Raw genomic sequence first — 115,343 nt, forward strand, 5'->3', positions numbered from 1 at the left:
TGCATCATTGTCTGTTTGATCTAATGTGATACCATATTTAATGGCTAAATAAGATTGTATCTTTTGTTGTTCTGCACTGGTAGGAACAGTGTTGAAGACCATAATCTCAGCAATCTGACCGTCAAAGAAGTTCGCCCCGTTGTTATCAGAACCGATAAAGAAGCTAGATCCGTTGGATGTAAATTGTACTCCGTTACCTGTGTTATTGGTTGCCAATTGCAATCCGTCTCTGTAAATTGCTTTGTTGGTTCCTGATGGGGTAGAAGTTCCTGAACTGGAACCACCATTCCATATATTAAATACATTGGCAGTACCTCCCCAAGCGGTAGTAAGTGTTGTTCCTGTTGATGATTGGTAAGACAATTGACTACCTGTGGTAGGTGCTTGTAAATGGATACTTCCTCCGGTAACATTGTTTCCTACTGCATAAGAAGCGTTTGTTGCTGAGTTGGATTCTGTTACAGCATACACCCATAAATGATCATAAGTAACTGAAGATCCTAGGATTCCTCCTGAACCAATTTCTAGATCATGACCTGAAGCTTCTGTAAATTGTAGTGTAGGGTTAAAGTTTAAACCATCTGTGGCTGTACCGTCACCTAGTTTAGCAGGACCTGTTCCTGTATTGGTTGCATTGAAAGAACTGCCTGACTGATCTGCCCAATTGGTTACTTCTCCAACGCCTGTAACACCAATATCTGCACGTAGCCAAAGGATGTTTCCTGCTACTGAAGGCGGAGCTCTGTCATCATCAATATCACGGTAATCTACATCGTTGTATTCAGGTGCATCCGGTTGTGCGCCATCAGCAGTATTTACATCAGAATCAATATCCGGAAGATCTGTTGCCGGATCATCAATATCGTCATTTACATCATTGTCACTCAACACTCCTTCAAAGGCATCGTCCAATCCATCTCCATCTGTGTCTGTTCCGGTTGTAGCATTGGCATTTCCGTTTTCTAGGATATCATTGATTCCGTCTCCATCAGAATCTGCATCTAAGTAATCCGGGGTTGCATCTGAATTGTTTCCTGTAATGTTGTCTGTGTTTACAGGAGTAAGACCTCCAGCATAGTTATCATCTACACCATCCATATTGGCATCTGTAATACCACTTCCTGAACCGGAAGGAGCAATGTAGCCCAATGTAGATTGTGCTTCGATGTTATCTGGAATACCGTCGTTATCTGAATCGATATCCAAACGGTTTGGAATTCCATCACCGTCACCATCAGGAGCAGCATCTTCTACTGTATCTAAGATTCCATCGTTGTCATCATCAAGATCTACAGAGTCTTCAATACCATCGCCATCTGTATCAATAAAGATAGTATCGTCTCTATAGTCTACATCTCCGGTGGTAGCACCATCGCCATCTGCATCTAATAAGTTATTTACCGGATCGTTTATCTCGTCATTCACATCAAAGGCTTCTCCGGCTGTTGCATCGGAACCTTCATAGATATCATCCAATCCATCACCATCTGAGTCTGTTCCTAATGAACCCGGGTTTAGCGTGATTCCGCTTTCATCAGCATCAGAGGTGCCATCGTTATCGGAATCTGTATCTCTAAAATCAAGCTCGTCAGTTCCGTCTGTATTTACTGCTGATAAACCTGTAGCTGTAAATGTATCGTTGTTTTCGTAATTGCTATCGACACCATTTAAACCTACTGTTCCAGAAGGGGCAGTATATCCTGTGGTTGTTTGTGCTTCTACGTTATCCGGAATACCGTCATCATCAGTATCAATGTCTAAATAATCAGGATTTCCATCGTTTACCGTTGTAACAGGTGTTAATCCTGTTGCAGAAGGTGTGTCGTTGTTCTCATAAATATCGTACAATCCGTTGGCACCTACAGAACCTGTTGGTGCTACATATCCCGCTGTAGTTTGTGCTTCTACTACGTCTAGAATACCATCACCGTCTGAATCTTGATCTAAGGAGTTGATAATTCCGTCTCCATCAAAATCACATCCTCTAAGAAGAGAAACTTGTGCAGGAGTTAAAGCAAAAGGGAAGTGAATAATATCATCCATTAAACCTGAGAAATCACCAGATCCATTATATACATCACCACCATTATCACCACCAAATCCAGAATCTCCGGAGTGAGCGGCAAGTTCACCAATTCCTGTTGCTACCGGAGCGGTTGCTTCAGAGTCTAAATACAAGATTAGTTCACCATTGGCATAAGTTGCAACAACATGATACCAAGTATTGGCTGAAGGAATTGTAAATGAAGAAGTATCTCCAATAACAGCACTTTCTTTTACTCTACATTCTAATTGATCTCCGTTCAAACGAATGGCAAAACCATTGGTTCCTCCACCTTCTTCAATTAAGAATTGCTCTCCTGTTAATGTGGTTGGGTAGAACCAAAATGAGTATGAGAAATTGGTAATAGCTTGTTCTAAAAATGTTCCATCTATACTATATCGTAAGAAAGTTCCCGTACTAAAGTCAAAAGAGTGTGTTCCTTTGACTGAATTTGTAGAGTAAGCAATAGTAGGACTATTTGTTAGGTTATGTCCATTTCCTGAAGAGTCATTGGTGGTATTGTCAAATGTCCAATAACCGTCATAGCCTGCTACTGAAGGAGCACAGTTTCTGTTTTCTTCTACGTCTGTAATCCCATCATTATCGTCATCAATATCTACAGAGTCTACAATACCATCTCCATCTGTATCGATTCCGTTTAGGGTATCTCTGTAGTCTACATCTCCTCCTGCATTTACATCTGAATCGGCATCGGGAAGATCGGTAGAAGGTGTGTTAATTTCATCATTAGGGTCTACATCATTGTTACTGCTTCCTTCAAAATTATCGTCCAATCCATCTCCATCTGTATCAGTTCCGCTTACTGTATTGTCTGCATCTCCGTTTTCTTGAATATCAGGAGTACCGTCACCGTCAGAATCTGTATCTCTAAAGTCTGGCTCTCCGGTACCGTCTGTATTTACTAAAGAAGAGTTTAATCCGGTAGAGGAGAAGGAGTCTGTAAAGTCATAGGCACTATCTAAACCATTTTCTCCCGGAACTCCGTTTGGAGCATTGTATCCATTGGTAGTTTGTGCTTCTACGTTATCTGGAATTCCATCATCATCTGCATCGATATCTTTATAATCCGGACTTGAGTCTGAATCTGTATTGGTAGGAATGATCTCAATACCTGTTACAGCTCCACAAGGACTACAATCCGGGTCGTATGCATCGTCTAATCCATCGTTATCTGTATCTACACCTGCTAAAGCTACATATCCTGCTGTAGTTTGCGCTTCTAAGTTGTCTGTAATACCATCGTTGTCTGAATCTAGATCTAAGTGATCCGGTACTCCATCTCCATCGTGATCTAAACTAGACCATGTTCCGTTAGCATTGATGGTATCTCCACCTACACCTGTTGAATAGTCTGCGTCTCTATAGTTTGGTGTTCCATCATCATCGTCATCTGCTGATGGGTCTCCGTTGATACATGAAAATAAATTTGCAGAAATGGTGAATGCTGGTGTGGTAAACCCGGAACCAAAGGCTCCATAGTTACCATAAGCACTAGTCGTATCATAAACGGTAACGCCGTCTACTTGTACTCTAATGAAAGCTAAAGCATCTGAATCTCCTCCTGATTCTGTAAATCCGTCTCCGAAAGAGTCGATGACTTCTAAAGTGTAGTCTCCGGCTACTGTTGCGTTGTATGTATTTCCAAGGTCTGTATCTTGATTTGCAGCATATGGACCTTCGGTTAAAACAATTGCGTTACTTGGGTCTCTTAAATTCCAGGTAATATCTTCTGAATAGTTATCAAAATTGATATCAATAGTAATGGTAGAGTTTACGGTTGTTCCCGGAGCTGTATTACACAACTCACGTGTATCCATAATACCATCGTTGTCATCATCAAGGTCTACGATGTCTGGAATTTTATCACCGTCAGTATCGGTTCCTGTTACATCGTCTCTATAATCTACATCTCCTCCTGTATTTACATCTCCGTCTTCATCAGGAAGAACAGAGGAAGGTGTGTTTATATTATCGTTTACATCGTAGTTTGAATTGTCTGCGTCAAAGTTGTTGTCTAAACCATCTCCATCGGTATCGGATCCGCTTAAGACATTTCCTTCACCATTTTCATTGATATCGGTTGTACCGTCGTTATCAGAATCACCATCTCTATAATCCGGTAAGTCGGTTAGATCTGTATTTACAATGGTAATTCCGGTAGGAGAGTAGGTATCTACGTTTTCATAAGCAGAATCTACTCCGTTTTCTCCAACATTTCCTGTAGGTGCTGTATATCCTGTAGTTGTTTGTGCTTCTACGTTATCTGGAATACCGTCATCATCAGTATCAATATCTAAGTAGTCTGGAGTTGTATCGTCATTAGCTAGCCCTGGATCAAAAACATTTGGTGTGATTCCGTTTGATCCTGAAGCTCCTCCACTTGGAGTTGCATCGTATACATCTACCAACCCATCATTATCTGTGTCTGTAGAAGAAAAAGCAATAAACCCGGCATCTGTTTGAGCTTCTATGTTATCTAAAATACCGTCGTTGTCAGAATCTAAATCTAAATGGTTAGGAACACCATCACCGTCAAAGTCAAAAGCATCGGGTAAACCATCTGCATTGGCATCTGTATAATTGGTTGACGATCCGTCTCCTGTTCCATCGTCATTTACATCTTGGTAGTTGGCAATACCATCTCCATCTTCATCTCCATTAGGGTCTAAACCGCCACTTTCTACAGTATCTAATATACCATCATTATCATCGTCAATATCAACTGTATCTCCAATACCGTCACCATCTGTATCTAGTACTTGTAAGGCAGATACACCGTCTACAGAAATATGAATCATTTCTACATCATTGATGTTGTTTCCTGCATTGGAGTCTGCTCCAGGGAAAATAGTAAAGGTTTCACTGGCAGATTCGGCCAAAAATATAATTGTATTTGTTCCCCAAACATTTCGACTAGAGGCAGGGACTACAAAAGTCCTTCTAGGATTAGAACCAACCTGAATATCGAAATCTTCAATAAACTGACCTGCATAGGGTTCATTACTACCAGTACCTCCATCAGAATTTGTTGTAGAGGTCATGGTATTTATGGTTAGCTTGTATATTGTACCAGGAACTAAACCTGTCATTGTAGTTGTTACATTTTCTTCAATACTACCTGATGTACCTACATCACGAAGCGTAATCCAACGTACATCACCTGTTGGTGGTAGTGGAAGAGGAGCTGCCGTCCAAGTTGCTCCCGCACCATAAGTCCCTTCACCACCTGCTTGGTTTCTGTTAGAAATATCTGGAGTACCATCTAACGCAGGATCTGCATCTGACCATCCTGTGGGATTACAGTTACCACAGATACCCGCAGATGTACCAGTTCCGGGAATACTTTGTGCTGTTATCTCCTGATTTAGAAAAATAGCTGCAAAAAAGAAAAAAAGACATAAGATTCTTAGGTTCTTTTGATGCATAGACATAGGTTTTCCCGAAAATAAATTAAGAGTAATTCTTTTCATAGTTAGTTGAATTAAAAGCGTAAAAAACTAAGTCGCCACGGTTGGGCAACAGTGAGATAAGGCCTTTAAAGGCACTGCTGTAAGTGTAATCTACTCTATTACAGGTAAGTGATACAGAGTAGATGAGGGGTGTTATTGTCTTCATTTATACATGAAGGGGGACCTGTAAACTTGGGCACAAATATAATTTTTTTTACAAAATATCCATTAACATAGTTTAATGATTTTTCAGCAGAAGGTTTTTTTTCATAAAAAAAGCGCCTAATGTTTCATTAGGCGCTTTCGAAAAAACAGATTTGAATTTTATTCTTTCACGATCTTTTTGGTCACTTTTCCTTTATCGGAAGTGATACTTACGATGTAAATATTTGAAGAAAGGTGTTGCAGTGAGAATCGAGATTCGTTTGTGCTATCTTCAATATTCCATTGATTTATCTTTTGACCCAAAACATTAAAAATAGCTACTTTGTTTAGGTTCAAGCTTGCATTTTTGTTTTGGATAACCAATTCTTTTGATTGTTGATCTATAAAGATATTTACGTCTTGAGCTATTGGATCATCGGTTCCTAAAGAACTTTCTCCAAATTTGATATAGAATCGATCTTTGTATACTCCAACCGGTATTGATAATGTAACAGGGTCTTCTAAGTTATATATCTGATCTGTTACCTTGTCTTCTAAGAATACGTCTCTATCAATATTGTAAATCTCATCGATTCGGATGGTGATATCGTTTCCGTTTCCTATTTGAATAGCTACAGGGAATTCTAGATCGTCTGTTATTTCTTGAATTCCAGCAATCACATAATCTTGTCTAGAATCTTCAAAACTGAAAAAAGCGTCTGTAGAATTCAGGTCAAAAATAGGGCTATCATAGCCAGGGTCTTTTGAGTATCTATTTCCTTCTTTAAAAGAAACTCCAATTTGACGGTGCAATTCATCTCCTTCATCGTTAACAAAATCAAATCCTAGTTTTAAAATAGGAAGGCTTTCTTGATTGGTATTTGGAGTAGAAGTTCCATCTCTGAAGAATACAGAGTCTGAACCACCATCTTCAGTTTCTAATTGGAAAACACGTTGACTGTTGTTAAAAGTGATTGTACCTGCTCCGTCTGCAGAAACAAAGAATCCTTGACCAATAGGAATGTATCTTCCCGGTGCAGTATAGGTAAGACCTCCTTGACCTCCTGTATCATCGTTAAAAGGTGCTACTCCGGCAACACTCATAGATGCATTTAACAATCCGTAACCTCCAATATATCCGGCTGTGTTATGAGAACCGGAATCACCTAAGTGTTCCCAGAAATATAATGTTTCTGCTACACCGGCATTGTCTGTAAAGAATTGTTGTGAATCTATAGCCGAAGGGTATGGATTTCCTAATAGGCTTAAGAAACCTGCACTAATGGTTGAGGTGTATGTTCCGTCATTTGGCTTTCCTACAAAGGTGTAGTTTTGAACAGCTCCGGGACCTTTTAGAATATATCCTTCTCCAATTTCAAATGTACCTGTTTGTAGCTGTTGAATCCAGCTAACATCTGTTAATCCATTTAGGAACCCAAATATCCAATATGCAGAAATGGTAATAGGAGTAGTTAAAGCTCCGTCTAATCCTGAAACAAAATTGATGTCTGGTGGAGTAGAAGTTTCAGAGGTAGGAGTTGTACCATCTTTCATTACATTTCCTACTGTAAAGTTACTAGCTCCTACAGTGCTTACTGGAGATGTCCAGAAATTGTATCTGTAAATAGTTTCTACAGTACCTTGCTGATCTACATACATGCTACCGTTACCGGTTACTTGACTAGCTCCTGAATGTGTTTGTAGCAATTGTGCAGAGCCTATTAATCGTATTTCTCCTTCTAAGAACAATTGATCTGCTATTTGAAGAAATTGTCCGGTTGGAACCATCAATTTAGATCCTGAAGTTACCCATACACAACCTACTTGGGCATTTTCTGGTAAAGTAGCGTGATTGGCAGTTCCTTCAGAGTCGATGGTTAAAAGCTCATCGTTGTCTAAAGCATTTGTACTCGGAGCTCCTCCGGCACCTTGTCCTCCTGCCCATGAACTTGTTGATCCGCTCCATGTAATTCCACCTACTTCAACGAAAGTAAAGAACTTTGTTCCATCAAAATCAAAGGTTCCTGCATATTGTACTACTCCATCGATGGTTTGTTCTGTAAGTGCTACAAATTCAACATTGGTTGTATATCCTGCGTCATCTGCAACGATCAAAGCTTTTGATTTGTCGGAATTTGTTAAGTGAGTGTCTATGATTGCTTTGGTAGCTGCAATTTGTACAGTTCCTACAGAGCCTGTTTCTACAATTTTCCAGTTTCTGTCTAATCTCAAATCTGTAGCACACAGAATACCTGAAGTACTTGTGGCACCAAAAGCGGTATTATCGTTACCCCAAGTCAAGAAAGCTTTGTCTGCTGCAAAGTTATTGGCGTTGGAGGCATTGTTGGTAGCAATAGTTCCTAATCCAATAGTAATCAATGCATCTGAGTTTACAGACTTAGATTGTTTTTGGGTTAAAACTTGTGTATCGTCTCTCCCAATTCCGGCTACATCATTGTGAAAGACTGAATTGGCTGTAAAGTCCCAGTATTTTGTTGAACCATCGGAAGCAATATAATCTCCTTCGATGATGGTTCCTGAGTTATCAGTATTGTCTAAGGTAAAGCCATATTTGATGGCTAAATAACTTTCTAAACGTTGACGTGTAGCATCATCATGAGCTTCAGTAAATGTTATGATCTCTGCAATACTACCATTGATAACACGTGCTGTATTGGTTCTATCTCTTCCAACATAATAAGTATGACTGGCATTTGATAGGTTACTGGTAAAAATTCTTGATTGTAGTTGGAAAGCATCGGGCCTGGCTTGACTTAAGAAGTCTACAGATAAACCACTAATGTACTCACTACCATTTCTTACATCTGCAGGGGTAAAGGTAGCATTGTAGAGTTGTGTGTCGTCCGAATGTCCATGTCCAATTCCATCTCCATCATTGTTGGTGAATGCTGATGTCCAGCTTGCTGTTGATGTATCATTGTAAACTATGTATACAGTTCTTGGATTGATATTTCCTGTGAATGTAAGTACATCTCCGTTTGCCGGAGTAAATGTTACTGTAGGGTTATAGTTTAATAGATTTGCTGTTGCATCTGGTTCTGTTCCTCCTGATCCTAAGAAGTTTGAATCGTTTGAAAAATCATCATCGTCATTAAAATCACTTTGATCTGTCCATTGGGTTACGGTAGCTCCACCGATCACACCAATGTCTGCTCGCAACCATAGTGAGTTTCCTGTACCAACAGATACATTTATAGTATCGTCTCTAAAATCTACATCTCCTCCGGTTCCTAAATCTGTATCTGAATCAGGTAATGTGGTAGGGTCATTGATAGTTCCATTTACATCAGAATAATTAGAAGTGGTTGCAATGGCTGTGTCTAAACCATTGGCTCCAACACTACCGGCTAAAGTTAACCCGGCTTCTGTTGTATCATTAGCTCCTTCATTATCGGAATCTAAATCTCGATAATCTTCATTGTCGGTTCCATCAGTATTTACAGGTGTTAACCCACCTCCGTATGCAGTATCTACACCGGAAGCATCATAGGCTCCGTTGGGTGTAATATAACTGTTGGTTGCTTGTGCTTCTATGTTGTCTGGAATTCCATCTCCATCAGAATCTAAATCGAGATAATTTGGGATTCCATCTGAGTCTAAATCTTCAGAAACACAGGTTGGATTGTTCATGATTTGTGTAATCTGAGAAGCGTTTAATGTAGTAGGGTAGTGAAGAATTTCATCCATCAAACCGTTAAAATCTCCTGAACCGTTATATACATCTCCTCCATTATCTCCTCCAAAACCATGAGCTCCTGTATGGGTGGCTAAATCTCCAAAACCTGTGGCTGTAGGAGTGGTAGCTGTACCATCTAAATAAAGAATTACATTGGTGCCATCGTAAGTAGCCGCAACATGATACCAGGTTCCGGTAGTTAACCCGGTAAATGTAGGTGTGTCTATAGTAGTAGCTCCTTCTTTGATTCTACATTCTAAAGTGTTTCCATTTAGTCTAATGGCAAAACCATTGGTTCCTCCTCCTTCTTCTACTAGAAATTGCTCTCCTGTTAAAGAACTGGCATTAAACCAGAAGGAATAGGTGAAATTTGTAATGGCTTGATTTAAAAAAGTACCATCACTGTATTGTAAGAAATAAGTACCGTCAAAAGAAACTGAGTGAGTTCCTTTTCTACTTGTTGTAGAAAATACAGCAGGGCCTCCTGCTTGTAAATTATTTCCCGAGCCTGAAAGATCATCAGTAGAATTATTCATAGGCCAATATCCATCAGCTCCGGTAGGAAAGGCACAATTGTCTTCAACAGAGTCTAGGATACCATCATTATCATCATCTAAATCTACATCGTCATTAACACCATCTCCATCATTGTCTCCTAAAACAACTGTATCTCTATAATCTACATCACCACCCGAGCCTACATCTCCATCGGAGTCAGGTAGGGTAGTAGGGTCATTTAGATTTCCATTGACATCGGAATAGTCATCAATAGTTTCAAGACCATTGTCTAAACCATTGGTACCCACACTTCCTGTTAAGGTAATTCCGGCTTCGGTTTGATCTATGGTACCATCATTGTCAGAATCTGTATCTAAATAATCATCATTATCTGTTCCATCGGTATTTACAGGGGTTAAACCTCCAGCGTATACATCATTTACTCCATCTAAATTGGTATCGGTAAATGTACCGGGAGCAATATAACCATTGGTAGTTTGTGCTTCTATGTTATCTGGGATTCCATCACCATCAGAATCTAGATCTAAGTAGTTTGGAACTCCATCTCCATCAGTGTCTGTAGGGTTTGATAAAGGGTTGTTATCATTATCTGTATTTGCATCTTCTACAGTATCTAAGATACCATCATTGTCATCATCTAAATCTGCATCGTTAGCAACTCCATCATCGTCATCATCAGGGAAACCACTAATTACATCAATTAAGATAGCTGAATCAAAACCACCATCAGATACATCTGCAATAGCAAATTTTACGGTGTATGTTGCTCCGGGGGTTAATCCTGTAGCTGAAGCACGTAATTTATTGGTAACACCATCGTATTCTACTGTAATTGCACCTGCTGTGTTATCTGTAAATAAAGCAGATTGAGTTAAATCTATACAGTTAGCAGCATTACCATTGATTCCTACTGTTCCATTATTAATAGAGGCAACTGTTACGGGGTTTGTTGTACCCGGTACCAAAGCAATATTTTGAGTTCCTGTGATTCCTGGGCCTGAAACAAAATAACCAAAGATGTCATTAAAAGCAGAACAAACATATTCATTGTATTCATCAGACATGAACTGATAATCAATGGTTAATACAGTTGCTAGAGGGTCTAAAACAGCTTCGAATTGAAAGATAACTACATCGCGAGTGGCAGCAGCATCAATAGCCGTTAGGTCTGCATCACTAAATGTTGTTCCAGGGCCTAAAGATATGCCTGTAGCACTGTTGGTAGAAAAAGATTCTGCAACTGTACCGGTTGTTAAAATAATTCCGCTATCTAATTGCAAATTAGCTCCAGCTACTCCAGAAGAATAAATACCTACTTGGGTGCCTGTTCCATTAATAATTTGGGGATTATTAATGGTAATACCAGGACCGGTAATCTGAGTAGCTAGCTCAGTAGCAGTATTTCCGGAGGTAAATGTAGCTTGACCATAAGTAAAAGAAATCGTTAACAATAAAAAAAGGAAGGGTAGCCTTTTTATTGACATAGTGAGGGGTTTTTAAGTTTCTACAAATTTAAAATAAAATACTTAACTACTGGACAATAAAAAAACGTCCAATACTACTATCAGACGTTTTTTATTTGTATGCTTACAAAGAAAGTTTACTTATTCTACGATAAGCTTTTTTATAGAACTTCCTTGTTCACTTTTTATTCGTACAATATATACTCCTTTTTCCATACGATTTGTAGGGAACACATGACCTTTTGGAAAATCTCCTTTATGTTCAGCAATCATTTTTCCAAGCAAATTGTAGATTACAATATGATCTGTATTTGTATTGATCTGGAATCCGTTACGAGTTGGATTAGGATACATAGAAATAAGATCATTTCCTGTAGGATTTTCTGTGTTGGATAATGTTGTTTGTTGATTTCCGTAGATAATGAACTCTCCCGCAGGAACCAATATTGGATCTGTAGTGCCGGTAATAGTTACCGGAGTATTATCCATTAAGTTATACCAAGTTCCTGTAGAAGGGAAGTTTGGATTTATAGATTGATCGATTACATTGAAATTTGCCAAGATCACAACATTGTTTAATTGCCCGGCTGGTAAACTGGTGTCAAACAGGTGCAATCTTACATTTTGAGAAGTTCCGTCAAAAGAGAAATCTCCTTCAAAAACAGGTTCGTGTATCTTAAGATCTATCAATCTAGCCCATGTATCATATACAAGGCTTCTATCTGCATCTCCCAACCAGTTTTCTGACCATTGAGGTTGAGGTTTGGTGTCTAACCTACAGTTACTGTTTACAGATCCGTTTGAGCATGTGAAAATAGAATTGTCCATTCCTAAGGCTCCAAAATGCCATATCATTTTTGGTCCGGGTAATGTTAAACTAATGGCTCCCATAGATGCCATTCTTTTTAGCGCGATGTCTAAGTTCTGAGGATTGTGAGAAGAGTTACTACTATTTCCGGTAGTTACAGTTTCATACATAACTCTTTCTTCATCATGACTTTCAGGGTACATCATTAATCTAGGAGCTGTAAACCCTCTACTGGTATGAGTTGCTCTGGAAATGTTGTTTGAATATCCTTGAACAAAATCGGTGTATTCGTTGGTCATTTTACCCCACATCATAATTCCTTTAGGAATAGCATCTCCCAGTCTATAGTTTGCCCACTGTTGTTCTTCGTTATCTTGACCTAAGTGTTCAAAGATCACATAATGTGTTGGATCTACATTCCAAGAATGATCTGCATAAGATTTTAGCACATCTACACGATCTTGCTGATAGTTATTAGTACAGTTAAAATCACCATCAAAAGTTCCATTTCCACAATTTTGTGTGAACCCTTTTGTAAGATCCCATCTAAATCCATCTATTTTGTATTCTTGAATCCAGAAGCTTACCACTTTCTTTACATAGTTTTGAGTAAGTGTGCTTTGGTGATTAAAATCGCTTCCTACATTAAAGGAATGCATTGGCAATTGATTGAAATATGGATTTTCTGAAGAAGGGTTTCCCCAACCATCATTATCAGGATCGTCCATCCACATTCTTACCAAAGGATTTCTTCCGAAAGCATGATTTAAAGCGATGTCTAAGATAACTGCAATTCCATTTTGATGACATAGATCAACAAATTCTTTAAATTTTTCAGGCGTTCCGTAGTACTTATCTAAAGCTGTATGGAAAGAAGTGTTATATCCCCAACTTTCGTTTCCTTCATATTCCATGATAGGCATCAACTCAATGGCATTGATCTTTAAATTTTTAAAGTAATCGATTCTGTCTATCAGATCTTGAAAAGTTCTGTTTGCATCAAAATCACGAATCAATACTTCGTAAACAACTAAGTCTTCCTTTTTTGGTTTGTCGAAGTTGGTTACAACCCAGTTATAAGGAGTTTGCCCGGTTTGAATTAATGTTACCTCACGTTCTTGCCCTGCAGGATATGTAGGGATATTCGGAAAGGATGCGCTTGGAATTCCCGGATCATCAAATGGCGATAAAACCAATGTAGAGTAGGGGTCTGCAACTTTTACCAATTGAGGTGAATTGGCAATCGGACTTTCGTCAATTACCCAATATTGATATGTGTACGGTTGACCTGAAGTTAACCCTGTGATCTCTAACCAGTATAGTTCAGGATCATCAGTATCTTGCTTCATTACATAGTTATTGTCAAACTCGTAATTGTTAAAGCTTCCTGCAACATAAATGTAGTCTTTATTAGGCGCTTTTAAAGCTAAAGTAACTTTTGTTGGATCGTGAGCATCATAATTGATTCCTTCTTCAATTCCGGAAGGAATAGCTTCTTGAACCACTGTTGGGTTTACGATCACTTGAAATGATCTTGATAGTGTTTCAGTTCCATTATTGGCTTCTAAAACATAAGATGTTGTGGTGTTTACTGTAGGAGAAAGGCTATAAGAAGTAATTCCGTTTTGTGTGTCTACAGTTGAACCGTTTGCTTTTAGCGTAAAATCTGCTGTTTGAGTAGATGTGGCTTGAATGTTAATGGTAGCTCCGGAAGTGGTGATAGTTATATCATCTGATGGAGAAGTTAAGCTCAATTGAAAAGCTCCAACATCAAAAAAGAAATCTGAACACCCGTTGTCTTTAAATTCCTGACTTCCATTTTCATTTCTAAAAACCATACCCATTCTGGTCACAGCAGCAGCTTCTGAAGCAGACAAACCGTAGTAGGTTTCCGGTACAAATGTGATACTCCACGTACCATTTCCGTTTGAGGTCATTTCTCCAACTCCATCATCTTGTCCCCAATTACCAATCACATGAGTCCATGGATTCGCATCAGGACCAACACCGGAATGTAAGTACACTTTGTTAGGACTGCTAAAACCATTACAATCTGTAGCATTACTATTGGTGTCTACCGTAATTGTTATGGATTGGTTTACTTCAAAAGGGAAGGGACTAATGGTAACTTGCCCATAAGAGTAAACAAATGATAAGAAGAGTACTGTTAGGAGTAGTTTGTTCTTCATGTTTGAATTTATTATGAAAAAAGGCTGATGTTTAGTCAGCCTTTTTTCTTTGATATGATTTAATTAATCTACTGTAATTGTTGGAACACTTGGATTAGAAAAATCTAAGGTAATTGTGTATGTACCTGCCATAGACACAATATTATTTCCATTTAATTCTAATGTACCATCGGCACCGGTATCTCCGTAGTTCACAGCCCAATCATTGTTGGCTCTGATCTTATATTCTCCATCTAATAGAGTTACATCTCTTAGAATCCAGATATCATCAAATGGTCTTGACCAATCTCTGGTGAAAGAGGCATCTGGAGTTGCACCCCAGTTGTTAAATGCACTTCCAACAAGACCCCAAACATAGTCAATTGGTTGAAGAGTATACTCGTTATCGTTTAGGTCAACAGTAACAATATAAATTCCTGCTGTAACATTGATATTGTCACCATTTTGCTCAATTGTTCCATCAGCTCCAGTATCACCGTAGTTTACAGCCCAATCGTTATTCATTCTAAACTTCATTTCACCATCTAACAATGTTACAATTCCTCTGAATACATCAGAATATTGATCGTATTCTAGCATAAAGTCAGGAGTAGCTCCCCAGTTATTATATGCGCTCCCTACAATTCCTAGAGAGAAAGGCTCGATAGTATATGTATTGTCATTAAAGTTTAATGTAACCTTATAAGACCCGGCAGTTACAGCGATGTTATCACCGTTTTGCTCAATCGTTCCATCAGCTCCGGTATCACCGTAGTTTACAGCCCAATTGTTGTTCTCTCTAAACTTAATCTCACCATCTGTAAGTGTAACATAGGCAGCTAATACACCATTCGTATCTGTTTGCCAGAAAGGTAGATCCGGAGTAGCTCCCCAGTTGTTAGCTGCAGAACCTACAATTCCCCAAGTAGTAGAAAGGTCTAATACTGTTAAATAAGTTGTAACATTGATTGTTAATGTAGCTGAAGTTCTTTCTAAAACTGCTCCAGTGTTTGAATCTGTGATCACAGATCTTACGCGCAAGTCTAAATCTCCTGCTGTATCCGGTGCAATACCACTAGAAAGTGCAGCTGCATTTAATTGTGCATTGGTTAATGCAATAGAGTTTTGATTTACAACATTTGCTACATCTATAACAGTAGCAAAGTCTGATCCTGTAGTTCCGGCTTCTAAGTAATAAGTAACATCAACACCTAGAGAAGATTGTAAGATTGCATCTTCCCATTGGATTGTTACAGCAACTTGATCGTTGTTTGCTAATGATAATACAAAAGCGTCTCCATTTGAAATTCCATCAAAACTTGGTGCATCAACAGGGTATGTAGTAACCAAGTATAACACAGAGTTTGATGTTGTGCTTCCTGCATTTACTCTTACGTAAATTGCTACATCTTGAAAGTTATCACTAACTACACTTGTAATAGCGTCATTCAAATCCTGAACACTAATAGAGAAAGAATTTGTAGTAGACGTTCCTAAATTAACAACAGAAGAGAAGGAGTCATCTGTAGACATTTCGATGTCGTAAGAAGAACTACCAGTTACTTCATCAACCCAAGTTAATGTAAAAGCTGGGTTGTTAGGAAGGCTAAAATTCAAAAAGATACTGCTGATCCCAGGCTCTTGCAATACAAAAGCAGGATCTGGTGATGTGATCTCAATACTTTCTTCAGTTTCACAGGCTCCTAAAAGGAGGGCGAAAGAAAGAAAAAGTAATAAGATTCTATTGGTATATAATTTCATTTTTTCTTGTGTTAAGGTTTATAAATTCAATGGAATTAAGATGTAATGTCCTGTTAAGTCATTGTACCAAACATCATAATCATCTTCTACTACAACAGGAACATTTCCACCATTTTCGGTAGCTAATCCTGAAAACTCTGTAGTACCTCCCCATACAGAACTTGTATTGGTCATAAACTGAACATTACCTTGTGTTAAGTGTACACTGTTTAGGTACCACAAGTGACTATCAAATGTAGATTGCGTCATTGCAGTTGCAGAACCGGTAGCAGAACCTTGAAGTGTCATGCTTGTATAGTTTGCAGCTCCGGAAGCATTGTAAGGTCCGAATGTATAAGTATTCGTAGAAAAATCTATCGTAAATGTGTAAAATCCTGGAGTTGTAATTCCTGCGCCTCCGGCTGTAGGGAATCTTTCAGGATCAGATCCTGTCCCATCATTTACTTCAATAGTAGAACCATCGTTTGTTCCCCATTGTGGTTGCCATAAACCTTTTACTTCTAATAATTTGAAGTGTCCGGCTGTAAAGAAACCTGTATAGTAGTACACGTTAGAGTTTGAACCATCTCTAAAGATAGGAGGGTTGTTACTATTGTTGTTCCATCCAGGAGCCGTACCATCACCAACTAAGTAATAGTCTGTGAAAGGGTAGTTGAAGAACGGAAGTACGTCAAAACTAATTGTATTTGAGTATCCCGGTAATCCGTTTTGAGTTCCTAGTGTAGATTTTACTCTTACATACATTGTTCCCCATTGAAAAGGAGCCAATCCAATACTACCTGCAGCAGAGTTCATTTCATTAATAGATACTGTTACAGATGTATTTCCTGTTACTGTTGTAATTACGTGTGGTGCTGCAAACGTATCTTCTACAGATACTTCTATAGAATAGTTTACAGAAGCTTGTTGACCGTAATCAGCTTCAGTCCAGTTAAATGTAGCTGCCGGGTTGGATGTGTTTATAGGATCCAACTCGATAGCATTGATAGATAAGTCTGACAACGAGAATGCTGCTGTAGGTGTTACAGTGAATTGTTCGCTATCATCATCACATGAGCTAAACAGCACAATAAAGAGAGCTGCAAAAGCATATATAGATAATTGTTTTAAATTCTTCATTAGTAAATCTGTTTAGTTTAGTATCCTGGATTTTGCGTCAAATTTGGATTTGAAGCCAAAGAATTTGTTGGCATTGGATATACGTTAAAGTGTGCTGGAATAGCAATACCATTGGTACCGTTTCCTTTCCATGCCCAGTTGTAATTTCCTCCAGTAAATCTGTTATATCTGATCAAATCTTGTCTTCTGTGAGCTTCCCAGTGTAACTCTCTTGATCTTTCGTCAAGAATAAAGTCTAAAGTGATATCTCCAACACTTACCATGTTTGGATTTCCGGCTCTAGTTCTTAAAGAATTGATGTAACCTTGAGCTGTACTCATACTACCACCTGTACCACCTCTTAATACAGCTTCTGCATACATTAAGTATACATCTGCCAATCTGAATAATGGGAAATCAGTATCAACAAAAGTTTGGTCTGATCCAAAACCTCCTGTAGAGGTTGCATTTGAATATTTTTGGATGATGTATCCAGTGTCTCTGTCTGAGATGTCAACAATATCAATAGGTCTGTTTGCAGAAATGATGCTGTTTCTATCATCATTGTCAAACAATCCTCCTTGCCAAAGCTCAGCAAATTGTCTTCTTACACGAAGAGCACCACCCCATCCGCCGGCACCAACACCAACTTCAGCTCCATTTACTTCTAAACTTCCTACAGATCCATTAATAATAACTGTTGTAGGACCGAAGTTTTGAGTTCTTAAACCATCAGAAATGATTGGAAAAATGATCTCATTCACCGCAGAGTTTACATCGTTATCAGCCATGAAAACGTGATCGTAATTTGTAGCTAATTGATATCCTGCACCAATAATGTTACTACACATTGAAATAGCGTCTGTGTATCTGTCTTGCCCAATATATACTTCTGCATTCAAATACATCTTTGCTAAAATCATCCAAGCTACAGCTTTGTCTGCTCTTGCATGCTCGTTCATTCTTGCATCAACTAAATCAGACATGATAGCGTTTAATTCAGTTTCGATGAACGTAAATAATTCAGCTCTTTCAATTTGAGGAGGAAAGAAGTTAGCAACAGGATCGTTCTCTGTTACGAAACTAGCTTTTCCAAACAAATCCATCATATGGTAGTAAGCTAAGGCTCTTAATAAACGTGCTTCAGCTCTATAGGTAACAATTTCAGCTCTGGTAGCAGCAGACACATTTCTTGCGTCTAATTTTTCTTGTGTAGTTTCACGTAAGAAGTTATTAGCGAAAGCAATAGAAACATGGGCTCTACCGTACATTCCTAAGATCAAAGGATTTTGAGCAGTCCATAAGTTTCTTTGGATCTCTCTTGTTCCAGGATCATTCTCGTACGACCAGATCATTTGATCTGCCGCCAAGGTTTGTAAGTATAAAAGCACCCTTCCGTACTGGCTAGTACCTGCATCAAGTCCGGAGATGTTTGAACTTCCGGCTCCATCAACTCCTGTTAAAGATAGGTTAGCGTAAATTCCGGCCAACACTTCTTTATAGGCACTTTCATTTGCAAACAATTCTTCACTAAGAACTGTTTGATCATCTTCTGGTGTAATGTTTAGATCGTCTTCACAAGACATCATAAAGCTTGTGGCGATCATTAACATTAATAAATATTTTATAGATTTCATAAGTACTTTTATTGAATTAGAATTTGATGTTAGCTCCAAACAGAATGTTTCTTGCTCTTGGATAGATCGTGTTGTCGATTCCTCCAAAAACTTCAGGATCAAGACCAGAATAGTTAGTTATGATAAATACATTTTGTACACCCATCCATACTCTAATGCTATTTCTAGCTCCTAACTTTTTGATAGGCTGATCGAAAGTATATCCTAATGTTATATTGTCCATTCTCAAGAATGAAGCATTCTCAATGTAAATATCTGAGTTAAGAACATCAGATGTGTTTACAAAGTTAGTGTTTACAACTGAGCTAGGAATGTTTCCTAAAACAGCATTGTCTTGTAAGAATGCGTATTGAGCTCTTGATGAATTTACGTTGTTGTATACATAATTTCCTATGCTTGCTCTTAAGTTAAAGGCAAGATCAAAGTTCTTATAGTTGAAATTCGATTGAAATCCTAATGTTACGTCTGCTTGAGGGTTTTCTTTTAAGTAACGATCATCATCGTTAATGATTCCGTCACCATTCAAATCAGCATAAGCTCCTTCAATTGGGTTTCCGCTAGTATCGTATAATTGTTTGAAAACATGGAAAGCAAAAGGAGATTCTCCTTCTCTTAGTAATTGAATAGTATTTCCTGTTCCTCCTGCAGTTCCTCCTGTACGAACATCTTCTCCGTTTGCTAATTCAGTAATTTCTCTGTCTAAATATGTAGCATTGAACGTAAAGTTCCAGTTAAAATCTTCTGTGTCAAATACAGTAGCGTTCAAGTTTAATTCAACTCCATCTACTTGTAATTCTCCAATGTTCTGAATTACTGCGTTTCCAAAGTTTACACCGTCAGGTAAAGCAGCGTTGAATAATAGATCATCTGAAGTTTTTTGGAAGTAGTTAACAGAACCTGTAATTCTGTTATCAAATAAACCATAGTCAATACCAAATTCAATAGTAGTAGTTTCTTCCCATTTTAAATCTGGGTTTACTACTGATGGAATTGTAGATTGAATAGCATTTCCTCCAAATAAGAATTGTGAGTTTTGGTTACCAAAACGATATCTGTTTAAGTAAATATCATTTACTCCAGGAAGATTTTGTTGTCCTGTTTCACCATAACTAGCTCTTAATTTCAATTCTGAGATTACTTCAGAATCTTTTAAGAAATCTTCATCACTTAATCTCCAAGCCAAAGCAGCTCCGGCAAAGTTACCCCATCTGTTTTCTGAGCTAAAACGAGAAGTTCCGTCTCTTCTGTAGTTTAATGTCAATAAATACTTACTGTCATAACTAAAATTAGCTCTAGCAAAATATCCGATGTTTACTACATCCGGATTTGCAAATGTTGTAGAGAAAGAATCTGGGTCTCTTAAGTTTCCAGAGTTTCCTCCGTTATTGGTGAATTTTTGATAAGAATAACCAGCTGTAAGATCTACTCCAAATTTGTCGAAGTCATTTTTATAGTTCAAATAACCATCGATCAATTCATTGGTTACTTTAGAAAAACCAGTTGCTCTGGTACCGGCAAATTGTAATGTCTGATCGGGATTTCCAATTTGGAAATCACTTAAGAAAAGTGTTGATCCTTCAGATTCATCATATCCTAAGTTCAATACAGCTTTTAATTCTGGTAAGAAGTGAAACTTGTAATCGAATTGTAAGTTTCCGTATTGTCTTGCGTTTCTACCTGTACTGTTAGCCAATAGGATAGAGGCAACAGGGTTTTGAGTTCCGTTTGCAACAACTACATCTCCACCAGGTTGTACTGTATAGTACTGGAAGAATCCATCGAAAGGAGAGTTTGCATCGTATATAGGTTGTGTTGGATCGTAACGTAAAGCAGCTCCAATTCCACCGTTAGCAAATCTACTATCTTCAAATGCTCTGTTGTAGTTTAAGTTGATCTTTAAATGATTGTCAAAGAAAGAAGGATTCATCGAAAGAGATACAGAAGATCTGTCGAAACGAGAAGTTAAGATTGCTCCTTCTTGTCTTGTGAATCCTACAGAAAGCCTTGTTGGAATTCTATTAAAAATAGTTCCTCTGGCTGTAAAGTTATGATTAGAAGATAATGTGTTTCTTAAAATGGCATCTTGCCAATCTGTATTTGCAGTTCCTAAAAGACCAACATCATCAGGTCTTTGTTGTGCGATAATAGCTCTAAACTCATCAGCAGAGAAAACATCTATTCTGTCTTGTACCTCACCAACATTGTATTGTACATCATAGTCAAAGGTATATTCCTTTTTTCCTTTTTTAGTTGTAATAATAATTACACCATTTGCAGCTCTAGATCCGTAAATAGCAGTTGCAGAAGCATCTTTTAAGACAGAGAACGATTCAATGTCATTAGGATTGATACTTGCAAGCACACCTCTAGAACCAGCTACTCCATTTTGATCTAATGGAAGTCCGTCAACAACGATCAACGGATTATTAGATGCAGAAATAGAAGATCCACCACGAATGGTGATCTGTGAACCTGCTCCTGGCGCACCACTACTTACAACATTTACTCCGGAAACACGACCTGCCAATAAATTCTCAGGTGTAACAATGTTTCCTTTTGTAAAATCTTTGGCTGTAATGGCTTCTACAGAACCTGTGGCATCCTTTACGGTAGTAGAACCGTAACCTACAACCACAATTTCATCTAGTCTTTCTGAGCTTTCTTCAAGCTCAACGGTAATGTTAAAATTGGTACCTACTGTTACTTCTTTATCAGCAAACCCCAAATAAGTAAAAACCAGAACATCTCCTGTCTTTACCCTGTTTAGTTGAAAGTTTCCGTCAAAATCAGTAGAAGTACCATTGGTAGTACCTTTTACCACTACACTAACTCCGGGCAATCCTTCACCCGTGGCTTTTTCTTTTACAACCCCCTTGAGTGTCTGCTGAGCAAACATGGCTAACGAGGAAAATAAAAGAATACCAGTTAACAAAAGTTTAAAATTTCTCATGTATTTTATGTTAAATAATAACCGTAAATTTGATTTGTGATTAACAATAAATTTACATTCCACATTCCGAATATAGGGAGATATATAGTTAAATCCTTTAGTCTATAGCGCCCGAAATCGATTTCGTGTTGAAAACTTATTTGATTATTTTTTACGAAATCGTGTTCGCTAGAAATCACAACGTAAATTTTTGCAGTCATAAGTTTTTTGTAAACTTGCTTTGAAGGAAAAAAACCATCGATTTTTCAAAAATGAAATGCTGAAATTGAGTATAATTTAAAAGATGAAGCAAAAAATTACCATAAAGACAATTGCTAAAGAATTAGGAGTTTCTACATCAACTGTCTCAAAAGCCTTAAGAGATAGTCACGAAATAAGTATAGAGACCAAAGAAAAGATCAAAGCATACGCAGATTTTTACAATTACAAGCCTAACAGCTTAGCATTGCAACTGAGAAATCAAAAAACAAAGGTAATTGGTGTTATTCTTCCCAAAATTGTACATCATTTCTTTTCAACGGTAATCAAAGGTGTAGAAAGAGGTGCCAGTGAAAAAGGCTATCATGTAATGGCTTGTTTTTCTAACGAATCGTATGAGAGTGAGGTAAATAACTTAAACGTTTTATCTAACGGAAGTGTAGATGGTCTGTTGATCTCTGTAGCAAAAGAAACATTGGAGAATCAAAAATTCGGTCACTTTCAGGATTTGATAAATGAAGAAATTCCTTTGGTGATGTTTGATCGAGTACTGGATTCTATTTATTGTGATAAGGTGATTGTAGATGATATAGGAGCAGGATATAAGGCCACAAAACACCTGATTGAAAACGGAAGAAAGAGAATTGCTATGCTGTCTACTCCAGAGCATATGAATATTGGAGCCCTTAGAAAACAAGGATATGTGAAGGCTTTAAAAGAGTTTGAATTAAATTTTAATCCCGATTTGGTATTAGAGGTAGATGACAACGCAGATCTGAGAGAACAGATCTCATTTTTACTAAGTAAAGACATTGATGCTATTTTTGCTGTGAATGAAATTTATGCAGCTATGGCTATTAGAGTTGCTAAAGAAGAAGGAAAGAAAGTTCCTGAAGATATTTCTGTTGTTGGTTTTACTGATGGGTTGATCTCAGAGTTTTCCTCTCCTTCAATTACAGCAATCGTTCAGCACGGATTTACCATGGGAAAACAGGCGGTTGAACTACTGATAGACCGTATAGAAAATGATGGAGATATATTGCCTCCAAGAACCAAAGTAATCTCTAGTGATTTGAATATTAGAGAGTCTAGCTAAGGTTAAATTTTTCACTTTTTTGTAAACCTTAAACAAAAAAGTATATCTTTACCCCACATAAAATGATTTATCAATAAATTTCATTCCACACTTTTAAATTGATAAGTCATAGCGCTTATCGTAGTATTAATTAACAATATACGATAATGAAAAAGCGTATTTTAGGTTTCTGGGAAATCTGGAACATGAGTTTTGGATTCTTGGGAATTCAATTCGGTTTTGCTCTCCAAGGAGGTTTTATGTCAAGAATTTTTCAAAGCATGGGTGCCCATGAAGAGGATATCCCTATACTTTGGATTGCTGCTCCAATGACAGGTTTAATTGTACAACCTATCATAGGATATTTAAGTGACAAAACTTGGCATCCTAGATGGGGAAGACGTAGACCTTACTTTCTAATAGGAGCTATTTTAAGCTCACTTGCCTTATTCTTTGTACCTCATTCTTCTGCTTTATGGATGGCTGCAGGATTCTTATGGATCTTGGATGCTTCCATTAATATATCAATGGAACCCTTTAGGGCATTGGTTGCAGATAAATTGGATGAATCTCAGAGATCCTACGGTTTTGTAGTTCAAACACTGGTCATTGGTATTGGTACTTGGGTAGCAAGTAATCTGCCGTGGGCTATATCGCAACTAGGGGTAAGTGATTCTGCTCCCTTAGGAGAAGTTCCTATGTCTGTAAAAGTAGCCTTTGCTATCGGAGCCTTTGTGTTCTTACTGAGTATACTTTATACCGTTTTTACAACAGATGAGTACCCTCCTGAAGATATGGAAGCATTTCTGAAAGAGAAAGCCGAAAAGAAAAATACGTTTATAAAAGATATAGTAGAAAACATAGGAAAGATGCCTACTACAATGAAGAAACTGGGATTGATCCAGTTCTTTAGTTGGTTTGCTTTCTTTACTATGTGGAGTTTAGCCAACCCTGCATTAACAGAGCATGTGTTTGAAGCACCTGCGCCAGTTGAGTCAGAATACAACATGAGCTTAGAAGCAGATAAAGCTGCTTATAATGTTAAGAATACTGCATTTCAAAAAGCTTCCAACAGAGTAGGTTCCTACATGGGAGTATATGGATTGTCTAGTATGGCTTTCGCTCTTCTACTTACTGTATATACTTCTCGAAGAAGGATCAATAGAAAATACACCCATATGGTTTCTCTTATTTTAGGAGGGATAGGTTTTCTGAGTATGTACTATGTGCCATCACCAGAATGGCTTATCGTATCGTTTTCTCTGATAGGCTTATCCTGGGGTAGTATCTTATCGATGCCTTATGCAATGTTGAGTAGTTCTGTAGATCCTAACAAGATGGGAGTAATTATGGGGCTTTTCAATATGTTCATTGTAATCCCTCAGATCATTGCTGCCATAGGAGGGGTAAATATCACATACAAACTTATCGGAGAAAGTTCAATTAATGCGATGACAGTAGCAGGAATCAGTCTGGTTTTAGCCGGATTGTTGAATTTTTTAATTACAGAGAAGAAAGCAATTTATTAATGAATAAAAAAGCATTCATATTTGATCTAGACGGTGTTATTGTAGATACCGCTAAGTATCACTTTTTGGCTTGGAAAAAATTGGCCAACAGTATTGGAGTCGATTTTACTGAAGAGCAAAATGAACAGTTAAAAGGAGTGAGTAGAGTTCGATCTTTAGAAAAGATCTTGGCATGGGGGAACATAGAACTGTCAGAAGAAAAGTTTATGGAGCTCATGGCAAAAAAGAACAATGATTATCTGACCTATGTAAACCAAATGGATGAGTCAGAGATCTTACCGGGAGTTACTAGAATACTAGCGTATTTGGCAGAAAATGAGCAGGGAATTGCTTTAGGTTCTGCCAGTAAAAATGCACGTACTATCCTACAAAAGGTAAACCTATATGATGCCTTTGAAGTGATTGTAGACGGGACGAATGTAACCAAAGCAAAACCCGACCCTGAAGTATTTGTTAATGCCGCAAAACAATTAAGTATTGAGAATGAAAACTGTGTAGTTTTTGAAGATTCTGTAGCTGGAATTCAAGCTGCTAATACTGCCAAGATGATCTCTATTGGAATTGGAGATAAGGAGGTGCTGAAAGAGGCAGATTATGTTTTTAATGATTTTACAGAGATCTCTGTTGATTTCATTAAAGAATTAACTATGAAAAAGTTGAAAGAGAACAACTTAAATTAAGTAAAAGAAAGAAGAAATGAATTTAGACTATATTATTCACGACGAATGGTCTATCATAGAAGAAGGATTTAATCCTGATACTGTAAAAGCTTCTGAAAGTCTTTTCAGTATAGGTAATGGTGCGATGGGGCAAAGAGCCAATTTTGAGGAATCTTATTCAGGACCTACTTTTCAAGGAAGCTATATTGCTGGAGTTTATTACCCTGATAAAACAAGAGTAGGGTGGTGGAAAAACGGATATCCGGAATACTTTGCCAAAGTATTAAATGCACCCAATTGGATTGGAATAAATGTACTAGTTAATAACGAAAAACTAGATCTATATACCTGTAAAGAAGTTGCAAACTTTAGAAGGGAACTTAACATGAAAGAAGGATGGCTTTCCAGAAGTTTTGAAGCCACTCTTCAAAACGATGTAAAAGTAAAGGTAGAAAGCACTCGTTTTTTAAGTCTTAGTCATGACGAATTAGGAGCGATCAATTATTCTGTAACTCCTGTAAATTCTGATGCTGAGATCGTTTTTACTCCTTATATTGATGGAGGAATTACAAACGAAGACACCAACTGGGATGATCAATTTTGGGACATCTTAAGCGTAGATCAAAAGAGTCATCAATCGTTCTTACAAGCCAAAACAATGAAAACAAACTTCCATACATGTACATTTATGGAAAGCAAGATTTTTGTTGACGGAAAGCAAACAGATCTATCTTACGAAAGTGAAAAATCATCTACTTATGCATCATGTTCATATGCTCATCAAACTTTAAAAGGACAAACCTATACAATCCAAAAGTTTGGAGGCTATGTAGTTGATAGAAATCATGATGAATCAGAATTGGTAGCAGCCGCTAAAAAAGTACTAAAAGAAGCTAATGACCTTGGTTTTGATCAGCTTTTAGAGAGACAAAAGCAATCGTGGAAACAAATCTGGGATATGGCAGATATTACCATTTCCGGAGATGTAAAAGCACAACAAGGAATACGATTTAATATTTTTCATTTAAACCAAACCTATTTAGGAACCGATGCTCGTTTGAATATTGGACCAAAAGGGTTTACTGGAGAGAAATATGGTGGAAGTACTTATTGGGATACTGAAGCGTACTGTATTCCGTTCTACATGGCTACAAAAGATCAGAAAGTAGCTCGAAAATTGTTAGAATACAGATACAATCACTTAGACAGAGCTATTGAAAATGCAGAGAAACTAGGCTTTAAAAACGGAGCGGCTCTCTATCCAATGGTAACGATGAATGGTGAAGAGTGTCATAACGAGTGGGAAATTACTTTTGAAGAGATCCATAGAAATGGAGCCATAGCTTTCGCTATTTATAACTACCATAGATACACTAACGATTACAGCTATATTCCGGAAAAAGGATTGGAAGTGCTAATTGGAATTGCACGTTTCTGGCATCAAAGAGCATCATATTCTACTTACAAGAATAAGTATGTGATCTTAGGAGTAACCGGTCCGAATGAATATGAAAACAATGTCAATAACAATTGGTACACAAACTATATTGCCAAATGGTGTATTGATTATGCAATAGAGAATATCAACAAAATTAAATCTGAGTACAACGAAGACTACACTAGAATTATGTCTAAAGTTGAGTTACTAGACTCAGAAATAGAGAAGTGGAAAGAAGTTGCAGACAATATGTATTTCCCGTTTTCGGAAGAGCATAAAGTATACTTGCAGCAAGACGGTTTCTTAGACAAAGACTTGGTAACTGTAGCAGATCTTGATATAGCACAAAGACCGATCAATCAACATTGGTCATGGGATCGTATCTTACGTTCTCCTTATATCAAACAAGCAGATGTATTACAAGGATTCTATTTCTTTGAAGATCATTTCCCTGATGAAGAATTAGAACGTCACTTTGATTTTTACGAACCATTTACAGTTCATGAATCATCGTTATCGCCATGTGTACATAGCGTACAAGCAGCCAAACTAGGAAGAATGGATCAAGCATATACGTTCTATCTAAGAACTTCTCGTTTGGATCTAGACGATTACAATCACGAAGTACATGAAGGATTGCATATCACGTCTATGGCAGGAACTTGGATGAGTATTGTAGAAGGTTTCGGAGGAATGAGAGTAAAAGAAGGAAAACTGTCATTTACTCCAAGAATTCCGAAGCAATGGGAAGCGTATTCTTTCAAGATCAACTTCAGAAATCAAATATTGAAGGTCAATGTATGTCAAAACGAAACAACTTTCGAATTAGACAATGGAGATGAACTAGCAATTCTTGTAAATGGAGAGCTAGTAGTGGTTACCCCGAATAATTTAGTAACGGTATAAAGAAAATCTCAATAGAGATGAAAAAGCTCGTCCATCTTTTAAGTATCATCTTGTTACTGGCTTCTTGTCAGCCTCAAGATCAAAAAAATGTTGAAGCTCCAAAGATCGATTCTGTATCTAACGATATCAATCGAGTAGAACCACCAAATTGGTGGGTTGGATTTAAAAATGACCAGTTACAATTGTTGGTACATCATCCGAATATAGGAAGTGCAAACGCTTCCATATCCTATCCGGGTGTACGTTTGCAAAAGCAACATACAGCCAAAAGTCCGAATTATCTTTTTTTAGACTTGGAGATTGCTGATACGGCTCCGGCTGGTCAATTCAATATTGTATTCAAATTAGAAGATGGCAGCGAGTTAAAACAAACATACGAGCTTAAGTCGAGGGAGAAACCAGCAGAAGACTATGTAGGATTCAACAGCTCTGATGTAGTGTATTTAATCACTCCTGATCGTTATGTAAATGGAAATCCCAACAACGATATCTTTGAGAATCTCAATGAGAATAAGATAGATAGAAAAGACGATTACGCAAGGCACGGAGGAGATATTACAGGAATTACCAATCACCTGGATTACATCGCAGATATGGGCTTCACCGCAGTGTGGTCTTCGCCTTTGTTGACCAATGACATGAAAAGAGGCTCTTATCATGGATATGCTGTTACCGATTTGTACGAAGTAGATCCTAGATTCGGAACTTTAGAAGAGTATAGAAAACTTGCTGACGAAGGAAGAAAAAGAGGAATTAAACTCATTATGGATCAAATTGCCAATCACTGTGGTTTAGAACACTGGTGGATGAAAGACCTTCCTTTTTCAGATTGGGTAAACTATCAAAAGAACTACGAAGAGAACATAAACGATTGGAATTGGAAAACAACAAAATTTTCCAATCACAGAAGAACCTCCAATCAAGATATGTATGCTTCTGAGTATGATAAGAAAGGTATGACAGATGGTTGGTTTGTAGATGCAATGCCTGATTTAAATCAACGTAATCCTTTTATGGCCAAATACATCATACAAAATAGTATTTGGTGGATAGAAACTCTAGGTTTGGGAGGAATCCGACAAGATACCTATCCATATCCCGATAAAGACTTCATGTCAGATTGGGCAGGAGCCATCATGAAGGAATATCCCAACTTTAACATCGTAGGAGAAGAGTGGAGTTACAATCCATTATTGATTGCTTACTGGCAAGATGGCAAAAAGAATAAAGATGGTTACAATTCTAACCTACGTTCTACTATGGATTTTGCTATGCAAGCCAAAGTGGTAGAAGCCTTAAACGAAGAAGAAAGTTGGGATAAAGGATTGGTAAAGATCTACGAAGGATTGGCCAATGATTTTGCTTATGCAAACCCTATGGATATCATGGTATTTCCAGATAACCACGATATGAGCAGAATCTACACCCAGTTAAAAGGAGACGTAGAAAAAACCAAAATGGCTTTAGCTTATTATTTGATGATGCCTAGAATTCCTCAGATCTACTATGGAACAGAAATCTTGATGGACGATTTTAAAAAACCGGGAGATCACGGTCTAATTCGTACAGACTTTCCGGGAGGATGGCAAGGAGATGCTGTAAATGCATTTACCGGAAAAGGATTGACTGCAAAACAAAAAGATATGCAAGGCTTTTTAAAGAAAGTATTGAATTATCGAAAGTCTAGCAATGCTATGCAAAAAGGAAAGACCGTACACTTTGCTCCAAGAGGTGGAGTTTATGTACTCTTTAGAATACATGAAGATGAAATTGTAACGATCATACTTAATAAATCAGATAGTACTTCTATAGAAACAGAGATTGTTAAAGAAGTAGGATTGGATGGGAAAAAAGTAAAAGACATAATTACAGGAAAAGAAATGCAATGGGGAGAGAAGATCAACATCAACCCAAAAGGATTAACCCTGTTAACAACCAAGTTAAACTAGAATGAAAAAAATTGTTTGCTTATTACTAATATTCTTAAGCTTTAGCCTTTCTGCTCAAGTTACTATCATAATAGATGAGTTACCGGAAGCTACAGCAAAAGATGCTTCTATCTTTATCTCCGGAAACTTTGAAGGTTGGTCAGGAGGTAATAAAGAATATCAATTAAAGAAACTCAATGGAAAGCATACAATAACACTACCTAAAAAACTAAAACGTATACTTTTCAAGTTTACACAAGGAACTTGGGAATCTGTAGAATGTAGTACAGAAGGAACAAGTATAGACAACCGTTCCTATGTATTTGAAAAACCTAACGATACACTTAGAGTTAAGATTCAAGGTTGGGATCATTTAGCAGATAAAACAAAACGAAGCACACTTGCAAAAAATGTATCTGTTCTAGCTAAAGACTTCGAAATACCTGAGCTTAATAGGAAAAGACGTGTATGGATTTACTTACCACCCGGATACCAAAAGTCCAAAGAATCTTACCCGGTTCTTTACATGCACGATGGTCAAAATGTTTTTGATGTAGAAACTTCTTATTCCGGAGAATGGGCTGTAGATGAAACACTAAACAAACTCTATAACGAGAAGAACTTACGATTGATTGTTGTTGCTGTAGACAATGGAGGAGCCAAACGATTAGATGAATACTCACCTTGGAAACATAGTAAATATGGAGGAGGAGAAGGAAGTGCTTATGTAGACTTTATTGCAAACACATTAAAACCTCATATAGATAATAACTACAGAACACTAAAAGATAAAGAGAACACCGGAATTATGGGAAGTTCTATGGGAGGGCTCATCTCTCATTATGCAGGATTGCAGTACCCAAAAGTTTTCGGGAAAGTAGGAGTATACTCACCGGCATTTTGGTTTGCGCCTCAAGTAAATGAGTTTACCAAAGAAAAAGGAATTATTAAAGACTCTCAGTTTTACTTTTTGGCAGGAGGAAAAGAAGGAGAAAATGCGGGTTATAAAGAAATAAATGAAACTGTAAGGGGCATGAATAAGATCATCGCCACTTTAAAAGATCAAGGATTTCCTTCGAAAAACATACAATCGAAAGTAGTCCCGGAAGGAAAGCACAACGAAGAATTGTGGAGAACAAACTTCGAAGAAACTATTCTTTGGTTGTTTCCCAAAGCCATTAAGAAAAGAACCTTTTTAGGAGCGAAATTTTCAAACGATCAACTAAGAATCAACGTTTCAGACGGAACGTACCAAATGAAATTCTACGGATCAAAAACCATTGAAACCACTTTCCTCCCGAAAGGAGAAAAAACATCAGATAAAAAATCACATGCAGTTGTTTTAAAATCTACATATTCCAATGTGCAATTCAATGAGAATGATTCCCTACTGATTTTTAAAACAGATGATTTTTCAGCAACCATTAAAAAGCAACCTTTTAATATTTCTTACTCCTACAAAGGAGAAGAATTACTCTCGGAAAAAAATGGATATCGAAAATCAGATGATTTTGAAACGATACAGTTTAGTATTAGCCCGGACGAAACCTTGTATGGAGGAGGAGCACGTGCTTTAGGAATGAACAGAAGAGGAAACAGATTACAACTGTACAACAAAGCAGATTATGGGTATAAGAGCACATCTAAATTGATGAACTACACAATGCCTATTGTTGCTTCTTCCAAAAAATATATGGTTCATTTCGACAATGCACCTATAGGATATTTAGACCTAGACAGTCAGGCTAACAACACACTTACCTATGAGACCATTTCTGGCCGTATGACTTACCAAGTTGTTGCCGGAGAATCTTGGTTAGACTTACTAGCTAACTATACAACCCTAACAGGAAAACAGCCTTTACCACCAAGATGGGCGCTAGGAAATTTTTCAAGTCGATTTGGATATCACTCGCAAAAAGAGACAGAAACAACAATTCAAAAGTTCAGAGACGAAAAAATTCCTGTAGATGCAATTATTTTAGACCTGTACTGGTTTGGAAAAGAAGTGCAAGGAACCATGGGGAATTTGGCAGTTTATAAAGATTCTTTTCCTGATATGAAGGGAATGATCTCACGCTTAAACAATCAAAAAGTAAAAACAGTACTGATCACTGAACCTTTTATTTTAACCACTTCAAATAGATGGAAGGAAGCAGTAAAAGAAGATATTTTAGCAAAAGATTCAGAAGGTAAACCCTACACATACGATTTCTACTTTGGGAATACAGGTTTGATTGATATATATAACCCGAAAGGAGAAAATTGGTTTTGGAACATTTATAAAGAGATCATTAACATGGGGGTAAAAGGACTTTGGGGAGACTTAGGTGAACCCGAGGTTCATCCTTCTGAATTAATTCATGCAACAGGAACAGCCAATGAAGTACACAATACTTACGGGCACGACTGGGCGCGATTGGTATATGAAGGCTACCAACGAGATTTTCCAAATGAGCGTCCGTTTATTTTAATGAGAGCAGGATATTCAGGATCTCAACGCTATGGACTGATTCCTTGGTCGGGAGATGTTAGCAGAAGCTGGGGAGGATTGCAATCTCAACCGGAAATCTCTCTTCAAATGGGAATGCAAGGAATTGCATACATGCACTCAGATTTAGGAGGATTTGCCGGAGCAAACCTTGATGATGAACTTTACAGCCGTTGGTTACAATACGGAGTGTTCCAACCCATATACAGACCGCATGCGCAAGAAGACGTTGCCAGCGAACCTGTTTTTAGATCACCCAAAGCCAAAGCTTTAGCAAAAGAATCTATTGAATTACGTTACAAATTTCTCCCATATAATTACCATTTAGCTTATCAAAATAGTCATACTGGGGCTCCATTAATGCGCCCACTTTTGTTTGAAGAACCATCCAAAAGTCAGCTGAGAACTTTGTCTTCTACGTATTTATGGGGCCATGACTTTTTGATTACGCCTATTCTAAAATCGGGTGTAGAACAAAAAGAAGTGTATTTCCCGACTACTAGCAATTGGTACGATTTCTATACAGGTGAAAAAGTTATCGGAGGACAAACAAAATCAGTAAAAACAAAAGAAAACAGCATTCCAACCTATGTAAGAGCCGGAGCCTTTATTTTAATGGCAAAACCAATACAGTCTACAGAAGAATATGTAGGAAAAGACTTAACTCTGCATTACTATAATGATGATAAAGTTGAAAAAAGTGAACGCAAGTTTTATAATGACGATGGAAAAACATCCAACTCTTTTCAAAAAGGGAAATATGAAATGTTGGAGTTTACATCTCAGCGTTCAAAGAATGAAATAGATATCACTTTTGAAAATGAAATAGGAGAGAAATGGACTCCCTCTAAGAAAAATATAGACCTAGTCATTCATAACCTTTCAAAGAAGGTACGTTGGGTAAAAGTAGGGAGAAAGAAAGTTTCATTTACAAACGAAAAGAATACAGTAAGAATTCCAATTCTATGGAATGCCAAAAAGAAAATAAATATTAAAATCAGATTAGATCAATGAAGAGATTAGGAATCATAGCCATGCTTTTACTTAGCATGTTATCTTGTCAGAAAGAAGTAGCAGACAATAAAGACAAAAAACAGATCGCTCCTTTTGCTTCTGAAATGATGGAAAACGCTATCATTTACGAGGCAAACATCAGACAATATTCTAAAGAAGGTAGTTTTGATGCATTTACCAAAGATATTCCTGAATTAAAAAAATTAGGAGTAAAGATCATTTGGTTAATGCCTGTATTTCCAATCTCTGAAACAAAAAGAAAAGCAACCGGAGGTCAGTTTGCCAGCTTAATTGAAGATGAAGAAGAACGTAAGAAAATGTTGGGAAGTTATTATGCTGTAACAGACTTTACCAAGATCAATCCTGAGTTTGGAACCATTGAAGACTTCAGAGAATTGGTAAAAAAAGCACACGAGAATGATATGTATGTAATCTTAGACTGGGTTCCTAATCATACAGGATGGGATCATACTTGGTTAAAAGAACATCCTGAATACTATACACAGAATGAGAAAGGTGAAGTAATTCATCCGGAAGGAACCGATTGGACAGATGTTGCTGATCTGAATTACGACAATACCGATATGCGCAAAGAAATGATAGAAGACATGAAGTATTGGATCACAAAAGAAGGAGTTGATGGATTCCGTTGTGATGTAGCAGGCTCTGTTCCTACAAATTTTTGGGAACAAGCAATTCCGCAGTTAAGAGCTGAAAAAAGTATCTTCATGTTGGCAGAAGCTTGGGAACCTGAATTATTAAAAGAAGGTTTGTTTGATATGGCTTACGGATGGGACAGACACCATACACTAAATCACATGGCAAAAGGAGAAGAAGCTGTTAAGAAGTGGAATGAAACCATGAAAAAAGATACAGAGCGTTATGAAGCAGATGATATTTTAATGACTTTTGTAACCAATCATGATGAAAACTCCTGGAACGGAACGATTACAGAACGAATGGGGAATGCAGGAGAAGCATTAACTGTGTTAAGTTATGTAGCTCCCGGAATGCCGTTGATCTATTCAGGACAAGAATACAACTTGAATCACCGATTGAAGTTTTTCGAAAAAGATTCTATTCCAAAACAGAAAGGAAGCATGTGGAGTCTGTTAGAGAAACTAGGGAAGTTAAAAACAACACATCCGGCATTGCACGGAGGAAGAAATGGTGCCGCTTACACTTCCATTAAAGAAGAAGGGAATATTTTAGCTATTGAAAGAGATAACAATGGAAAAAAACTGATCTATGTAGCTAATTTATCAGACAAGCCAGCACAGATCACACTTTCTCAAAAAGGAAGTTTTTCTGATGGATTGAACGGAGGAAAAGTGAACCTAGACGGAACGGCCTTAGAATTAGCAGGATGGGAATACATGGTTTTAATCAACTAAGAATGAAAAGAATATACATATTGGCTTGCTGCCTTTTAACTTTGGTAAGTTGTGAAAAGACAGAGAAAGAACCCATTCCTTTTGTATGGGAAAATGCCAACCTTTATTTTTTACTCACCGATCGTTTTCACAATGGAGACACCTCAAATGATGTAAATTTCGATCGTACCAAAGAAACCGGAAAACTCAGAGGTTTTGAAGGTGGAGATATAAAAGGAATTACTCAAAAGATTGAAGAAGGATATTTTACAGACTTAGGAATCAATGCCATTTGGATGACTCCGATTGTTGAGCAAATTCACGGAGGAACAGATGAAGGAACCGGAGTAACCTATGGTTTTCACGGATATTGGACCAAAGATTGGACTGCGATCGATCCTAACTACGGTACAAAAGAAGATTTGAAAAAACTGGTTGATGCAGCACATAGCAAAGGAATTAGAATCTTATTAGATGCTGTGATCAATCATACAGGACCGGTTACCGAAAAAGACCCGGTTTGGCCTTCAGAATGGGTGCGCACAGAACCACAATGTAAATACGATAATTATCAAAATACAATTACCTGTACGTTGGTAAAGAACTTACCGGATATAAAAACAGAAAATAACGAAGAAGTTGCATTACCACCGCAATTGGTTGCAAAATGGAAACAAGAAGGACGTTACGAAGAAGAGGTAAAAGAGTTAGACGAATTCTTTAAAAGAACCGGTTACCCAAGAGCTCCACGTTTTTATATCATCAAATGGCTAACAGATTACATCACTGAATTTGGAATCGATGGATATCGTGTAGATACAGTAAAACATACAGAAGAAAATGTATGGCAAGAATTCAAAAAAGAATGCGATTATGCATTTAACAAATACAAAAAAAGCCATCCTGAAGATGTATTAGATGACAACAATTTCTACTTAGTAGGAGAGGTGTATGGTTACGGAATATGGGGAGGTCAGCACTATGACTTTGGAGATAAAAAAGTGAACTATTTCGACAAAGCCTTTCAAAGTTTGATCAATTTTGAATTTAAGTGGAATGCGAAACAGAAAACATTCTCAGAAAATTTCAATAGATACGATTCTATTTTGCATACAGAATTGAAAGATTATGGAGTTTTAAACTATCTAAGCTCTCACGATGATGGACAACCTTTTGATCCGGAAAGAACAAATACAATAAAAGCAGGAACCTTACTATTACTATCTCCGGGAGCAGCTCAAACCTACTACGGTGACGAGTCAGCTCGTTCTTTAGTGATAGATGGAACTGTAGGAGATGCCACTTTACGTTCATTCATGAACTGGGAAGAGCTGAAAACGAGTGAAATAGCTCAAAAAACATTAGCACATTATCAAAAACTAGGAAAATTTAGAGCAAACCATCCATCGGTTGGAGCCGGGAGACATGCAGATATTTCTAAGTTACCGTATTTGTTTTCAAGGACTTATGAGTCTAATGGTTATTCTGATAGAATAATTATTGGGTTAGATTTACCAAAAGGAGAGAAAATCATCGATGTAAGTACTATATTTGGCAACGGAGAAAAGCTGAGAGATGCCTATTCCGGGCAAATAATGAAGGTAAAAAACGGTACGGTTACGGTACAATCTGATGATACCATCGTACTTCTAGAGAAAGAATCATAATTTAATGTCCCCTGGTGCAGTTGAGCGTACTGATCTAAGTCCTCAATTGCACCTCTTTTTTTTAAATCAATTTCAATGAAAATAAGATTATTAATTCTGTGTTTTGCAATTGCATTTGTCTCTTGTCAAAAACAAACAACAAAGATTTCATCACCGGATAAGAACGTACAAGTTCAAATCGGGTTAAAAGAAGGCAAGGCTTTCTATCAAGTATTTTTTAAAAATTCAACGATCATCGATAGTTCGTTTGTTGGTTTCGATCTAAAAGACACCCCTTCTTTATCTAATGATTTGAAGATTGTAAATGTCTCTACAAGTGAGTTTAATGAAACTTGGCAAATGCCTTGGGGAGAGCAGTTAGATGTTGTAAATCATTATAATGAGATGAAGGTTGAACTGCAAGAAACCACAGCCTTAAAAAGACATTTTGCTCTTATCTTTAGAGTATACAATGATGGAATTGGGTTTCGATATGATTTTCCAAAACAAGAGAATTTAAACGAAGTATTGATCTCAGAAGAGAATACAGAATTTAATCTAACAGAAGATTACAAAACGTTTTGGATCCCTGGCGACTGGGATATTTACGAGCATTTGTACAGTACTACAAAAGTGTCAGAAATCGATGCAAAATCCTACATCCCAAAAACAAACTTGGCACAAACATATATTCCGGAAAATGCTGTAAGTACACCAGTTACCATGGTTGGCAAAGACGGAACTCATTTGAGCTTTCACGAAGCAGCTTTGGTTGATTATTCTGGAATGACCTTAAAAGTTGATACAGACAATCTAAACTTAAAAAGTCATCTAGTAGGCTCAAAGAATCACGACTATAAAGTAAAAAGAACCACACCTTTTCATACTCCGTGGCGTACCATTCAGATCACTGACAATGCACCGGATCTTATAGAATCTAATTTGATTGTTAACCTGAATGAGCCTAACAAACTTGGAGATGTTTCTTGGTTTACACCAATGAAATACACCGGAGTTTGGTGGGAAATGCATTTGGGAAAATCTTCTTGGGATTACGGAATGGAAATGATAAATGGGAAATGGACAGATACAGGAAAAGCTCACGGACGCCATGGAGCTACAACAGAAAATGTAAAACGTTTCATAGACTTTTCAGCTAAGAACAACATCAAAGGAGTGTTGGTAGAAGGTTGGAACACCGGATGGGAACGTTGGATTGGTTTTGAAGACAGAGAAGGAGTTTTTGATTTCGTTACAACCTACCCTGATTATAATCTAGATGAAGTAGTACGTTATGGAAGAGAAAAAGGAGTAGAGATCATCATGCATCATGAAACATCATCTGCTACAGATACGTACACAAAACAACAAGACACAGCCTTTGCATTGATGAAGAAATACGGAATTCATTCTGTAAAGACAGGTTATGTAGGTAAGATCTTACCAAAAGGAGAATACCATCATGGACAACATATGGTAAACCACTATAACAAAACAGTAGAAAAAGCTGCAAAATATGAAGTTGCTATCAATGCGCATGAACCTATCAAAGCAACAGGATTGAGAAGAACTTATCCGAATACAATTTCCAGAGAAGGTTTAAGAGGACAAGAGTTCAACGCATGGGCTGGAGACGGAGGAAATCCACCGGAACATTTACCTATTGTAGCTTTTGCCAGAATGTTGGCAGGACCTATAGACTTTACACCGGGAATCTTTAATATCAAGTTTGATGAGTATAGAAAAAACAATCAGGTAAATACAACATTAGCACAACAGTTGGCCTTGTATGTTGTGATCTATTCACCTATTCAGATGGCAGCAGACTTGGTTGAGCATTATGAAGCCAACCCGAAACCACTTCAATTCATTAAAGATGTAGGAGTAAACTGGTCTCAAACCAAAGTATTGAATGGTGAAGTGGGAGATTATGTAACTATTGCCAGAAAGGAGAGAAAAACAGGCAATTGGTTTGTAGGTAGCATCACAGATGAAAATGCACGATCTTATGATATTGACCTTGATTTTCTTGATGAAGGAATAACATATACTGCAACTATATATAAAGACGGAAAAGGCGCACATTGGGATAAGAACCCATTAGCACTAGAGGTAGAAAAAAGAGACATTAAAAAAGGCGATAAACTTACTTTACAGTTAGCCGAAGGCGGAGGAGTAGCCATCAGTTTTATAAAAGAAAATGAATAATAGTATAAAACTATACTAGTTAAATAGAAAAAGGCACCTAATTAATAGGTGCCATCTCTCGATAGAAGCGGAAGGGAAAAACAATGAGTAAAAGTATTTGTGCGAGGACCTTCCCTTCCAAAAAATGAAACAATCTAGTTAGTTAATCTTTTTTTACAACAACTTAATTGCTTCAAGAAAAGAGTCATGATAAAATTATGAAAATCAGCCCCTCTTCAGTATGAAAAACTTATTGTAAAAGTAAGATTGAAAAGACTCTTTAAGAAAGGAATGCTAAAGAATGTAATAAACAGGGGTTATTCTGAAATAAAAGACAATTTTTATTAATGCAAATAAAAATGGAAAAGGGTTTTTTAATAGCTTTTTAAGCCTCTTAATTACATAAAGTATATCATCTATTACATAGATAATTATTTTGTCTTTGTTTTTTAAGAAATGCTTTCCTTTGCGCTTATGGAACAACTATATTCAGATTGATAACCCGGTAAATAATCTTATTTGTCATAAAATACAACCCCTTTTCTCAAGGAATAATCATGTTAAATTTCTATCTGTTTATAATAATAGATTGTAAGAAAATAAAATTAAATCTTGTAAAAGGAGCCCTTTGTAATACAATACACAAAAGATTAATTTATCTGATTAGAGTTTTTATGTAGTTTAGCTCCATATTAAAGCCTATCCAATTTTTTTTGAATACAAAGCTTCCCTCTCTCTATGCTTGTGAAAAATGAGGGTGGGGTTGTAAATGATTAATCTTTGATTAATAAATCATCATTAACAATAACGAAATGATAGTTTAATTCAAAAAAATAAAAAAGGATAGTATGATTAAGATAATTGTAATCGACGATCAGTTGCAATCAAGAAAGTTTTTGCTAAGACAACTAGCAACAATTAAAGAAGTAGAAGTTATTGCAGAGGCCGGCTCTGCAGAACAAGGAGAAGAACTTATAAAAAAGTTAAGACCGGACTTAGTTTTTTTAGATGTTGAAATGCCTTCAACTACGGGTTTTGAAATGTTGAGGCATTTTACAGTCATTGATTTTCAGGTAATCTTCATTTCCAGTTACTCCAAGTATGCAATAGAGGCAATAAAAGAAGGTGCTCTAGATTATTTGTTAAAGCCCATCAAATATGAAGAGTTGAATGCGGCAATTATTCGTTGTAAAAAAAAAATAGATGTTAGAAAGAGAGACACCAATGATATAAAGGCTAGAGATTCTAACTCTTCTAAAAAATTACTACTGCCTCTGCCTAAAGGATATAAACTAATTAGTGTTTTCGATATTGTATACTGTGAGTCTTCAGGAAGGTATACAACTTTTTACCCCCATAATGATAACTTTATTGTTGTGGCTAAAAACTTAGGAAGTTTTCATGAAAGTTTGGTAGAACAAGGTTTTGTTAGAATTCATGATTCCTACATGATCAATATGCGCTATTTTGATTCGTATAGTAGAGAGCATGAAAAGCACGGAGAAGTAGTTTTAATTACTGGAGTAAAGCTAAAAGTATCTAGAACACGAAAAACTACTCTACTAAAAGAGTTAAAACAGTACAAGATTAAAGGTTAGTGTTTATCAAAGAATACTAGTTGTTTGCAAAAAGGATGCTTCTGTTACGTTTGGTCGTTTTTTACGTTTTTCTCTTTGCAACTACTATAAATTTGTGGTGGTCATATTTGTATGATTAAGTTAGTTAAATTTTTCTTATTGAGGGATAGGAATGATTTTTTTCCGGAAGAGGAGACAACCAAATTGCGCACTGTCGAGGGGACATAAGCTAACACAGTCTCCTCTTCTTTTTTATAACACAGTCTCCTCTTCTTTCTTCTTAACAAGCAAAAAAGTAGTATGACTTATATGAGTTTATTATTTTTTTGCATATTTGCATTGCAAAACGAAAAGACAAAATACTACATGAAATTAATTATTCAACATAAAGCGGACGTTAGAAATGTCAATTTTAGAGTATGATCCATGTGGTAAATAAAGAATAAAAGCATTTTAAAAACGTCCAAATGAAAATTTGGACGTTTTTTTTATTAATTTTTTGCCTTTTGCGAAAAATGTGCCGGAAATAGAAACATACCTGACAATCAAACAATTACTTAATTGTATGTAGCCTGTAAAAATACGGGAAGGGAATCTATTGCTTAAAATTAACATAATTTATTGATAATCAGTTAGTTATATTGATTTTTTATTTGTGTAATTCAAAAAAACATTTCATATTTGCAACCGCAATAATGCAACAAAAACAATTTAAAACTCGAAGTATAATGACTAGGGTCAATCAGATTAGGATCACCAAACAACAAGATAGTTTTTGGTATCGCCTTCGAGACTTTTTTACTTCTTAGATCATTTTCTATTACAGTGATAAAGTCCGAAGCCAGTATTCGGATTTTTTTATGCGCTGTTTTCAGAGAATAAAAATTTCCACAGAATAGAATAAATATAACCGGCAATTTCTAATTGCGGCAGGATGTGTAGTTGCTCTTCAGAAGCAATATATAGATCATATTTCGTGGATTTTAAATAACAAAAATGAGACCGCCTCATATTAAGGCACAAAGAGAAAAAGAGATTCTTCGTATCGAAAAGAGACAACGAGAATTATATAAGCAATTATTTGAATTAGGCTATGAAAAATTAGAGAATCCCATAAGACATGGTTGGTACAGAGAATTGATCATTACCAAAGATGTTTGGACGTACAAAAATGCAGAAGAAATCTTAGAAGTTTATCAGAAAATAGTACCCATGTATTGGGGGGCAACAAAAGAAAAAGCAAGAAGGGTTTGGGACAAGAAATGTTCACTTTTCATGATCAGTAGAGATAAACCTACGATCAGTAAAAAACAATACAATAAACTGAGCGATAAAGCAAAAAAGTATTGTGTGGTTTTTAAGTATAAAACTCTTCATGGAAATTCTAAGACAAGGTTTTATGTAAATTTTCCAAAAGCATGTAGCCGCTTTCAATTTAAGAGAGCCTACATAACTCATAGAAAGCGTATTGATCCTGAAATGATTAGTGAACTAACTCTTTTAGATCAAAAGCTTTTAAGAGATGGGTATTACAAACTCAATATGGGAGGTTATTGGAATCGTTGGAATAGAATTGACAAAGCTATAGAGATTAAAAAAGAAACTCGAAAAGTAAAACAAAAGCTAAAAAGCTTTAAGGGAAAAATAAGTAATAAAGAAAAAGAAAAATTATGGGAAGTAAATTAAAAGGAAAAGACTTAATCAAATTAGGCTTTCCAAAGAATAACAGTATCAACATTGCTTTGGGCTTGTTAAACAGATATCGAAAAAAAGAAAAGAAAGAACGAATCTTAAACGAAGCCAAAGAAGTGTTGAAAAACCCGGAGGATTTTAAAAACGATCCTATTTGGGCAAAAGTAGTAGAAGGTTTGATTCAGCCTGTAGAAGTAAAATTTCATCAATTGAAAAATACAAGAGCACCTTTCTCGATCTATGGTGAAAACGAGATCGATGAAAAAGCCAAGTTTCAATTATATGACGCTTTAAAATTGCCAATTGCAGTAGCCGGAGCTTTAATGCCCGATGCCCATGCAGGTTATGGTTTGCCAATTGGAGGAGTTTTAGCTACAGATAATGCTGTGATTCCTTATGGAGTAGGTGTAGACATTGGTTGTAGAATGTGTTTAACAATACATCCGATGAAAGCAAACTATATAAAAGGAAATCAGTACAAGCTGGAAAAGATCTTAGCAAATCATACCAAATTTGGAATGAGAGAAACACATGATGTAAAACATGATCACGAGATCTTTAGCAGACCTGAGTTTGACGATATCCCTATGGTCAAAGGCTTAAAAAGTAAAGCATACAGACAATTGGGAACCTCAGGAGGAGGAAATCATTTTGTAGAATTTGGAGTGGTAAACATTACAGATGAAAACAATGAATTTGGAGTTAAACCGGGCGAGTATGTGGGAGTGTTATCTCACAGCGGATCAAGAGGGTTGGGCGCAAATATTGCGAGACACTATACAGATATGGCAAAGAGACAATGCCCATTACCTAAAAATGTTCAGCATTTAGCTTGGTTAGATTTGAATACGCATGATGGTCAGGAGTACTGGTTGGCAATGAATTTAGCAGGAGATTATGCAAAAGCATGTCACGATAACATTCATCACAGAATTGCAAAACTCCTAGGATCTCAGCCCATAGCAAAGATTGAAAATCATCACAACTTTGCTTGGAAAGAAATGGTTGACGGAGTAGAGAGAATTGTACATAGAAAAGGAGCCACTCCTGCATCATATGGTGAATTAGGAATTATTCCGGGATCTATGACAGCACCAGGATTTATCGTGCGTGGCTTAGGAAATGAAGAAAGTTTGCAATCTGCGTCGCATGGTGCAGGAAGAAAGCATTCACGAAGAGCAAGCAAAGATAAATTCACCCGAAGCGATATGAATCACATGCTAAATATGAATGAGGTAACGCTAATTGGAGGCGGAATTGATGAAGCGCCGATGGCTTACAAAGACATTAGAAAAGTAATGAAAAATCAGCAAGAGTTGGTGGAGGTTGTAGGAACATTTCAGCCAAAAATTGTAAGAATGGACAGGTAATATGAAAACGAAATCTATACAAATAACAGCCGGGAACGGACCTGCAGAATGTACTTGGGTTGTAGCTAAAGTGCTGAAAGCAATTTTAAAAGAATTGCAATCATGTCAATTAAAATATACCATTTTACATCAAGAAAAAGGTGTAGAGAACGGTACAGTACAATCGGCTACAATCCAACTTTCTGGAGACGATAAGTTGGTCGATAACTTTCTAAATGAATGGAAAGGAACAATTCAATGGATTGGACAATCTACATACAGAAAGTACCATAAACGAAAAAACTGGTTTGTGGGTGTTTTTGAAATAGAGCAACAAGAAAACCTTGAATTAAAAACACATGAGATCAAATATCAAGCAATTCGAAGCTCTGGTCCGGGCGGACAACATGTAAACAAAGTAAGTTCTGCTATCAGGGCTATTCACGAACCTACAGGAATTCAAGTGGTTGTGATGGACACGAGGTCGCAGCATCAGAATAAAAAACTGGCAAAACTTCGTTTACAAAAGAAGGTAGCAGAAAGAAATTTAGAAGGATTCAAAGCAACGATCAAAGATCATTGGGAGAATCATCAGGAATTAGAGAGAGGAAACCCTGTTAAGGTATTTACAGGCCTCGATTTTAAACAAAAAAAAGAAAAGAAGAACTATAAAAAGCAGCGTCAACAATTAAAAAATGACCTGAGAAAGAATCTATAACTGTCATTCCGATTGAAGCGAAGGAATCTTATCTAAAAGATTACTTCCTTTCTTGTGATGACAAAGAAAAAGAAAACAAAAATGACAAAGAATATCAATCAATATGTATTCAAAGCAATGGAAGACTTTGACTACAACATCGAATATGCAGCAGAAGCTTTGGGTTATGCCTTAGCTTATGACGAAAATAACACTATGGCTTTAACCTTAATGGGGCGTTTGTATGCAGAAAAATTATACGATTATGAAGCGGCTATCGATTATTTCAAGCAAGCTTTGGCTGAGAGAGTCAATGCTTTTGAAGTATATCAACCTTATTTAGACACATTGTTTATCAATGAAGATTTTAAGGAAGCTTCAGATTTTATAGACTTTGCTTTTTCCGTTAAAGGAGTCAACAAATCCATGTTGTATATGAACAAAGCAGTTTTAAAAGAACGCTTGTTTCAATACGAAGATGCGATGCTCATGATCAAAGAAGCAGAGAAGCATAATTACGATGTTGACTATGGCTACCGTATTGGAGAAGTAAAAAGCCGTATTGAGGGAAAAATGCCGAAGAAAAAGGAAAAGAAATCTAAAAAGAAAGATGAAAAAGAAGATAAGAAAGGCGCCAAGTAGGGCGCCTTTCTTTGTTGACTTGATACACTGTTTTAACGAATTCTTAAAAAAAAGCTACGAATTCTAAATCGATTTATTTTCAGGGAGATAAAGTGTTAACTTTGAGTGGATCACAAAATTTTAACGCTATGTCCTTACCAAAAACCACCGTTCTAGCTGTATGCATGTTATTGTTGTTTTCCTGTAAAGGGAAGAAAATAGAACCAGACAATATTTACAAATACAAGAACTATATAAGCTATACCACTTCAGGAATTGTTTCATCCACAGAGCATATCAAAATCAATCTTACAAGGAGTATTGATCAATGGGAGACAGGAGAAGAACTACCAAAAGAAGTGATTAAAGTCTATCCCAAGACAAAAGGTAAGACTGTCTTAAAAAACAGCACTACATTGGTATTTACACCAGATCAATCTCTTAAATCAGATACAGAATATAGTGTAACAGTACAATTAGATCAATTGTTTAAAGACGTAGCAGAAGATCAAAAGAAATACACTTTTCAATTCAAAACGATCAAACCAAGCTTTACAGCCTCTACCAACAATCTACAATCATACGATAAAGATTGGCAGTATGTAGAAGGAGTCATCAAATCTGCAGATGTGATCGGTTTAGAAGAAGCAAAGAAGCTTCTAACAGTTAAGCAAGGAAAAAAAGACATCAAGATCAAATGGAATGAATCTTTTAAAAATAGTAGATACTTTGATTTTAGATTAGACAGCATTCAACGTTTTCTACAAGACTCAGAAATAGAAGTTCGTTGGAATGGTAAAGCCATTGGCTCAGACATAAAAGGAAAGGAAACGATTACAATTCCGGGCAAGAACAATTTTAAAGTAACCGATGTAGAAATTGTAAACGGTAAGCAGCAATACATAGCCATTAACTTTTCCGATCCGTTACAGAAGAACCAAAACTTCAGGGGATTAATTTCTATTCAGAATGTGCAAACCCCTAAATTTATAGTAGATGGAAATGTTTTAAAAGTATACTACAGTGGTCAAATTCCGGGAACGTCAGATGTACAAGTTTTTGAAGGAGTAAAGAATACCGATGGCTATAAACTTAAGAACGCTTTTCAAAGAGTTCTTCTTTTTGAAGAGTTAAAGCCGGAAGTTCGTTTGCTAAGTTCAGGAACTATTTTACCCAATTCACAAAATCTGAAGTTCAACTTTGAAGCAGTAAATTTAAGCGCTGTTGATATAAGAGTTATCAAGGTTTTCCAAAACAATGTGTTACAATTTTTACAGTACAATAACTTAAACAGCAGCTCAGATATCAAAAGAGTTGGTAGAAGAGTTTTAAAAAAGACAATAAGATTAATTGAAGACCCTTCACAAAACACCAAGAACTGGAAAGCCTATAGTGTAGACCTATCCAGATTATTAAAAGCCGATCCCGGAGCGATTTATAGAATTGAATTGAGTTTTGAAAAGAGCTATTCGTTATACGACTGTGATGAGAATACAACAGTTGCCAACATAGAAGAAGTAGAAGAACAATATGAAAATGATGAAGAAAAAGAAGAACTGTATTGGGATAACAAACTGTACAGCTACCGAGATTATTCATACAACTGGAGACAAAGAGACAACCCTTGTTATGACGCTTATTACAATTACACTCGCACAGTATCTCAAAACCTTTTAGCCTCCAATTTGGGAGTGATTGCAAAAAAAGGGAATCAAAAGAATTACTTTTTCGCTATTACCGATATTTTAACGGCGCAACCTATTCAAGGCGCTAAAGTTGAATTGTACAACTTTCAGCAACAGAGATTTCATCAAATGACTACAAACTCTGAAGGTGTAGCAACATACGATGCAGATAAAGAAGCCTATTTTGCCATCATCAGCAAAGCTGGAAATACAACCTACGTAAAGCTTACAGACGGAAACTCGTTATCGCTAAGTAAGTTTGATGTTTCAGGAGTAAAAACACAAAAAGGAATCAAAGGTTTCATTTACGGAGAACGAGGCGTTTGGAGACCCGGAGATTCTATTCATTTGAATTTTGTATTGAATGATAACGATAACAAACTTCCCAAAAAACATCCGGTTAAACTAGAAGTAAGAGACCCTAATGGAAAGATGATCTACAAGAAAGTTACAGTAGATAACGTTCAGCAATTCTATTCTTTCCCGTTTGCTACAACTACAGAAAATATAACTGGAGTTTATCAAGCTACTGTTTCTGTAGGAGGAGCTAAATTCAGAAAAGGTTTGAAGGTAGAAACTGTAAAACCAAACCGATTAAAGATAGATCTGGATTTTGAAAAAGAAGTCTTTTCTTCTTCCTCTCCTTTAAAAGGAAAACTTCAGGTCAACTGGTTGCATGGGGCTCCTGCAAGGAATATCAAAGCAGAGATAGATGCCAAACTGGTAAATGTAACAACCACCTTCAAAGGATATAAAAACTATGTTTTTAATGACCCAACACGAAACTATTATACCGAAGAAGTAAAGCTATTTGAAGGAAGAGTTAATGAAAACGGATCAGCCAATATCAATAAGAATATAAATGTAGGAAAGAATGCTCCGGGAATGCTTCGTATTAACTTCTTGGTAAAAGCATATGAAAATGGAGGAGATTTCTCTATTGATGCGTTCTCTAAGAAATATGCTCCGTATCCATCTTTTGTGGGATTAAGTTCACCTAAAGCAGATGACTATGGTTCTTATCAAACAGGAACAAAACATCGTTTTCAGATTGCTTCAGTAACAGACCAAGGAAAACCGATTAAAAAGAGAGAAATAGAAGTAAAGATCTATAAGATCGAATGGCGCTGGTGGTGGAATTCAGGACGAGACAATCTATCCAGCTACAATTCAGATAGATATCACAGACCCTATAAAACAATCAAGGTAACTACCGGAGAAAAAGGAATAGGAACCTTTGATGTAAACATTCCCAAAGAAGAAAGAGGAAGATACTTGATTAGAGTAATCGATCCTGCAAGCGGTCATGCCACAGGAAGAACCCTTTATTTCTATGACAACTGGTGGGAAAATTCGCCAACAGACGATAAAGAAGCTGCAAAAATGCTAATCTTCAACACCGATAAAGAAACTTATCAAGTGGGAGAAACAGCCAAAGTTACTTTTCCGTCAGCACACGTAGCCAAAGCTTTGATCAGTTTAGAAAATGGAACAGAAGTATTGCAACATCAATGGGTAAATACCAAAAAGGGAAGAACCGTAGTTGAGATTCCTATCACAAAAAAGATGATGCCCAATTTCTTTGTGAACATCTCATTACTACAACCACATGCGAAGGTTGAAAATGATTTACCTATCAGATTGTACGGAACCATTCCTGTAAAGGTAGAAGACCCTAGTACTCGATTGCAGCCTATCATAACTATGCCGGATACAGTAGAACCGGAGAAAGAATTTAAAGTAACCGTTTCTGAAAAGAACAACAAACCGATGACTTACACATTGGCAATTGTAGAAGAAGGATTATTAGACCTAACAAGATTTAAAACTCCAAACCCTTACGGAACTTTCTATGCAAGAGAAGCCTTAGGAGTGAGAACTTGGGATATTTATGATGATGTAATAGGAGCGTATACCGGAAGTATAGATCAAGTATTTGCCATAGGTGGAGATGGAACTTCATCAGCAGCTAAGAACAGAAAAGCAAATCGCTTTAAACCGGTTGTAAAATATTTAGGACCTTTTACATTGAGAGCAGGTCAAAAAACACACAACGTAAAACTTCCAAACTATATTGGAGCCGTAAGAACTATGGTTGTTGCCGGAAATATTAGCAATGAAGCTTATGGAAACGCAGAGAAATCAGTTACCGTAAAGAAGCCTCTAATGGTATTGGCATCTCTTCCCAGAAAGCTAAGCCCCGGAGAACAAGTAACCTTACCTGTTACTGTTTTTGCAACAGAAAAAAACATCAAAGAAGTATCAGTTCAATTGCAATTAGGAAACGGAATTGAAGTAGTAGGAAAAAATGAAGCCTTGCTAAAGTTCTCAAAAACCGGAGAGCAAATAACAGAATTCAAGCTAGATGTAAGCAAAGCAAACGGAATCAAAACCATAGGAGTGATTGCAAAGTCAGGATTGAAAACAGCAAAGTTTGCCGTAGAGATTGATGTTGAGAACCCAAACCCGATCACTTCTAAAGTAACCAACAAAATTTTGCAAGCCAATGAAAATGCAACAATAGACTTTGAAACATTTGGAGTTACAGGAACCAACAGTGCAGTTGTTCAAGTCTCATCAGTACCACCAATAGATTTTGACGGAAGATTAGCCTATTTAATTCAATATCCACACGGATGTGTAGAGCAAACCACATCCAGTGTTTTCCCTCAGCTGTTTATGACTGATTTGTTTGATTTATCTAGCAATAAAAAAGCAAAAATAGAATTCAATATCAAGAAAGGAATAGAACGATTAGGGCATTTTCAAAGACCTAACGGAGGAATGAGTTATTGGATAGGAGAAAACTCAGCCAATGACTGGGGATCTAGTTATGCCGGGCACTTTATGTTAGAAGCAGAGAAAAAAGGATATGTATTGCCATTTGCTTTCAAGAGCAATTGGGTACGCTACCAAAAAGAAGCAGCACGAAACTGGAAACCTAGTTATGATGATTATAGCGACTTAAACCAAGCCTATCGTTTGTATACACTTGCCTTATCAGGAAATCCGGATTTAGGAGCGATGAATCGATTACGAGAGTACGATCGAATTTCTAACGATGCAAAATGGAGATTAGCTGCCGCTTATGCTTTGGTAGGACAAAAGCAAGCCAGTAAAGCGCTGGCAAATACAGCCTCTATAGAGTTTAGCAACGGAAGCTATTCATACAGTTACGGATCTGTAACTAGAAATAAAGCGATGGCTTTAGAAACTATGGTGCTGTTAAAAGACGATAGAAGGTTTGATTTTGCCAAATCTATAGCCAAAGACCTTTCTAGCAATGATTGGATGAGTACACAAACTACCGCCTATAGTTTATTAGCCATGGGTAAAATGCTTGCAGATAATGGAGGAAAATCTATCAAGGTTGAGTACAAGATCAAAGACACAGAAAAGACCTTAAGCACACAAAGATCAATGGTAGAAAGAGAATTGAAAATTTCAGAAGGAAAGAATCAAATTCAATTGAAAAACGTAGCAGGAAATACACTGTATGTTAGTGTTATTGCCAAAGGAAAACTACCATTAGGAAATGAGATCAATGTAAAAAGAGGATTTGCTGCTGAAATCAAATACACATTGCCCAATGGTACACCTGTAAATGTAGCACAGTTAAAGCAAGGTCAAGATTTTGTAGCAACTGTTACAGTAAAGAACTTAAAGAGCGAATGGGTAAAAGACATTGCCCTTACACAACTGTTCCCCTCAGGATGGGAGATTGTAAACACACGATTTACAGACTATGGAAGTTCTGTTAACAGCAAAGCAAGATATACAGACATTAGAGACGACCGTGTAAACTTTTACTTCGATTTGGGAAGAAAAGGAACCGGAAGTGCAGAAAAGACTTTCTCAGTATTGTTAAATGCTTCTTACTTAGGAAAGTATTATTTACCGGGCATACAAGTTGAAGCCATGTACGACAATGACTATTTAGTGAGAAGCAAAGGACAATGGATAGAAGTTGTAAAATAAGAAGATGAAGATCAGCAAAACATATCTTAGAAAGCACCGTATCAAATTAACACTACTAAGCATAGGGTTAATTTGGTACGCTTTCTGTTTGCCGGGTCAACTATTTCAAGAACCTACATCTACAGTAGTTGTGAGTGTAGAAGACAAATTGCTGGGAGCTAAAATTGCGAAAGACGGACAATGGAGATTCCCTGAGAATAAAGAAGTGCCGGAGAAATTCAAGACATGCCTGGTCTTATTTGAAGACGAACATTTTTATAAGCATCCCGGATTCAACCCTGTATCTATTGTAAAAGCAATTCAACAAAATAGAGAAGCAGGAAAAATAGTAAGAGGAGGGAGTACCTTGACACAGCAAGTAATTCGCTTGTCTAGAAAGAACCCTAAACGAACCTATTTTGAAAAATTTAAAGAGATCATTTTAGCCACTCGCTTAGAAGTTAGAGCAAGCAAAGAAGAAATTCTATCGCTTTGGGCAAACAATGCACCTTTTGGAGGAAATGTAGTAGGCTTAGAAGCCGCTTCATGGCGTTATTTCAATAGAAGTCCAGAAAACCTTTCTTGGGCAGAGTCTGCAACTTTGGCTATTTTGCCAAACGCTCCTACATTGATCTATCCTGGAAAAAACCAAGAGAAATTACGTCAAAAGAGAGATAGACTTCTAAAGAAATTATTAGAGAACTCAATCATTGACTCATTAACATATCAATTATCAATTCAAGAAGAGATTCCGCCAAAACCCTATGCAATTCCACAAATAACTCCGCACTTACTGCAAAAGATCAGTAAGAAACATGAAGGGCAACTTGTTAAAAGTACTGTTGAATATCACCTGCAAAATCAAGTCAATCAAATTATAAAGCAGCACTATCAGCAACTTTCACAAAACGAGATCTATAATGCTGCTGTTTTGGTAATGGATGTAAAGACACGTAGAATATTGGCCTATGTAGGAAACACGCCAACAACCGTAGCTCATCAAAAAGATGTAGATATTATAGACAAACCTAGAAGTACCGGTAGTATTTTAAAACCTTTCTTATATGGAGCCATGCTGGACAATGGTGATATTCTACAAGAAACCTTAATTCCGGATATTCCTACTCAGATAGGAACCTATAAACCGGAAAACTTCGATCAAGAATTTGCAGGAGCCATTCCGGCAAAGAAAGCATTGGCTCGTTCATTGAATATTCCTGCGGTAAAAATGCTGCAAACCTTTGGAGTAGATAAGCTACATGATTACTTACAGCAGATGAGGTTTACAACCATTCAACAACCCGCAGACTATTACGGTTTGTCATTGATCTTGGGAGGAGCAGAAAGCAATTTATGGGATCTGTGTAAAAACTATGCGTCATTTGCCTCTACAATCAATCATTACGATGAAACCTTAGGCTATTATTCCAATGAGTTTTGCGAGCCTACGTATATAGATAACAAAGCTGTTGATTTTGGTAAGAAACAAAGAGAAAAAAATGTGATGAATGCAGCCTCTATGTATCTTACTTTTGAAAGTTTGAAAGAAGTATACAGACCCGGAGCAGGGCAAAACTGGCAGTATTTTGATTCTTCCAAAGAAGTTGCATGGAAAACAGGAACCAGTTTTGGTTTTCGTGATGCCTGGGCTATAGGAACCACAAAAGACTATGTAGTAGGTGTTTGGGTTGGAAATGCAGATGGCGAAGGCAGACCCGGATTGGTAGGAGTTCACACAGCAGCACCTATTTTGTTTGATGTATTTGATAAGCTACCCAAAAGCGAATGGTTTACCGCCCCTTTTAATGAAATGGTTGATGTAGAAGTATGTGCAAAGAGCGGATACAGAGCTACAGATATTTGTGAAGAAAAAACAAGCATGAGCATTTCGGTAACAGGATTAAGATCAGAACCATGCCCATATCATAAGATTGTACATTTAGATCAAAACGAACAATTCTTGGTAAACACCTCTTGTGAATCTCCTGATGATATAGTACAACGATCGTGGTTTGTTTTACCACCCGTTATAGAACATTATTACCAAGAGAAGCATCCGTTTTATAAAAAACTACCAGAATTTAAATCAACTTGTGTAAACACTCGTGAAGAATCCATCGCCTTTATTTATCCCAAAGAGCAAACAAAAATCTATTTACCCAAAGGCTTGAATGGAGAAAAGAATGATGTTATCTTAAAAGTAGCACATTCCGATGGCGAAGCAACTCTTTTTTGGTATTTGAATGATACATACCTTGGAAAAACCCAAAAATTCCACGAGTTATCCATACAGCCCAAAGCCGGAAAATACACACTTACCGTTATTGATGAATCCGGTAGAGAATTGAGCAAGCGCATAGAGATAAAAGCATAAGAATGTAACAGTTTTTTGGTATAGTCCTATTTGAAATATCTATAACTATAACCGATTAATTAGCACTTTTGGCATCAATATTTACTAACTTTACATCTTCAATTTATTGTACATGTCAAGAACAAAAACAACAGTAATGATTCCGGAAATCTATCGAATTGATAGTCAGATCAAACAAGATACGTATTTGATCGACGGTCAGCTAAAAAGATGGAATGGAGATACTGCCAATATATTTTCTACCATATCCAGCACAGAGTCTTATGAACAAACTTTGTTAGGAACCATTCCGCAATTAGGAGAAAAAGAAGCTATGGAAGCCTTAGATGCTGCCAGTAGAGCTTATGACAGAGGAAAAGGTGAATGGCCTACGATGAAAGTAGCTGATCGTATAGCTTGCTTGGAGAAGTTTACAGAACAAATGAAAACCAAGCGTGCAGAAGTCGTAAAACTATTGATGTGGGAGATTGGTAAATCATTGGCAGACTCAGAAAAAGAATTTGACAGAACCATTGATTATATCTACGATACGATTGAAGATTATAAGAAAATGGATCGCGATAGTGCCAAATTTCATAAAGAAGGAGGAATTCATGCACACATAAGAAGAGGTCCTTTGGGAGTTGTTCTGTGTCTTGGACCTTATAATTACCCGTTAAATGAAGCCTTTTGTTTGTTGATTCCTGCAATGATCATGGGGAATACAACCATCTTTAAACCGGCAAAATTTGGAGTTTTATTGATGTCGCCAATACTGGAAGCATTTCAAAACAGTTTCCCAAAAGGAGTAATCAATATTATTTACGGAAGAGGTCGAGTATTAGCAACACCTATTTTAAAATCAGGAAGAGTTGATGTGTTGGCATTGATTGGAAACAGTTCTACAGCCAAGGTATTACAGATTTTACACCCAAAGAGCAACAGACTACGTTTGGTATTAGGATTAGAAGCTAAGAACCCGGCAATTGTTTTACCGGACGCTGATCTAGATTTAGCTATCGAAGAATGTTTAGCAGGCTCACTGTCTTTCAACGGGCAAAGATGCACAGCACTTAAAGTGTTATATGTACATGAGAGTATTGAAGATGAATTTAACAAACGATTTAGCGAACGTGTAGATCAATTAAAATTTGGAAACCCGTGGGAAGAAGGAGTGAAGTTAACTCCACTACCGGAACCTCATAAACCTGCATATATTCAAGAGTTGATCGATGATGCTCAAGAAAAAGGAGCAAGCATTATAAATTCTAAAGGAGGCGAAACTTCTGAGAACTACATTTTCCCGGCTGTAATGTATCCGGTAAGCAAAGAGATGAGGCTTTTTCACGAAGAACAATTTGGACCGGTTGTGCCAATTGTACCTTTCAAAGATATCGAGCAACCTTTAAATGATATTGCAGACTCCAATTACGGACAGCAAGTCAGCCTGTTCGGAAAGGACATAGAAACCTTGTCTCAATTAATAGACAGTTTGGTAAACCTAGTTTGTCGTGTCAACTTAAATAGTTCTTGTCAAAGAGGGCCGGATGTGTACCCATTTACAGGAAGAAAAGATTCTGCCGTAAGCACTTTAAGCGTACATGATGCATTACGATCCTTTTCTATAAGAACCTTTGTAGCATCCAAAGACAACGAATACAACAATAAGATATTAGAAGAATTACTCGAAAAGAAATCATCTAACTTTATGAGTACAGATTATCTTTTATAAGACTCAAAAGAAGGCAGTTGATTTTTAACTGCCTTTTTTTGAATTTGTTAAATTCTTTAAAAAAATCTTTTTAAAGAGAGCTTGTGTAAAATTAATTTCTAATTTTGCTCCATGATTTTAAGTCAATATAAAATAGTACTCGCTACACCCGTACGCCGTCGCCGCTAATTCTCTACAGAGCAGCAACGGATATTACTATTTTATTTAAAATCAAATTGAACACAACATTTTTCATATTACCTTTTAACCTTCAAGTTATTTCTCAAAATAACTCAAACCGCGTACGTCGCATTTTCCCGCGTCGCCCGTAAGGGTGCACTCTATTTTTTGGAACCTAGGTGAGTCCGGTTCCGTCTTCAAAACCAATATTTAAAAAAGTACCAATTAGTTTAATTCTCCTGAGTAGAAACGAAGGAGAGAAAAATCAAAAATAATGGACATCATTATTGCTGATAAAACACATCATATCTACGCAGATATCATCTGCAAAACCATAGAGGAATCTGCCAATGTAAGAGGAACAGGTATTGCCAGAAGAACTCCTGAGTATATCATTCAAAGAATGAATAACGGCAATGCTGTTATTGCATTGGAAGGTAATGACTTTGTTGGATTCTGCTACATAGAAAAATGGGATCATGGAAAGTTTGTAGCAAATTCCGGACTCATCGTTCATCCAAATTACAGAGGTAAAGGAGTAGCCAAAATGATCAAGAAAAAGATTTTTGAGCACTCCAGATCTAAATTTCCAAATGCAAAAGTATTTAGTATTACTACAGGACTTCCTGTAATGAAAATGAACAGTGATCTAGGGTACAAACCAGTTACTTTTTCTGAGTTAACCAAAGATCAATCCTTTTGGAAAGGCTGCCAAACCTGCAAAAACTATGATGTGTTGCAAAGAACATCACAAACTATGTGTTTGTGTACAGGAATGCTGTACGATCCAAAAACAAAAAACAATCAAGACAAGAAAAAAATCAAAGTAAAAGTGTTTCAAAGATTGAAAAGAATCAAACAAAGCATTTTTCTAAAAAAGACACAAAAATGAAAAAACTCGTATTGGCATATAGCGGAGGCTTAGACACCTCGTATTGCGCCGTATACTTTTCAAAAGACCTAGGGTACGAAGTCCATGCAGTAAGTGTAAATACAGGCGGATTTACATCAACAGAGATCAATGAGATCAAAAAGAAAGCAGAACAAATGGGCGTCTTCAGTTATCAGAATATTGATGCTGTAGAAAACTATTATCAAAAAGTAGTAAAGTATTTGATCTATGGAAACGTGTTAAAAAACAATACCTATCCACTTTCAGTAAGTGCAGAAAGAATAGTACAAGCTATCGAGATCATAGAATATGCTAAAAAAATAGGTGCAGATTGTATTGCTCATGGAAGTACAGGAGCAGGAAACGATCAGGTGAGATTTGATCTGATCTTTCAGGCATTAGCTCCTGAGATAGAAATTATCACCCCAATTAGAGATCAGAAACTTACAAGACAACAAGAAATAATCTACTTAAAGTCTAAAGGAATAGAATTGCCTTGGTCTAAAGCACAATATTCTATCAATAAAGGACTTTGGGGAACAAGTGTTGGAGGAGCAGAAACTCTGACTTCTCATCTTTCACTGCCGGAAGAAGCATATCCATCTCAATTGAAAACAAAAGAATCAGAACAGCTAACATTAACGTTCTCTGAAGGAGAGCTTGTAGCTGTTAATGAAGAAGAAGGGTTGCCACAAGACCTGATAGAGATACTTAACACTTTAGCCTCACAATACGCTATTGGAAGAGATATTCATGTAGGCGACACTATTGTAGGAATTAAAGGAAGAGTTGGGTTTGAAGCTGCAGCAGCAACAATCATTATCAAAGCACATCATTTACTGGAAAAACACACGCTAAGTAAATGGCAATTGCAGCACAAAGATTATTTGGCCAATTGGTACGGAACTCATTTACATGAAGGATTGTTTTTAGACCCGGTGATGAGAGACTTGGAAGCATTTCTAGAGAGTAGCCAACAAAAAGTATCTGGAAAAGTATTGCTAAAGCTACACCCGTATCACTTCACATTAGACGGAATCATTTCTGAAAATGATTTGATGAAAGCCGATTTCGGAAGCTACGGAGAAGAGAATACAGGATGGACTGCTGATGAGGCCAAAGGATTCATCAAGATCTATGGAAATCAAAGTAAAATTTATCAAAACGTACATCAAAGAAGTAAGAAGTAAAGAGTAAGAAGTAAAGAGAAAGAAGAGTTGTCATTTCGACAGAGTGAGGAATGAACGACGAGAAATCTCATTAATTCATTTGAATCATTAAAAAACTATTAAAATGATCACAATAGGAATCATAGGAGGAGCCGGTTTTACAGCTGGAGAATTGATCAGAATATTACTGCATCATAAGAAAGTAAACATCGACTTTATTTATAGTACTTCCAATGCAGGAAATAAAGTGAGTGCTGTTCACCAAGATTTGATTGGCAGTACAGAACTGGTTTTTACCAACACAATCAACCCAAAAGTAGATGTATTGTTTTTGTGTCTAGGTCATGGAAACTCTAAGAATTTCTTAGCACAAAATACATCTTTTAACAACGTCATTATAGACCTAAGTAATGACTTTAGATTACAAGACAATGCAAAATTTCAAGGAAAAGAATTTGTATATGGCTTACCGGAATTACAAAAAGAAAAGATTCAACATGCACAATATATAGCCAATCCGGGATGCTTTGCCACAGCATTGCAACTCGCTATTTTGCCATTAGCTTCAGAAAGGCTGTTAGAAAATGATGTACATGTAAATGCTGTAACCGGTGCAACCGGGGCAGGAGTGTCGCTTTCTAAAACCACACATTTTACATGGAGAGACAATAACTTCTCGTACTACAAACCATTTACACATCAACATTTAGGAGAGATCAATCAGACCGTACAACAGTTACAAACAGGTTTTGATTCGGAGATTAATTTCCTTCCTAACAGAGGAAACTTTTCCAGAGGTATCTATGCTACAACTTATACGCATTTTAAGGGAAGCTTAGAAGAAGCTAAAGCCTTATACCATGAGTACTATAAAGATGCTGCATTTACGTTTGTAACCGATCAAGAACTGCATGTAAAACAAGTAGTGAATACAAATAAATGCTTGCTACACCTGCACAAGCACAATGACAAATTACTGATTACAAGCTGTATTGATAATTTGATCAAAGGAGCTTCAGGGCAGGCAGTACAAAACATGAACTTACTCTATGGGTTTGATGAAAAGGAGGGCTTAGAATTAAAAGGAAGCTGTTTTTAATACTGTCATTGCGAGTGAAACGAAGCAATCTTATAAATGAGATTACCAGCTCATGGCAGGCGAGCTTCTCAAGCTAAAGCATGATTATAAAGACAGAGATATAAAATTTAAAAAATGAAAATAGCCATAATAGGAACAGGAAATTTAGGATGCTCAATAGCAAAAGGTTTAATTACAACCAACGCTATTACTTCCTTGTATTTAACAAAGAGAGATCTCAAATCGATTCAAGAATTTGATGGATACAAAAATGTGTACTTAACATCAGATAATAAAGAAGCCGTATCAAAATCTGATATCATCATTTTTGCTGTTCAGCCCTCGCATTTAGAAGGAATTCTTGAGGAAATAGCTTCATTATTGACAGAAAACCACGTATTAATATCTACCATCACAGGATTCTCAATAGAGAAAATAGAAAGTAGTGTAGGCAAAGATCAATTTGTGATCAGAGCCATGCCCAATACAGCTATTGCCGTAGGAAAATCTGTTACATGTTTGTGTAGCAATCAAAAAGGAGCAGAGCGAATAAAAATAGCAGAAGCCATTTTTAACAGATTAGGAACCTCTATGGTTATACCGGAACATTTGATGCAAGCAGCAACAGTTGTGTGTGCTAGCGGAATTGCCTTTTGGATGCGATTGATAAGAGCCACAACACAAGCAGCAATTCAACTTGGGTTTGATGCCAAGGAAGCACAAGAACTTGCAATGCATACTTGTGAAGGAGCAGCGAACTTACTAATAACAAACGGAAATCATCCGGAGCAGGAAATCGATAAAGTAACCACTCCAAAAGGATGTACAATTGAAGGTTTGAATGAAATGGAACACAAAGGACTTAGTTCCTCTTTGATACATGGAATGGTAGCCTCTTTTCAAAAGATCAACAGTATAAAAACAGAACAGTTATGAGTTTATTTGATGTATACCCTTTGTTTGATATCATGCCTGTAAAGGCCAAAGACGTCTATGTATATGATGAGAATAGTAATGAATATTTAGACTTGTACGGCGGTCATGCTGTGATCTCAGTAGGACATTCACACCCTACTTATGTAAACAATTTGACAAATCAATTGGAGCAATTGGGGTTTTATAGCAACTCAGTACAAAACCCATTGCAAAAGGAACTTGCCTTTAAGTTAGAAAATGCTTCAGGGTGTAAAGACTATCAACTCTTTTTGTGCAATTCAGGAGCAGAAGCCAATGAAAACGCATTAAAACTAGCCTCTTTTCATACTGGAAAGAAAAGAGTTATTGCTTTTAAAAACGGTTTTCACGGAAGAACATCAGCAGCAGTTGCAGCAACAGACAATCAGAAAATTATAGCGCCGATTAATGCGCAACAAGAAGTAGATATACTCTCTTTAGGCGATTTACCATCAGTAGAAGCATCTCTAAAGAAAGGTGATGTATGTGCCGTTATTATTGAATGCATTCAAGGAGTTGGTGGTTTGGATGAAAGTACAGCAGCCTTTTACAAAGGACTTAGTAAGCTATGTAAGCAATACGGGGCACTATTTATAACAGACGAAGTACAGTCCGGTTTCGGAAGAACAGGAGACTTTTTCGCTTTTCAGAAGTATGACCTACAGCCGGATATTATTTCCATGGCAAAAGGAATGGGAAACGGATTTCCGATAGGAGGAATCCTTATTCACCCCAATATTAAAGCCTCTTATGGCTTATTAGGTACAACATTTGGCGGAAATCATTTGGCCTGTGTTGCCTGTTTGTCTGTTCTAGACATTCTAGAAGAGGAAAAACTACAACAAAATGTAAAAGAAGTCTCCAATTACTTTGTTGAGAAAGCCAAATCACTCCCTAAAGTAAAATCCATCAAAGGAAGAGGTTTAATGCTGGGATTAGAATTTGATTTCCCTGTAGCAGAACTAAGAAAACAACTCATATACAAGCATAAGATCTTTACAGGAAGTGCCAAGAACCCGAATGTATTGAGAATTCTTCCGCCTTTAACAATCAAGAAAGAACATATAGATCAGTTTTTAAACGCATTAAAATCAGAATTATCATGAAACAATACTTAGATATTAATGATATAGAAAACCTTCCTGAGACTATTAAGGAAGCAATAGAGCTAAAGAAAGAACCTTTTAAACACAAAGAGCTGGGAAAGAATAAAACCTTGGCAATGCTCTTCTTTAATGCGAGCTTGAGAACACGATTGAGCACAGAAAAGGCCGCAAAGAACCTAGGAATGGAAGTGATGGTGCTAAATGTAGATAGTGCTTGGAATTTGGAATTTGATGAAGGAGCAATTATGAACTTAGGAACAGCAGAACATATCAAAGAAGCAGCGCAAGTTCTTTCACAGTATGCAGATGTCATTGCAGTAAGAGCCTTTCCTGGTTTGGTAGATAGAGAACAAGACGAATCAGAACAAGTATTGTATGGTTTTCAAAAGTATGCAACAGTTCCGGTTATCAATATGGAAAGCTCTACAGGGCACCCTTTACAAGCCTTAGCTGATGCAATTAGTATAGAAGAACTCTCTTTCAAGAAAAAACCGAAAGTAGTACTGTCTTGGGCTCCACATCCTAAAGCTTTACCCCATGCAGTAGCAAACTCTTTTGTACAGATGATGCAAAAAAGAGAGGTAGACTTTTTCATTACTCACCCCAAAGGATATGAGTTAAACCCCGAAATGGTAAAAGATGTAAAAGTGTATTACGATCAAGAACAAGCATTAGAAGATGCAGATATCGTATACGTAAAGAATTGGAGTAGCTATAAAGAGTACGGAAAAGTTTTGAACACAGATAACAATTGGATGCTTACCAAAGAAAAAGTAGGCAACGCAAAGTTTATGCACTGCTTACCGGTAAGAAGAAATGTAGTTGTAGAAGATGCTGTTTTAGATAGTGAGAATTCCATCGTGATTCAACAAGCGAATAACAGAACCTATGCAGCTCAAATTGTGTTGAAAAAAATGTTAGAAGAATTATGAAAAAACAACAATTAAAGATCGTAAAAATAGGAGGGAATATTATTGATGATGAAGTTGTTTTGAAAGAATTTCTAAGCTCATTTGCACAATTAAAAGGCCCCAAAATTTTAGTGCATGGAGGAGGGAAATTAGCAACAAGGTTGGCAGAAAAAATGAATATTCCTGTTAAGATGATAGACGGAAGAAGAATTACAGATGCCGAAACTTTAGAACTGATAACGATGGTGTATGCAGGAAAGATCAATAAAAATATTGTAGCTCAATTACAAGCAAATCAATGCAATACTATTGGGTTTTCCGGAGCAGATGGAAACACAATTATAGCTAAAAAACGACCTGTAAAGCAAATTGATTACGGTTTTGTTGGTGATATAGTAAAAGTTGAGGTGAATGTAATTAATGTTCTATTAATCAACAACTTGACAATTTCTTTTTGTGCAATTTCTCATGATGCAAAAGGACAACTTCTGAATACAAATGCAGATACGATAGCATCAGAACTTTCTATTGCATTATCCAAAGATTATGAAGTAGCATTATACTACTGTTTTGAGAAAAATGGTGTGCTGAAAAATGTAGAAGATTCAGACTCTGTAATTGAAGAAATAAACACAAAACAATATCAACAACTAAAGAAAGACGGAATTATTTATGAAGGAATGATTCCGAAACTTGACAACTGTTTTTATGCTCTTAGCAAAGGAGTACAACACATTAAAATAGGAAAGGCAGAAATGCTTTTCAATACAAATACAAAACACACAACTGTTAGAAAATGAGACAAGAAAAATTAACCAATGATGCAATAGTTTTACTAAAGCAATTGATAGAAACCCCTTCGTTTTCATCAGAAGAAAATGAAACAGCTTTGTTGATAGAAAAGTGGTTTCAGAATTATGGTATTTCCTATCAAAGAGATCAAAATAATGTATGGGCTGTCAATGCTTTTTATGATGAAAATAAACCCACATTATTACTAAACTCTCATCACGATACCGTAAAGCCCAACAGAGGATATACCAAAGATCCGTTCAAAGCCATAATCGATAATGGAAAACTATATGGTTTGGGTAGCAATGATGCCGGAGGCTGTTTGGTGTCTTTACTGGCAACCTTTGCTCATTTCTATCAGCAAAAAGATTTGAATTACAATCTGGTAATAGTAGCATCAGCAGAAGAAGAAAGTAGTGGACAAAACGGTTTAAACAGTATGCTGTCTATCATTCCTAAGATAGATGTTGCCATTGTTGGAGAGCCTACTTTGATGCAATTAGCCATTGCAGAAAAAGGACTTGTGGTTTTTGATGCGAAAGTAACCGGAACACCTGGTCACGCAGCACATCCCAATAATAACAACGCGATCTACAATACAATTGATGTTCTAAAATGGTTTCAAGCGTATGAATTTGATAAGGTTTCAGAAACTTTAGGAGTAGTTAAAATGACAGTAACACAAATAAACGCAGGAAAACAGCACAATGCCATACCGGCAGAAGTAGATCTGGTAGTAGATGTTAGGGTGAATGACCAGTATAGCAACGAAGAAGTTGCAAAAATTCTTTCAGAAGAATCGCCTTGTAGCTCTATCATTCCAAGAAGTCTACGATTGAACTCTTCATCTATTCCTAAAGAACACGAACTCGTTCAAGCAGGAATCTCATTAGGGAGAGAAACTTATGGCTCACCAACATTATCAGATCAATCTGTACTACCATGTCCATCTTTAAAATTAGGGCCGGGAGACAGCACACGATCACACACAGCAGATGAGTTCATTTATATTCAGGAGATCGAAGAAGGAATTGATCTCTACATCAAATTGTTAGAAAAAGTACTTTAAAAGAAACAAAATAAAATGAATCAGAGAAGTCAAGAAGTCAAAAAAATCTTGAATCCTGATTCTAATTTAAAATTTGAGATATGAAACTTTGGGATAAAGGATATTCTATAGACAAACAAATAGAACAATTTACAGTAGGAAACGACAGAGAAATAGACCTACATATTGCCAAATACGACATTCAGGCATCACTAGCTCATGCTAAAATGTTAGCATCTATAGGAGTTTTAACAACAAACGAATGGGAACAATTAGAAGGAGGATTGAAAGAGCTCTATGATCAATGCTTGCAAGGAAACTTCACTATAGAAGAGCAATTTGAAGATGTACATTCTAAGATTGAGTATGAGTTAACTCAGAAGTTAGGAGAAGTAGGAAAGAAGATACATACAGCTAGATCAAGAAACGATCAGGTTTTGGTTGCTTTGCATTTGTACTACAAAGAAAATTTACAAGAGATCAAAGAGCTAACAAAGACGTTTTTTGAAACCTTACTTTCTTTGGCAGACAAACACAAAGAAGTATTGTTGCCCGGATATACACATTTGCAGGTAGCAATGCCATCTTCTTTTGGGTTGTGGTTCTCTGCATACGCAGAAACCTTGATAGACGATCTGTATCTACTAAACGCAGGCTTGCAATTGGTGGATCAAAACCCTTTAGGTTCAGCAGCAGGCTATGGTAGTTCTTTTCCAATAAACAGAGCATTAACAACAAAAGAGCTTGAGTTTGCAACACTAAAATACAATGTGGTTGCAGCGCAAATGAGTAGAGGGAAAAACGAGAGAACACTTGCCGGAGTTTTGGGAAGCTTGGCCAATACCTTATCTAGATTTGCAATGGATATCTGCCTGTATATGAGTCAGAATTTCGATTTCATTTCCTTTCCGGATCAATTAACCACAGGAAGCAGTATTATGCCGCACAAGAAGAATCCCGATGTCTTTGAATTGATTAGAGGGAAATGCAATAAGATACAAGCCTTACAAACAGAAATGATTCTGATCACAAACAATCTGCCAAGCGGATACCACAGAGATTTTCAGTTGCTAAAAGAGAATATGATCAACGCAATTGTGGATATAAAAAGCATCTTAACCATCTTTAATTATTCGATTCAGCAAATTCAGGTGAAGGAGTTTGATATTAATGATGACAAGTACAAGTATTTGTTTACCGTTGACAATATTAACAACCTTGTTGTAGGAGGAATGAGTTTTAGAGAAGCCTATCAGCAGATAGGAGGCGAGGTAGAAAAAGGAACCTATATACCGGATACATCCAAAGAACATACGCACGAGGGAAGCATTCACAATCTCTGTTTGCAAGAAATAAGAGAAAAACTTCCGAATTGAAATTCAGGATTGTCAAATACATAAAACAACACAGACTTTGCTTGCGAAATAGATAAGCAATGAAATAGTAAAGAGCTGATTTTTATACAAATCGTAAAAATGATATTTGAAGTTAAAAAAAGTTTTGTCGGCTAAAAATTAATCATACATTTGAACCATGATTTATTCAAAAGGACAGAACAACTACGCAAACATCACCAATGTGATGCGTTCTCCTTTTGCTTACACTACAACTTCTACTACAATTACGATTACCCTTTAGGGGGTTATTTTGTTACATATCATTTCCAGGTTACCTATAGTTTTTTGAAAGCTCAAAAAGCTCAGTAGAATTCATATCTATTTCTTTACTAAACATTAAAAATGAAAGTTTTAAAATTTGGCGGTACGTCCGTAGCCAATTCAGATAATATCAAACAAGTATTGAGCATTGTCTCAAAAGCATCAGAAAAAGAGCAAATTGTAGTTGTTGTCTCAGCCATGGGTAAAACAACAGATGCATTAATACATGCAGCTAATGCAGCAGCACAAAAGAACAACGCATACAAAGCAACCTTGCAAGAGCTAGAGAAACATCACTTTAACACAATTAAAGAGTTGATTCCTGTACAAGAACAAAGCGAGGTTATAAGTTATACCAAACAATTGTTTAATCAATTAGAAACCATCTATGAAGGTTGTTTTCTGTTGCAAGAGTTAACCCCAAAAACATTGGCTAAAATATCCGGTTTTGGAGAGCTCTTATCGTCTTTTATCATTGCAAAAGCAGCAAAGAACAGTATAGGAGCCAATTACAAAGACAGTAGAGAACTTATTATTGCTTCTGATGATTACAACAATGCCTTGGTAGATTTTGACCTGACGTTTAAAAAATGTCAAGACTACTTTTCAAACAACGGAGCTCGTGTAACTATTGTTCCCGGATTTGTAGCCAGAACCAAAGAAGGAAAAACAACAACCTTAGGAAGAGGAGGTTCCGACTATTCAGCAGCCATTTATGCAGCAGCTTTGGACGCAAAAGAATTACAGATCTGGACAGATGTGAGTGGAATGTTCACAGCAAATCCTAAAGTAGTTAAACAAGCTCATGAGATTCCTCATATCTCATATCATGAAGCTATGGAGTTGTCTCATTTTGGAGCAAAGGTGATTTATCCGCCTACCATTCAACCCGTATTGCAAAAGGAAATTCCAATTGTCATCAAAAACACTTTTCAACCGGAAGACAAAGGAACTTTGATCACCAAAGAAACCGGACTAAACAAGCCTGTAAAAGGAATCAGTCATATCAACGAAATAGCCTTGATCACTTTAGAAGGAGTAGGCATGGTAGGAATACCGGGATTCTCTAAACGTTTGTTTGAAGCTTTGTATTTACACGATATCAATGTGATTTTAATTACACAAGCATCATCAGAACTATCTATTTGTATTGCAATTCATGAGAACGATGCAGAAAAAGCCGTTGCAATTGTAAACGATGCCTTTGCGTATGAGGTTCAATTGAAAAAAGTAAAGCCTGTTTTTGTAGAAAAGGGAATGAGTATCATTGCTTTGGTGGGAGATCAAATGAAGAACCATCAAGGCTTAAGCGGAAAAATGTTTAGTGCTTTAGGAAAGAACAATGTAAACATAAGAGCCATTGCACAAGGAGCTTCAGAAAAGAACATTTCGGCAGTAATTGACGAGAAGGATACTAAGAAAGCTTTGAATACCTTACACGAACGCTTTTTTGAAGAACGTGTAAAACAATTAAATCTATTTGTAACCGGAGTAGGAAACGTAGGAGAAAAATTCTTAGCGCAGCTTCAGCAGCAAAAGAAGTTCTTAAAGAAAAATTTAAAACTGAACATTCGAGTAATTGGAATTTCCAACTCAAGAACCATGGTTTTTGATGAAAGTGGACTCAACCTTAACTCTTGGAAAGAAGCTTTACAAAACGGAGAAAAAGCCAGTTTAGAAGGCTTTTTAGAGCGAATAAAATCCATCAACTTAAGAAACAGTGTCTTTGTAGATAACACAGCCAGTGAAGCAGTTTCTAAGATGTACGAAGGATATTTAAGACATAATATTGGAGTTGTTACCTGCAATAAGATTGCCTGTGCTTCTGATCTGGAGAACTATAGAAGATTAAAATTTGTTTCCAGAAAATACAACGCGCCGTTTTTATTTGAAACCAATGTAGGAGCCGGGTTGCCGATTATTGATACGTTGAAGAATTTGATAGCTTCCGGTGATAGAGTACATAAGATCCAAGCCGTATTATCTGGAAGTTTAAACTTTGTATTCAACAATTTTGATGAATCAATTACATTTCATGATGTAGTACAGCAAGCTCAGAATGAAGGATATACAGAGCCCGACCCAAAGATTGATCTAAGTGGAATAGATGTCGCCAGAAAAATTTTAATTTTAGCAAGAGAGAGCGGTTATGAACTAAATTTAGAAGATATTGAGAACAATTCTTTTTTGCCGAAAGAAAGCTTAGATACCAAAGAAAATGAATCGTTTTATGCCTCTTTGCATAAGTATGAAGAGCATTTTCAGGAAATATATCAAAAAGCAAAAGACAAAGAATGTCGTCTAAAATACGTTGCAGAGTTTGCAAACGGAAAAGCCAATGTAGGATTACAACAAATAGAAGCAACACATCCATTCTATAATTTAGAAGGAAGTGACAACATTGTATTGTTCTATACAGACCGTTATCCGCAACAACCTTTAATTATTAAAGGAGCCGGAGCCGGAGCAGAAGTAACCGCATCAGGAATCTTTGCAGACGTTATACGAATTGGGAATGTGTAAAAGAAGTAAGAAGTAAGAAGAAAAGAGTAAAGAGTAAAGAGTAAAACCGAAAATATATTTACGAGCTAAACTCATAAACCTATAAACTTATAAACACATAAACATTCCCCAAGCACCAAGCACCAAGAACTAAAAAAATGAACGAAATAAAACTATTTGCACCCGCCACTATTGCTAATGTATCCTGTGGTTTTGACATTCTGGGACTTTGTTTAGATTCCGTAGGAGATGAAATGATCATACGCCAAGTATCAGAACCCGGAGTTACGATTAGCAAGATTTCCGGGCAAGACTTACCATTAGACCCACAAAAGAATGTAGCAGGAGTTGCAGCATTGAGTATGTTGGAACACTTAAATACAAATGTTGGTTTTGAAATTGAGATTGAAAAGAAGATCAAACCGGGAAGCGGAATTGGAAGCAGTGCAGCCAGTGCAGCCGGAGCCGTTTTTGGGATCAACGAACTGTTGGGAAAACCTTACACGCAAACAGAATTGATATTCTTTGCCATGCAAGGAGAAAAACTGGCAAGCGGTTCTGCACATGCCGATAATGTAGCACCGGCGATTATGGGAGGTTTTACAATGGTAACCAGTTACGATCCATTACAGGTAACAAAGATCAATCCGCCCAAAGAATTGTACGCTACAGTAATACATCCGCAGATAGAAGTCAAAACAGCCGATTCTCGTTCCGTATTAAAACAAAACGTATCACTAAAAACCATGGTACAGCAAATGGGTAATTTTGGAGGATTGATCTCAGGCTTGTATACAGAAGATTACAATTTGATTGCTCGCTCATTACATGATGAGATCATAGAACCACACCGTTCTATTTTGATTCCCGAATTTGATAGAGTAAAAGAAGCCTGTTTAAACAACGGCGCTTTAGGAAGTGGAATTTCAGGTTCTGGGCCTTCTATTTTTGCTTTGAGCAGAGGAGAAGAAACGGCACAAAAAGTAGCAGCCGGAATGCAACAAGTATATCAAGGAGTACAAGTAGATTTTGATATTCATATATCTAAGATCAACCAAGAAGGAATTAAGATTTTATAAGAAGAAAAGAGTAAAGAGTAAGAAGAAAGGAGTAAAACCGAAAATATATTTACGAACTAAACTCATAAACTCATAAACTCATAAACCTATAAACCACAACCAACCCCTAATTACTATTATCTAAGCACTAAAAAATGAACTACTACAGTTTACACCATACATCAGAAAAAACCTCTTTTAGAGAAGCAGTCATCAACGGAATAGCACCGGATAGAGGCTTGTATTTCCCGGAAAACATTCAACCTATCTCAGAAGAGATCATTCAAAATATCACAAACTATTCAAACGAAGAAATTGCCTTTCAAGCAATCAAACAATTTGTAGGCGATGAGATTCCCGAAGAAAAGCTTAGAGAGATCATTAGAGAAACCATTTCCTTTGATTTCCCTGTCGTATCGGTAGATGACAATGTAGCAACCTTAGAACTCTTTCATGGACCTACAATGGCTTTTAAAGATGTAGGAGCAAGATTTATGGCAGGATGCTTGGCCTATTTCAATCAAGATAATGAAGAAGAAGTTACGGTGTTGGTAGCTACTTCTGGCGATACAGGAGGAGCGGTGGCCAGTGGGTTTTTAAACGCAAAAGGAGTCAATGTTGTAATCTTATACCCAAGCGGAAAAGTAAGCGAGATACAAGAAAAACAACTCACAACACTAGGAAATAATATTGCAGCCTTAGAAGTAAATGGCGTTTTCGACGATTGTCAAGACATGGTAAAAACCGCTTTTTTAGATACGGAGATTCAACCAAAACTAACATCAGCCAATTCCATTAATGTAGCACGATGGCTACCGCAAATGTTCTATTATTTCTTTGCATATAAGCAAGTAGCTCATTTGAAAAAAGACATTGTATTCTCGGTTCCAAGTGGAAACTTTGGAAATATCTGCGCCGGAATTGTAGCACAAAAACTAGGATTGCCGGTCAAGCATTTTATTGCTGCAACCAATGTAAATGATACCGTTCCTAACTATCTAAAAAACGGAGAATACACTCCAAAAGCTTCTAAAGCAACAATTTCCAATGCGATGGATGTGGGAGACCCAAGTAATTTTATACGAATTCAAGAACTGTTAGGAAAAGAAGTAAAAGAATTAAAACAATTGCTCTCATCCTTTAGTTTTTCAGATCAAGAAACCAAAGAGATCATGAAAAGTTTGCATGATAAATGTGACTACATAGCAGACCCTCATGGAGCAGTTGGTTACTTAGGCTTAAAGCAGTATGAACTCTCAAAAGAAGAACTCGGAATTTTCTTAGAAACAGCACACCCCGTAAAGTTCTTGGATGTGGTAGAGGAAACGTTGAATGTAAACGTGGAGATTCCTCCTCAAATTCAAAAAGTAATGGACAAAGAAAAAGTAGCAATTAAGGTGAGTTCCTACAATGATTTAAAGGAATATTTAAACAGTTCGTCTGTATAAACAGTTCATTCAACTAAATAGATCTATAACACTAACATTTATTTAAATCTTTGCGATAGAAACCAACTAAATAAATGTGTTATGGCAATACTTATCGAAAACCAAAAAAATGTATTCAACGTAAAAGGAGAAATCAATCAATTGAATGCGAAAATCTTAAAAAGCTATGTAGAATCTCAGTTTCACGCTTATGATCGTGTGGTGTTGAACATTAATGATGTACGTAAAATTGACAAAGCAGGAATTAATATTTTAACTTCTTTATACAAAGTATCATTACTAAAACAAAAAAGCTTTTCTATTATTGGATATGGATGCAAAGACATCTATGATGAGTTTTTGCTGTCTGCCTGATTTTTTATTGCAAATAGTTTTTTATTTTCGGGAAGTCATCTTGAATAAAGGCTATGCAGATTCCACAACACATCCTCGATAGAAAAGGTCCTCGAAGTTTTAAAGATTTGAATCCTGAAGTATTAGAATACTTGGATCAAGGAAAAATAGAAACAAAAAACTTAATGGAGTGGTTGTCTGCCAACCAACTAAAACTATTGCAAATAGTATTATCTGAGATAGAGAAAACCGAATGGTTCTCTATGTTTGATGTGGCTGTAAACAGTCAGAAAAAACCTACCGCCAATAGCAATGCCAAAATCATAGGAGAAACCTTTGCACAAATGACTCAAGATACAAAGGTGTATGAAGCACTAAAATCACATACCAGTGATATTGTACGCTGTTGGGCATGTTGGGGAGAGAGTTTGTTGTACGACGATCTGAAAGAACTTTTACAAGCGATGAAAGGATATGCAGCCGATACACATTTTGGTGTAAGAGAAGTTGTCATTTTTGCTACCAAAGAACGCATGATCGAGAATTTAGATCTGGCAATTGCCATTTTAACTCCTTGGACTTCTAGCAAAGATGAAAATGTTAGACGTTTTGCAGCCGAAGCTTTACGCCCGGTAGGAGTATGGGTAAAAAAGATCGCTCAATTTCAAGAAGAACCTCAATTAGGACTTCCTGTATTAGAACCTCTCAAATCCGATGCTTCAAAATATGTACGCGATTCTGTAGCCAATTGGCTGAACGATGCCAGCAAATCGCAACCGGAATGGGTGAAAGGAGTATGCAAACGTTGGGAACAAGAATCTACTACCAAAGAAACAGCCTATATTATTAAAAGAGGATTGAGAACACTTATGAAATCCTAAAACCGATAATGAGGGAATGAAGGAAATACTCAAAAGTGAGTATATCAGTTACGATAAATATTTTTTAATATTGAGTAATATTCATAACCCCTATGATTGTTCATCAAACAGATTATTTAGAATCTTTGTTTGAAAAACCGTATGATTTATTTATTCAAAACTGGAAAAAGTCCCCGGAAACCAGCGAAGTTTTCAAACGAGAAATGTTAAAATTTGTAGAGACGTACAAGAAGTATCGTCCTGCAAAAGCTTTGTGGTTGCATCAGAATTTTACGCTGGTGTTAGACAAAGAGACCCAAAAATGGGCAGAAGAGCACGTGGTATACCCTTGTGTAAAATATGGGAATCAAAAATTTGCATTTGTAGTAAGCAAAGATGTTTTTTCGCATGTAAGTGTTGTTGATAGCTTTGAAGGATTAAACATTAGATTACCCAAACACTTTACCAGTGAAAAAGAAGCGTTAAAGTGGCTAATAGAAGATTCAGACGAAGAGACAGGAAAGAATGTTGAATCATCTATCTATTTTGAAGGCCTTGACGAAGATGGTAATATGTTGCTAAAAGTGAAAACATCTTCAGATGCCACAAATCTTCTTAAACTTTTTGGAAAAGCACAAAAGGAAGATGTGTTTTACAACACCAACCTCACAAAATTTACATCGTTAACCAACCGAGAAAAAGAAATACTATTGAAATACGCCAGTGGAATTTCTATGGAAGACATTGCTAATTATTTCAATATATCCATTTATACCGCTAGAACACACTGGAGAAATATTAAAAGAAAACTAGCTATAGACTCATCAATAGAAGCTGTAAAATTCTTGTCTTTTTTCTAATATTAAAAGTCAAAAAATTACTCAAATTTGAGTATTTCACATGTGCTCATTTGTATTTAATTTAGCTTCGATTACAGACGTCGACAGATGAAATCGTTCAATGTTTTTTTGTATTTCTATACGACACTATATAGAAAGTCCCCACGCAGAAACTACATTGTTTTGAGTATATAACTAACCCTAAATTTAAAATTTATGAGAAAACTACTTTATGTAGTAGTACTGCTATTGGCTTATGGTTGCAGTACAGATACTAACGATTCCATTCTTGAACCAAGTTCTAGACAATCTACACTAACAGAAAGAGGAACTGGATTGAAACTAATACCTCAATCTGTAGATAATCATGGAAATTTAATAGAAGAAAACAATAGCTATGTAACTGATGAAGAGTATAGAAAGATTCTTGCAAAAGAGTTAACTGTTTTTCAGATATATGAAGCTAAAGATGGTAACTATTACAGTGAAGCCGCTCTAAAAGTACAAGGAGCAGAACCGGTACTTGATATACCACAACCTTATTACAATCATTGTATAACTCCTGAAGAGATAGCGTATTATGAAGGAGTGGCAGAAGCCCTATGTCAAAAAATCACCTATCGTTGTAGAGCTAATCAATACGGGTACTATATGGTATTTACATTTTATCCTCCGGTGCCGTGTATTCCTGTTGATGACAATGATACTTATGATTAAACCATAAAGGATTGCTATTAAAACAAAAAAGAAAAACCAAGAGCTTTTAGTTCTTGGTTTTTTATTTATACGGTTTAGGTCTCCTCGTTATAATACACTTTGTAGTAGTGCATCTTACGCTCTTCGTCAAATCCTTTCTCGATGTTTTCCTTTACGGTATCACCTTCGCTAATATCTAATTTGATCTGAATCTTAGTATCCAGATTGATCTGACTCTTGATTTTGCGCTTTTCCTTTTTTAAGGTAGGTACAGAAACATTAAAATGCTCCTCTAGATCAAGATTATTCTCTTTTTTGTACTGCGTTTTGAAGTTGTCGTAAGAATCTACCACATCAAAAGGGGAGAGGAGCTCTTGTTCCAAAATATCTTTGGTAATCACTTCATTGTCGTTAAACAATTGCACTCCCTGACTCATAAATTCTTTCTGCACAAATGTATCACCCTCATCTACCATTGTGTTAGAAAAGTTAGAAAGCAATTGTAAGTGATGTTTTGTTTGGTAAGAATCATTCATCACTTCTTCCAAATCCAAGAAAGATTTTTTCCAGTAGTTGGCATCATAGCTGTTGTTGTCGATAGATAAAACACGATATCCATCAGATTGTTCTGAGTTCAAGATCAAACAACCTTTATCGATCTTTTGCAGCTTAACACCTTTACTGATCATAAAATCCATATCGTCCTCAGTAGCATTAAACTTCAAATAATCGATCTTCTTTTCAATTTTAAAAATCCCAATAGCATCAGTAGTGATCTCTTGAAATTGAATCTCCTGAAATAATACGATAAACAACTCTCCGGTCTTGATCTGTGGATGATTCGACTTTTCATACAAATGATTTAGAATGTTGTTAGAATAGTCGATAAAACTGATCTCTTGCTGAAAAAACTTACTAGTACTATCATACACCGTGTTGTAATCCAAACTTACGTGGTGGGTAAACTTCATTAAATCCTGACTAGATCTGATAGAACTTAAAAAGAAACTTTTTAAGATCGTTTCTTCATCACTAGTTAATGGAATTTCTTCGCTGGTAGAATAGTTTATTTCTTGACTTAATTTGTTACCAACACGTTGTAAAGTTGCTCTGGCTATAAGGGCGTTTGAAGTTTTTAGCATGATTTACGATTCGCAAAAATTGTTCTGATTATAGGCGAGCGAAGATAAAAAGTTTCCCAATTAATTAAGGAGTTTCTACAAAGAAAAAATAGAGAACTTTAGCAAAGTTCTCTATCTTATCTATTGAGTTTTATGTGTTTCTAAACGTCTATTTGTTCCAATATACAGAAGTTTGTCCGTATTGGAAGTGAATTGGGTTGTGAGATGGATCTTTTTGGAACATATACAATTCATGTGGTGGCTTTTCAAACAATACAATGATGTCTGAACCTCCAAATTTGAACTTTCCAAACTCCTGTCCTTTTACAACTTCTTTCCCTTGTAACTCAGTGTACATGTCTACACCAGAAACTTGTGCCATTCCAATAGGAAGAATTGCTACTTTTCCAACCTCAGATTGAGAATCAACCACTACAATTCCACGAGATTGGTTGAACTCGTAGCTGTCTTCAGCACCATCTGGAGCGTCAAACTGCCCATCTGGAGTCATTTCTACATTCAAATATACTTTTCCAACAGCAGCCATGATCTGTACGATCTTTCCGCTTACAGGAGTATGAAATCTATGATAATCAAACGGATTCAAGAAATAATGAATAAACGTACCTCCGTAAAAATCTTTAGAAAACTCACTGTATTGCAACAACTCATCTACTGTTCCAATACTATGTGTATGCTTTAAGCGAGTATTATCAGGAGCCATTACCTGACCTTTTTCATTAATTGGATAACATGCTTTGAAAGTACAATCTGCCGGAGAAACAATAGTGGTATTGTTGTTAGGCTCTGCAATAGGTCTTACAGGGCTAATTCCCGTTCCTTTAGCAGCACCATTAAACTCTCTGTAAAAGAATTGATTAAAGGTCTTCCATTCTTTCTCATTTTCTTTATACAACGGATAGTTGTACATGCTTTCTCCTTCTGAATTTTTATCCTCTTTAAAAGTTTTTAAAGATGCCGGAGTTAACGATTCTTCTGTATCTAAGAAAATTCCCCACGCTGTTGCAAAACTTACCAGCCAATCTGAGAATTCAGGATAGCTTTGCATGGTTCTTTTTCCTCCTTCTTTTTGATTTACCAGAAAGTAGAATTGACATAACAGATCATATACTTTTTGATTGTATCCATTTTTGGTTCCATCACTGGTCCAAGCATTATGAGTACCTTTTCTTTCATTTGGTACCATTACTACATAGATATCTAAATAATCGAAATAATCTTCAATTGTAGTAGGCCAACCTTTTTGGTTGAACTCTTTGTTGATTGCGTTGTATAGATCTTTATTCAAAGGTGGAGTTGGAGGCTTTGTGGTTTTGTCTCCATTTGCTGCTACATCCTGAGCTTTGATCAATGATTTTTTTAAATCTGCTGCCATTTTTGGATTTCCATCCAAGAGTGTTTTCAGTTGTGCCACAACGGCTTGATGTGTTGCCATAATATTATAAAATTGATAGGTTTTTATTCTTACTACAATTTCTTCGAATCTGGCAAGCTGACCGAGAGTAGAAATACCACATTGTAAAAACAGTTAGTAATACCTAAAAAAAGCACTGCGTTAACAGTGCTTTTTAGAATTGAATAGAGTATTTGAATTATGATTCGAGATCCTCTAAAATATTATCTGCAGCATTAAATGCCAACGCAGCAATAGTAAGCGTTGGGTTTGCTGTAGTTAGAGTAGGGAAGACTCCACTTCCTACCATATACAAATTAGAATGATCCCATGATTGTTGACGATCATTTAACACAGAGTTTTCTTTCTCGGTTCCCATTCTGTAGGTACCCACAATATGACCGGCACCATAGAACTTAAAGTTGTTTCCTTGGTATTGGAAATTGGTTGAGGTTAATTCTTTTCCTGGTTCAGGATAAAATACAGGCTCTCCCGGATCTTGTGTATATTCTGTGGCTCCAATAGCATCAAAGATTTCTGTAGACACTTCTTTTGCAGAAACAAAAGCATTTCTCACATAATCTTCAGGAATTTGATAGTTTACTTTAGGTCTAGGCAATCCTAGATTGTCGGTTAATGTTTCAGACAGTTCTACACTGTTTCCTTCATAAGGTAATTGTTCTATCAAGTACCCTAAACGAACTTGCCTGGTGTAAATTCCATTTAGAGTATCTACCAATTGCTGCCCAAACAGCTTACTGTTGTCCGGTAAGCTTGGATCGAATTTTAAATTCTTTCCTTGTCCGTTTGTACTGGTAGCATTGGTTTGCGAATTGTTTTGTCCAAACACATAATCTGCCAATGTTGTAAACGGATCTCCTGTAGCCCATTGCCAACCTTCATTTCCAATTTCGATACGATAAGCAGCTCTGTCACTTCTAAAAGCTCCGTCTCGAACAGATTCGATTCCCGAAGTAGAAAGCGGACCTCTATATGGGAATACAGGATCTTTTGCCAATCCCCAAGCCAAGTACATAATATGATCCATCAAATTCTTTCCAACCTGACCGCTGCTGTTTGCAACACCATTCGGGAACTTATCTGATTTAGACATCAATAATAATTTAGGTGTTTCAATAGCATGCGCGGCCATTACATATTTCTTAGCAGAAACAGTTCCCGTTCCTGTAGCCGGACCGTTTTGCTCAGCATAAGTAATGTATTCTACACCAGAAACTTCATCCGTATCAGGATCTAGCAATACTTTGCTTACCACATGTTGGTACCAAACTTCTACATTACCTGTTTGTAAAGCTCTGGCTATAGTTACAGTAGCATCATACTTTGCTTGAATCGGACAAATTGGAATACAGTTGGTATTTCCTGCGCACTGTCTTCGTTCTCCCGGTCTGGAATTTCTTCCTTGTGGAGTAGGAGTTACATAAACAGGCTCTCCATCAATATGCATTGATGTTACATTATCAGCAAAATCTCTGTCTACCATAGATTCTACAATTGCCGGCATTGGGTAATCGTAATCAGGACCAAAAGTTTGTTGTCCGTCAAACTGCTGATATAATTTGTCTAATGCTGCTTTACTTCCTGCAACATTAATCTCATTGGTTGCTTGCTCGTAATAAGGAACTAGTTTTTCGTAAAAAGCCTTACCTCCCGGCCAGTCAACTCCCACACCGTATTTGGATTGCAGAATAAAATCATTTGGTAAGAAACGCAAACTCGTTCCTAACCAGTGCCAAGTGGTTCCTCCACCAATTCTTTCATAGGAACTTCCATAGGCAAAATTTGCATCTGGACTATCTCCTTGTAAGTTAGGTTGCTGTTGTTGAAAATCGAAATAACATTGTTTAGGCTTTCTCCAAGAACCAATTTGTAAAACCGTATATCTAGGAGTATTTTCTTCTCCCGGATCTGGTAATCCCAAGGGGTTCTCATCTGTAGAAGGCACTGCTCCTTGTGTACTTGGAGGATAAGGAGATTCAGGAGTTTTGGCATTTGCCTTAAAGAAGGTCTCCATATAGTTACTTCTGTCAGCAGGAATTTTAGGACCCGCTTCTAAGATCAATACTTTTTTACCTGCTTTTCCCAGGTTGTAGGCTACTATTGCTCCAGCAATACCGGAACCTACTATAATTACGTCATAATCGTTTGTTGTTGCCATGTTGCTGTAGTTTTAGTTATTACCTGTATAATCATTTAAATCAGCCGGAGTTTCCGACCAGTATCCGTATCTGTAGTTAGAATCTCCCATAGGATGCGATTGCATAACCTGCCAAGCAAGCCCGGTAGTGTAACTCTTTGCAGATAGTAAAGTACTTACTGTTGAAGCCGGTTTCCCGTTTGAAGCCGGGATTATTGTTGGCCATGCCCCAGAATACCATAAGAAGATGAGTTTTCTACAAGGCATTTCAAAATCAGGTTCAGACAAGATGGCTTCTCCTATCTCTTGTGGTGTTTTTCCTTCACCTTTTAAAGTTTCATAAGTACTAAGGATACTGCTCACAAGGTCGCTCCCTACTTTTTCGTTGAAAGCAGCTAAATAATCTGCTTTGATATCTACAGGATCTACACTTGGCGCTAAAATAGATTGGTTAAAACCAGTCAAAACCACGCTTAATCCGATAAAACTTTTCATTTCTTGATCCATAACTATTTCTTTTGTTTTTGTGCACGTTGTAATAAATATGTAAAATCTGAGAACCTTCCTGAAGTCATTGTAGCATTGTTATGACAAGCAATACAGCTACTGGAAGTTTGTCTCACTTCTCCTTGAATGTAAGTTTCTAAGGTAGCATTTGCTAAGAATGGAGGAGCAGGAGCTCCGGTTGGGTCTGTTACACTCTTAGCATTGGTAGGCCACTGTGTACTAATCAATTCATAATTAGCCCAAACAGAACCTTTAAAAGCCTGTCTTAAGGCAGCTTGGAATTCTTTGTTGAGTTTTTTGGCATCCTCAGTAATTGGAATTACACGTTCTATCTTAGAAGGTGTTGTAAACTTTGTTGCAGGATTCCAAGGTCTCGCCGGTGGCTCATTCACAGGGTAAGTACTTTTAGGATCGTAGTAATTGTAAAAATCCTTATTTTCTTCTTCTCCTTGTGTAGGAGCATTGTCTACATGCTCAAAGGTTGACCATACCCATTGCGGCTCGTCTTCAGTTTTATGACCAATATGGAATCCGACCAATCCTACTTTAACCAATTCACAAGCAGGTTTTACACCTTCTTGTTCTTCAGGATTGTCGTATACCAAAGCCCATGTTGTATGGAATTTACTTTCATCATATTTTCCTCCCATTTTAATCCAGGCAGCTTTTACCATAATGGCTCCTATAGAATCGGTTTTGGTACTGCTGGAAGGAAAATCTGCATCTTTTCGAAAGGCTTCTTGTCCTTCTTGATTGTAAAGTTTATTCTCTACAATATAGTTAAACATACTTTCATTGATCAAGATCTCATAACGAGTGTATTGCCCGTTTTGATCGATCAAAGGACCCGTTTGAAAAGGTTCTCCACTTTCATCTAGTACGTTGGGTGTTTTTCCTACTTGAGAAAGCTTGATGACTCCTTTTTTAAGGTCTTCTTCTGTTAGGTTTTTACATACAAGAGGGATGTTTTCAACTTCTCCCCAAGCATTAGGTTTCGCTCCGTTTGGTAAGAAAACTTCACGACTACTTTTCCACATTTGCCATACAGTGGGGCTAGATTGATTTTGTCCGATGGTTAAGTTTGTGTTAGGCGTCCCGTCGGGATTTGCTGGCCAATTCAAAGCAATAAAAGATTGCCATGAGAAGACATCAAAGTCGTGTTGTAACGATTCTAATGTAAAAGGTGGTTTTGCTGTAATTTCCCTTGGAATTACAGGGCTTAGTTTAATTTCAGACGTGTCTACTTTTGAGAGTAACACATCTTCATCGGCTACTTTTTGGGTCTTATTTTTCTTTTCATTCTCTACGCATGAAAATAAAAGGGCAACACCCAAAAGTAACACTAGCGGTCTACTTTTGAATTTCATAGGTTAGATGAGTTTAGATTCTAACTAAAGTTGTGACTATAAACTCAATATGAGTAGGGCGTATTTGCGCAATTTGAGAAACAAGTAGATTTACCTAGCTGAAAATAAGGAGAAGATTACTTAGATTATAAGTGAATTAGATCGAGTTTTCTTTTCTTTTGCCGATGTAAAGTTAATTTTTAAATTTGTTTGTCAGTAGTCCCTTAAAACAATAACATATTAAGCTTCGCCTTACATTTATAGTATTATTTGTAATACAATTATGTTGGTCGCAAGAACCAATATATATGCACCTGTCTGAGAAAGACGGGCTTCCTGATATCGAATTCTACAACATTTTGGAAGACTCTGAAGGGTTTATTTGGTTAGCAGCCGATAAAGGTTTTTTCCGTTACGATGGAAAAGAATTTAAAGAATTCTCTCATCCTTTAAAGAGAGGTAGATCTGTTTTTAATCTGCAGAAAGACGACAAAGGAAGAGTATGGTGTAACAATATTTCCGGACAATTTTTCTTTGCTGAAAAAGATAGTTTACATCTGTTTGTAGACTTAATGGGTAAAGTAGATCATGACTTATTACCGGAATTTATTGTCTCTGATAATACATTGAAGGTTTCTACAGATGTTGGACTTTATTTTATTGACGAAAAAGCTACAGTAGTAAGAAGAAAAATAAAGCAACAGGTAAAAATCAGAAGCACAGATATTCTTCAGAAAAAAGAAAAACTCTATTTTTTATATGATTCACTAACGATTTTTAAAGGAAACCGCTTGCAAAAGGAAATCTCTTTGAATGGAGATTATAGATACCGAAGACTATTTTCGATCAACAATCGTGTTTATGTCTGTGTAAGTAAGAACAAGGCAAACGATAATTATGAAGTTCCTTTTTCAAGCAAATTACTGCGGGTAGATGGAAAAATAAATAGCTACAATTACTTACCCTCGGATTTAAAAAAGAAAACGATCATAGAAATTGTTGAAATTGATAATAGAGTATGGTTTTGTACAAATAGTGGATTGTTTATCTATAGGTTAGAAAATGATACTTTGGTCTTAGAACATAAATTATTTGAAGATGAGTATGTTACTAAGGTTATCAGAGACAAAGACAATACGTATTGGATTACGACACTGAATAATGGCATATTTATTGTTCCGAATATTCAAGTTAAAAAACAAGACCAACCAATCAAAAACCAAAAGGTTTCATCAATTTTGACCTATAAAGATCGCCTATTGTATGGAACTTATGAGGGGCAAATAGTTTTCAAGAATTTGATAAACGGAGATACTAGTATTGTTGATTTAAAAGAGATCACTGGAGGAATTATAGCTCTTAAACTAGATTCCGATAATCAACAGATCTATGTTGATGGTATGGATAAAGCTTTTATGTGGGACATAAAATCAGGAAACCTGAATCATGTTTTGCACATCAAAGGGTACAAGTGGGTAAATTTCCTTAAAAATTACAAGGCTTTAATTTCTGACTATACCGGACTTTATATGAAGTCGATGAAATACAATGATCAAGCTTCACAAAAAAATGTTTTCCCTAAAAAGAGATACTTACAGAACAAGATTGAATATATAACGGAGAAAACACTAGAGCACAAACGTAGTTATGGTAGCTTTTACAGTAGTGATGGAGTTATTTATGCATTAAGATCTAATAGCATGGGGTACTATGATCGTAATTCGGTATTTCAAGAGATCAAGTACAAAAACAAATCTTTAGAAGTTGTAGATTTTGCGGAGACAGATGATGGAGTGATTTGGTTGGCAACTCATGACAAAGGAGTAAAAGGAATTAAGAATTACGAGGTAACGTACAATTATGATACGTCCAATGGAATTTTGTCGAACAGAGCTTCAAAAATTTTAGCAGACGGAAATGATTTGTGGATAGTATCCGGGAATGAGTTGAGTTTTATTGACAGAAATAAAAACAAGATTTCTTCTTTTAGCCTGAAAGACGAACTGGGAATTCAAAAAATAAGAGAGCTTCACATTTGGAAAGGGATGTTATACATCTTAGGAAACAATGGAGAAGTTATTAGCCTGAGTAAAGGAGTGCTAAACCAAGAGGTTGTTTCGCCGGAAGTTTATTTTTCAGAGGTAAAAATCCAAGGAAAAAAGAGAACACTCGATGAAAGGTATTCCCTCACTTATGATGAGAATTCTTTAGAGATAAACTTCAATACCAACTTTTTCAATTCAGAAGAAAATATAAAATATTACTACAGGTTAAAAGGCTTAGAAAAAGATTGGGAAATAAATACAACTGGAAATGTAAGGTACCCTTCACTACCTTATGGGGATTTTACCTTTCAAGTAAGAGCAATTAATAAGAAAGCCAATTCTTTCGGAAATGTAAAAGAGATCGATTTTTACATAGATAAACCTTTTTGGCGTACATGGTGGTTTACTTTATCGGTAGCATCTATGATAGCATTCTTTTTCGGATTAAGATTGAGAGCTTTGAAAAAGAGACAATTGGTTTTAATAGACAAAGAGCGTTTAGATAAAGAACTGATCATGTCTCAATTAGAGAATTTAAGATCGCAAATGAACCCTCATTTCATTTTTAATGCCTTGAACTCCATACAAGGATACATTGTAACCAATAAAAAGAAGGATGCAAGTATTTATTTAGCTGAGTTCTCAGAGCTTATACGAATGTATCTTGATTTCAGTAAGAGAGAGGAAGTTTCTCTGGGAGAAGAATTAAAAGCATTGGAGATCTATGTAAAGTTGGAAAACGTAAGGTTCGATAATAGCCTCAATTATGAGATCGAACATAATTGCACGGATCTGAACTCTATACATATTCCATCATTATTCATACAACCTTATATAGAAAATGCAATTAAGCATGGACTGGTTCAAAAAGAAGGACTCAAAAAACTATTGATTTCATTTGATTTTGATCTAGAAAGTAAAGTTCTCTTCTGTACTATAGAAGATAACGGTATAGGTAGAGAGAATGCTATGAAATTAAAAAAGAAGAAAGATAGATATCATACCTCACATGCAATGACGGCCAACACAGATCGTGTAGATTTATTAAACAGAGAGAGGGAAAGAAAAATTAGTGTTTCAATCACAGACTTAAAAGGAGACGATCATAGTCCTAAAGGAACAAGAATAGTCATACAAATACCGCAATAATTATGAAAGCAATCTTAATTGATGATGAAGCTAATGCCATAACCTTATTACAAACCTTATTGAATGAGAACTGCCCGGAAGTGAAAGAGATCTATTGGGCAAATGAATTGGATGAAGGAGTAAAATTGATTAATGAGCACAAGCCGGATATTGTTTTTTTGGATATAGAAATGCCCAAATATTCCGGTTTGGAGATCATGGACTTTTTTAATGGGAAGAAAATCGATTTTTCAATTGTTTTTGTAACTGCCTATGATCAATATGCAATTGAAGCTTTCAAACTGTGCGCTTTAGATTATATCTTAAAACCCATCAATCCTAATTATTTGGTAAATGCTGTTGCCAAGTGTGTTGATAAGAAAAAGGAAAATGAATTAACAGAAAAGATCGATGCGCTTAAAAAGCTGACATTTAATACGCTGGCTATTGAAGTGCCTAAGGGGATTATCTTCTTGTCTTATGATGAAATTCAATATTTAGAGGCAGATGGTTCCTATACAAAGATTTACACAAGCAAAGGAAATGTAGAACTGATATGCAAGCCCCTTAAATTCTTTGTAGAACAGTTAGATCATAACGAATACTTTTTCAAATGCCACCGTTCGTATTTGGTAAATATCAAGTACATCAAACAATTTGTGAAGTTAGACGGAGGGTATCTCATCATGAAAAACGATATCAAATTACCTTTTGCAAAAAACAGCAGAGAAGAATTTTCTAAAGTTATAGAAGGTCTGTTTTAACTTCTTTAAAACAAAAACCGATCCTTTCACAAAAAAAACAAGCCCTTACAGGAAAAATCAGAATCACTCGCATACCTCTAGAACTAATTTAGCTATAGGAATGGGGGTTACTAGAATATGGTTGAACAATAACAACAACTTTACTTTTTATCATTCGTCTTGAGTGACGATTTGGCTCTCATTTCCAAACATGTATAACATAAAAGGATAATTATGAGGGCAAAATTATTATTTCTCATAAGTACATTGTTTTTCACAACAATTGCTTATGCACAAGTGGGTATTGGTACAACAAACCCAGACGCTTCGGCACAATTAGAAGTAGTGTCATTAGACAAAGGAGTTCTAATGCCACGAGTAGCATTAACAAGTACTACAGATGCTACAACAATTACCAACGGGAATGTAAACAGTTTATGGATTTACAACACAGCTACTGTTGGAACAGACCTTACCCCGGGCTATTATTACTGGGAAAACTCTAGATGGAATAGAGTTGTCAATCAAGATGATGTCGCAAGATTTGAAACAGTAACATCTCTGTCATTAAATTCTACTTCAGGAATCTTGACGTTTAACGATGAAGACGGAACAGCAACAGACATTAATCTGGCTACTGTTATTGATAATTTTGAAACACTAACCACATTAACGGTGAATGATGTTAACGGAGACATTGTTTATACCGATGAAGACGGAAACGTAAACACTTTAAGTCTTGTTTCATTAATTCAAATTCACGAAACTTTAACCTCTCTTTCATTGAATGATGTTACAGGAGTACTGACATATAATGATGAAGATGGTTTAGCAAATCTAATCAGTTTAGCAACTGTTATCGATAATTTTGAAACCGTAACAACTTTGTCAATAGACTCAGTAAATGGAGATTTGGTGTATACCGATGAAGCAGGGACAGTAAATACTATGAGTTTGCTTACACTTATTCAAACTCATGAAACACTAACTACGCTTACCTTAGATAACACTTTAGGAGAACTTACCTACACAGATGAAGATGGAACGGCTAATGTAATCAGTTTAGCCACTGTCATCGATAATTTTGAAACGGTAACTACCTTAACAGTAGATGCAGTAAATGGTGATTTAGTGTATACTGATGAAGGTGGAACTGTAAATACATTGAGCCTTATCTCATTAATTCAAACTCATGAGACAGTTACTACATTAGGAATCAATGCAGACGGTAAGACGTTAGAATATGTTGATGAAAACGGAACGACTACTTCTATCGATTTATCAACAACAGGAGCTGATCTAAGGCTGATTGGAAATGGAAATCACATTACATCCGATGCGGGTGTAGGATCCAATGGTACTTCTGTAGGTACAGGAGTAAATAACATCTTTATAGGTCAGAATACTGGGGCCAACAATACTACTGGAGAGAGAAATGTATTTGTAGGAACTAATTCGGGGATGAATAATACCACAGGAATAAGGAACTTCTTTATGGGGGCTAATTCTGGAGTAGCCAATACAACAGGTAGTTTAAATACTTTCATTGGAGAAACAGCTGGAGAAGACAATACTACTGCTATAGGAGGAGTGTTTATAGGAAATAGATCAGGAAGAGATAACACAACTGGAGTTCTTAATACGTTTATTGGAACAGATTCTGGAAGAAAAAATACAACAGGAGAGAGAAATGTGTTTTTGGGGACATCATCTGGAGACTCTAACACGACAGAATCTTATAACGTTTTTGTAGGAACTTTTGCAGGAGCAGCAGCAACAGTAGGATCCAGTACGTTTGTTGGATATCAATCAGGTTTAAGTGCCACAGGAACAAACAATTCATTTTTAGGATATCAAACTGGATTAGCAAATACTTCTGGAAGTGAGAACACTTTTATAGGATATCAATCAGGATTAGCAAATACGACAGGAGCAAGCAATACATTCTTGGGAAGTCTGACAGGATCAGCCAATACAACAGGAAATTTCAACGTCTTTATTGGGGCTGAGTCAGGATTGGTTAATACAGTTGGAACAGGAAATACTTTTATAGGTGGAAGAACCGGGAAAAGCAATACCAGTGGTTTTAGAAATGTCTTTTTAGGACTTTTTGCTGGAGAATTTAATACAACAGGATCTAATCAATTATTTTTAGGTAGATCAGCCGGAAGGTTTAACACTACTGGGAATAGAAATATATTTATCGGTGATAATTCAGGTAGTTCAAATACAACAGGGTCTTCAAATGTTTTTTTAGGATACCAAAGCGGAAATGATTTAACAACAGATAGTAATAACACTTTTATAGGGACACTTTCTGGTGCAAATGCAGGAGTTAGTAACAGTACTTTTATTGGATATGAGGCTGGGAAAATTACTACAGGGGCCAACAATACATTTTTAGGGCACCAAACTGGTTTAGCAAATACTACTGGAAGTGGGAACACTTTTATAGGGTATCAGTCAGGATTAGCAAATACAACAGGAGTAAGCAATATATTCTTAGGAAATCTATCAGGATTATCTAATACAACAGGAGGGTTTAATGTTTTCATCGGAGATGAAGCCGGACAAGCGAATACTGATGGAGGAGGAAATGTTTTTATAGGAGGAAGAACAGGAAGAAATAACACCAGCGGGTTTAGAAATGTCTTTCTAGGACTTATAGCCGGAGAAGATAATACAACAGGAAGTGAGAATACATTTATAGGAACTTTTTCTGGGAGTAAAACTACAACAGGAAGAAATAACACATTTATAGGGTATGCTACAGGTAATGCTAACACAACTGCAACTGACAATACTTTTTTGGGAAGTAATTCAGGGACTAATACAACAACAGGAATAAGAAACAATTTCTTTGGATCAAATTCAGGGGCAAATAATGTTACTGGAAGAGACAATATATTTTTAGGATACGTGTCCGGAAATAATAATGCTGATGGCTCTAGAAATAATTTCCTTGGTTCAAGTTCTGGTGTTTCTAATACTTCAGGAACCAACAACACATTTTTGGGCTATGAGGCAGGATTTTCTAATACTACTGGTAATAATAATGTATTTCTTGGAGGGTCTTCGGGGAATGCAAATACTACAGGTTCTACCAATTTAGTCTTGGGATTTGCATCAGGAAACATAACTACTGGTTCTAACAATATAGTAATTGGAGAAGGAGTAGGAGTTTTAGATCCAACAGCAAGCAATCAAATGAATATCGGTGGAGCAATTTTTGCAACAGGAATTAATACTAATGGAGGAATTACCTCTGTAAGTTCTGCATCAAAAGTAGGTATAGGAATCGCTGCCCACGCTACAGCCAGATTACATGTAGGTGGAGATGTTGTGGTAAGTAGTGGAGATATCACTACAACCGCAGGAGATTTTATAACTGAATCTAATACCTATGCCGATTATGTTTTTGAAAAAGCATTGGATGGAATTTCTACACTCAATAAGACCTACAAATTCAAAACACTGGAAGAAGTAGAAGAGTTCATTAAAAAGAACAAGCATTTACCGGGAGTTACAGGAATAGGAGAATTAAAGAGAAGTAAAGATGGAGGCTACATGGTAAACATGTCAAAACTATCAATAGAGACTTTAGAAAAAGTAGAAGAATTGTACCTACATACTATATCTCAACAAAAAATGATCAAAGAACTTCGAAAAGAAAACGATGCTTTAAAATCACGCTTGGAGAAAATAGAAAAATTGCTAGGAGTAAAAAAATAAAACTCATAGAGGGCAATAGTTAAGGACTTGTTTTTACATAGAGAGGGTAGCAAATAGTCCAAACTGAAGTTTTACCGGAAGAGTTGCAAATCTTTTAGCATTTATACATCAGCCCTCAAAAGAGGCGTAGCTCTTCCAACTCTAAACAAGATTAACCATGAGATATAAAATATACATTACATGTTGCTTTATGCTCCTTTCCATAAGAGGCTTATCAGCACAAATGACCAATGAAGGTCTGCTAACCATCCTACCGGATACTGAAGTTTGGTTAATGAATGATTTTACCAACAACAGTACCGGGAATGTACTCCATAATGGAGAATTATTTATTCCGCAGAATTTTACAAATAACGGTCAATTCACATATAGCACTTTATTCAATCAAGGGAAAACTCACTTTATTGGAACCACAGTGCAACAAATACTAAGTCCAAGTACAAGCGTTTTTTATGACGTTGTTTTTGACAATCCAACATTGAATTCCGGATTTGTACTCAATGGAAGTATTTATGTGGGGAATGAAAGTGACTTCTTACTGGGAGTTATAGAAAGCCGCACACAGAACAACAGCTTTACTTTTGGAAGAGATGCAAGGCACATCAATACATCAGATGCAAGTTATGTAAACGGATCAGTAACCAAAGAAGGAGACATAGCATTTGATTTTCCTGTGGGGGGAAATGGTTTTTACAGACGTCTGGAGATTTCTGCTCCAGACGATCAGGCTGACCAATTTACAGCAGCATATTTTGCAGAAAATAGCAATACAAACTACCCACATGAACTTTCTGTTGGCATTGTAGAATTGATTGATACCAATGAATATTGGACACTTACAAGAGAGGCTGGGAACTCAGATGTAGTACTCACGCTTACTTGGGATGAGAACACAACAGCTCCGGAAATTTTAGCTGGATCTTTAACAGGAATTCACATTGTTCGATGGGATGAGCAAGGAGGTTTTTGGGTAGATGAAGGAGGAATTGTAGATGAAGCAGCAAAGACTGTCACCACAATTACAGACGTTTCCGGTTATGGAGTTTTTGCCTTGGCCAGAGTAAAAGAAGATCTGATTTTACCGGGAGGAATCGTGGTGTATAACTTGTTATCACCGGATGGAGATGGGAAGAACGATTTCTTCAGAATAGACGGATTACAAGCCGTAACAAATAATACGTTAGAAGTTTTTAACAGACATGGAGTAAAAGTTTTTGGAACAAACGATTACAACGAAACAGATAATGTCTTTAGAGGATTTTCTAATGCACGTGCTACAGTGGGGCGTGGTGAGCAACTTCCTACAGGAACCTACTTCTATATTTTGAACTATACCTACAATTCACAACGAATTAGAAAAGCAGGGTATCTATATATCAACGGTAAACAATAGCACAATGAAAATAACTAAGATTATAAAAAGAACAATAAGCATTGTTGTGTTATTCGTTGGTTTTTATGCCGCAGCACAACAGGATGCTCAATACACACAGTACATGTACAATACTACTGTGATCAATCCGGCATATGCAGGATCTAGAAATGTACTAAGTATTAATGGGCTCTATAGAGCGCAATGGGTTGGATTAGAGGGAGCCCCCAAAACTCAAACTCTCTCTATCCACAGTCCCATGGGAGAAAGAGTAGGACTTGGAGGTAATATTCTAAGAGATGAGATTGGACCTACAAGTGAAACCTATGTAAGTGGTGACTTTTCTTACACACTTCCTGTAAATGATAGAACCAATTTTGCCTTTGGAATGAAAGCAGGATTCTACTCACTTACGGTAGATTTTAGAAAGTTATTGATATACAATCCTACAGACCCTACAATCCAAAACAATAATATCAACCAAACATCACCTATCATAGGAGTTGGAGGGTATTTATACACAGACAAATGGTACATCGGTTTGTCAACGCCTAATATTTTAAAGACAGATCATTACACAAATTCATCAGTATCAAAAGCAACAGAAGAGATGCATATCTATGCCATAGGAGGATATGTTTTTGATATCAATCCGGATTTGAAATTTAAACCGGCAACTTTATTTAAAATGGTAAAAGGAGCGCCATTATCAGTAGATGTATCCGCAAATTTTCTCATCAATAAGAAATTTACTTTAGGAGCTTCCTATCGTTTGGATGCGGCTGTAGGAGCATTGGCAGGATTTCAAGTATCAGATCAACTCATGTTAGGCTATGCCTATGATTATGACACAACAGACATTGGTCAGTACAATTCAGGTTCTCATGAATTCTTTGTTCGATTTGAATTCATTACGCGAGTTAAGGGGAAAGTTTCCCCAAGGTTTTTCTAATCATTAAAATCTACAGAAAATGAAAAACAGATATAAATTAATAGTACTATTTGCTTTTACCTTTTTAGGAGTGTGTGCTTATGGGCAGAGCAAAAAAATAAAAAAGGCAAATAAGAAATACAATCAGTTTGAATATATAGATGCCATTGATATTTATAAGCAAGTAGCAGAATCTGGGTTTACTTCAGATGAATTGTTATTGCGATTAAGTAACGGTCTTTTCTTCAATGCTAAATACGAAGAAGCAGCCAAATGGTATAATCAACTGTACGACCTTAAAAAAGGAAAGTTAGAAGCCAATGAATTATTGCGTTACGCTCAGTCTTTACGTGCAGTTGGTAAAGAGAAAGAATCTAAAAGAGTTTACAACGAGTTTCTAAAAACTTCTTTGGAAGCTCAGGGCAATTTTAACTCTGTAGAAGATTACTTAAATATTATTGAAGAAAATTCTGAACGCTATACAATTAATGAATTAGCAATCAATTCTGAGTTGATGGATTTTGGAGCACATGCGTCCAATGACACGCTTTATTTTTCATCTACTCGAGAAACAAGAAGGAGTATAGGTCGAGTAGATACTTGGACCAACCAGCCTTTTTTAGACATTTATTATTCTGTGGCAGATGCAGAATCCGATACTTTTAGCAAACCTAAGTTGATTAAAGGTGATGTAAACACAAAACACCATGAATCTACTCCGGTGATTACAAAAGATGGGAGTACAATGTATTTTACTCGATCGAATTCTACAAACCTGTATGATGAGAAAGACAACCCAATCACACACTTAAAGATCTATCGAGCTACAAAAAATGAAAAAGGAGAGTGGAGTAGCATTACCGATTTATCTATTAACGGGGAGCATTTCTCAAACGCACATCCGGTATTAAGCCCTAAAGAAGACAAGCTGTATTTTGTGTCTAACAGACCTGGGGGAATGGGGGAAACAGATATTTATTCTGTAGATATTTTTGAAAGCGGAAAACTTGGAAAACCTCAAAACCTAGGCCCGGAAGTAAATACCAAAGGAAGAGAATCGTTCCCATTCATTAGTAGAAATTATGAGCTGTACTTTTCATCTGATGGACATTTTGGATTGGGTGGATATGATGTGTTTTACTTGAATTTAATAGGAGATCAACCACAGTTGGTAAATGTTGGAAAGCCTATTAACAGCGAAAAAGATGATTATGCTTTTGTGATAAATGCAGTGAGTAAGAAAGGATACTTTTCTTCAAACAGATCAGGAGTAGACAATTTATACTCTTTGTTGGAAACCAAATCAATCAAAGATCTATTGGAAATGAATATCTCCGGAATTGTAAAAGACAAAGAAACAGGAGATGTACTGTCAAACTCTCAAATAACTGTTAGAAATCAAAACAACAAAATTGTAAAAACACTCGTAGCTGATGAAAACGGACGTTTTACAACAAAAGTAAACCGTTTTCAAGATCATACAGTAAGAGCAGAAAAGCCTGAATACCTTCCGGAAGAAGTCTTTGTTTACAGAAAACAAAAAGAAGCCAATGTTGCTCTTGAGCTGAACAAGAATGTACAAAAAGTTGAAGCAGGAGTAGATATTGCCAACCTTTTAAATGTTGTGATCTACTTTGATTTTGATAAATCGGAGATAAGAGAGGATGCTAAAGTAGAGCTTGAAAAAATTGTTGCAGTACTAACAAAGTATCCAAAGATCAATTTGGATTTAAAAGCGCATACAGATAGTAAAGGAAAAGCAAACTACAACCAAAGACTATCGGAAAGAAGAGCCCACGCAAGTATGCAATATTTGATTGACAGAGGAATAGATAAAAACCGCTTGAAAGCATTTGGGTTAGGAGAAAGTCAGCCAATCAATAAATGTTCAAACGATACAGAATGTTCTGAAGAAGAGCATCAGAAAAATAGAAGGACAGAATTTATCATCAAAGAATAATGAAAAAGAAATACATAAAAAGAATTACGGTTGCTTTGGTAATGATATTCGGAGGAATATTGCTTACACATGCTTTGGTCTTTCCCAATGAAACAAGAAGCATAGGGATATTTCTGTATGACTTTGAAAATGATGGAAAGCTATACTATAGGTCTAATGTTTCAGATGAAAAGATAGCGAAGCTTCAAAAATTAGTAAAGCAAGCAGAAGAAAGAGTAGCAGATTTTTGGGGAGAAAAAACAGCGAATCCAACCATTATTTTTTGTGATAATGACAGCGATTATAAAAAGTTTGGAAATCCAGCCGGGTCTCCGGCAGTAACCTTTTTAAAGTTTCAAGGATACATTGTTATCAGCCCAGATGGAGTTGATCTGGATATTTTATCTCATGAGATTTCTCATGTAGAATTATATGAAAGAATAGGCTTCTTTAATAAGATGTTTGATATTCCAATTTGGTTTGATGAAGGACTGGCGATGCAAGTAGATCACAGATCGTATTATTCTATAGATACATTACAAAAGCTTTCCGACAATTTCACAAAGCTTCCAAAGGTAACAGCAATGAATTCGCCAGCCGATTTTTTTAATGGCAGCCATAAAGAGGTTATGCAAAATTTTAGAACGGCAAAATATGAGGTTTCTCAATGGTATAGCCCTAGTGTTTTAAAGCAATTCATCGAAGCTATCAACTCAGGAAAAAGTTTTGAAGAAGCTTACAAAGTAGAGCAATAGTGAATTGAATTGTAGGTAAAAGCTATGAGGTGCTTTAGATGTAAAGTATGGAGTTTAGGAAAAAAAGCACAGTCTTTCAAAACAAACAGTAATCAGGCAAATACACGAGCCTTATCTTTATTTTAAATAATGACAGAGGCATAATTAAAAGGAAATGTAGAAGGAGAGAAATTACTTTTTCACATGGTACTTAAAGAGCTTAAAGTAAATGATTAAGCTCTGATTCTTAAAAACAACTTAACTAAAAAGAATAATTATGAGAGCAAAATTACGATTGCTAATAGGAGCATTGTTTATGTCAACAATAACCTATGCTCAGGTAGGTGTTGGTACATCAACACCTAATACTTCGGCACAATTAGAAGTAGTGTCATTAGACAAAGGAATTTTGATTCCAAGAATAGCACTAACAGGCAGTACAGATGCTACAACAATAGCCAATGGAAATGTCAATAGCTTGTTGGTTTACAATACAGCCACGGTAGGGACAGATCTTACTCCCGGTTATTATTACTGGGAAAACTCTAGGTGGAACAGAGTTGTAAACCAAGATGATGTTGCCAGATTTGAGACTGTAACATCACTTTCATTGAATTCTACTTCAGGAATCCTAAGCTATAATGATGAAGATGGTACAACAACAGATATCAACCTGGCTACTGTTATTGATAATTTTGAAACTGTAACAACTATCACCGTAGATTCTGTAAACGGAGATTTGGTATATACAGATGAAAACGGAACAGTAAATACGCTAAGTCTTATTTCGCTGGTTCAAACTCATGAAGCGGTTACGATACTAGGAATGAATGTGAATACTTATAATTTAGAATATGTAGATGAAAATGGAACAACAACTTCTATAGACCTAACAAGAACCGGTGGAGATTTGAGAAGATTAGGAACACGTAATCATATTACGTCAGATGCTGGTACGGGAAGTAATGGTACAAGTGTAGGAACAGGAAGTGATAATATTTTTATTGGTAGCGGAGCTGGAGGAAGTAATACTGCCGGATCATTTAACGTTTTTATTGGATCTAATGCAGGAAATGATGGTGCAACCTCACTAGGAGGCACTTATATAGGATCTAATGCAGGAATCAATGCTACCGGATCGTTTAATACATTTGTTGGAGCTTCAAGTGGGTTTAACTCAACAGGAACGAGTAACACATTTATTGGGTATCAATCAGGTCAGAATTCAACGGCTGGGTTCAATAGTTTTTTAGGATATCAAGCAGGACAAAATACATCTACTGGTACGGAAAATACGTTTTTTGGTTCTGTAGCAGGTAGGGATAATACGACAGGAGATGATAATGTATTTTTAGGAAGTACATCAGGTCAGGGTAATACGACTGGTTTTAGAAATAACTTTTTAGGAAGTAGATCAGGAATTCATAACACTTTAGGTGCTAACAATACCTTTATAGGATATGAGGCAGGGTTTTTAAATACAACGGGGAATCAGAATGTATTTTTAGGAAATTCAGCGGGAAGTGCAAATACCACTGGTTCTACAAATGTCGTTTTAGGAAATGCTTCAGGAAATATTACTACAGGCTCCAACAATATAGTAATTGGAGAAGGAGTAGGAGTTATAGATCCAACGGCTAGCAATCAAATGAACATTGGAGGAGCAATTTTTGCTACAGGAGTAAATGCCAACGGAGGAATTACTTCTGTGAGCTCTCCTTCAAAAGTGGGAATTGGAATTGCAGCACATGCAACAGCCAGATTACATATAGATGGAGATGTTGTCGTAAATAGTGGAGACATTACAACAACCTCAGGAGACTTTATCACAGAGTCTAATACCTATGCCGATTATGTTTTTGAAAAAGTATTGGATGGAGTTTCTACACTTAATAAAACCTACAAATTCAAAACACTAGAAGAAGTAGAAGAGTTCATTAAAAAGAACAAGCATTTACCGGGAGTTACAGGAATAGGGGAGTTGAAGCGAAGTAAAGATGGAGGCTATATGGTAAACATGTCAAAACTATCAATAGAGACTCTAGAAAAAACAGAAGAGCTTTATCTGCACACGATATCACAGCAGAAAAAAATAAACACTTTACAATCTAACTATGCACTTCAGCAAGAGAAAATGAGAAAGCTTCAGCAAGAAAATGATGCTTTAAAATCACGCTTGGAGAACATAGAAAAAATGTTGGGAGTTAAGAAATAACAATTTTTATGAAGGGGGCTAGTTAGTTGGATAGACTAGATTTTTGCATATGGGGATCGCAAAAGGTCTATTAAATTGAAGGAGGAGTTACAAATCTTTTAAGTTCTTAGAAATCAGCCCTCAAAAGAAGCGTAACTCTTCCAACTTTTTTAGTGAAACAGTAGGTTGTAACCTGCTCATAAACATAAATACCGTTCTGAAAAGAACGGTATTTTTAGTATATCCAGTCAACACGCTTTTTACAACTGAATAGTTTTGGTTTGGGAAACAAAATCTTTTCCGTTAATAATTCCCTCAATATAAAGGTTGACGCTTCCTTTATATCCTTTTTGAATTTTAAACGTTGCAGTTCCATCACTATCAACAGAGATGTTAGGAAGCCAGTCTATAACTCCAAAATTTTTAAAGAATTTAGTCCTTTTAGAGGCATAAATAGGTGTGTAAAACTTCTTAGGCTTGCTAAAGGTCAATTTGTATTTATGATCAGAAACATTGCTGATGTGTTTATTGTCTTTATAAGGCAAGGTAGGGTCTGTGAATATTCTTACAATGAATCGGTAGCTCGCACCAATACTTTGTCTTTTCACTTCTATATAATCTACAGTTTCTATTCTTAAAAATTTTAAATAGTTTAAGTTTGGTGTTGTAAAATCATCAATTATTATCAAGGGTTGTGCTGTTCTATAGCCAACATGTCTTGTATATCCACCTTTACTACTGATTCCAATACCAATCCAACCAAAAAATTCTTGTAGAGAAGAATTATGCTTTCTATCTCTTTTGTCAAGAACAAATACACGTCCTGTAGTAGTTCTTTTTAGCTTTTCAATCTTTTTAGCTCTTTCAGTTTCTGCTTTTACAACAACTTCATCAAGTAATTCTCCTTCTTCTCCAATCCAGCCCGCTAGCAAAGGATTTATCTTGGTAGATGACATCAAGTATGAGAAATCTTCTACCGGCATGTCTAAAGAAGGCAAATTGAAATGAGGAATTTGCGAAGGGAAAAACTGTAAATATATCCCTGCTTTATCCGCTCTTCCGCTTTTTCTTATTGTACTAACTCCATAGCTGTCATTTTCATACGGAAAAAGACCCGTGTGTGTGTATTGAGTGTCATTTTCACCTATCAATACCACATTTGGCTTTTGATCTCTAATCGGATAAGCTATAAAGCTCTTTTGCTTGTTACTATTAACATTGGCAACAACATCTACACCATTTTCAAATCGGTGGTTGATAACCGGTTTTTTAAAGATCGTACTCCAATCGTAACTACTCCATCCTTGAGTGATTAATAAATTATCCAGATCAGCTCTTGTTTTGTTTGAACTACTAGAAAAATAATATCCGGAATTTTCAATAAACCCTTTCACATACGAGTTTAAATAGGTTTGAGACAGAATGTTAGAGTTGAACTGATATGATTTGGTTTTCTTGGGCAAAACAGAAATACTCAGATTTTGCACTTTCTCAGGATTGATGTAATCATCGATCTTAAGAGAAACAGTGATAGAATCTCCTACATTTCTAGTTATTACATTGTTAATATCTGTTTTTGAAATTCCTTCCCAGTTAAAATACATGCGCTCTAGAACAGGAATATTTTGATCAGGATCAAAAACTGTGAAAATATTAATTCCGGGTTGCAAACTATCGTGATCCAAAGCTTTTACTACTTGCTTCTTATTTGAAAACTGAAAAGTAGTTGTCTTCACATTCGATCCGTTATGAATGGCTAGGATGTAGTTTTTCGACCCAACAAATGGCAACGACTCTTTGTTGGTTTTAAATACCAAAGCAATCTTATTAGGGTAGTTTAACAATGAGATGTTAAAACCAATTTTATCAATGTCATTAATTGGAGTTACTATTTTTTCATCATTCTTAGTAAGAACTACTCTGTAGTACCTTCCTTGTTTAGGAGTTAGCGCAACTTTGGCAATTCCGAATTGGTTCAAAGTAAATTTTTTAACGATCTCATTTTTGTCATTCAATAGAACACCTGATGTATTTCCAAGCCCAAAACCTTGAGAATCTTTCGCAATAATTCCTAACTGGTTTTTAATCCCGGAAATAAGGTGACCTCCTTCAGGAAGCATCTGAACGTTATAAGAAATATTCTCATCTACTTTGCTAGATTCCTTTTGCTCCTCTGGGTCGAGAACAGTAATGGCATGTTCGTAAAAGTTAGGCTCATCAAAATTGAACATCCAATTTGTATAAGCTCTAAAAGTATATTTTCCGGTTTGAAACAAACTATCAACTTTAAAGACGTTGGATGCTATCCCTTTATTAACCTCAATAAGTTTACTTTTTACCACATCACCATTTTTATCGGTAAGGGTACAGTAAAGATTTTTAGTAACCAATGATGGTTGTTTTGTATACTTATCAAAAATATAAGCTGTAAACCCAATCATTTCATTTTTGATTAGTGTAGACTTGTTTAGGTGAACATAGGCAATCTCTCTTGGAGAATTGACAAAGTCTTTGTACGACTGTACGATTTGTTCTTGAGAGGTTTGTGCAACCAAAAAAGACGTACAGAAAAACAAAAACAGAAATAGTTTAGTTCTTTTGGTAATAAGTAGTGTCATAAGCTTTTAATTAGGTTATTAATGCTATAAAACAAATCAACTTTAGTACCAATTCTTTCGAAAAAATAGGATACTTCTTGTAGGGTATTATTTTTTTTCTGAAGTACTCAATTTTTATTTTAAAGAGCTAAAATTTAATGAAAAATTTCAGCAGGAATTGAGTAAAAAAGAGCAGATTTTATGAAAAATCTATCGTAATTGACAAAAAACAGGCGCTTTTCAGAGAAAAAGCTAGATCTTTTTAAAGAGTAACTAACCAACTCTGACGTTTTATTTAACTATAATTTATCGCCTTTTTGTTTTTAAAAAGTAAGAACAACACGTCCTCTTACAAAGAAAGGAGTTCCCGGTGTAAAATGAATCTCTTCTACAGAATTAGCTTCATTTTGCAAACGCGATTCAGTAGCAAACTGAGTTTCATTCCAATCTACATCAAATAGATTCTGTACCTGTAAGCCAACGTTTATGTTTTTAAACTGATATCCTAAATTTAAATCGGTAACAGTATACCCTTCAGCAATAATAGAATTGTCCTCATTGGCCGGACGATCATTAATGTGTCGTAGATTAATACCTCCAAAGAAACCGGACTTCGATTTATAATTTAACCCACTTGTTAGCGTAAAATCGGGAGCTAAAGGAATATAATCTTCACCGGATACTTCTTCAGTAGCTCTGGCATGCGCATAATTGGCATCTACATTGAAATAAAGTCGACTCACAGGCTCATATCGTAAACTAAGATCTATACCTTGACGACGAGTTTTTCCGCTTGGCTCAACAATTCCTGCATCTCCAACATACACAAACTCTTGCTCCAAAAACAAATACCAATAAGCTGTATTTATAAGTAGTTTAGGAGTAGGTTTCCATATAAAACCGGCATCATAACCGTAGGCAGAAGGCAAAATTTGATTTCCTTCTCTAGCAACAACAACTCTTGTGTCGTTTGAGTGGAATCCTTTTCCTGTTTTTAGATAGAATTGTAAATCGTCACTGTAATTGTAAAGTATATTTAATTTTGGACTAACAATAGCTTCAGTCTCAGATTGCGTTAAATAGTTTACTTGTAGGTCATCATTATATTCAAAATTGAAATAGTCAAGACGTAAAGCAGGATGAATCGTAAACTTTCCAAAGTTAAAATGAGCACCTGTATATACTGCAAAATTGGTTTCATTAACATCTCCCAACTGAATTTGATTTAAGGTTACTCTTCTGTTTGCAGTATGGGAGAGTTCATTGTCAAAGCTCTGATCATTTCGCAAGCTGATACCTGCAGTAAAACTTCCGTCTATTTCTGTAAAACGTAATTTATAATCACTGCTTAGTCCAAAGATATTTCGAGTTTCTTTCTGTTTAATTTGATCTCCGTTGATGGGATCATCTAAGAAGAATGTGAAATTAGAATACAATTCAAAATCATACTTACTGTAAAACAGCTTGTTGTGAATTGATGAATTCTCAGAAAGTACCTTATGATAATCTAATAACAAATTTGTACGACTTGTATTTCCACCTTCAGTATCATCAATAGCTCCAAAATGAGTGATCAATCCACTGTCTACAGCACGTTGTGGAATTTGACCTGATGCATCCCACTTACTTGTAAAATGTGAGATCGTGATGTTTATTCTATCTGTTTCAGTTAAGTTTCCGGTATATTTTCCAAAAAGATTTAAGCGATTAAAGTTTTGTGGACTTTCAAAATAACCATCCGTCAATACATACTCAGATGCTATGTAGGCACTGTGTTTGTTATTGTTTAAGATATTGAACATCCCTAAGAGGCGTTGTGAATTAAACTGACCAAGCTCTAATTTTAAAACATTGGAGTTTAATCGAGTTTTGGTATTAAAATCAACATACCCGGCGGTATTGAAGTTCCCTTTATTTGCATAATAAGACCCTTTCCCAAAATCTATTTTTTCTACGGTTTCAGGAATCACAAAATGAAGATCTGCATATCCTTGCCCATGTGCATGTGATACCATATTTACAGGCAATCCGTCTACACTAATGGCAATGTCTGTACCATGATCAATATCAAACCCACGTAAAAAGATTTGTTCAGCTTTTCCACCTCCCGCATGTTGTCCGATAAACAAACCGGGAACTTGTTGTAAAATGTCTTGCGATGACGTAACCGGATTTGTTTGAATGTCAATCGCAGAAATTACATTGAGAGCATTTAATTTTTTACCTACAGTGATCTCTTCTAAAGAAACAATACTTTCCTCCAATACAATGGTTAAAGGATTAAAATCGCGAACAATAATTGTTTTCTTTTTGTAATTGATATGACTTATCACAAGTGTATCACCTACAGAAACATGATGCATTGAAAACTTACCTTTCTCATTACTGTGTGTATGATGTTCATCGGTTTTGTTTAATATATGTGCTTCGGTAATAGGGATATTTTGTTGCGTAACAATCTTACCTTGTAACGTTTGTGCAAAGAATTGATTGAAGCATAATAGGGCACAAATCGTAAGTAGATTTTTCATAGTTTGGGGTGTGATTAAGTTGCCCCAAAAATAAATCAGGCTAAGATTTTTATATAAGAAAAAGTCTTAAGGTTTTCTTAATAAATTGTGAAGAGGAAATAGTACTCTCAAACACAAAATAGAACAGCTTCAATATGTATTAAAGTTATGTGGCAATTGAGGTAGAGCAGTGGCGTATAAGTTTGCTTTCTGTTGCCTTATTTTTGATAAAGAGATCGATCATACTTCCAATAGTTGAATACAATTTTCCCACAAATATCGCTACCACAAAAATACCCAAACCTACGATGTAGAGATTCTGAATGTCTTATCCTGTAATAGTAATGTTCAGTTTTGATTGTTTTTTCAAAAGGAAGAACGTTCCAGTTACCTGGTTTTACTGATTTTCGAGAGATATAAAAACAAAGAACTAATTGTAGTTTTTTTTCAAAAAGATAGCGAGCAAGTGCGTTTACTTTTATTTTGACCTCTGCGGATTTGATGATGAGTACTTCATTTAACTCTCCTTTCTCATTTTGAGCGTAAAACGTTCGACATTCATGCTCTTCTTTTTCAGTTAATTGTAAAAAATCAATAAGCTCTTTAGAAACATCTAAAAAGAAACTATAATCATCTTCATCGGTTGAACGGTTCTCTTTTTCAATGACTAGCTGAGTACTTTCTTCTAAATATTGAACTGTAGCTAGGTCATCATTAGATTGAAGTAAATCAAGGTTGTCATAGATAGATTTTCCTCCTTCGTAATACCTAATCCATTGAGAATGTTTTAAGGCATCTTCTTTGTCTATAGGAATTACTTTTCCTAACATACTGCAAAGCTCATTGTTAATGAATGTTCTAGAGTAAATAGGAATCCATGAGTCTGTGACAAATTGATTGCCTATTTGCTGTTCAATATCCTCTAAAAGAATTTGATTTTTAGATAAAGTATCTACATTATGAGTAAAATAACCTCTATAAGGATTATATGACGATGTACTTTTAGAGTTGTCAGAGTCTTTCTTTTTGGTCATAAGAATGTTGTTTTGATACTACTTCCATTTACACAAATTCTCCCGGTAATGTCGGTTCTAAAAAACAAATTAGCTCTTGAATCATAATCTTGCTCTAGTTTTAGCAGGTGAATAGATTGTTCCGTTTTTATTGTTTTTTCAAAAGGAGCTAAAGTTGAACTAATGGGCTTATCTGTACTTCGTCTACCGTAGAAGCTAATTGCTAGTTCAAGGTTGTTTTTTGCCATGTAGTCGGTCAATAAATGAGTCATTTTCATACATACCAAATTCAAGAGAGGTCTTATAATTAAAACGGGCTCTAATTTACCATCAAGATCTTTTCCATAATAAGTGGTGCTCATGCTATCTACATTATCTTTTTTTAGTTTTAAATTTCGAATGAATTGTTCGGAAATTTCATAAGAATATTCTTTCCCTCCATTGTCACTATCAACCTGTTTATGGATGACAATTTGAATAGACTTACTTTCAAGATTTTCATTATCAAAGATTTGATGATAATTTTTTAAAAAATCATTTCTCAAATTAGAAGGAATCAATTTTGTAGTAACAACAGTTAAGCTGCAAAATTTACTAGAATCGTAAGAATATAGAGTTATCCAATCATCTTCCATAAACTTATTATTGATCTCTTCTTCCATATCTTGAAAAAGAGTCAATGCTTTAGGAGGTATTCTCTTCTTTTTTTTAAAATGTATTCGTTGCCTGTATTCCATATCGCATTTTTTTTGAAGCTATTTTCTCTCGTAAGATACCTTATTTTTATGTAAAAAAGGCAAGTATTATGATTTGAGTTAATGCAATAGTTTCCTTACAAAATATATGCAAGTAAGAAAAGATGAACTTGTTTACATACCTCTTTCCAGTTTCAGTAAATTAAGTTGTAGTGTGAGGGGTGTTTTATTTTCTTTTACTTAATACAAAAGACTAGTACTTAACAATAAAATTACAATTAGTTATATATTATTAAAAGTTTTCTTAATGATAAGAATGTTTACAAATAATAAATATTATGTTGATTTGTGATGTTAATATTTAATAAATGTAAAAAAAATCAAAGAAAACAAAATGACTAACAGTAAATTTTTATTATCGCTATGTACTTTTTTTATAGCGTTAGTTAATTATGCTCAAACAGCTTCTATAAAAGGTGTTATAAGTGATGGTTCTTATCCATTGCCCGGAGCTTCAATTATGGTTAAAGGTACCTCTAAAGGTGTTAACACCGATTTTGATGGTAATTTTACTTTATCGAATGTAGAATTAGGAAAAATTGAACTAGTAATATCGTATATCGGATTTCAAACAAAAACAGTTACAGTTGAAGTAAAAGAAAAAGTAAACAACTTAGGTACGATTAATTTAATAGAATCATCTCAAAGTTTAGATGAAGTAATAGTAAAATCCTTATCGAGAAGAAATAGTGAAGCTAGAGCCTTAAGCATTCAAAAAAGATCAGTGAGTATTATGAATGTAATCGCAGCAGATGGTATTGGAAAATTACCAGATAGAAATGCTGCTGAAACAGTACAACGTATTCAAGGGTTGTCTATAGAAAGAGATCAAGGAGAAGGTCGTTTTGTATCGGTTCGAGGTTTACCGCCTTTTTGGGCTTCTACCACAATTAATGGAAATCGTATTCCAACAGCAGAAGAAGAAACTACTTCTCGTGCAACTGCTTTTGATTTCTTTCCGTCAGAAATGATTGGTTATGTTCAGGCAGCAAAAGCTATTACACCAGATATGGAAGGTGATGGTATTGGCGGTTCAGTAAATTTTATAACACAAACTCCTCCATCCAAAGAAACATTAAGTGTAACCTTAGGAACTGGGACAAACGTAAAAGCGGGAAAAGCAAATTACAATGCTGCCTTTACTTATGGTAATAGAACTCCAGATAACAAATTCGGATTTTTAGTAAATGTTTCTCATTGGAATCGTTCTTGGGCAACAGATAACTTTGAAGCACGTAGAAAAGGAGATCAAGGAGTATTTCGTTTAGAACTAAGAGATTACACAGGAGTAAGACAAACAACTGGAGTAAATACTGTATTTGATTATAAGTTAGATGATAATAATAAATTCATCGTGAGAGGTATTTATGGAACATTAGCTGATGAAGAAACTCACTATAAACATAGAATTCGTTTTGATAAATTTGATGAAACAGATAACACTGCTAGAGTTGAATTACAAAATATACATGATGAATTAATTACCCAATTAGTTGCTTTTGACTTTGGTGGTGAGCATAGTTTATTTAATGATGCTGGTAAATTAGATTGGAATGTTGGTTCTTATGAAAATGAGTTTAAGTATGGAAATATTCCTAATGCAGAAGACAACAGTTATTTTGTATTAAAATTCAATCAATCTGGAGTTGGTATTAAGCCTGCTTATGCAGTATCTAAACCTGATGGAGCAGGAGATCACAGAGCTTATTGGAAAGCAGATGGAGGTCCAATGGACTTTAATAACCCATCTACTATTTTTGACGTGTTCTCGGATAATAATTTTAAGTTAGATCCAGCACAACAACAAATTGCTTCAGATGGACTAAATTTTTATAAGGTTTATGTGAATGAAAAAGATAGAGTAGTTTTAACTGCTAACTATGAGCATAAGTTCAATGATAAATTGAAGGTTAAAGTAGGCGCTAAATACCGTGATAAAGTTAGAAAAGCTGAATATGGAGATTATTTCTATGCTCCACAAGGTAATGCAGATATTGCTCTAAGTGATTTATCTCAATATTTAATTACTCAACCAGGTAAAAGCGATTTCTTAAAAGAATTGGCTCCTAATGCTTCATCTTCTTTTAATCAAGTAGTATCTACTCAAGGAATGAGTACATTCTATAATTTAAATCAAGGTAATTTTGACTTTATTCCTGGAGACTCAGATGCTTTAGCTAGCGGAGGAGGGTTATCTAGAAACTTTACAGTAAACGAAGACCAGTATGCAGCTTACGGTATGACAACATATAAAGTTTCAGAGAAATTAACTTTTGTTGGAGGCTTACGCATAGAAGCTACTAAAACTGCAGTAGAAGGATATTCTTATAATGAAGATGATAATGTATTGGTTAAAGCAAAAAATACCAATAGATATCTAACTTACTTACCAGCGTTGCATGCAAAATATAGTTTTGATTCTAATACAAACTTAAGAGCTGCGATTACAAGGACTTATGCTAGACCCAACTTTGGTGATATCTCACCGGGAGTTTCTTACAGTGAAGCTGATAATGAAGCGCAAGGAGGTAACCCAGGTTTAGAGCCAACATTTTCATGGAACTATGATTTATTATTCGAGCATTACTTCTCTAATGTAGGTATAGTAAATGCTGGTTTATTCTATAAAGATTTAAAAGACCCTGTGTTTGCTTCAACATCAATAATTGGAGGTGTAGAAACAAAAAGACCAGAAAATGGAGGTAATGCTCATATTCTGGGATTAGAAGTAGGAGCAAATGTTCGTTTCGACATTTTTGCAAAAGAAGGTTTCTTAAGCAAATTAGGAGTTCAAGCGAATGCAACTTTTATGGATTCTGAAATGATTATTCCTGGTGGAGATGAAAACGGAAATGATAGAACGGTTACTACACCATATCAAGCCAAAGAATTATACAACGCACAATTATACTTTGAAGATGATAAATTCAATGTAAGATTTGCCTTTAATCATAAAGGAAAATATGCGGTAGATTTTGGAGATAAAGACATCAATGATGAATACTATGGTAAATATTCAACACTAGACTTTTCGGGGTCATTCAGGATCAACAACCATTTTTCAATTTTTGCTGATGTAAATAACATCTTAAACGAACCCTTAATTTATCATTATGGCGCAAATGATACAGCAAGGCCTAAGCAAGTTGAGTACTATGGAGTAAAAGGAAGTTTAGGTATTAAGCTTAATCTGTAACCATTTAAAATGGATACTATTTAAATGCAAGCAAACTCTCTAATTAGAGAGTTTGTCTTGATAAAAAAATAAGATGAGTATACGTTTTATAATACAAGCTTCTCTCGCAGCATTTGGTACTTACTTTTGCATGTATGCGTTTCGGAAACCCTTTACTGTGGCTACATTTTCTAACGAAGTGTTTTTTGGAATAGATTATAAAATTTTATTGATAATAGCTCAAATAATTGGATATACATTATCAAAATTTTTAGGAATAAAAATTATTTCAGAAATGAAAAGCCATCACAGAATAAAATATCTAATTGGTTTTATTTTCTTCGCAGAGCTAGCCTTATTAGGTTTTGCAGCTACACCTGCTCCTTATAATATTTTATTCCTGTTTCTTAACGGGTTACCTCTTGGAATGATATGGGGAATTGTATTTTCATATTTAGAAGGCAGAAAAGCTTCAGAATTATTAGGCGTTATTTTATCATCTAGTTTTATTATCTCTTCTGGTGTAGTAAAATCCGTAGGAAAATGGACAATGGATTCGTTACAAGTATCTGAATTTTGGATGCCTTTTACTACTGGCTTGTTTTTTATTTTACCATTGGTCATATTTTCATGGTTATTGGAAAAACTACCAGTACCAAATGAGGAGGATAATAAATTAAAAACAGCTAGAAAACCGTTAAATGGAATAGAAAGAAAAGAACTTTTTAGGTTATATGCAACCCCATTAGTTTTAATAGTCTTTTTCTTTACTATACTCACAGCAATTAGAGATTTTAGAGACAATTTTGCTAGAGAAATTTGGGAAGCTTTAGGATATAATGATGCTTCTATTTTTAGTGTTTCAGAGATTCCAATAGCTATAATTGTACTTTTTATATTGGGATATATTGGTAGTGTTACCAAGAACTTTAAAGCCTTTACCTATTATCATTATGTATTAATATTGGGCACACTATCAATATTACTTTCAACCTACTTATTTCAGTTAGAAGTTATGTCACCAATAGTTTGGATGATTATTTCTGGCCTGGGATTATACGCTTGCTATGTTCCTTTTAATGGAATCTTCTTTGATAGAATGATAGCTACTTTTAAAATTAAAGGGAACGTAGGATTTCTTATTTATATAGCGGATGCTTTTGGGTATTTAGGTAGTGTGCTCATTTTATTGTTTAAAAACTTTGGAAGCAAAGAAGTATCCTGGCTATCGTTTTTTACACAATCACTTTATATACTAGGAGGAATTGGCTTTATGATCTCGGTCTATTGTTTATTATTCTTCAAAAGGAAAAGAGAAAAATATTTTAATGAAAATCAATTTATTTATGAATAAAAAATATGATTTAATCGTAGTAGGAGGAGGAGTTTTAGGAACTTTTCATGCCTACCATGCATCAAAAAAAGGATTAACTGTAGCTATTTTAGAAAAAGACAGTAAACCGCGAGGTGCCACTGTAAGAAATTTTGGACAGGTAGTACCTTCCGGAATGAATGTAAAATGGCAAAACTATGGAAGAGAAAGTTTATCCATTTATAAAGAAATTCAATCACAGTTTGATGTTTCAATTCGCCAAAACGGTACTGTTTATATAGCTTCAAATGAGGAAGAAGTTCAATTAATAGAAGAGCTCTATCAAATAAATAAAAACAATAACTATCATTCTGAACTTTTAACTAAAGAACAATGTTTAAATAAGTACGCTGGTTTACGCAAAGATTATTGTAAAGCAGGCTTGTTTTTTCCAGAAGAGGTTACTGTTGAGCCAAGAGTTATGATAAACCGCTTACATGAATTTATGTCAGAAAAAGGTATGGTAAACATCTTTTATAAAACCAGTGTTGTTCATGTAGATGAAACGAATGAAGTTGTTGAGTTAACAACAGCAATTGGAGAAGTTTTTAAAGCAGATAAAACAATTATTTGTAACGGTTCAGATTTTAAAGCCTTATACCCAACGATTTTTAATGAAAGTGATTTGGTAGTTTCAAAACTACAAATGTTGCGAACCAAACCTCAAAAGAATTATAAGTTAGATGGTTCAATTCTAACAGGGTTAACTATTAGACGATATGAAGCTTTTGAAGAATGTCCATCATGGAACTCTATCAAATCAAAAGAAGACCCCAATAGTTTTGAAAAGAAATATGGGGTTCATATTTTATTTAAACAAGCTATTGATGGTTCTGTAATAATTGGAGATTCACATGAATATGCAGATGCTAAAAATATAGATGATTTAGGATTTGATTTAAACGAAGAAATAGATGATTTTATGATAGCAGAAGCAAAAAAGATAATTGACTTACCTAATTATCAAATTCAACAACGTTGGGCTGGGTTTTACAGTCAATGTAAAACAACTGATCTGTTTCAACATACTATAGGAAACAATATTCATATTGTTACAGGAATTGGCGGAAAAGGAATGACTGGAAGTGCAGGTTTCTCAAAAGAAAACATTAATAAGATATTTAAATTAAGTACATGTTAGAAAATATAAAAATGGTTGTTTTTGATATGGCAGGAACAACGGTAGATGAACACAATGTAGTATATCAAACTTTACAAAAATCTATTAACGATCATGGTATTGATGTTGATTTAGATACTGTTTTAGAGTTAGGAGCTGGAAAAGAAAAACATCAAGCGATAAAAGATGTGTTATCATTTTTAAATTCCAATAAAACTGAAGATTCTTATTTAATTTTTAATAACTTCAAAAAAATGCTAGATGAGGCTTATTTAAAGCTTGAGGTAAAGCCAATTGATGGTGTTGAAGAAGTATTACAAAAATTAAAAGAAGCTAATATAAGAGTAGTTTTAAATACTGGATATGCTAGAGAAATAGCAATGAACTTATTAAATAAATTAAACTGGATTAAAGGAACACATTATGATATGTTAATTACAGCATCAGATGTAGAAAAGGGAAGGCCAGATCCAGAAATGATTCAAAAAGCCATGAAAGAATTTAATATTTCAAAAGCAGCAGAAGTACTAAAAGCCGGAGACTCATGGATAGATATTGAGGAAGGAAAAAATGCTGGTTGCGGTGTTACAATTGGAGTTTTATCAGGGGCTCAAAGTAGAGAACAGTTAGAAAAAGAAAACCCAACTTACATTTTAAATTCATTAAAAGAACTTTTTTATGAAAATGATGAATCTTTTTAAGCTAAGTGTTCTAGGATTAACGTTGGTTTTTTTTAATTGTCAAGAGAATACAATTGAAGAAGCGAAAACAGTTGAAACATTAAGAAAATTGAACAAAACAGGTATTAAGAAAAAAGTACTTGTTGTAGGTTTCGATGGAATGCAACTAGAGAAAATTTCTGAAACTTCAACGCCAAACCTAGATAAGTTAACAATTGTAAAGGCGTATACAGGAGGAATTGCAGGAACACCTTCAGAACAAAAAACAAAAAGTGGTCCAAGCTGGGTAACCATTTTAACAGGAGTGTGGTTAAACAAACATGGAGTTGTAGACAATAATTCTTCTCAAAAATCAAACTCTAAAAGTGTATTTCAATTAATTAAAGAATCAAATACCGGTTTAAAAACTGCAAGTGTAGTTACTTGGGCTCCAATACACGATTTTTTTAGAGACCAATTAGGCTTTATAGACTATCATTCAAAAAGTGGAGGAGACGAGAATACGGTATTGGGAGCAATTCATGCAATTAACAATGAAAACTCTGATTTTGTATTTGTGCATTTAGATGATGTAGATGTGGTAGGACATTCTTCGGGGTTTGGAACTTCATATAACAAGGCTATTACTAGAGCAGATGAACAGTTTGGAAGAATTGTAGCCGAAGTAGAGAAAAGAACAAATGAAGATTGGTTAATCATGGTAGTTACAGATCATGGTAGAGAACCAAGTGGATATGGTCATGGAAATCAAACGTTAGGAGAAAAAACAATTTTTGTTGGTATGAATAAGTCGGGTAATGAAGAGTTCTCAAGGCATGTAAATACACCTAATTCTGATTTTTCTGGGATTTATGGGAATGTAGCACAAACGGCAATTGTACCATCTGTATTAACACATTTAGATATACCTATTCAAAAAGAATGGCAATTAAACAGTACCTCATTAGTTGGAAGTTTAGGGGTAAGAAAAGTAATGATGCAAAATCATAATACACTTTATTGGAACTCTACTTCAACAAACACTGTTAAAATTTATAGAAACAATATATTAATAGCAACTGTACCTGCATCGCAAGGAGGATATACAGATACTAATGCCGGAGAAGGGATGCTTAACTATACTTTGGTGCTGAATGGGCAATCAGGATCAGTTGCATTGAACAATTCAAAAATTATAGCAGGATTAGATTGGAACGATCTTATAAATAACAAAGCCTATTTTTTTAGAAGTGATAATAAGTATGTTCGTTACAATAAAACGCTAGACAAAGTAGATAGTGGATATCCTTATGAAACTAATAACAGCTCATGGTCAGGTTTAGGAAATTATAGAGATTTGATTAGTGCTGCTTTTAAATGGCACAATCATAAAGGGTATTTTTTCTTAAACGATGGAAGGTATCTACGTTATGATATGAATAATGATAGTGTAGATTCAGGATATCCAACAACAATTACTAATGGAAATTGGCCAGGGTTAGAGCCTTATAAAAATATGATCGTGGCTGCTATTAACTGGAATAACAGCAAAGCATACTTCTTTTTAAATGATGGAAGATTTATTAGATATAGTATTTCTAGTGATCGAGTAGATTCAGGATATCCAACAACAATTACTAATGGAAATTGGCCAGGATTAGGAGATTATAAGACAATGATCACTGCGGCAGTGGATTGGAATACTACACATTGTTACTTTTTCTTAAAAAATAACACCTATATAAAATACAATAAGTTAACAAATAGTGCAGTTTCAGGATACCCTAAACCAATAAACAACAATACTTTGTCAGGGCTAAACAATTAAAAGTAATATATATAAAAGGGTTCGTAAAGAACCCTTTTTTTAGTTATTTTCAGAATAAAAGTAAAGTACTAACATGGTACAATCTTTCTGAGATCTATTCACAGGAACATGAGGAATTCTTCCGTCAAAATATAGAGAATCTCCTTCACTAACAGTTACTTCTTCTGTGTCTATAATATAAGTGCACTCTCCACTAATTATATATTTAAACTCCCAAGCATCGGTAATTATTTTTTCTCTTTTTGAGTTAGGGGAAATAGTTAGTAGCACAGCTTCAAATCCAGCTGCGTTTAAACTTTTTCCAAAGATTTGATGATATGTAAACCCTTCTGCCTCAATTTCTTTTTCAAGAAATTGATGTTGGTCTTTAGTTACATGAATATATTTCGCATTATTTTTTTTCTCTACTCCTTCAAAAAAAGTACTTGCATCAATCTCCAAAGCCGAGATAATTTCTAAAAAAACGGGAAGTGACGGAATGGTTCTTCCATTTTCTATTCTAGATACCAAACCATTTGAAACATTAGCATTTTTAGCTAATGTATGAATGGTTATTCCTTGTTTTTTTCGAATCTCTTTTATTCGTTTTCCAATACCTATAAGGAAATTATCCATATTCTAATAGTTAAACACTAATGTATTAAAAATTAAGTAATACAAAGGAATTTAATATTTAGCTCCTTGTTTTAATTTAGCAAAAAAGGCAATACAAAATGAGTAGGCCTATTTTTGAAATCAATTCAATTTTTTGTAAAAACTAAATTTGCAGTAATATTAAGTGACAATCTATATATGTATGTGAAAAAAAAGTTATTAGAGTATTAAATAAAATTTAAAGTATTTCTCTAAGCTTTATTACACACTCGTAAAATAAAGTACAATTCAAGTAAGCTAAAGGAAATCTAATCTATTTCCCAATACAAAATATAACAACCTCAGTAAATACTGAGGTTATTGTTTATTAAGACGGAGTAAAAGTTCGTTTTCTATTGCTTTATTTTTGTGAAGAGATCGGTTCTTCTTTGGATCTTCTTCCTTCATAACTGTATATTCATTAAGAATACCAGTAAGAGAGAAAAATATCAAACTTTTAAATGCCTCTTTCCAGTTTATTCAGCATCTCTTTGGCGTTTTCATTTTTAGGGTTTAACTCCAAAGATTTTTGATAGTTCTCTTTAGCCAAAGCATATTGTTTTTTATTAAAGTATGCATCTCCAAGATTGTTAAATGCATTAGATGAGTTGGGATATTCGTTAGTATACAACTTAAAAATAGCAATTGAAGTATCTATTTGTTCTTTGGAAAAATAATGATGTCCCGCTTTATTCAAACCTCTTTCAAAATTAAGAGTGTTGTTTTTTAGCTTTATAGCTTTATATATTTTCAAAGCATCAGTATAATTATTTAAGATGAAAGCTAGACGAATATCTTCATTTAACATTCTTTCTTCTCTAATTAAATCAGAATCTGACAATCCTGATAAATATATAATGGCATCACTAATTACAGGTCTGTTTCTAAATCCATTGGATAGGATAATAATGCTGATGTCTTTATCTATGAATTTCATGAATGCGCTTACTCCACCACCGGCGAAACCGTAATATTGTTTCCCTTCAGGGCCGTAGATTCCCCAGCCATGACTAAATGGAAAAGGATTGTTTTCATATTTATATGGAGACATCATTTTGAGTTTGATTTCTCTCTTTAGCAATTGATCTTTATCAAGTTTTGTATTCCAGTCCAGTAATGCGTTCAAATTTATATTGAGACCATTACCGGCAAGAGAACGAGGCCCCGCTTCATACGTGGTTTTTTCATAAGCATTATATTCTTTGTTGTATTGATACTTTGCAACTCTAAAAGGAATATCGACTAAACTGTTAGAGGCAAAAACAACATGATTGCTATGGTTCTTGAATTGGTTTTGTTTCACGAATTCTTCAAACTTTTGGCCTGTTATTTTTTCTATAATTAGCTGAAGAAACCAAAAATTTGTTTGAACATATTCGTACTTATAACCTTTCGGATAATGAAGAGCTTGTTTAGCCAATTTGGCTAGCATTGATTTGTCAGAAAGATATCTGTCAAAATCTTTGTATTCTGGTAATCCTGAAGAGTAGGAGATTAAATGCTCTATTTTAATGTTTTGCCAAAGTTCAGGTAAGTGATCAATATACTTTGAAATAGGATCATCTAAAGATATTTTTCCGACTTCTATTAGTTGAAAGATAGCGACAATCGTAATGAGTTTTGAAGTAGAATAAACTCTAAATAATGTACTGTCTGTAACAGGTACATTATGAGCAATATTAGCCAGTCCATAATTTTTTTTATGAATGATTTGCCCGTCTTTTACAACAGCTATTGCCATTCCGGGAATTTCATCTGCCTTAATCAGTGAAGAGATATAATGATCTATTTTTTCATGAACCTGTTTTGGTTTATCAGGAGAACCTTTATGTTCAGAACAAGAAACTATGAATAGTAAACTTAGAAGAAGAGCAATGTTTAAAGTGTAGTTTTTCATTTTTTAATAGCTTTTATAAATAAAGAGATTATCGATTTAGAAGAAAAGCAATAATATTATTTGTGGTACTAAAATGAGTATACAGCAAATTTTAGAATGTGTTACAAACTTTTAAGATTTAATTAAATTCTATAAAGTAACTACTCCTGCCAAAATTAAAATCTATTAAGATAATGAGGCCTGGGAAGAAGTATATGATACCGTAAACTATTGGACGTTAGATCTAATTACAAAGACAACTTTTTTTAAAGACAAAAGTGGAGAACATATGTCTTTCTTTGTTAATGACCCCAACGGTTACACAATAGAATTTAAATCTTTTATTGATTATAGTTCAGTCTTTGAACATCAATAAAGTTAGTGATTGCCGGAAAGTAATGTATACAGAGTTTTGAATTAGGAAGTTTTATTTCCCAATACAAAAATTAGAAAAGATATGTCCAAGAATGTCTTTATCTACATCGTATTCTCCAGTAATGTTTCCTAAATGACGTAAACATTCGCGAATATCAATAGCAAAAAGGTCTGAGGAGATTTCGGCATCAATCCCATTTTGAACAGATGAGATGCTTTCTAAAGCATTGTTTAAGGCTTCAAAATGTCGTGAATTAGTCACAATCGTTTCGTTATTACTCAAAGCTCCTTTATTTACCAAAGCAGTAAGTTCATTCAGTAGCGTATCAATACCAATTTTTTGCTTTGCAGAAAGAAGTAAAATGTCTTCAAAAGCAGCTTGAATCTCTTCTTTTTGTGTTTCTTCTAAAGAATCAATTTTATTAGCAATAACCAATAATCGTTTGTTTGGAAAACGTTGTTGCACAACTTCAATTTCTTGTACAAATGATTCTTTAGAATCCAAGAACTTTCTAGAATCGATCAAGAAGATAATTAATTGAGCATTTTCTGCTTTCTCATAAGCTTTTTGAATTCCGATGTTCTCAACAACATCATCCGTTTCTCGAATTCCGGCAGTATCAATAAATCGGAAAGCAACACCATCAATAATCAACTCATCTTCAATAGCATCACGAGTGGTTCCGGCAATGTCAGAAACAATGGCTTTCTCTTCGTTCAACAAGGCATTCAACAGTGTAGATTTTCCTACGTTAGGCTCACCAATAATAGCAACAGGAATTCCGTTTTTCATAGCATTCCCAAAAGCAAAACTGTCAATCAAGCGTTTCAATACAGAAGAAATTGTGAAAACTAACTCCTTGAATTTGGTTCTGTCGGCAAACTCAACATCTTCTCCAGAGAAATCCAATTCCAATTCGATCAAAGCAGCAAAATCTAGAAGCTGACCACGTAACTCTTTTAATTCATTGGTAATTCCGCCTCGCATTTGTTGAATAGCCATTTGATGAGAAGCTTCCGAATTGGAAGCAATCACATCAGCAACAGCTTCAGCCTGCGAAAGATCCATTTTACCATTCAGAAAAGCACGCATGGTAAACTCACCATTGTCTGCCATACGGCATCCATTTTTCAAGAACAATTGTATGATCTCTTGCTGAATATAACTAGAACCGTGACATGAGATCTCTACTACATTTTCTCCGGTATAGGAATGAGGGTTCTTAAAAACAGAAACCAATACTTCATCAATTACTCTGTTGTCATTTACAATATGACCCAAATGTATGGTATGTGTCTTTTGTTGCTTGAGTTCTTTACCTCGAACAGATCTAAAGAATTGAGAGACCAGCTCTATAGATTGTTCTCCCGATAATCGAATTACAGAAATAGCACCTACACCAGCAGGTGTAGCCAAGGCAATAATAGTGTCATTTGGAATCATGGGACAAATATACTGAGCTAAATTGAGTTTTTAGAAGAGAAAATTGTAACAAAAGGAAGAATTCTCCGTCTATTTAATAGAACCAACTGTTATTGAAATGAGAAAAGATAAACAATTAATCGTGTTAACCCACTTGAGTCAATTTATAGACCTTTTTACCGGAATAGGAGGGTTTATTGTTCCGTTGATCTTGTGGTTAGTAAAGAAAGATGAAGTAATTGATATGGATAAACACGGAAGAGCAATCCTAAATTTTAGGATCAGTATGTTTATCTATCTATTGATCTGTATTCCAATGGTTATTTTCTTCGGATTAGGATTGATAGGATTTTTAGTTATTGGAATTTTCTATTTGATCTTTCCAATCATCAATGCCATTAGAGCGAGTAACGAAGAGGAACCGAACTATCCATTAAGCATTCAGTTTCTTTAAATATATTTGAATTAGGAGTGAAAAACGCCCTTGCCGGGGCGTTTTTTTATTTATAAAGCGCTTTTAATAAAATCTTCATACTCGTAAAAGAAGAGCTCAAACTGCGGCATGGTATCCATAAAGAACTCATAACAATCTCTCCAAGTATTTTTATTATGAATGCTAAATTTTTCAGTGTGATTCACATAGATTCTATGAATAACTTTTCCACTATCTAACTCATACGAATCATCATAGATTACTTCAGGAAGATATTCATTGGTTAGGATGGTTTTTAAGGAAAGTAATTGATCATACAAAAGCTGATTAGCAATCTCATCATTGTGTTCTAAATCTAAGCAAACCATAGCCTTTTTGCGATCGGCAACAAACTTAAAAGAGAAACCTTTGATCTTAGTGTTGTAGAGCAACCATTTTCTAGGGAAGGATTTCCCAAAACTTGTCCAAAATTCTTGACGTATTCTAGCAGATTCTTCCTTGCTGAACATTATCCGTGAACTTTAGCAATTGTACCGCGAGATTTCATCATTTCTGCCTCAAAAGCCAAAAGGTCATGCCATTTCTTATCAACAATCTCACGATCCATATACTGTCTGGCATATCCTAAGAAAAGAGTGTAGTGATTTGCTTCAGACACCATCAAATCTTTGTAGAACGTAGAAAGCTCTTCATCATCCATATTTTCAGAAAAAACTTTAAAACGCTCACAACTTCTTGCCTCGATCAAAGCCGCAACTAACAAGCGATGTACCAAAGCTTCAGTTCTATTGCTCGTGTGAGGAAAGAACTTTTGAAGGTTTAATGCGTAATCATTTTTTGTAGCCTTTCCCAATACCATTCCTCTACTTACCATTAGATCATGAACCATTCTAAAATGCTCCATTTCTTCAATAGCAATATCACTCATGTCTTTTACCAAAGGAGTCTCTTCAGAATAATTAATGATAATAGATACAGCATTGGAAGCCGCTTTTTGCTCTGCAAAAGCATGATCTGTTAATAATTGTTGCAATCCGTTTTGAGCTACTTCTACCCAAGAAGTTTCCGTTTCAAATTTCAGTCCCAGCATTTATGAAATAATTTGTGTCAATCGAATTCCAAAATCGGCCATAGCTTTGATCTCTTTGACTCCGGCTAAACGCTCATTTCCGATAATGAGCAATCCTCTTTCGTTGGATTCGATATGATAATATTTGTTGCTTTCAAAGAACAAAATTAGTTCATCGTTAAAGAATTCTCGAATCTTTTCTTCATTTTTTCCAGAAAGATAGAAGCGTTTCGAAAAATCGGGATGCGCTTCCATATTGATGTCTTTAAACCCGGCAAAGTGAATGATGTATTCAAAAATACCTTCTCTATCCAAAGTAAACTCAGGGATAAGCGTATCTAGCTCTATATAGAGCATAGTTGCTTTGATCTTTTGCTTGGCAATCAATTCTCCCTCAGAATAGACAATATCAAATAAGGTACATTGGCTGTTGGTTAAAATATTAGAAACCTTATCGATTTGCTTTGTTTTAAAATAACCAAACTCAGGTAGTTCTTTGATGTCATTTTGATAATCAGCTTCATATTTCCAGTGAAGCTCTTCACTAATCTTCTGTAGCGATTTCTGACGCTTTGTTAACGATTGCTCTTTCCCTTTAGGTTTCTCTGTTTCTAGCTTTCTCATTGCAAATGGATGTTGACTTCCTGATTTGTATCCATCCAAACCTACAACTTCAAAATGACCACCTTTTCTTTTGAAACTTTCCGAATAACTATTGACGTTTTCCATGACCGAGTGATCCACAAAATCACACAAAGAAAAATCAATGATCACATCTTCATCTTCCGGAATTTGATCTAACTTTTTCTTTAGTTTGGTATAGTTTAAGAAACTTGAAAAATTTTCTACACTTACATAGTATTTATCATCCTCTTTAAACATCAAAACATTAGGCTTAGAGAGGTTTCTCACAAAAAGCCCCATACTTTTATTGATGATAACATGAATGATAAAAGTAATAGCAATACCAGCTAAAATACCGGTGATCAGATTGGTCAAGATAGTAGTTCCTAGAGTCACCAAGAAGATAATAAGCTGTTCGTAACCCACCTTAAAGGTTTTGCGAATATTTTCCGGTGAAGCTAGTTTATATCCTGTATACACAAGAATGGCTGCTAAAGCAGACAGAGGAATATGTCTTAATTCTCCTGCAAAAAGTAAAATGAACAGCACTAAAAACACAGCATGGAACATGTTGGCAGAACGATTGCTACCTCTGTTGTTTACGTTTACAGAACTACGGGCAATTACAGTTACTACATTCAACCCGCCTAAGAATCCACTAACAACAGTTGCAATTCCTAAAGAGCGAATATCCTTATTAATATTAGAACGTCTTTTTTCAGGGTCTAATTTATCTACAGCTTTGATACTTAATAAAGATTCTATACTAGCAATTAGGGTAATAGCAATTACAGCACTAATAAAGTCGTAGTCTAATAGTTTATCAAAATTTGGTTGCGGAAAAGCTCCGAAGATCTTATCTGGCAGATTGATCAATAAACTTTCTTCAATAGGAAACTCTTTAGTAGAGAACATATCAAAATAGTAGTAGAGACCAATACTAAAGAACACGATCCACATAGGAGCAGGAACCAACTGGAAGTACTTGTTTCTAATCTTACTGTAGAAGATCATAATTAATAAACTGATGATTCCTACAGAACCCGCATAAAGTACGCTCTCGCTTTCTGTTTGCACAAAGCTCATAAGGTCTTGCGGAACTAGGTACAAAAGCTCTACAATACTTCCTTTTAGCGAAAGATTCCCCA

69 protein-coding genes (1 of these 69 running past the window's edge) are annotated in these 115,343 nt (G+C 35.7%); 47 read left to right on the forward strand and 22 right to left on the reverse strand.

From position 1 onward, the window contains the following. The 7 genes from ACFSRZ_RS08280 to ACFSRZ_RS08310 form a co-directional block, all read right to left on the reverse strand. A partial coding sequence (locus tag ACFSRZ_RS08280) for a LamG-like jellyroll fold domain-containing protein (RefSeq protein ID WP_379666078.1) occupies positions 1-5,535 on the reverse strand: 5,535 nt, incomplete at its 3' end. Between the two features lie 303 nt (positions 5,536-5,838). Next, a complete protein-coding gene (locus ACFSRZ_RS08285; protein ID WP_379666079.1) occupies positions 5,839-11,358 on the reverse strand; it encodes a choice-of-anchor L domain-containing protein in 5,520 nt (1,839 codons plus the stop codon). Between the two features lie 120 nt (positions 11,359-11,478). Further along, positions 11,479-14,334, reverse strand: a complete 2,856-nt coding sequence (locus tag ACFSRZ_RS08290) for an alpha-amylase family glycosyl hydrolase (RefSeq protein ID WP_379666080.1) — start codon at positions 14,332-14,334, stop codon at positions 11,479-11,481. A 63-nt stretch (positions 14,335-14,397) separates the two neighbouring features. Next, positions 14,398-16,074 (reverse strand): SusE domain-containing protein, encoded by a 1,677-nt coding sequence (locus ACFSRZ_RS08295; protein WP_379666081.1) that lies wholly within the window; start codon positions 16,072-16,074, stop codon positions 14,398-14,400. 18 nt (positions 16,075-16,092) lie between these two features. Further along, positions 16,093-17,193, reverse strand: a complete 1,101-nt coding sequence (locus tag ACFSRZ_RS08300) for a SusE domain-containing protein (RefSeq protein ID WP_379666082.1) — start codon at positions 17,191-17,193, stop codon at positions 16,093-16,095. Between the two features lie 17 nt (positions 17,194-17,210). Beyond that, positions 17,211-18,809: a RagB/SusD family nutrient uptake outer membrane protein gene (locus ACFSRZ_RS08305; protein WP_379666083.1), complete on the reverse strand. Its 1,599-nt coding sequence runs from the start codon at positions 18,807-18,809 to the stop codon at positions 17,211-17,213. Positions 18,810-18,825: 16 nt separating this feature from the next. Then, positions 18,826-21,759, reverse strand: a complete 2,934-nt coding sequence (locus ACFSRZ_RS08310; RefSeq protein WP_379666084.1) for a SusC/RagA family TonB-linked outer membrane protein — start codon at positions 21,757-21,759, stop codon at positions 18,826-18,828. Positions 21,760-22,042: 283 nt separating this feature from the next. Between ACFSRZ_RS08310 and ACFSRZ_RS08315 the strand changes: the two genes are divergently transcribed. The 33 genes from ACFSRZ_RS08315 to ACFSRZ_RS08475 all read left to right on the forward strand — a co-directional run bounded on the left by ACFSRZ_RS08315 (position 22,043) and on the right by ACFSRZ_RS08475 (position 71,390). After that, positions 22,043-23,053 carry a LacI family DNA-binding transcriptional regulator gene (locus ACFSRZ_RS08315; RefSeq protein ID WP_379666085.1) on the forward strand — a complete coding sequence of 337 codons (1,011 nt, stop codon included), beginning with the start codon at positions 22,043-22,045 and terminating at the stop codon, positions 23,051-23,053. Between the two features lie 146 nt (positions 23,054-23,199). Then, the gene (locus ACFSRZ_RS08320) at positions 23,200-24,561 is read left to right on the forward strand and encodes an MFS transporter (protein ID WP_379666086.1); all 1,362 of its coding nucleotides are present in this window, start codon (positions 23,200-23,202) and stop codon (positions 24,559-24,561) included. Next, positions 24,561-25,241, forward strand: a complete 681-nt coding sequence (gene pgmB, locus ACFSRZ_RS08325; protein WP_379666087.1) for a beta-phosphoglucomutase — start codon at positions 24,561-24,563, stop codon at positions 25,239-25,241. The genes ACFSRZ_RS08320 and pgmB overlap by 1 nt, the downstream gene beginning before the upstream one ends. Before the next feature lie 16 nt (positions 25,242-25,257). Further along, positions 25,258-27,564: a glycoside hydrolase family 65 protein gene (locus ACFSRZ_RS08330; RefSeq protein ID WP_379666088.1), complete on the forward strand. Its 2,307-nt coding sequence runs from the start codon at positions 25,258-25,260 to the stop codon at positions 27,562-27,564. A 17-nt stretch (positions 27,565-27,581) separates the two neighbouring features. After that, on the forward strand, positions 27,582-29,513 hold the full coding sequence (locus ACFSRZ_RS08335) for a glycoside hydrolase family 13 protein (RefSeq protein WP_379666089.1): 1,932 nt from the start codon (positions 27,582-27,584) through the stop codon (positions 29,511-29,513). Between the two features lies 1 nt (position 29,514). Continuing rightward, positions 29,515-32,997, forward strand: a complete 3,483-nt coding sequence (locus ACFSRZ_RS08340) for a TIM-barrel domain-containing protein (protein WP_379666090.1) — start codon at positions 29,515-29,517, stop codon at positions 32,995-32,997. Next, the gene (locus ACFSRZ_RS08345) at positions 32,994-34,391 is read left to right on the forward strand and encodes an alpha-amylase family glycosyl hydrolase (protein ID WP_379666091.1); all 1,398 of its coding nucleotides are present in this window, start codon (positions 32,994-32,996) and stop codon (positions 34,389-34,391) included. Before ACFSRZ_RS08340 ends, ACFSRZ_RS08345 begins: the two co-directional genes overlap by 4 nt. A gap of 2 nt (positions 34,392-34,393) precedes the next feature. Then, positions 34,394-36,037, forward strand: a complete 1,644-nt coding sequence (locus ACFSRZ_RS08350; RefSeq protein ID WP_379666092.1) for an alpha-amylase family glycosyl hydrolase — start codon at positions 34,394-34,396, stop codon at positions 36,035-36,037. A 75-nt stretch (positions 36,038-36,112) separates the two neighbouring features. Continuing rightward, positions 36,113-38,224, forward strand: coding sequence for a glycoside hydrolase family 97 protein (locus ACFSRZ_RS08355; protein ID WP_379666093.1), 2,112 nt, complete (start codon positions 36,113-36,115; stop codon positions 38,222-38,224). A gap of 827 nt (positions 38,225-39,051) precedes the next feature. Further along, the gene (locus ACFSRZ_RS08360) at positions 39,052-39,801 is read left to right on the forward strand and encodes a LytR/AlgR family response regulator transcription factor (protein WP_379666094.1); all 750 of its coding nucleotides are present in this window, start codon (positions 39,052-39,054) and stop codon (positions 39,799-39,801) included. A 975-nt stretch (positions 39,802-40,776) separates the two neighbouring features. After that, on the forward strand, positions 40,777-41,466 hold the full coding sequence (locus ACFSRZ_RS08365) for a hypothetical protein (protein ID WP_379666095.1): 690 nt from the start codon (positions 40,777-40,779) through the stop codon (positions 41,464-41,466). Further along, entirely contained in the window at positions 41,451-42,842 is a 1,392-nt protein-coding gene (locus ACFSRZ_RS08370) for an RtcB family protein (protein WP_379666096.1), read from the forward strand. Before ACFSRZ_RS08365 ends, ACFSRZ_RS08370 begins: the two co-directional genes overlap by 16 nt. A 1-nt stretch (position 42,843) precedes the next feature. Next, on the forward strand, positions 42,844-43,539 hold the full coding sequence (gene prfH, locus ACFSRZ_RS08375) for a peptide chain release factor H (RefSeq protein ID WP_379666097.1): 696 nt from the start codon (positions 42,844-42,846) through the stop codon (positions 43,537-43,539). Between the two features lie 81 nt (positions 43,540-43,620). Continuing rightward, a complete protein-coding gene (locus ACFSRZ_RS08380) occupies positions 43,621-44,160 on the forward strand; it encodes a hypothetical protein (protein ID WP_379666098.1) in 540 nt (179 codons plus the stop codon). Between the two features lie 128 nt (positions 44,161-44,288). Beyond that, complete coding sequence (locus ACFSRZ_RS08385) at positions 44,289-49,802, forward strand: alpha-2-macroglobulin family protein (protein ID WP_379666099.1); 5,514 nt, start codon at positions 44,289-44,291, stop codon at positions 49,800-49,802. 4 nt (positions 49,803-49,806) lie between these two features. After that, on the forward strand, positions 49,807-52,155 hold the full coding sequence (gene pbpC, locus ACFSRZ_RS08390) for a penicillin-binding protein 1C (RefSeq protein WP_379666100.1): 2,349 nt from the start codon (positions 49,807-49,809) through the stop codon (positions 52,153-52,155). 112 nt (positions 52,156-52,267) lie between these two features. After that, complete coding sequence (locus ACFSRZ_RS08395) at positions 52,268-53,866, forward strand: NADP-dependent glyceraldehyde-3-phosphate dehydrogenase (protein ID WP_379666101.1); 1,599 nt, start codon at positions 52,268-52,270, stop codon at positions 53,864-53,866. A gap of 433 nt (positions 53,867-54,299) precedes the next feature. Further along, positions 54,300-54,917, forward strand: a complete 618-nt coding sequence (locus tag ACFSRZ_RS08400) for a GNAT family N-acetyltransferase (RefSeq protein ID WP_379666102.1) — start codon at positions 54,300-54,302, stop codon at positions 54,915-54,917. Then, entirely contained in the window at positions 54,914-56,107 is a 1,194-nt protein-coding gene (gene argG / locus ACFSRZ_RS08405) for an argininosuccinate synthase (protein ID WP_379666103.1), read from the forward strand. Before ACFSRZ_RS08400 ends, argG begins: the two co-directional genes overlap by 4 nt. A gap of 103 nt (positions 56,108-56,210) precedes the next feature. Continuing rightward, positions 56,211-57,185 carry an N-acetyl-gamma-glutamyl-phosphate reductase gene (gene argC, locus ACFSRZ_RS08410; protein WP_379666104.1) on the forward strand — a complete coding sequence of 325 codons (975 nt, stop codon included), beginning with the start codon at positions 56,211-56,213 and terminating at the stop codon, positions 57,183-57,185. Between the two features lie 114 nt (positions 57,186-57,299). Next, positions 57,300-58,100, forward strand: a complete 801-nt coding sequence (gene proC, locus ACFSRZ_RS08415) for a pyrroline-5-carboxylate reductase (protein WP_379666105.1) — start codon at positions 57,300-57,302, stop codon at positions 58,098-58,100. After that, the gene (locus ACFSRZ_RS08420) at positions 58,097-59,224 is read left to right on the forward strand and encodes an aspartate aminotransferase family protein (protein ID WP_379666106.1); all 1,128 of its coding nucleotides are present in this window, start codon (positions 58,097-58,099) and stop codon (positions 59,222-59,224) included. Before proC ends, ACFSRZ_RS08420 begins: the two co-directional genes overlap by 4 nt. Further along, on the forward strand, positions 59,221-60,156 hold the full coding sequence (locus tag ACFSRZ_RS08425; protein WP_379666107.1) for an N-acetylornithine carbamoyltransferase: 936 nt from the start codon (positions 59,221-59,223) through the stop codon (positions 60,154-60,156). Before ACFSRZ_RS08420 ends, ACFSRZ_RS08425 begins: the two co-directional genes overlap by 4 nt. Beyond that, entirely contained in the window at positions 60,153-60,935 is a 783-nt protein-coding gene (gene argB / locus ACFSRZ_RS08430) for an acetylglutamate kinase (protein WP_379666108.1), read from the forward strand. The genes ACFSRZ_RS08425 and argB overlap by 4 nt, the downstream gene beginning before the upstream one ends. Beyond that, positions 60,932-61,996, forward strand: coding sequence for a M20 family metallo-hydrolase (locus ACFSRZ_RS08435; protein WP_379666109.1), 1,065 nt, complete (start codon positions 60,932-60,934; stop codon positions 61,994-61,996). Before argB ends, ACFSRZ_RS08435 begins: the two co-directional genes overlap by 4 nt. Before the next feature lie 80 nt (positions 61,997-62,076). After that, positions 62,077-63,351: an argininosuccinate lyase gene (gene argH / locus ACFSRZ_RS08440; protein WP_379666110.1), complete on the forward strand. Its 1,275-nt coding sequence runs from the start codon at positions 62,077-62,079 to the stop codon at positions 63,349-63,351. Positions 63,352-63,714: 363 nt separating this feature from the next. Beyond that, the gene (gene thrA, locus ACFSRZ_RS08445) at positions 63,715-66,156 is read left to right on the forward strand and encodes a bifunctional aspartate kinase/homoserine dehydrogenase I (protein WP_379666111.1); all 2,442 of its coding nucleotides are present in this window, start codon (positions 63,715-63,717) and stop codon (positions 66,154-66,156) included. 137 nt (positions 66,157-66,293) lie between these two features. After that, entirely contained in the window at positions 66,294-67,214 is a 921-nt protein-coding gene (locus ACFSRZ_RS08450) for a homoserine kinase (protein WP_379666112.1), read from the forward strand. A gap of 134 nt (positions 67,215-67,348) precedes the next feature. Continuing rightward, complete coding sequence (gene thrC, locus ACFSRZ_RS08455) at positions 67,349-68,641, forward strand: threonine synthase (protein WP_379666113.1); 1,293 nt, start codon at positions 67,349-67,351, stop codon at positions 68,639-68,641. 81 nt (positions 68,642-68,722) lie between these two features. After that, a complete protein-coding gene (locus ACFSRZ_RS08460; protein WP_379666114.1) occupies positions 68,723-68,995 on the forward strand; it encodes an STAS domain-containing protein in 273 nt (90 codons plus the stop codon). 53 nt (positions 68,996-69,048) lie between these two features. Further along, positions 69,049-69,855, forward strand: a complete 807-nt coding sequence (locus ACFSRZ_RS08465) for a DNA alkylation repair protein (protein WP_379666115.1) — start codon at positions 69,049-69,051, stop codon at positions 69,853-69,855. A 92-nt stretch (positions 69,856-69,947) separates the two neighbouring features. Continuing rightward, positions 69,948-70,694, forward strand: coding sequence for a response regulator transcription factor (locus tag ACFSRZ_RS08470; RefSeq protein ID WP_379666116.1), 747 nt, complete (start codon positions 69,948-69,950; stop codon positions 70,692-70,694). Positions 70,695-70,889: 195 nt separating this feature from the next. Beyond that, on the forward strand, positions 70,890-71,390 hold the full coding sequence (locus tag ACFSRZ_RS08475; protein WP_379666117.1) for a hypothetical protein: 501 nt from the start codon (positions 70,890-70,892) through the stop codon (positions 71,388-71,390). Positions 71,391-71,464: 74 nt separating this feature from the next. On the opposite strand, the gene ACFSRZ_RS08480 is transcribed toward ACFSRZ_RS08475, so the two are convergent. From ACFSRZ_RS08480 to ACFSRZ_RS08500, 5 genes are all read right to left on the reverse strand, one after another. Continuing rightward, positions 71,465-72,511: a nucleoid-associated protein gene (locus ACFSRZ_RS08480; RefSeq protein ID WP_379666118.1), complete on the reverse strand. Its 1,047-nt coding sequence runs from the start codon at positions 72,509-72,511 to the stop codon at positions 71,465-71,467. A 148-nt stretch (positions 72,512-72,659) separates the two neighbouring features. Continuing rightward, positions 72,660-73,946, reverse strand: coding sequence for a phosphatidylserine decarboxylase (locus ACFSRZ_RS08485; RefSeq protein WP_379666119.1), 1,287 nt, complete (start codon positions 73,944-73,946; stop codon positions 72,660-72,662). 157 nt (positions 73,947-74,103) lie between these two features. Beyond that, positions 74,104-76,083 carry a GMC family oxidoreductase gene (locus ACFSRZ_RS08490; protein ID WP_379666120.1) on the reverse strand — a complete coding sequence of 660 codons (1,980 nt, stop codon included), beginning with the start codon at positions 76,081-76,083 and terminating at the stop codon, positions 74,104-74,106. Positions 76,084-76,095: 12 nt separating this feature from the next. Next, complete coding sequence (locus ACFSRZ_RS08495; RefSeq protein ID WP_379666121.1) at positions 76,096-76,569, reverse strand: hypothetical protein; 474 nt, start codon at positions 76,567-76,569, stop codon at positions 76,096-76,098. A 2-nt stretch (positions 76,570-76,571) separates the two neighbouring features. Beyond that, on the reverse strand, positions 76,572-77,936 hold the full coding sequence (locus ACFSRZ_RS08500) for a hypothetical protein (protein ID WP_379666122.1): 1,365 nt from the start codon (positions 77,934-77,936) through the stop codon (positions 76,572-76,574). 287 nt (positions 77,937-78,223) lie between these two features. Here ACFSRZ_RS08500 and ACFSRZ_RS08505 point away from each other — a divergent pair, with 287 nt between their 5' ends. From ACFSRZ_RS08505 to ACFSRZ_RS08540, 8 genes are all read left to right on the forward strand, one after another. Beyond that, positions 78,224-81,109, forward strand: a complete 2,886-nt coding sequence (locus ACFSRZ_RS08505) for a sensor histidine kinase (protein WP_379666123.1) — start codon at positions 78,224-78,226, stop codon at positions 81,107-81,109. 2 nt (positions 81,110-81,111) lie between these two features. Continuing rightward, the gene (locus tag ACFSRZ_RS08510; RefSeq protein WP_379666124.1) at positions 81,112-81,852 is read left to right on the forward strand and encodes a LytR/AlgR family response regulator transcription factor; all 741 of its coding nucleotides are present in this window, start codon (positions 81,112-81,114) and stop codon (positions 81,850-81,852) included. A 213-nt stretch (positions 81,853-82,065) separates the two neighbouring features. Next, entirely contained in the window at positions 82,066-85,563 is a 3,498-nt protein-coding gene (locus ACFSRZ_RS08515; RefSeq protein ID WP_379666125.1) for a beta strand repeat-containing protein, read from the forward strand. Positions 85,564-85,720: 157 nt separating this feature from the next. Next, positions 85,721-86,956, forward strand: a complete 1,236-nt coding sequence (locus tag ACFSRZ_RS08520; protein WP_379666126.1) for a gliding motility-associated C-terminal domain-containing protein — start codon at positions 85,721-85,723, stop codon at positions 86,954-86,956. A gap of 4 nt (positions 86,957-86,960) precedes the next feature. Beyond that, positions 86,961-87,887, forward strand: coding sequence for a PorP/SprF family type IX secretion system membrane protein (locus tag ACFSRZ_RS08525; RefSeq protein WP_379666127.1), 927 nt, complete (start codon positions 86,961-86,963; stop codon positions 87,885-87,887). Positions 87,888-87,906: 19 nt separating this feature from the next. Beyond that, on the forward strand, positions 87,907-89,826 hold the full coding sequence (locus ACFSRZ_RS08530; protein ID WP_379666128.1) for an OmpA family protein: 1,920 nt from the start codon (positions 87,907-87,909) through the stop codon (positions 89,824-89,826). Next, the gene (locus ACFSRZ_RS08535; protein ID WP_379666129.1) at positions 89,826-90,560 is read left to right on the forward strand and encodes a hypothetical protein; all 735 of its coding nucleotides are present in this window, start codon (positions 89,826-89,828) and stop codon (positions 90,558-90,560) included. The genes ACFSRZ_RS08530 and ACFSRZ_RS08535 overlap by 1 nt, the downstream gene beginning before the upstream one ends. 256 nt (positions 90,561-90,816) lie before the next feature. Next, entirely contained in the window at positions 90,817-92,754 is a 1,938-nt protein-coding gene (locus ACFSRZ_RS08540; RefSeq protein ID WP_379666130.1) for a hypothetical protein, read from the forward strand. 239 nt (positions 92,755-92,993) lie between these two features. Here ACFSRZ_RS08540 and ACFSRZ_RS08545 read toward each other — a convergent pair whose 3' ends face one another. The 4 genes from ACFSRZ_RS08545 to ACFSRZ_RS08560 form a co-directional block, all read right to left on the reverse strand. After that, entirely contained in the window at positions 92,994-95,351 is a 2,358-nt protein-coding gene (locus ACFSRZ_RS08545) for a hypothetical protein (RefSeq protein WP_379666131.1), read from the reverse strand. A gap of 302 nt (positions 95,352-95,653) precedes the next feature. Further along, on the reverse strand, positions 95,654-97,861 hold the full coding sequence (locus ACFSRZ_RS08550) for a TonB-dependent receptor (RefSeq protein ID WP_379666132.1): 2,208 nt from the start codon (positions 97,859-97,861) through the stop codon (positions 95,654-95,656). 197 nt (positions 97,862-98,058) lie between these two features. Next, entirely contained in the window at positions 98,059-98,874 is an 816-nt protein-coding gene (locus tag ACFSRZ_RS08555) for a hypothetical protein (protein ID WP_379666133.1), read from the reverse strand. Next, positions 98,871-99,590: a hypothetical protein gene (locus ACFSRZ_RS08560; protein ID WP_379666134.1), complete on the reverse strand. Its 720-nt coding sequence runs from the start codon at positions 99,588-99,590 to the stop codon at positions 98,871-98,873. Before ACFSRZ_RS08560 ends, ACFSRZ_RS08555 begins: the two co-directional genes overlap by 4 nt. A gap of 352 nt (positions 99,591-99,942) precedes the next feature. Between ACFSRZ_RS08560 and ACFSRZ_RS08565 the strand changes: the two genes are divergently transcribed. The 5 genes from ACFSRZ_RS08565 to ACFSRZ_RS08585 all read left to right on the forward strand — a co-directional run bounded on the left by ACFSRZ_RS08565 (position 99,943) and on the right by ACFSRZ_RS08585 (position 107,762). Beyond that, complete coding sequence (locus tag ACFSRZ_RS08565; RefSeq protein WP_379666135.1) at positions 99,943-102,804, forward strand: TonB-dependent receptor; 2,862 nt, start codon at positions 99,943-99,945, stop codon at positions 102,802-102,804. A 73-nt stretch (positions 102,805-102,877) separates the two neighbouring features. After that, the gene (locus tag ACFSRZ_RS08570; RefSeq protein WP_379666136.1) at positions 102,878-104,137 is read left to right on the forward strand and encodes a DUF5690 family protein; all 1,260 of its coding nucleotides are present in this window, start codon (positions 102,878-102,880) and stop codon (positions 104,135-104,137) included. Then, the gene (locus tag ACFSRZ_RS08575; RefSeq protein WP_379666762.1) at positions 104,130-105,296 is read left to right on the forward strand and encodes a TIGR03364 family FAD-dependent oxidoreductase; all 1,167 of its coding nucleotides are present in this window, start codon (positions 104,130-104,132) and stop codon (positions 105,294-105,296) included. Before ACFSRZ_RS08570 ends, ACFSRZ_RS08575 begins: the two co-directional genes overlap by 8 nt. Continuing rightward, positions 105,290-105,976 (forward strand): phosphonatase-like hydrolase, encoded by a 687-nt coding sequence (locus ACFSRZ_RS08580; RefSeq protein WP_379666137.1) that lies wholly within the window; start codon positions 105,290-105,292, stop codon positions 105,974-105,976. The genes ACFSRZ_RS08575 and ACFSRZ_RS08580 overlap by 7 nt, the downstream gene beginning before the upstream one ends. Then, on the forward strand, positions 105,954-107,762 hold the full coding sequence (locus ACFSRZ_RS08585; RefSeq protein ID WP_379666138.1) for a hemopexin repeat-containing protein: 1,809 nt from the start codon (positions 105,954-105,956) through the stop codon (positions 107,760-107,762). Before ACFSRZ_RS08580 ends, ACFSRZ_RS08585 begins: the two co-directional genes overlap by 23 nt. Before the next feature lie 39 nt (positions 107,763-107,801). Here ACFSRZ_RS08585 and ACFSRZ_RS08590 read toward each other — a convergent pair whose 3' ends face one another. The 3 genes from ACFSRZ_RS08590 to mnmE all read right to left on the reverse strand — a co-directional run bounded on the left by ACFSRZ_RS08590 (position 107,802) and on the right by mnmE (position 112,090). Further along, on the reverse strand, positions 107,802-108,377 hold the full coding sequence (locus ACFSRZ_RS08590; protein WP_379666139.1) for a helix-turn-helix domain-containing protein: 576 nt from the start codon (positions 108,375-108,377) through the stop codon (positions 107,802-107,804). Positions 108,378-108,852: 475 nt separating this feature from the next. Further along, the gene (locus ACFSRZ_RS08595; protein WP_379666140.1) at positions 108,853-110,292 is read right to left on the reverse strand and encodes a serine hydrolase; all 1,440 of its coding nucleotides are present in this window, start codon (positions 110,290-110,292) and stop codon (positions 108,853-108,855) included. Between the two features lie 406 nt (positions 110,293-110,698). After that, positions 110,699-112,090 (reverse strand): tRNA uridine-5-carboxymethylaminomethyl(34) synthesis GTPase MnmE, encoded by a 1,392-nt coding sequence (gene mnmE, locus ACFSRZ_RS08600; protein WP_379666141.1) that lies wholly within the window; start codon positions 112,088-112,090, stop codon positions 110,699-110,701. Between the two features lie 97 nt (positions 112,091-112,187). Between mnmE and ACFSRZ_RS08605 the strand changes: the two genes are divergently transcribed. Then, complete coding sequence (locus ACFSRZ_RS08605) at positions 112,188-112,523, forward strand: DUF4870 domain-containing protein (protein ID WP_379666142.1); 336 nt, start codon at positions 112,188-112,190, stop codon at positions 112,521-112,523. Between the two features lie 50 nt (positions 112,524-112,573). Here the strand turns inward: ACFSRZ_RS08605 and ACFSRZ_RS08610 are convergent, their stop codons facing one another. The 3 genes in view from ACFSRZ_RS08610 to ACFSRZ_RS08620 are tightly spaced (each overlapping or abutting the next) and all read right to left on the reverse strand, a layout consistent with a single transcriptional unit that may run on beyond the window. Then, complete coding sequence (locus ACFSRZ_RS08610; RefSeq protein ID WP_379666143.1) at positions 112,574-113,011, reverse strand: DUF4268 domain-containing protein; 438 nt, start codon at positions 113,009-113,011, stop codon at positions 112,574-112,576. Continuing rightward, the gene (gene miaE, locus ACFSRZ_RS08615) at positions 113,011-113,592 is read right to left on the reverse strand and encodes a tRNA-(ms[2]io[6]A)-hydroxylase (RefSeq protein ID WP_379666144.1); all 582 of its coding nucleotides are present in this window, start codon (positions 113,590-113,592) and stop codon (positions 113,011-113,013) included. Before miaE ends, ACFSRZ_RS08610 begins: the two co-directional genes overlap by 1 nt. Then, positions 113,593-115,343, reverse strand: the 3' portion of a protein-coding gene (locus ACFSRZ_RS08620; protein ID WP_379666145.1) for a SulP family inorganic anion transporter. It continues 442 nt past the right edge of the window; the window shows 1,751 of its 2,193 coding nt (coding positions 443-2,193); its start codon lies beyond the right edge, outside the window; the stop codon is at positions 113,593-113,595.

The sequence above is a fragment of the Pseudotenacibaculum haliotis genome, from assembly GCF_042684245.1.
GTDB lineage: Bacteria > Bacteroidota > Bacteroidia > Flavobacteriales > Flavobacteriaceae > Polaribacter > Polaribacter haliotis_A.

Bases quoted from the DNA above. Each gene is read 5' to 3' on its own strand.
- ACFSRZ_RS08285 (WP_379666079.1), bottom strand. From the start codon at position 11,358: ATGTCAATAAAAAGGCTACCCTTCCTTTTTTTATTGTTAACGATTTCT.
- ACFSRZ_RS08290 (WP_379666080.1), bottom strand. From the start codon at position 14,334: ATGAAGAACAAACTACTCCTAACAGTACTCTTCTTATCATTTGTTTAC.
- ACFSRZ_RS08295 (WP_379666081.1), bottom strand. From the start codon at position 16,074: ATGAAATTATATACCAATAGAATCTTATTACTTTTTCTTTCTTTCGCC.
- ACFSRZ_RS08300 (WP_379666082.1), bottom strand. From the start codon at position 17,193: ATGAAGAATTTAAAACAATTATCTATATATGCTTTTGCAGCTCTCTTT.
- ACFSRZ_RS08305 (WP_379666083.1), bottom strand. From the start codon at position 18,809: ATGAAATCTATAAAATATTTATTAATGTTAATGATCGCCACAAGCTTT.
- ACFSRZ_RS08310 (WP_379666084.1), bottom strand. From the start codon at position 21,759: ATGAGAAATTTTAAACTTTTGTTAACTGGTATTCTTTTATTTTCCTCG.
- ACFSRZ_RS08315 (WP_379666085.1), top strand. From the start codon at position 22,043: ATGAAGCAAAAAATTACCATAAAGACAATTGCTAAAGAATTAGGAGTT.
- ACFSRZ_RS08320 (WP_379666086.1), top strand. From the start codon at position 23,200: ATGAAAAAGCGTATTTTAGGTTTCTGGGAAATCTGGAACATGAGTTTT.
- pgmB (WP_379666087.1), top strand. From the start codon at position 24,561: ATGAATAAAAAAGCATTCATATTTGATCTAGACGGTGTTATTGTAGAT.
- ACFSRZ_RS08330 (WP_379666088.1), top strand. From the start codon at position 25,258: ATGAATTTAGACTATATTATTCACGACGAATGGTCTATCATAGAAGAA.
- ACFSRZ_RS08335 (WP_379666089.1), top strand. From the start codon at position 27,582: ATGAAAAAGCTCGTCCATCTTTTAAGTATCATCTTGTTACTGGCTTCT.
- ACFSRZ_RS08340 (WP_379666090.1), top strand. From the start codon at position 29,515: ATGAAAAAAATTGTTTGCTTATTACTAATATTCTTAAGCTTTAGCCTT.
- ACFSRZ_RS08345 (WP_379666091.1), top strand. From the start codon at position 32,994: ATGAAGAGATTAGGAATCATAGCCATGCTTTTACTTAGCATGTTATCT.
- ACFSRZ_RS08350 (WP_379666092.1), top strand. From the start codon at position 34,394: ATGAAAAGAATATACATATTGGCTTGCTGCCTTTTAACTTTGGTAAGT.
- ACFSRZ_RS08355 (WP_379666093.1), top strand. From the start codon at position 36,113: ATGAAAATAAGATTATTAATTCTGTGTTTTGCAATTGCATTTGTCTCT.
- ACFSRZ_RS08360 (WP_379666094.1), top strand. From the start codon at position 39,052: ATGATTAAGATAATTGTAATCGACGATCAGTTGCAATCAAGAAAGTTT.
- ACFSRZ_RS08365 (WP_379666095.1), top strand. From the start codon at position 40,777: ATGAGACCGCCTCATATTAAGGCACAAAGAGAAAAAGAGATTCTTCGT.
- ACFSRZ_RS08370 (WP_379666096.1), top strand. From the start codon at position 41,451: ATGGGAAGTAAATTAAAAGGAAAAGACTTAATCAAATTAGGCTTTCCA.
- prfH (WP_379666097.1), top strand. From the start codon at position 42,844: ATGAAAACGAAATCTATACAAATAACAGCCGGGAACGGACCTGCAGAA.
- ACFSRZ_RS08380 (WP_379666098.1), top strand. From the start codon at position 43,621: ATGACAAAGAATATCAATCAATATGTATTCAAAGCAATGGAAGACTTT.
- ACFSRZ_RS08385 (WP_379666099.1), top strand. From the start codon at position 44,289: ATGTCCTTACCAAAAACCACCGTTCTAGCTGTATGCATGTTATTGTTG.
- pbpC (WP_379666100.1), top strand. From the start codon at position 49,807: ATGAAGATCAGCAAAACATATCTTAGAAAGCACCGTATCAAATTAACA.
- ACFSRZ_RS08395 (WP_379666101.1), top strand. From the start codon at position 52,268: ATGTCAAGAACAAAAACAACAGTAATGATTCCGGAAATCTATCGAATT.
- ACFSRZ_RS08400 (WP_379666102.1), top strand. From the start codon at position 54,300: ATGGACATCATTATTGCTGATAAAACACATCATATCTACGCAGATATC.
- argG (WP_379666103.1), top strand. From the start codon at position 54,914: ATGAAAAAACTCGTATTGGCATATAGCGGAGGCTTAGACACCTCGTAT.
- argC (WP_379666104.1), top strand. From the start codon at position 56,211: ATGATCACAATAGGAATCATAGGAGGAGCCGGTTTTACAGCTGGAGAA.
- proC (WP_379666105.1), top strand. From the start codon at position 57,300: ATGAAAATAGCCATAATAGGAACAGGAAATTTAGGATGCTCAATAGCA.
- ACFSRZ_RS08420 (WP_379666106.1), top strand. From the start codon at position 58,097: ATGAGTTTATTTGATGTATACCCTTTGTTTGATATCATGCCTGTAAAG.
- ACFSRZ_RS08425 (WP_379666107.1), top strand. From the start codon at position 59,221: ATGAAACAATACTTAGATATTAATGATATAGAAAACCTTCCTGAGACT.
- argB (WP_379666108.1), top strand. From the start codon at position 60,153: ATGAAAAAACAACAATTAAAGATCGTAAAAATAGGAGGGAATATTATT.
- ACFSRZ_RS08435 (WP_379666109.1), top strand. From the start codon at position 60,932: ATGAGACAAGAAAAATTAACCAATGATGCAATAGTTTTACTAAAGCAA.
- argH (WP_379666110.1), top strand. From the start codon at position 62,077: ATGAAACTTTGGGATAAAGGATATTCTATAGACAAACAAATAGAACAA.
- thrA (WP_379666111.1), top strand. From the start codon at position 63,715: ATGAAAGTTTTAAAATTTGGCGGTACGTCCGTAGCCAATTCAGATAAT.
- ACFSRZ_RS08450 (WP_379666112.1), top strand. From the start codon at position 66,294: ATGAACGAAATAAAACTATTTGCACCCGCCACTATTGCTAATGTATCC.
- thrC (WP_379666113.1), top strand. From the start codon at position 67,349: ATGAACTACTACAGTTTACACCATACATCAGAAAAAACCTCTTTTAGA.
- ACFSRZ_RS08460 (WP_379666114.1), top strand. From the start codon at position 68,723: ATGGCAATACTTATCGAAAACCAAAAAAATGTATTCAACGTAAAAGGA.
- ACFSRZ_RS08465 (WP_379666115.1), top strand. From the start codon at position 69,049: ATGCAGATTCCACAACACATCCTCGATAGAAAAGGTCCTCGAAGTTTT.
- ACFSRZ_RS08470 (WP_379666116.1), top strand. From the start codon at position 69,948: ATGATTGTTCATCAAACAGATTATTTAGAATCTTTGTTTGAAAAACCG.
- ACFSRZ_RS08475 (WP_379666117.1), top strand. From the start codon at position 70,890: ATGAGAAAACTACTTTATGTAGTAGTACTGCTATTGGCTTATGGTTGC.
- ACFSRZ_RS08480 (WP_379666118.1), bottom strand. From the start codon at position 72,511: ATGCTAAAAACTTCAAACGCCCTTATAGCCAGAGCAACTTTACAACGT.
- ACFSRZ_RS08485 (WP_379666119.1), bottom strand. From the start codon at position 73,946: ATGGCAACACATCAAGCCGTTGTGGCACAACTGAAAACACTCTTGGAT.
- ACFSRZ_RS08490 (WP_379666120.1), bottom strand. From the start codon at position 76,083: ATGGCAACAACAAACGATTATGACGTAATTATAGTAGGTTCCGGTATT.
- ACFSRZ_RS08495 (WP_379666121.1), bottom strand. From the start codon at position 76,569: ATGGATCAAGAAATGAAAAGTTTTATCGGATTAAGCGTGGTTTTGACT.
- ACFSRZ_RS08500 (WP_379666122.1), bottom strand. From the start codon at position 77,936: ATGAAATTCAAAAGTAGACCGCTAGTGTTACTTTTGGGTGTTGCCCTT.
- ACFSRZ_RS08505 (WP_379666123.1), top strand. From the start codon at position 78,224: ATGCACCTGTCTGAGAAAGACGGGCTTCCTGATATCGAATTCTACAAC.
- ACFSRZ_RS08510 (WP_379666124.1), top strand. From the start codon at position 81,112: ATGAAAGCAATCTTAATTGATGATGAAGCTAATGCCATAACCTTATTA.
- ACFSRZ_RS08515 (WP_379666125.1), top strand. From the start codon at position 82,066: ATGAGGGCAAAATTATTATTTCTCATAAGTACATTGTTTTTCACAACA.
- ACFSRZ_RS08520 (WP_379666126.1), top strand. From the start codon at position 85,721: ATGAGATATAAAATATACATTACATGTTGCTTTATGCTCCTTTCCATA.
- ACFSRZ_RS08525 (WP_379666127.1), top strand. From the start codon at position 86,961: ATGAAAATAACTAAGATTATAAAAAGAACAATAAGCATTGTTGTGTTA.
- ACFSRZ_RS08530 (WP_379666128.1), top strand. From the start codon at position 87,907: ATGAAAAACAGATATAAATTAATAGTACTATTTGCTTTTACCTTTTTA.
- ACFSRZ_RS08535 (WP_379666129.1), top strand. From the start codon at position 89,826: ATGAAAAAGAAATACATAAAAAGAATTACGGTTGCTTTGGTAATGATA.
- ACFSRZ_RS08540 (WP_379666130.1), top strand. From the start codon at position 90,817: ATGAGAGCAAAATTACGATTGCTAATAGGAGCATTGTTTATGTCAACA.
- ACFSRZ_RS08545 (WP_379666131.1), bottom strand. From the start codon at position 95,351: ATGACACTACTTATTACCAAAAGAACTAAACTATTTCTGTTTTTGTTT.
- ACFSRZ_RS08550 (WP_379666132.1), bottom strand. From the start codon at position 97,861: ATGAAAAATCTACTTACGATTTGTGCCCTATTATGCTTCAATCAATTC.
- ACFSRZ_RS08555 (WP_379666133.1), bottom strand. From the start codon at position 98,874: ATGACCAAAAAGAAAGACTCTGACAACTCTAAAAGTACATCGTCATAT.
- ACFSRZ_RS08560 (WP_379666134.1), bottom strand. From the start codon at position 99,590: ATGGAATACAGGCAACGAATACATTTTAAAAAAAAGAAGAGAATACCT.
- ACFSRZ_RS08565 (WP_379666135.1), top strand. From the start codon at position 99,943: ATGACTAACAGTAAATTTTTATTATCGCTATGTACTTTTTTTATAGCG.
- ACFSRZ_RS08570 (WP_379666136.1), top strand. From the start codon at position 102,878: ATGAGTATACGTTTTATAATACAAGCTTCTCTCGCAGCATTTGGTACT.
- ACFSRZ_RS08575 (WP_379666762.1), top strand. From the start codon at position 104,130: ATGAATAAAAAATATGATTTAATCGTAGTAGGAGGAGGAGTTTTAGGA.
- ACFSRZ_RS08580 (WP_379666137.1), top strand. From the start codon at position 105,290: ATGTTAGAAAATATAAAAATGGTTGTTTTTGATATGGCAGGAACAACG.
- ACFSRZ_RS08585 (WP_379666138.1), top strand. From the start codon at position 105,954: ATGAAAATGATGAATCTTTTTAAGCTAAGTGTTCTAGGATTAACGTTG.
- ACFSRZ_RS08590 (WP_379666139.1), bottom strand. From the start codon at position 108,377: ATGGATAATTTCCTTATAGGTATTGGAAAACGAATAAAAGAGATTCGA.
- ACFSRZ_RS08595 (WP_379666140.1), bottom strand. From the start codon at position 110,292: ATGAAAAACTACACTTTAAACATTGCTCTTCTTCTAAGTTTACTATTC.
- mnmE (WP_379666141.1), bottom strand. From the start codon at position 112,090: ATGATTCCAAATGACACTATTATTGCCTTGGCTACACCTGCTGGTGTA.
- ACFSRZ_RS08605 (WP_379666142.1), top strand. From the start codon at position 112,188: ATGAGAAAAGATAAACAATTAATCGTGTTAACCCACTTGAGTCAATTT.
- ACFSRZ_RS08610 (WP_379666143.1), bottom strand. From the start codon at position 113,011: ATGTTCAGCAAGGAAGAATCTGCTAGAATACGTCAAGAATTTTGGACA.
- miaE (WP_379666144.1), bottom strand. From the start codon at position 113,592: ATGCTGGGACTGAAATTTGAAACGGAAACTTCTTGGGTAGAAGTAGCT.